The organism is Chloroflexota bacterium, assembly GCA_020161265.1.
Lineage (GTDB): Bacteria > Chloroflexota > Chloroflexia > Chloroflexales > Herpetosiphonaceae > Herpetosiphon.
Genome location: JAIUOC010000003.1, coordinates 346029 through 461371, shown reverse-complemented (window position 1 = coordinate 461371; position 115343 = coordinate 346029). Strand labels below are relative to the sequence as shown.

General features: G+C 50.4%; 112 protein-coding genes and 1 tRNA gene (2 of these 113 cut by a window edge). 43 read left to right on the top strand and 70 right to left on the bottom strand.

Annotation, left to right across the window (positions count from 1 at the left end; genetic code table 11):
- Positions 1 to 954, top strand: partial view of a 1-acyl-sn-glycerol-3-phosphate acyltransferase gene (locus LCH85_09330; protein ID MCA0352185.1) — the 3' portion only. 339 nt of this gene lie to the left of the window's left edge; only the last 954 of its 1293 coding nucleotides appear in the window; its start codon lies off the left edge, out of view; its stop codon occupies positions 952 to 954.
- Between the two features lie 39 nt (positions 955 to 993).
- Here the strand turns inward: LCH85_09330 and LCH85_09325 are convergent, their stop codons facing one another.
- A complete protein-coding gene (locus LCH85_09325; protein MCA0352184.1) occupies positions 994 to 1917 on the bottom strand; it encodes an MBL fold metallo-hydrolase in 924 nt (307 codons plus the stop codon).
- A 246-nt stretch (positions 1918 to 2163) separates the two neighbouring features.
- Here LCH85_09325 and rpmH point away from each other — a divergent pair, with 246 nt between their 5' ends.
- From rpmH to LCH85_09290, 7 genes are all read left to right on the top strand, one after another.
- On the top strand, positions 2164 to 2340 hold the full coding sequence (gene rpmH, locus LCH85_09320; protein MCA0352183.1) for a 50S ribosomal protein L34: 177 nt from the start codon (positions 2164 to 2166) through the stop codon (positions 2338 to 2340).
- A 3-nt stretch (positions 2341 to 2343) separates the two neighbouring features.
- Positions 2344 to 2715 carry a ribonuclease P protein component gene (gene rnpA / locus LCH85_09315; GenBank protein ID MCA0352182.1) on the top strand — a complete coding sequence of 124 codons (372 nt, stop codon included), beginning with the start codon at positions 2344 to 2346 and terminating at the stop codon, positions 2713 to 2715.
- Entirely contained in the window at positions 2708 to 2914 is a 207-nt protein-coding gene (gene yidD, locus LCH85_09310) for a membrane protein insertion efficiency factor YidD (GenBank protein ID MCA0352181.1), read from the top strand. Before rnpA ends, yidD begins: the two co-directional genes overlap by 8 nt.
- 45 nt (positions 2915 to 2959) lie before the next feature.
- Positions 2960 to 3895, top strand: coding sequence for a YidC/Oxa1 family membrane protein insertase (locus LCH85_09305; GenBank protein MCA0352180.1), 936 nt, complete (start codon positions 2960 to 2962; stop codon positions 3893 to 3895).
- A gap of 33 nt (positions 3896 to 3928) precedes the next feature.
- A complete protein-coding gene (locus tag LCH85_09300; protein ID MCA0352179.1) occupies positions 3929 to 4651 on the top strand; it encodes a KH domain-containing protein in 723 nt (240 codons plus the stop codon).
- Between the two features lie 75 nt (positions 4652 to 4726).
- A complete protein-coding gene (locus tag LCH85_09295; protein MCA0352178.1) occupies positions 4727 to 5710 on the top strand; it encodes a hydroxymethylglutaryl-CoA lyase in 984 nt (327 codons plus the stop codon).
- Positions 5711 to 5963: 253 nt separating this feature from the next.
- On the top strand, positions 5964 to 6782 hold the full coding sequence (locus LCH85_09290) for a glycosyltransferase family 2 protein (GenBank protein MCA0352177.1): 819 nt from the start codon (positions 5964 to 5966) through the stop codon (positions 6780 to 6782).
- 76 nt (positions 6783 to 6858) lie between these two features.
- On the opposite strand, the gene LCH85_09285 is transcribed toward LCH85_09290, so the two are convergent.
- A complete protein-coding gene (locus LCH85_09285) occupies positions 6859 to 7719 on the bottom strand; it encodes a cupredoxin domain-containing protein (GenBank protein ID MCA0352176.1) in 861 nt (286 codons plus the stop codon).
- 355 nt (positions 7720 to 8074) lie between these two features.
- Between LCH85_09285 and LCH85_09280 the strand changes: the two genes are divergently transcribed.
- The 4 genes from LCH85_09280 to LCH85_09265 all read left to right on the top strand — a co-directional run bounded on the left by LCH85_09280 (position 8075) and on the right by LCH85_09265 (position 11416).
- The gene (locus LCH85_09280) at positions 8075 to 8362 is read left to right on the top strand and encodes a hypothetical protein (protein ID MCA0352175.1); all 288 of its coding nucleotides are present in this window, start codon (positions 8075 to 8077) and stop codon (positions 8360 to 8362) included.
- Between the two features lie 141 nt (positions 8363 to 8503).
- Positions 8504 to 9991, top strand: a complete 1488-nt coding sequence (gene gltX, locus LCH85_09275) for a glutamate--tRNA ligase (GenBank protein ID MCA0352174.1) — start codon at positions 8504 to 8506, stop codon at positions 9989 to 9991.
- A gap of 24 nt (positions 9992 to 10015) precedes the next feature.
- Positions 10016 to 10270: a hypothetical protein gene (locus tag LCH85_09270; GenBank protein ID MCA0352173.1), complete on the top strand. Its 255-nt coding sequence runs from the start codon at positions 10016 to 10018 to the stop codon at positions 10268 to 10270.
- Between the two features lie 69 nt (positions 10271 to 10339).
- Positions 10340 to 11416: a hypothetical protein gene (locus tag LCH85_09265; protein ID MCA0352172.1), complete on the top strand. Its 1077-nt coding sequence runs from the start codon at positions 10340 to 10342 to the stop codon at positions 11414 to 11416.
- A gap of 60 nt (positions 11417 to 11476) precedes the next feature.
- On the opposite strand, the gene LCH85_09260 is transcribed toward LCH85_09265, so the two are convergent.
- From LCH85_09260 to LCH85_09155, 22 genes are all read right to left on the bottom strand, one after another.
- The gene (locus tag LCH85_09260; protein MCA0352171.1) at positions 11477 to 14587 is read right to left on the bottom strand and encodes a type I restriction endonuclease subunit R; all 3111 of its coding nucleotides are present in this window, start codon (positions 14585 to 14587) and stop codon (positions 11477 to 11479) included.
- A 70-nt stretch (positions 14588 to 14657) separates the two neighbouring features.
- A complete protein-coding gene (locus tag LCH85_09255; GenBank protein MCA0352170.1) occupies positions 14658 to 15893 on the bottom strand; it encodes a restriction endonuclease subunit S in 1236 nt (411 codons plus the stop codon).
- Complete coding sequence (locus LCH85_09250) at positions 15890 to 17449, bottom strand: type I restriction-modification system subunit M (protein ID MCA0352169.1); 1560 nt, start codon at positions 17447 to 17449, stop codon at positions 15890 to 15892. The genes LCH85_09255 and LCH85_09250 overlap by 4 nt, the downstream gene beginning before the upstream one ends.
- Before the next feature lie 262 nt (positions 17450 to 17711).
- A complete protein-coding gene (gene tatC, locus LCH85_09245; GenBank protein MCA0352168.1) occupies positions 17712 to 18464 on the bottom strand; it encodes a twin-arginine translocase subunit TatC in 753 nt (250 codons plus the stop codon).
- Positions 18457 to 18927 carry a Sec-independent protein translocase protein TatB gene (gene tatB / locus LCH85_09240; GenBank protein MCA0352167.1) on the bottom strand — a complete coding sequence of 157 codons (471 nt, stop codon included), beginning with the start codon at positions 18925 to 18927 and terminating at the stop codon, positions 18457 to 18459. The genes tatC and tatB overlap by 8 nt, the downstream gene beginning before the upstream one ends.
- A gap of 133 nt (positions 18928 to 19060) precedes the next feature.
- Positions 19061 to 19300: an acyl carrier protein gene (locus LCH85_09235; protein ID MCA0352166.1), complete on the bottom strand. Its 240-nt coding sequence runs from the start codon at positions 19298 to 19300 to the stop codon at positions 19061 to 19063.
- 57 nt (positions 19301 to 19357) lie between these two features.
- Positions 19358 to 19798, bottom strand: a complete 441-nt coding sequence (gene nusB, locus LCH85_09230; GenBank protein ID MCA0352165.1) for a transcription antitermination factor NusB — start codon at positions 19796 to 19798, stop codon at positions 19358 to 19360.
- Complete coding sequence (locus LCH85_09225; GenBank protein ID MCA0352164.1) at positions 19776 to 20126, bottom strand: Asp23/Gls24 family envelope stress response protein; 351 nt, start codon at positions 20124 to 20126, stop codon at positions 19776 to 19778. Before LCH85_09225 ends, nusB begins: the two co-directional genes overlap by 23 nt.
- A gap of 19 nt (positions 20127 to 20145) precedes the next feature.
- A complete protein-coding gene (gene accC / locus LCH85_09220) occupies positions 20146 to 21513 on the bottom strand; it encodes an acetyl-CoA carboxylase biotin carboxylase subunit (GenBank protein ID MCA0352163.1) in 1368 nt (455 codons plus the stop codon).
- Positions 21514 to 21561: 48 nt separating this feature from the next.
- A complete protein-coding gene (gene fabG / locus LCH85_09215; GenBank protein ID MCA0352162.1) occupies positions 21562 to 22317 on the bottom strand; it encodes a 3-oxoacyl-[acyl-carrier-protein] reductase in 756 nt (251 codons plus the stop codon).
- Positions 22318 to 22333: 16 nt separating this feature from the next.
- The gene (locus LCH85_09210) at positions 22334 to 23077 is read right to left on the bottom strand and encodes an SDR family oxidoreductase (GenBank protein MCA0352161.1); all 744 of its coding nucleotides are present in this window, start codon (positions 23075 to 23077) and stop codon (positions 22334 to 22336) included.
- A gap of 9 nt (positions 23078 to 23086) precedes the next feature.
- Positions 23087 to 23836, bottom strand: coding sequence for a 3-oxoacyl-[acyl-carrier-protein] reductase (gene fabG, locus LCH85_09205; protein MCA0352160.1), 750 nt, complete (start codon positions 23834 to 23836; stop codon positions 23087 to 23089).
- Positions 23837 to 23859: 23 nt separating this feature from the next.
- Positions 23860 to 24792 carry an ACP S-malonyltransferase gene (fabD, locus tag LCH85_09200; protein ID MCA0352159.1) on the bottom strand — a complete coding sequence of 311 codons (933 nt, stop codon included), beginning with the start codon at positions 24790 to 24792 and terminating at the stop codon, positions 23860 to 23862.
- 129 nt (positions 24793 to 24921) lie between these two features.
- A complete protein-coding gene (locus LCH85_09195; protein MCA0352158.1) occupies positions 24922 to 25908 on the bottom strand; it encodes a ketoacyl-ACP synthase III in 987 nt (328 codons plus the stop codon).
- Between the two features lie 120 nt (positions 25909 to 26028).
- On the bottom strand, positions 26029 to 26220 hold the full coding sequence (gene rpmF, locus LCH85_09190) for a 50S ribosomal protein L32 (GenBank protein MCA0352157.1): 192 nt from the start codon (positions 26218 to 26220) through the stop codon (positions 26029 to 26031).
- Between the two features lie 6 nt (positions 26221 to 26226).
- Positions 26227 to 26763 carry a DUF177 domain-containing protein gene (locus LCH85_09185; protein MCA0352156.1) on the bottom strand — a complete coding sequence of 179 codons (537 nt, stop codon included), beginning with the start codon at positions 26761 to 26763 and terminating at the stop codon, positions 26227 to 26229.
- A 67-nt stretch (positions 26764 to 26830) separates the two neighbouring features.
- Positions 26831 to 27343 (bottom strand): hypothetical protein, encoded by a 513-nt coding sequence (locus LCH85_09180; protein ID MCA0352155.1) that lies wholly within the window; start codon positions 27341 to 27343, stop codon positions 26831 to 26833.
- Complete coding sequence (gene coaD, locus LCH85_09175; protein ID MCA0352154.1) at positions 27340 to 27837, bottom strand: pantetheine-phosphate adenylyltransferase; 498 nt, start codon at positions 27835 to 27837, stop codon at positions 27340 to 27342. The genes LCH85_09180 and coaD overlap by 4 nt, the downstream gene beginning before the upstream one ends.
- Before the next feature lie 6 nt (positions 27838 to 27843).
- Positions 27844 to 28419: a 16S rRNA (guanine(966)-N(2))-methyltransferase RsmD gene (rsmD, locus tag LCH85_09170; GenBank protein MCA0352153.1), complete on the bottom strand. Its 576-nt coding sequence runs from the start codon at positions 28417 to 28419 to the stop codon at positions 27844 to 27846.
- Between the two features lie 193 nt (positions 28420 to 28612).
- Complete coding sequence (locus LCH85_09165; protein ID MCA0352152.1) at positions 28613 to 28960, bottom strand: hypothetical protein; 348 nt, start codon at positions 28958 to 28960, stop codon at positions 28613 to 28615.
- Positions 28961 to 28978: 18 nt separating this feature from the next.
- On the bottom strand, positions 28979 to 30019 hold the full coding sequence (locus LCH85_09160; GenBank protein ID MCA0352151.1) for a Gfo/Idh/MocA family oxidoreductase: 1041 nt from the start codon (positions 30017 to 30019) through the stop codon (positions 28979 to 28981).
- Entirely contained in the window at positions 30019 to 30375 is a 357-nt protein-coding gene (locus LCH85_09155) for a hypothetical protein (protein ID MCA0352150.1), read from the bottom strand. Before LCH85_09155 ends, LCH85_09160 begins: the two co-directional genes overlap by 1 nt.
- A 182-nt stretch (positions 30376 to 30557) precedes the next feature.
- Here LCH85_09155 and LCH85_09150 point away from each other — a divergent pair, with 182 nt between their 5' ends.
- The 3 genes from LCH85_09150 to LCH85_09140 all read left to right on the top strand — a co-directional run bounded on the left by LCH85_09150 (position 30558) and on the right by LCH85_09140 (position 32501).
- Entirely contained in the window at positions 30558 to 30893 is a 336-nt protein-coding gene (locus LCH85_09150) for a PadR family transcriptional regulator (GenBank protein ID MCA0352149.1), read from the top strand.
- A complete protein-coding gene (locus tag LCH85_09145; protein MCA0352148.1) occupies positions 30877 to 31413 on the top strand; it encodes a hypothetical protein in 537 nt (178 codons plus the stop codon). The genes LCH85_09150 and LCH85_09145 overlap by 17 nt, the downstream gene beginning before the upstream one ends.
- A 68-nt stretch (positions 31414 to 31481) precedes the next feature.
- Positions 31482 to 32501, top strand: a complete 1020-nt coding sequence (locus LCH85_09140; GenBank protein MCA0352147.1) for a hypothetical protein — start codon at positions 31482 to 31484, stop codon at positions 32499 to 32501.
- A 95-nt stretch (positions 32502 to 32596) separates the two neighbouring features.
- Here LCH85_09140 and LCH85_09135 read toward each other — a convergent pair whose 3' ends face one another.
- Positions 32597 to 32962, bottom strand: a complete 366-nt coding sequence (locus LCH85_09135; GenBank protein ID MCA0352146.1) for an STAS domain-containing protein — start codon at positions 32960 to 32962, stop codon at positions 32597 to 32599.
- Between the two features lie 379 nt (positions 32963 to 33341).
- On the opposite strand from LCH85_09135, the gene LCH85_09130 reads away from it, so the two are divergent.
- The 5 genes from LCH85_09130 to LCH85_09110 are packed head-to-tail and all read left to right on the top strand — an operon-like array spanning position 33342 to position 38708.
- Positions 33342 to 34052 (top strand): response regulator transcription factor, encoded by a 711-nt coding sequence (locus LCH85_09130; GenBank protein MCA0352145.1) that lies wholly within the window; start codon positions 33342 to 33344, stop codon positions 34050 to 34052.
- Entirely contained in the window at positions 34052 to 35251 is a 1200-nt protein-coding gene (locus tag LCH85_09125; protein ID MCA0352144.1) for a PAS domain-containing protein, read from the top strand. Before LCH85_09130 ends, LCH85_09125 begins: the two co-directional genes overlap by 1 nt.
- Before the next feature lie 21 nt (positions 35252 to 35272).
- A complete protein-coding gene (locus tag LCH85_09120) occupies positions 35273 to 36226 on the top strand; it encodes a MoxR family ATPase (GenBank protein ID MCA0352143.1) in 954 nt (317 codons plus the stop codon).
- On the top strand, positions 36223 to 37410 hold the full coding sequence (locus LCH85_09115) for a DUF58 domain-containing protein (protein MCA0352142.1): 1188 nt from the start codon (positions 36223 to 36225) through the stop codon (positions 37408 to 37410). Before LCH85_09120 ends, LCH85_09115 begins: the two co-directional genes overlap by 4 nt.
- Positions 37407 to 38708, top strand: a complete 1302-nt coding sequence (locus LCH85_09110) for a DUF4129 domain-containing protein (GenBank protein MCA0352141.1) — start codon at positions 37407 to 37409, stop codon at positions 38706 to 38708. The genes LCH85_09115 and LCH85_09110 overlap by 4 nt, the downstream gene beginning before the upstream one ends.
- Here the strand turns inward: LCH85_09110 and LCH85_09105 are convergent.
- The gene (locus LCH85_09105; GenBank protein ID MCA0352140.1) at positions 38705 to 39319 is read right to left on the bottom strand and encodes a hypothetical protein; all 615 of its coding nucleotides are present in this window, start codon (positions 39317 to 39319) and stop codon (positions 38705 to 38707) included. The genes LCH85_09110 and LCH85_09105 overlap by 4 nt on opposite strands.
- A gap of 348 nt (positions 39320 to 39667) precedes the next feature.
- Between LCH85_09105 and glpK the strand changes: the two genes are divergently transcribed.
- Positions 39668 to 41158 (top strand): glycerol kinase GlpK, encoded by a 1491-nt coding sequence (gene glpK / locus LCH85_09100; protein MCA0352139.1) that lies wholly within the window; start codon positions 39668 to 39670, stop codon positions 41156 to 41158.
- Between the two features lie 278 nt (positions 41159 to 41436).
- Positions 41437 to 42663: a GGDEF domain-containing protein gene (locus LCH85_09095; protein ID MCA0352138.1), complete on the top strand. Its 1227-nt coding sequence runs from the start codon at positions 41437 to 41439 to the stop codon at positions 42661 to 42663.
- Here the strand turns inward: LCH85_09095 and LCH85_09090 are convergent.
- Positions 42660 to 43835, bottom strand: coding sequence for an MFS transporter (locus LCH85_09090; GenBank protein ID MCA0352137.1), 1176 nt, complete (start codon positions 43833 to 43835; stop codon positions 42660 to 42662). The genes LCH85_09095 and LCH85_09090 overlap by 4 nt on opposite strands.
- A gap of 44 nt (positions 43836 to 43879) precedes the next feature.
- A complete protein-coding gene (locus LCH85_09085; protein ID MCA0352136.1) occupies positions 43880 to 45007 on the bottom strand; it encodes a long-chain fatty acid--CoA ligase in 1128 nt (375 codons plus the stop codon).
- A gap of 371 nt (positions 45008 to 45378) precedes the next feature.
- Between LCH85_09085 and LCH85_09080 the strand changes: the two genes are divergently transcribed.
- The 5 genes from LCH85_09080 (at position 45379) to LCH85_09060 (ending at position 47736) form a co-directional block, all read left to right on the top strand.
- Complete coding sequence (locus LCH85_09080; protein ID MCA0352135.1) at positions 45379 to 45735, top strand: response regulator; 357 nt, start codon at positions 45379 to 45381, stop codon at positions 45733 to 45735.
- 29 nt (positions 45736 to 45764) lie between these two features.
- Positions 45765 to 45855, top strand: a tRNA-Ser gene (locus tag LCH85_09075).
- Positions 45856 to 46134: 279 nt separating this feature from the next.
- A complete protein-coding gene (locus tag LCH85_09070) occupies positions 46135 to 46536 on the top strand; it encodes a DUF3224 domain-containing protein (GenBank protein MCA0352134.1) in 402 nt (133 codons plus the stop codon).
- A 113-nt stretch (positions 46537 to 46649) separates the two neighbouring features.
- Entirely contained in the window at positions 46650 to 47153 is a 504-nt protein-coding gene (locus LCH85_09065) for a hypothetical protein (protein MCA0352133.1), read from the top strand.
- A 115-nt stretch (positions 47154 to 47268) separates the two neighbouring features.
- Positions 47269 to 47736 (top strand): NUDIX domain-containing protein, encoded by a 468-nt coding sequence (locus LCH85_09060; GenBank protein MCA0352132.1) that lies wholly within the window; start codon positions 47269 to 47271, stop codon positions 47734 to 47736.
- A 58-nt stretch (positions 47737 to 47794) separates the two neighbouring features.
- On the opposite strand, the gene LCH85_09055 is transcribed toward LCH85_09060, so the two are convergent.
- The 8 genes from LCH85_09055 to LCH85_09020 all read right to left on the bottom strand — a co-directional run bounded on the left by LCH85_09055 (position 47795) and on the right by LCH85_09020 (position 57839).
- Entirely contained in the window at positions 47795 to 48355 is a 561-nt protein-coding gene (locus LCH85_09055) for a type 1 glutamine amidotransferase (GenBank protein ID MCA0352131.1), read from the bottom strand.
- 110 nt (positions 48356 to 48465) lie between these two features.
- Positions 48466 to 49824: an FAD-dependent monooxygenase gene (locus tag LCH85_09050; GenBank protein MCA0352130.1), complete on the bottom strand. Its 1359-nt coding sequence runs from the start codon at positions 49822 to 49824 to the stop codon at positions 48466 to 48468.
- Positions 49825 to 49898: 74 nt separating this feature from the next.
- The gene (locus LCH85_09045) at positions 49899 to 51260 is read right to left on the bottom strand and encodes an FAD-dependent monooxygenase (GenBank protein MCA0352129.1); all 1362 of its coding nucleotides are present in this window, start codon (positions 51258 to 51260) and stop codon (positions 49899 to 49901) included.
- A gap of 2 nt (positions 51261 to 51262) precedes the next feature.
- A complete protein-coding gene (locus LCH85_09040) occupies positions 51263 to 52636 on the bottom strand; it encodes an FAD-dependent monooxygenase (protein MCA0352128.1) in 1374 nt (457 codons plus the stop codon).
- Between the two features lie 202 nt (positions 52637 to 52838).
- Positions 52839 to 53909, bottom strand: a complete 1071-nt coding sequence (locus LCH85_09035) for an FAD-dependent oxidoreductase (protein ID MCA0352127.1) — start codon at positions 53907 to 53909, stop codon at positions 52839 to 52841.
- Positions 53884 to 55821 carry a LodA/GoxA family CTQ-dependent oxidase gene (locus LCH85_09030; protein ID MCA0352126.1) on the bottom strand — a complete coding sequence of 646 codons (1938 nt, stop codon included), beginning with the start codon at positions 55819 to 55821 and terminating at the stop codon, positions 53884 to 53886. Before LCH85_09030 ends, LCH85_09035 begins: the two co-directional genes overlap by 26 nt.
- Before the next feature lie 40 nt (positions 55822 to 55861).
- Positions 55862 to 56875 carry a catalase family protein gene (locus tag LCH85_09025; GenBank protein ID MCA0352125.1) on the bottom strand — a complete coding sequence of 338 codons (1014 nt, stop codon included), beginning with the start codon at positions 56873 to 56875 and terminating at the stop codon, positions 55862 to 55864.
- Between the two features lie 67 nt (positions 56876 to 56942).
- Positions 56943 to 57839 carry a caspase family protein gene (locus tag LCH85_09020; protein MCA0352124.1) on the bottom strand — a complete coding sequence of 299 codons (897 nt, stop codon included), beginning with the start codon at positions 57837 to 57839 and terminating at the stop codon, positions 56943 to 56945.
- Positions 57840 to 58031: 192 nt separating this feature from the next.
- Here LCH85_09020 and udk point away from each other — a divergent pair, with 192 nt between their 5' ends.
- Positions 58032 to 58676, top strand: a complete 645-nt coding sequence (gene udk, locus LCH85_09015; GenBank protein ID MCA0352123.1) for a uridine kinase — start codon at positions 58032 to 58034, stop codon at positions 58674 to 58676.
- 229 nt (positions 58677 to 58905) lie between these two features.
- Here udk and LCH85_09010 read toward each other — a convergent pair whose 3' ends face one another.
- The 19 genes from LCH85_09010 to LCH85_08920 form a co-directional block, all read right to left on the bottom strand.
- Entirely contained in the window at positions 58906 to 59409 is a 504-nt protein-coding gene (locus LCH85_09010; GenBank protein MCA0352122.1) for an SMI1/KNR4 family protein, read from the bottom strand.
- Positions 59410 to 59696: 287 nt separating this feature from the next.
- Positions 59697 to 60626 (bottom strand): glycosyltransferase family 2 protein, encoded by a 930-nt coding sequence (locus LCH85_09005; protein MCA0352121.1) that lies wholly within the window; start codon positions 60624 to 60626, stop codon positions 59697 to 59699.
- The gene (locus tag LCH85_09000) at positions 60623 to 61678 is read right to left on the bottom strand and encodes a glycosyltransferase family 4 protein (protein ID MCA0352120.1); all 1056 of its coding nucleotides are present in this window, start codon (positions 61676 to 61678) and stop codon (positions 60623 to 60625) included. The genes LCH85_09005 and LCH85_09000 overlap by 4 nt, the downstream gene beginning before the upstream one ends.
- A gap of 47 nt (positions 61679 to 61725) precedes the next feature.
- Entirely contained in the window at positions 61726 to 63249 is a 1524-nt protein-coding gene (locus tag LCH85_08995; protein MCA0352119.1) for a hypothetical protein, read from the bottom strand.
- 224 nt (positions 63250 to 63473) lie between these two features.
- Positions 63474 to 63893 carry an ATP-binding protein gene (locus LCH85_08990; protein MCA0352118.1) on the bottom strand — a complete coding sequence of 140 codons (420 nt, stop codon included), beginning with the start codon at positions 63891 to 63893 and terminating at the stop codon, positions 63474 to 63476.
- Positions 63890 to 65446, bottom strand: a complete 1557-nt coding sequence (locus LCH85_08985) for a tetratricopeptide repeat protein (protein ID MCA0352117.1) — start codon at positions 65444 to 65446, stop codon at positions 63890 to 63892. Before LCH85_08985 ends, LCH85_08990 begins: the two co-directional genes overlap by 4 nt.
- 10 nt (positions 65447 to 65456) lie before the next feature.
- The gene (locus LCH85_08980; protein MCA0352116.1) at positions 65457 to 66551 is read right to left on the bottom strand and encodes a serine/threonine-protein phosphatase; all 1095 of its coding nucleotides are present in this window, start codon (positions 66549 to 66551) and stop codon (positions 65457 to 65459) included.
- 4 nt (positions 66552 to 66555) lie between these two features.
- Positions 66556 to 68016, bottom strand: coding sequence for a tetratricopeptide repeat protein (locus LCH85_08975; GenBank protein ID MCA0352115.1), 1461 nt, complete (start codon positions 68014 to 68016; stop codon positions 66556 to 66558).
- Positions 68013 to 69095, bottom strand: a complete 1083-nt coding sequence (gene cheB / locus LCH85_08970) for a chemotaxis-specific protein-glutamate methyltransferase CheB (protein ID MCA0352114.1) — start codon at positions 69093 to 69095, stop codon at positions 68013 to 68015. Before cheB ends, LCH85_08975 begins: the two co-directional genes overlap by 4 nt.
- Positions 69095 to 69454, bottom strand: a complete 360-nt coding sequence (locus LCH85_08965; protein MCA0352113.1) for a response regulator — start codon at positions 69452 to 69454, stop codon at positions 69095 to 69097. The genes cheB and LCH85_08965 overlap by 1 nt, the downstream gene beginning before the upstream one ends.
- A gap of 50 nt (positions 69455 to 69504) precedes the next feature.
- Positions 69505 to 71814, bottom strand: a complete 2310-nt coding sequence (locus LCH85_08960; protein MCA0352112.1) for a hybrid sensor histidine kinase/response regulator — start codon at positions 71812 to 71814, stop codon at positions 69505 to 69507.
- Positions 71815 to 71829: 15 nt separating this feature from the next.
- Positions 71830 to 73329, bottom strand: coding sequence for a methyl-accepting chemotaxis protein (locus tag LCH85_08955; protein ID MCA0352111.1), 1500 nt, complete (start codon positions 73327 to 73329; stop codon positions 71830 to 71832).
- A gap of 22 nt (positions 73330 to 73351) precedes the next feature.
- Positions 73352 to 73771, bottom strand: a complete 420-nt coding sequence (locus LCH85_08950; GenBank protein MCA0352110.1) for a hypothetical protein — start codon at positions 73769 to 73771, stop codon at positions 73352 to 73354.
- Entirely contained in the window at positions 73764 to 74195 is a 432-nt protein-coding gene (locus LCH85_08945; GenBank protein ID MCA0352109.1) for a chemotaxis protein CheW, read from the bottom strand. The genes LCH85_08950 and LCH85_08945 overlap by 8 nt, the downstream gene beginning before the upstream one ends.
- 397 nt (positions 74196 to 74592) lie before the next feature.
- A complete protein-coding gene (locus LCH85_08940; protein ID MCA0352108.1) occupies positions 74593 to 74916 on the bottom strand; it encodes a response regulator in 324 nt (107 codons plus the stop codon).
- A 76-nt stretch (positions 74917 to 74992) separates the two neighbouring features.
- Positions 74993 to 75703, bottom strand: a complete 711-nt coding sequence (locus tag LCH85_08935; GenBank protein MCA0352107.1) for a response regulator transcription factor — start codon at positions 75701 to 75703, stop codon at positions 74993 to 74995.
- Between the two features lie 6 nt (positions 75704 to 75709).
- Positions 75710 to 77305 carry a hybrid sensor histidine kinase/response regulator gene (locus LCH85_08930; protein ID MCA0352106.1) on the bottom strand — a complete coding sequence of 532 codons (1596 nt, stop codon included), beginning with the start codon at positions 77303 to 77305 and terminating at the stop codon, positions 75710 to 75712.
- A 23-nt stretch (positions 77306 to 77328) separates the two neighbouring features.
- Complete coding sequence (locus LCH85_08925; protein MCA0352105.1) at positions 77329 to 79209, bottom strand: ABC-F family ATP-binding cassette domain-containing protein; 1881 nt, start codon at positions 79207 to 79209, stop codon at positions 77329 to 77331.
- A gap of 20 nt (positions 79210 to 79229) precedes the next feature.
- Positions 79230 to 81815, bottom strand: coding sequence for an SUMF1/EgtB/PvdO family nonheme iron enzyme (locus tag LCH85_08920; GenBank protein MCA0352104.1), 2586 nt, complete (start codon positions 81813 to 81815; stop codon positions 79230 to 79232).
- Positions 81816 to 82149: 334 nt separating this feature from the next.
- On the opposite strand from LCH85_08920, the gene LCH85_08915 reads away from it, so the two are divergent.
- The 3 genes from LCH85_08915 to LCH85_08905 all read left to right on the top strand — a co-directional run bounded on the left by LCH85_08915 (position 82150) and on the right by LCH85_08905 (position 84693).
- Complete coding sequence (locus tag LCH85_08915; protein MCA0352103.1) at positions 82150 to 82731, top strand: TetR/AcrR family transcriptional regulator; 582 nt, start codon at positions 82150 to 82152, stop codon at positions 82729 to 82731.
- Positions 82732 to 82793: 62 nt separating this feature from the next.
- On the top strand, positions 82794 to 83603 hold the full coding sequence (locus LCH85_08910; protein MCA0352102.1) for an SDR family NAD(P)-dependent oxidoreductase: 810 nt from the start codon (positions 82794 to 82796) through the stop codon (positions 83601 to 83603).
- An 88-nt stretch (positions 83604 to 83691) separates the two neighbouring features.
- Positions 83692 to 84693 carry an NADP-dependent oxidoreductase gene (locus tag LCH85_08905; GenBank protein ID MCA0352101.1) on the top strand — a complete coding sequence of 334 codons (1002 nt, stop codon included), beginning with the start codon at positions 83692 to 83694 and terminating at the stop codon, positions 84691 to 84693.
- Positions 84694 to 84750: 57 nt separating this feature from the next.
- Here LCH85_08905 and LCH85_08900 read toward each other — a convergent pair whose 3' ends face one another.
- Complete coding sequence (locus tag LCH85_08900; GenBank protein MCA0352100.1) at positions 84751 to 85710, bottom strand: YafY family transcriptional regulator; 960 nt, start codon at positions 85708 to 85710, stop codon at positions 84751 to 84753.
- A 131-nt stretch (positions 85711 to 85841) separates the two neighbouring features.
- Here LCH85_08900 and LCH85_08895 point away from each other — a divergent pair, with 131 nt between their 5' ends.
- The 4 genes from LCH85_08895 (at position 85842) to LCH85_08880 (ending at position 89535) form a co-directional block, all read left to right on the top strand.
- Positions 85842 to 86288: a VOC family protein gene (locus tag LCH85_08895; GenBank protein ID MCA0352099.1), complete on the top strand. Its 447-nt coding sequence runs from the start codon at positions 85842 to 85844 to the stop codon at positions 86286 to 86288.
- A gap of 293 nt (positions 86289 to 86581) precedes the next feature.
- Positions 86582 to 87595, top strand: coding sequence for a sensor histidine kinase (locus LCH85_08890; GenBank protein MCA0352098.1), 1014 nt, complete (start codon positions 86582 to 86584; stop codon positions 87593 to 87595).
- 22 nt (positions 87596 to 87617) lie between these two features.
- A complete protein-coding gene (locus LCH85_08885; GenBank protein MCA0352097.1) occupies positions 87618 to 88340 on the top strand; it encodes a response regulator transcription factor in 723 nt (240 codons plus the stop codon).
- 88 nt (positions 88341 to 88428) lie between these two features.
- Complete coding sequence (locus LCH85_08880; protein ID MCA0352096.1) at positions 88429 to 89535, top strand: DegT/DnrJ/EryC1/StrS family aminotransferase; 1107 nt, start codon at positions 88429 to 88431, stop codon at positions 89533 to 89535.
- 119 nt (positions 89536 to 89654) lie between these two features.
- On the opposite strand, the gene LCH85_08875 is transcribed toward LCH85_08880, so the two are convergent.
- Positions 89655 to 90698, bottom strand: coding sequence for a WD40 repeat domain-containing protein (locus tag LCH85_08875; protein MCA0352095.1), 1044 nt, complete (start codon positions 90696 to 90698; stop codon positions 89655 to 89657).
- A gap of 120 nt (positions 90699 to 90818) precedes the next feature.
- Between LCH85_08875 and LCH85_08870 the strand changes: the two genes are divergently transcribed.
- A complete protein-coding gene (locus tag LCH85_08870; GenBank protein ID MCA0352094.1) occupies positions 90819 to 91250 on the top strand; it encodes an NUDIX domain-containing protein in 432 nt (143 codons plus the stop codon).
- A gap of 217 nt (positions 91251 to 91467) precedes the next feature.
- Here LCH85_08870 and lon read toward each other — a convergent pair whose 3' ends face one another.
- From lon to LCH85_08850, 4 genes are all read right to left on the bottom strand, one after another.
- Complete coding sequence (gene lon / locus LCH85_08865) at positions 91468 to 93900, bottom strand: endopeptidase La (protein ID MCA0352093.1); 2433 nt, start codon at positions 93898 to 93900, stop codon at positions 91468 to 91470.
- A 139-nt stretch (positions 93901 to 94039) separates the two neighbouring features.
- Positions 94040 to 95836 (bottom strand): ATP-binding cassette domain-containing protein, encoded by a 1797-nt coding sequence (locus tag LCH85_08860; protein MCA0352092.1) that lies wholly within the window; start codon positions 95834 to 95836, stop codon positions 94040 to 94042.
- 163 nt (positions 95837 to 95999) lie between these two features.
- The gene (locus tag LCH85_08855) at positions 96000 to 97514 is read right to left on the bottom strand and encodes a YifB family Mg chelatase-like AAA ATPase (protein MCA0352091.1); all 1515 of its coding nucleotides are present in this window, start codon (positions 97512 to 97514) and stop codon (positions 96000 to 96002) included.
- Between the two features lie 96 nt (positions 97515 to 97610).
- Positions 97611 to 97913 carry a hypothetical protein gene (locus LCH85_08850; protein MCA0352090.1) on the bottom strand — a complete coding sequence of 101 codons (303 nt, stop codon included), beginning with the start codon at positions 97911 to 97913 and terminating at the stop codon, positions 97611 to 97613.
- 368 nt (positions 97914 to 98281) lie between these two features.
- Between LCH85_08850 and LCH85_08845 the strand changes: the two genes are divergently transcribed.
- Complete coding sequence (locus LCH85_08845) at positions 98282 to 99010, top strand: NAD-dependent protein deacylase (protein ID MCA0352089.1); 729 nt, start codon at positions 98282 to 98284, stop codon at positions 99008 to 99010.
- A 187-nt stretch (positions 99011 to 99197) separates the two neighbouring features.
- Here the strand turns inward: LCH85_08845 and LCH85_08840 are convergent, their stop codons facing one another.
- Positions 99198 to 99971, bottom strand: coding sequence for a lysophospholipid acyltransferase family protein (locus tag LCH85_08840; protein MCA0352088.1), 774 nt, complete (start codon positions 99969 to 99971; stop codon positions 99198 to 99200).
- A gap of 61 nt (positions 99972 to 100032) precedes the next feature.
- Here LCH85_08840 and LCH85_08835 point away from each other — a divergent pair, with 61 nt between their 5' ends.
- From LCH85_08835 to LCH85_08820, 4 genes are all read left to right on the top strand, one after another.
- A complete protein-coding gene (locus tag LCH85_08835; GenBank protein ID MCA0352087.1) occupies positions 100033 to 101382 on the top strand; it encodes a CoA-disulfide reductase in 1350 nt (449 codons plus the stop codon).
- Between the two features lie 17 nt (positions 101383 to 101399).
- The gene (locus LCH85_08830; GenBank protein ID MCA0352086.1) at positions 101400 to 102125 is read left to right on the top strand and encodes a hypothetical protein; all 726 of its coding nucleotides are present in this window, start codon (positions 101400 to 101402) and stop codon (positions 102123 to 102125) included.
- Between the two features lie 153 nt (positions 102126 to 102278).
- Positions 102279 to 104018 (top strand): BatA domain-containing protein, encoded by a 1740-nt coding sequence (locus tag LCH85_08825; GenBank protein MCA0352085.1) that lies wholly within the window; start codon positions 102279 to 102281, stop codon positions 104016 to 104018.
- A gap of 23 nt (positions 104019 to 104041) precedes the next feature.
- Entirely contained in the window at positions 104042 to 104800 is a 759-nt protein-coding gene (locus LCH85_08820; protein ID MCA0352084.1) for a class I SAM-dependent methyltransferase, read from the top strand.
- 48 nt (positions 104801 to 104848) lie between these two features.
- On the opposite strand, the gene LCH85_08815 is transcribed toward LCH85_08820, so the two are convergent.
- The 8 genes from LCH85_08815 to cas10 all read right to left on the bottom strand — a co-directional run bounded on the left by LCH85_08815 (position 104849) and on the right by cas10 (position 113241).
- Positions 104849 to 105238 (bottom strand): hypothetical protein, encoded by a 390-nt coding sequence (locus LCH85_08815; protein ID MCA0352083.1) that lies wholly within the window; start codon positions 105236 to 105238, stop codon positions 104849 to 104851.
- A gap of 34 nt (positions 105239 to 105272) precedes the next feature.
- Positions 105273 to 106127 (bottom strand): DUF6293 family protein, encoded by an 855-nt coding sequence (locus tag LCH85_08810; GenBank protein ID MCA0352082.1) that lies wholly within the window; start codon positions 106125 to 106127, stop codon positions 105273 to 105275.
- 66 nt (positions 106128 to 106193) lie between these two features.
- Entirely contained in the window at positions 106194 to 106874 is a 681-nt protein-coding gene (cmr6, locus tag LCH85_08805; GenBank protein MCA0352081.1) for a type III-B CRISPR module RAMP protein Cmr6, read from the bottom strand.
- 164 nt (positions 106875 to 107038) lie between these two features.
- Positions 107039 to 107509 carry a type III-B CRISPR module-associated protein Cmr5 gene (gene cmr5, locus LCH85_08800; GenBank protein MCA0352080.1) on the bottom strand — a complete coding sequence of 157 codons (471 nt, stop codon included), beginning with the start codon at positions 107507 to 107509 and terminating at the stop codon, positions 107039 to 107041.
- A 10-nt stretch (positions 107510 to 107519) separates the two neighbouring features.
- Positions 107520 to 108401 carry a type III-B CRISPR module RAMP protein Cmr4 gene (cmr4, locus tag LCH85_08795; GenBank protein MCA0352079.1) on the bottom strand — a complete coding sequence of 294 codons (882 nt, stop codon included), beginning with the start codon at positions 108399 to 108401 and terminating at the stop codon, positions 107520 to 107522.
- Between the two features lie 70 nt (positions 108402 to 108471).
- Positions 108472 to 109902 (bottom strand): type III-B CRISPR module RAMP protein Cmr1, encoded by a 1431-nt coding sequence (gene cmr1 / locus LCH85_08790; protein ID MCA0352078.1) that lies wholly within the window; start codon positions 109900 to 109902, stop codon positions 108472 to 108474.
- On the bottom strand, positions 109899 to 111374 hold the full coding sequence (locus LCH85_08785; protein ID MCA0352077.1) for a type III-B CRISPR module-associated protein Cmr3: 1476 nt from the start codon (positions 111372 to 111374) through the stop codon (positions 109899 to 109901). Before LCH85_08785 ends, cmr1 begins: the two co-directional genes overlap by 4 nt.
- 25 nt (positions 111375 to 111399) lie before the next feature.
- Positions 111400 to 113241: a type III-B CRISPR-associated protein Cas10/Cmr2 gene (gene cas10 / locus LCH85_08780; GenBank protein ID MCA0352076.1), complete on the bottom strand. Its 1842-nt coding sequence runs from the start codon at positions 113239 to 113241 to the stop codon at positions 111400 to 111402.
- Between the two features lie 263 nt (positions 113242 to 113504).
- Between cas10 and LCH85_08775 the strand changes: the two genes are divergently transcribed.
- Positions 113505 to 114980, top strand: a complete 1476-nt coding sequence (locus LCH85_08775; GenBank protein MCA0352075.1) for a protein kinase — start codon at positions 113505 to 113507, stop codon at positions 114978 to 114980.
- 2 nt (positions 114981 to 114982) lie between these two features.
- Positions 114983 to 115343, top strand: partial view of an alpha/beta hydrolase gene (locus LCH85_08770; GenBank protein ID MCA0352074.1) — the start only. The gene runs 524 nt beyond the window's last position; the window shows 361 of its 885 coding nt (coding positions 1-361); the start codon lies at positions 114983 to 114985; the stop codon falls past the right edge of the window.

The following is a 115343-nucleotide window of genomic DNA, read 5'->3' as shown; positions in this document are numbered from 1 at the left end:
CATCATTTAGCCTTGTTTCCCGAAGGCACATCACACTCTGAGGCTTATTTATTGCCACTACGCTCAGGCGCAGCGAGGATTGCGCTCGGAGCCGAGGCCGAGCATAATTGGCAACTTGATCTCAACATCGTACCAATTGGCTTATGGTATGAAGATAAGCATATTTTTCGGTCTTCGGTGCTCTTATTAGTTGGCAAACCAATCAATGTAGCCGAATTTCAGCATGCCGAGGCCGAACGCGAACAGGCTGTTGCCAGTTTGACCAGCCGCATGGCCGAGCATTTGGGCGGCGTGGTGTTTCAGGCTGGCAATGCTGAATTATTGCGAGGTCTGCCAGTGATGGTTGGCTGGACAGTCGATCGGTTGCGCCGCAAACGCCCCAGTGGACGCGAAGCCTATACTTCGCTCACCCCTACCGAACGGGTGCAATTGGCGACGCTCGCCGCCAAAGCGCAACGCTATGCCCGTACTTTACGGCTTCTGGGCATCGCCGATCCATGGTCGCCGCAATTGCCCTTGGCCACGCGCTGGCGCTTTTGGCGCAAATTTCTGTGGACAGCCCTCGCCTTTATTCCAGCAGCGTGCGGCATTGTGCTTAGTTACCCGATGTATCGGCTGAGCGGCATTATTGCGACCCGCATGACCAAAGAGCTAGAGGTATTGAGCACAATTAAATTGATCGCAGGCATCGTGCTGCAACCAATTGGCTGGATTATTAGCAGCCTGATCATCGGGTTATTGACAACCTGGCAAGCTGGCATGATTGTGCTTGTGTTAGCTCCATTATTTGGTTTTATTGCCCTACGCTGGAGCGAACGCTGGCGTGCAGTGCGTGAAGCCACCGCCGCTTCATGGCTCCGTTTGACCCAGCCCGACCTCACGACCCAACTCCTAGAGCGCCGCCGCGATTTGGGCGAACAAATTTCCAATACGATTTTGAGCTTGAACGATTAATCAAAAACGCAGGATCAGGCTGATCCTGCGTTTCAGCACTTAAATTAATTCAACAGCTTGCGGGTTACGCTCGAAAAACAGTTTCAAGCCGCGCACGCTCATCGATAAATTGCCCCATAACACCAAATTTAGCGCTGGCGAAACTGGCTCGTTGGTTGGTAGTGCTCGTTCAACAATCGCCTCAACTGGCAATTCTGTAAGATGTAGATGATCACGCACATCGCGCACAATGTTGACCAAGCGTTGGTGCATTTCTTCAAGTGCCAAGGATGGGGCAGCCACAGTTGGGCCAAAGTGCGACGGCAACAATTGGCGAATTGGATACTGCGCCAAGGTTTGGAAGGCTTGCAGTTGATCGGCCAAATTAAAGGCTGGCGGCGGAGTAACTGGCATATTCAGATTAAACGTGCTCATCAAGATACCAATTGAATCACCAGCCCACATTGTGCCCGAGTGTGCTTCCCAAAATGCCAAATGATCGGGCGAGTGGCCAGGCGTTGGCACTGCTTGCAACACAATCCCTTTACCAAGATTCAGGTTTAGATTCTCGGCGGCAAGCATGCGTTCGGCAGCAATCGGCAGCATCGTGCCATAGACATGCCACATCTGACCAACCGCCCGTTCGACGCTGCGCATTAAACGGCTTGGCTCGACCAAATGCTCAGCGGTCATTGAATGCAAATAAACCTTGGCATTAGGCAGATGTTGCGCCAAAATCCCCGCCCCACCGCTGTGATCCATATGCACATGGGTTAAAAGGATGTGTTCAACGGCTTCGGGCGCAATGCCTAATTGTTGCAAACCAGCCAAAGTGGCTTCAGCAGTTAATGATGTACCAGTTTCGATCAAGGCAACCTGATCGCCTTGTATCACATAGGTTGCCCCAAAACCATCGGTTGTTAGCAGGCCATTATCGATCATGGCGATATGATCGCTTAGTTGGGTTAGCGGAACTTGCATCATTGCACTCCGATTACGTTACAAAATCAATTCATCGCTATTCTACCTGATTCAGCAAATCGCAGACCTAGCTATTCAGCAACAATTAATTGTTAGGCATAGAATGATACAATTTGACATGGTTTAGACGGTCAGGCTATAATAGATAAGCTACAGCGCGTCCATGGCGGCGTGCTATCAATTTTGTCTTATCTATACAGAAGCGCGAGCACGCGCTTTTGTTTCGTCTGACACCGGAGGATTCGCACAATGCCAAAACGAACTTGGCAACCAAAACGCATCAAGCGCCGCCGTGTTCACGGTTTCTTGGAGCGCATGCAAACTCGCACAGGCCGCGCCGTTTTGAAAGCACGTCGTCAACGTGGCCGCTGGAAGTTAACTGTTAGCGACAAACGCCGACCAGCAGGCCCAGGCGGTCATCGCTAAACAATGCAACGTTCACAGCGCCTTCGCTCGCCACGCGATTTTCGCCGCGTTCGCGAAGGCGGTCGTACATGGTCAAATCCACTCTTGGTCTTGAGCGTCGCACCAGCGCGAGCCAATCGCGTTCGTTGTGGGATTGTCGTTCGTAAGTCGCTGGGCACAGCCGTCGAACGCAATCGCTACAAACGTCAAGTGCGCGAAGCAACGCGTTTGGTCTACGATCAAATTCGCCCAGGTTGGGATGTGATATTTATTGTACGAGCGGGATTTCGCACAGCGGCCTGGGAGCAGATTCAGCAGGCCGTTTCGCGTTTACTGCAACAAGCGCAGCTATGGCATGATCGTGAACAACCATCACAGGAAGATCGCCATGGGTAAGATCTTATTGGCACTAATTCGCTTGTACCAGCGTTTTTCGCGATATACACCACCAAGTTGTATCTATACGCCAACCTGTTCCCACTATGGCTATCAAGCTATCGCGAAATATGGGGCATTCAAAGGTACATGGTTGACACTGAAACGGATCGCCCGTTGCCATCCATGGGCACAGGGTGGTGAAGACCCTGTTCCATAGTTTGGCACAGGGTTTTTTGCTATAACAACGTAGGAATACACGGCTATGAATTTTCTTGGTCCAATCTTTTTACCATTTCTCGAATGGCTGTTCCATCTGTTTGGCAACTTGGGGTGGGCAATTATCGCCTTTACGATTTTAGTTCGTTTGGGCATGTTACCGCTCACGCTGAAGCAATTACGTTCGCAACGCAAAATTATGGTGATTCAGCCAAAATTGCGTGAATTGCAACGTAAATATAGCAAAGATCGCGAAAAACTCACCCAAGAAACCATGAAGCTTTATCGTGAGCATGGGGCCAACCCAGTTGGTGGTTGTTTACCGCTCTTGATTTCGTTGCCAATTTTGTTTGGGGTTTGGCAAGCGATTCAATTATTTGGTACTTCAGTTCCCGCAACCGCTGAACAAGTGCAGTTTTTGTGGTTGCCCCGCTTAACGCCTTTGATTGAAAATGGCGTGACGGTCAACAGTGCCCACGACCCCTACTTTATCTTACCAATTTTGGCGATCGCGCTCCAATTCATCACAACCTTGATGGCAATGCAACGCAACCCCGACCCACAGCAAGCCTCAATGAACAAAGTGATGATGTTTATGCCATTTATTTTTGGCTTTATCTATTTCCAATTCCCAGCAGGGGCCACCCTTTACTCGGTCACGGGGTCGTTGATTCAATTGGTGCAACAATATTTCACCTCGGGCTTTGGCTTGTTATCCAAATATTTGCCATTTTTGCCCGAAAAAACTGGTTTCTTGCACCAACCATTGCCAGAATCGGCTACAATCACGATTGAAGAACCAGAAACTCCCAGTGATCAGCCCCAGCGCCGCGATTTTTGGGCCGCGCTTGGGAAATTAGAACCAGTTGTTGATGTCAGCGCCGCAGGAGCTACCGCCGATAGTGGTAGCAGCGACATCGCAGCCGAACAAGCAATTGAAGATGTTAAGGCGCAGCTTGGCAAGCCGAAAAAACGGCGCTAGTCTCGGCTTATAATTCGGAGGAACGTGTAGGACATGGCGTTGCAAAAAGTTGAAGTACGCGCAGCAAGCGTGGCCGAGGCCGTGGCTCAAGCCCTCGCCCAACTCGGCAAAGATGAAGATGAAGCTCTGATCGAGGTTTTAGCGCAAACCGCTGATTCAGCCCTTGTCCGCGTCAGCGTCGATGATGATGAGGATGAGTTGCTCGCTGAGTATGGCGATGAGGACGATGAGGAGCAACCCAAACGTCGTCGCCGCCGTGTAGCCAGCACCGATGAGCAAACTGTGGCGCTCGCTCGCCAGTTGCTCGAGGCGTTGCTCACCCGCATGAACATCGATGCCTTTGTAACGCCAGTTGTACAGAAGGCTAAAGGCTCCGATGATGAAGAAGATACGCTAACCTTGCATATCGAGGGTGTCGATGAAGAAACCACCGGTCTGATGATTGGCCGCCGTGGCGAAACCTTGCGCTCATTGCAATATCTGCTGAATGTCTTGATTCATCGCCAAACTGGGCGCTGGTCGCAAGTTGTGATCGATATTGGCCAATATCGCCAACGTCGCCAAGATTCGCTTGAGGGCTTGGCACTGCGTATGGCTGAACGGGTACGCCAATCAGGCCGCCCAATGCCACTTGAGCCAATGAGTTCATTCGAGCGCCGCATCATTCATATGGCGCTGCGCGACGATCCGTCAGTCTATACCGAAAGTGCTGGCGAAGGTGAGCATCGAAAAATTGTTATTTATCCAAAACGCTAATCAATGGCGATTAGCGCTCGTGTTCAGCGGGTGTTGCACTCCAACGCCCGCTAACACATATCGAAGGAGTCGATGATGATTCCCTTAACCAACCTGCCCAGCACTGTCAGCATCCGCGAAGTTGGCCCCCGCGATGGCTTGCAAAATGAGGATCGTATCCTCACCACTGAGCAAAAAATCCTGTTAATCAATGCCCTCAATAATTCTGGCTTGCGCCAAATTGAAGTTGGTTCGTTCGTCAACCCGCGCTATGTGCCCCAAATGGCCGATACCGCCGAGGTTTTCGCGCGGATCGAGCGCCGCCCCGATGTGATTTATAGCGCGATTGCGCCCAATTTACGTGGTGCTCAACGGGCAATCGAAGCCCGCGCCGATTCGGTGCAGGTCTTTTTGAGCGCTTCCGAAAGCCATAATCAAAGCAATGTGCGCATGAGCATCAACGAATCGCTGGCTGCTGCTGCCGATATCGCCTTAGCGCTCAAAGAAGCTTCAATCGAATTTGAGGCGGTGCTCTCGGTGGTCTTTGGCTGCCCTTTTGAAAACGATGTGCCGATCGAGCGGGTTGTGACCATGACTGAACGGCTCTTGGCGCTCGGAGCTAGCCAAATTACGCTTGGCGATACTACTGGCATGGCTCACCCGCGCTTAGTCCAAGCGGTTGTGCGAGCATTGCGTGAGCGCTTTCCCCACGCACCCTTACGCTTACACCCGCATAGCGCCCGTGGCGCTGGGTTGGCCAACGTTCTGGCGGCACTCGAAGTTGGGATTGATCGAATCGATGCCAGCATCGGCGGGATTGGTGGTTGTCCCTTTGCGCCAGGTGCACCAGGCAATATCTGCACCGAAGACACCGTGCATATGCTCCACGAAATGGGCATCGACACGGGCCTCAATATTCCAAAATTGGTTTCATGTGCCAAATTGATCGAAAGCTTATTGGGTCATGAAGTGCCTGGCCAAGTGATCAAAGGCGGCATTTGTGGCCATATTCCAGGTGGCACTATGCGCCCATGGAACGAAACCGAAATCCTTGGTCAGCAAGCTAGCCGCACAGTTTAAGCAAAAATAGCCCATCCAGTCAGCACCTTGATTGGATGGGTTTTAAATTCCCCAACCTAAACTCCATACCAACAAGCCTCACCCACAGGCTAGCGCAAAGTCATCCCCTAGTTGCCCAAGCAAAACGCTACGAATCATTATAGGAGCTTGCAAAACGGGCTATGCTAGGGCGGACTGATAGACCATATCATCCAAGGGCTATCAGATCTATGCTGCCAGCATTCGACATTTAACTATTGACGGGATTGCCACAATGCTTCAGCCAACGCCAACCAACGTCCAAACAGCCAGCGGGCAAGTCCCCGAACTTTCAGTGATTATCCCCTGTTTCAACGAACAAAAACGCATCATTCCAACGATCAATACAATCATCGACTACTTGAATAGCCTAGGTCGCTCGTGGGAATTAATCGTCAGCGATGATGGCTCCAGCGATCAAACGCTCAGTTTAGTTGAAGCTCAGCGCTACCCCAACCTCACTATCATCAAGAGCACGCGTAACCATGGCAAAGGGCATGCGGTTCGGGCAGGCATTATCGCCGCTAAAGGTAATTTTATTTTATTCACCGATGCTGACAACGCTACACCAATTACCGAGCTGGATAACATGCTGCCGTTGTTGGAGTTAGGTAGTTATGACATCGCGATTGGTTCACGCGCCAAGCAATTGCTCCAAACCAAACAACGCAGTTTAGGCCGCTGTGTGATGAGTGCCGGGCTACGACTGATCGTCGAACATGGGCTAAAATTGAAGATTCACGATACCCAGTGTGGATTCAAACTGTTTCATCGCACGGTTGCCAAGCATCTTGCCCAAGTCCAAACGATCAATGGTTTTGCCTTCGATCTCGAATTATTGGTGATTGCCGATATTTTTGGCTATCAAACGATTGAAATCCCGGTTGATTGGGTTGATGTGGCTGGCTCAAAAGTCCATCCAATTCGCGATGCGTATCAATTTCTACGTGATATTATGTCGATTCAAATCAATCATTGGCGCGGGCGGTACCCAAGTTCACTGCCGGCAAAACCTAAATCCAAATCGCAGCATTCTAACCATTGGTTTGCCTAAATCAATCAATATTTCGCCAATAAAAAACCGCGCTGAATCGTCCTGATCCAGCGCGGTTTCGATTAAGCTCAAGCGCTTATTTGACAGTGAGTGTACCCTTCATGCCGCTAGCATAGTGGCCAGGATAGGCACAGATATAGCTATAGGTGCCAGGTTCTAGGTTTGCAGTCACGCTGGCGGTTTCACCACCATTGATGGTTTTAGTCGTACCAAGAACTGTATCGGCACTTGGCATAAAATCAGGGGCGTTAGCCACAGCTGAATCAACAGCCTTTTGCTCCTCGCCTGGCTTAACAATCGCGAGGTTGTGGGGCAACGTACCAGCATTATTGAAACTAACCGTGACTTCGCCAGCATTGGCGCTCAATTCGGTTTCGACGAAGGTCATGTTAGCAGCATCGCCGCTATTAACGGTAAGGCCAGCCCCGCCGCCAGCAGGTGCAGCCCCGCCACCAGCAGCAACAACCTTAAATGTACCCTTCATGCCACCAGCATAGTGGCCAGGATAGGTACAAATAAAACTGTAGGTTCCAGCTTCAGCGATATTAAATGTCACTTGGTTGCTTTCACCGCCATTGATTGTTGGGGTATGGGCCAAGGCATTTTTGGCTTCAAAGTTTGCATCAGTTGAAGCATCGGTCACGGTTTTATCTTCTTCGCCTGGGCTAACCAAAACCCAGTTATGCGGCACAGCACCCTTATTGTTAAAGGTTACTTTGATTTCGCCCGTACCAGCGGTTAACTCGGTTTTGGCAAACGCCAAAGTACCACCTTCGGCACTGTCAATTGTCAAATCATTGCTTACTGAGCCAGCAACAACCACATCGGGGACACCTTTAAACACCCCCACGTTGTCATCAGCAGTACCACCGCAAGCAACCAAGCTGCTTGCCAATAAAACGCCCGCTAGCGGACGTGTCCAGCGCCGAATAGGCATCGATTTCCTCCATAAAAGCATCTGTTTGTTGGCATTCTTATGGGTGAATTATAGCATAAGGGTTCGGGCTTGGTCTCAAAAATTTAGCCTCGTTTTAGATAGCCCATCTGGTGGTAAATTGCTAACCAAATGCTCACAAAGATTCACCAAATGTTCCTTGACGCACTCTCAGGCACTGTTATAATACACAGCAAGAGGCTCCTGTAACGGAAAGGCCCACCCACATGCGAATTGGATTCGACAATTGGGTTAACGATAGCACGGCAGAGGCATCAGCCTGTGTCGTTTTTTGTGCCAACGCTACGGCGTGGGAACGGCTCACGGCGTTTTTCGCTATATAATGGAGGATCGTCCAATGTACTCCGATATGATTAGCAAGATCGACAAAGCCAAACGGTACGCCCAAGAACCTGAACGAATTGCAATTCAACAGTTTAGCGCTACCTTCCGTGGTGGCAACAATCATCAAGTCCAGTTGTTGGCAAGCGGCGAATGGCATTGCGATTGTGAATTTTTCGCCCACTGGAATACATGCTCGCACGTGATGGCCTTGCAACGGATCTTAGAGCCAATGTTAAATGATGAAGCTCGCCGCGCCGGTTCTCCATTTACCTTCGATGAAATTGCCGAGGCGGTTGGCTAAATTTTGCTCCATGGTCAAGGTTGCGCCACGTTCACGAGTTGCTACTTGTCAACGTGGCGTAGCTGTTTAAAGCGAGAAGGGTTCCGCGCCAATATCACCGCCAGCAATGGCTATGGTATAATCGCGACGCAAGGAGGTATTATGTCGGATCGTCCAACACCAGCCCGCACGCGCTTTGCGCCAAGTCCGACGGGCTATCTGCATATCGGTAGTTTACGTACCGTGTTATTTAGCTGGTTGTGGGCTCGCCACACTGGCGGCCAATTTTTATTACGGATTGAAGATACCGATCGCAAGCGCTTTGTTGAAGGGGCAGAAGAGCAATTAACCAGTTCGTTGCAAGCGATCGGCCTAATGTGGGATGAAGGTCCAATTGTTGGCGGTCCTCACGCACCCTATAAACAATCGGAACGCTTGGAAATTTACCAAGCTCACGCCCAAGCCTTGATCGATAAAGGTGTGGCCTATCGTTCGTATGCTACTGCCGACGAAATTGCGGCGATCAACGCCGAACGTGAAGCTCGCGGCGAGCCAAAGCTCTTGGTGTTTCGCAATTTGCCAGGCATCGACGATGCTGCTCGGGAAGCCGCAGGCGCTGATTATAACGTGCGGCTAAGCCTGAAAACCACGGGTAAAACGGTGGTGCAAGACCTTGTGCGCGGCGAAATTGTCTTTGATAATGCTGCCTTGAAAATGCCCGACCCAGTGTTGTTGAAAACCGATGGCTTCCCAACTTATGCCCTCGCTGCCATGGTCGATGATCACTTGATGGGGATCACCCATGTGCTGCGGGCTGATGAGTGGATTCCAACTTGGCCAATTCATCATCAAATTTACGAGGCCTTCGGTTGGGAGCAACCTGTTTGGGTGCATGTGCCGCAAGTCTTGGGCAGCGATGGTAAGAAGCTTTCCAAACGCCACGGCGATACCTCGGTCACCGAGTATATCGATTTAGGCTTTGTGCCCGAAGCCATTGTCAATTATTTGGCCCTGATCGGCTGGTCATACGATGATAAAACTGAGTTTATGACCCTTGCAGAGTTGATCGAGCGCTTTGACCTGAATCGGATTCGGCCATCGGGCGGGGTGTTTGATCGCGATAAGCTTTTGCATTTCAATGGGGTTTATCTGCGCAACATGGCTCCAGCCGAGTTGGCGCAACGAGTCGCACCCTATCTCAGCAAGGCAGGCTTGATCAGTGCCGAGCCAACTGCCGCCGAATTGGCCAAAGTTACCGAATTTTTGCCCTTAGTGCAAGAACGAATCAAATTACTAAGCGAAGCGCCTGAATTGCTCGATTTCTTCTTTGTAGACCCCCAAGGCTACGACCCAGCCTTGCTTGTGCCAAAGAAGGGCGATCCGGCGCAAACGGTTGAGGTACTGGGCCAAGTCAAAGCCAGTTTTGAGGCTGTCGAAACCTGGGATGCGCCCAGTTTAGACAAGCTCTTGCATGATTTTGTCAATCAACTTGGGCTGAAAATTCCCCAAGTGTTTATGCCTATTCGCGTTGCCATCAGTGGGCGCACTACCTCGCCAGGCCTATTCGAAACCTTGGCGGTTTTAGGTAAAGCTGTGACGCTCGCCCGAATCAGCACTGCTGCTGCGGCGCTTTCCTCTGCCTCTGTATAGTTCGATTAGTCAGGAGGATGTTCAATGACGCTTGACGAAGCCAAAACCGAATTGACCAACTTGGTCTTGGGAGTTTCGCCCGATGCCGTGTTACGCTATAAAAAACGAGGCAGCGATGAGTTAGCGATTCGGGTGTATGCCCCGGCTGACCATGAGGATGCGATTCGTGATGCCACTCGCGAACGTTCAATCGCCTTGTTAACCGAACACGATTTGGATGTTCAGATTTTGATTTACGATATTTCAACCTCGCTGCCAACCGAAGAAGGCGCGGAGTAGCTTTCGCCCAACACTAAACCCAGCCTCTAGCAGCAATGCTAGGGGCTTTTGAATTAAAGGTCAGATCCAATGGATTCCTATCAACCAAGTAGCGATGAACGTCAGGCGATGCGGGCATTTCTGCAACGCGCCGAGGTGCGCATCTCGACTATGCACCGGATTGCCGGGGTGTTTTTGAATGGGGCTGGCCTGTTGATTTTGTTGCCAGTGTTTTTTCGCGATGCGATCAGCGATATCAACAAAATCGTGCTGACCCAGATTGAGCAATTGTACAATCTCTGGCAGGCGGGCCAATTTTCATGGTCGGCAACTGCCGATTTGGGTTTGTATATCTTACTGTTTATTCCGTTTATCGCCACTTTGGGCATCCCGCTGTATGCTTTTTTGCTGTTGCTCAAGGATATTGTCTATTTCTATTTTGCCAACCAAAGCCCAGGCTTTACCCACAAATTGTTTAACCCGCGCTTTATCCTTTCGGGCTTGGCCTTCTCCACCGACGAAGCGCCAGCAGTCAAACGACTGGTGATTCAGCATCAATATAATTCCGATTTGCTGGAGTTTATTTTGCCTTTTGAGCGCCACGAAGCCGCTTTTTATGATCATGTTTATCAGCAAAGCGAGGGCTTGATCGTGCCGCCCAGTCGTGATGCTGCCCAGCTTGCCAGCCAAGGAGTTAATCAAAGCCAAGTCAGTCAGCAAGCGATCGATCGTTTTAACACGGCTTTGGGGTTATCAGGCTTTTTGGATCGCACGTTAATCGAAGAGGTAGCGCGAACTGAAATTTCAGTCGTCCGCTATGCCTTGTGTTTGCGGCGCTTGGTGTTGCGCTATATCAAAGCCTTGTTGATGTTCGTCTGGACAACCTTGCTTTCGTTTATTTTGGTTTCGTTTCTGCAACATCTGCAACCGCTGGTGATTCTGGCGGTGGGCTATGTGGTTTGGTCGGCGCTCACGCCCTTGGTTGTGCGCATGCCCACCGACTGGATTTGGCAGGCCTTGCGCGAGGATGTTAATCTCAAAGGCGTGGCGCGTGATGAAGAAATTAGCCGTTTCGAACGCTATGTGATTCGGGTTTGTCGGCTTACGCTGGCGATCGCCATCTTGACCTTACTCAGTGAAATTGGGCGCTTGATTGTGCATGTTTAGGCAGTGACATGCCCTCACCCTCTCGCCCGAAGCAGTAGCGAGAGGGCGGGCTGAGGGGTCTTAAATCTGGCCACCTACACCTTTAAATTTTTCAACAAATGCGGAGATTTGCTGAAAAACTCGCTGTTTTTTGCTTTGGTACTGTGGGTTAAGCGGACTCATGGTTGGCAGGGTCGCGTTAAGATCAGTGCCGTTCTCGCTGGCGTATTCGCGTTTCAACGAGGCAAGGATATAGCGCTTGGCCGCAGCTTCGTTCAAGCCTTCCGACTGAATCAAGTTTGCGGCTTCACGGGTCTGCTCGGCTTGGGCAAAGGTAAAGAATTCGTCAATAATCGTGGCCTTGTCGCCAATCGCGTCGAGGTTGGTTTGGTTGATAAAATCAACAATCAGGCTTTCTTTGGCGCGGTTGCCAAGGCTGGCCCGAATCAAGCGGCGCACATCTTCGATTAATTCGCCTTTGCTTTTGTTCTTCTTGTGTTGCTCAAAAACCAACTCAAGGATGTAATCAAGCGTAATTTCCTGCGATTTAAGCAGGTCTACCTCAAACACGACATCGTTCCAATCAATCGTGGATTTTTGCTGTTCTTCGGCAGACTTTTCGCGGCGCAGCCAATCACGAATATCGTTATAGGTCGATCGGTAATCCTGAATTGTGCGTTCGCTAGGGATGGGGATGGCTTGCAATGCGCTCAGGTCAGCGTCACTTAAATAATGCTCAGCCTTGAAATCGGTAACCGCCTGCGGATCGCTGAGATCAAGCCGTTGCAAGGCTTTCAGGCTGGCAAACTCATCGTAGTTTTGCAGGATATTCTCGACCCGCAAATATTCACCAAATAACTTTACGAAGTCTTTTTTGTCTTTTTCGAGAAAAATCGCATCAGGCTCAGGAAAACGCTGTTCTAACTCCCTAACCACCTCGATAAAACCACGCCGTGCGTCACCAGTGACTAGATCGGTGAAGCCTTGCATATATTCCTTGTAGCTTTTTTCAAGCACCACGTTTTTGGTGTTTTTATCACCAAACAAGGTAATCGCATCAATCGTCGCTTGCTCTAGATCACGAAAGGTAACGATATTGCCAAAGGTTTTGGTGGCATCGTAGATGCGGTTGGTGCGCGAATAGGCCTGCATCAAGCCGTGATAGCGCAAGTTTTTATCGACAAACAGGGTGTTGAGGGTCGGCGCATCAAAGCCAGTTAAAAACATTCCCACGACAATCAGCAGGTCGATTTCTCTGGCGATCACTCGCTTGGCAAGGTCGCGGTAATAATTTTGGAAGCCGTTGCTATCGACACTGAAATTGGTTGTAAAGAATGCATTGTAGTCGGCGATGGCGGCGCTTAGAAATTCTTTGGCGCTGGGGTTCATCGCTGCTACATCAAAACTTTCGTCGAGAATTTCGCCAATCGCATCTTGCTCTTCATTGGCGGCGAATGAGAAGATTGTCGCGATTTTGAGCGGCGGATTTTTGGCCTGCTCAGCGTCATTCTGAATGCGATTCAGCGCTTGGTAGTAGGCTTTGGCGGCCTCGATGCTGCTGACGGCAAACATGGCATTAAAGCCTTTGCTGCCCGCTTGCAGTCGATGCGTTTTTTGACGAAAGATATTCAGAATATAACGCGAGATTTCGCGAATCCGCGCTGGGTGCAGCAATGCCGCTTTGTGTTCGGCGGCGTTGAGTTTTTGCTCGTCGGTTTCGCTTTCGAGCGCCGTGAACTGCGGACGTACATCGTTGTAATCGACCTTGAATTTCAGCACTTTTTCATCGCGAATGGCATCGGTGATGACATAGGCATGCAATTCACGGCCAAACACGCTGGCGGTGGTATCAGCACCCAAGGCGTTTTGCGGAAAGATCGGCGTACCCGTAAAGCCAAATTGATAGAACTTTTTGAATTTTTTCTTGAGATTTTTCTGCGCTTCGCCAAACTGGCTACGATGACATTCATCAAAAATAAAAACCACCTGCTTATGGTAGATCGCAAGATCGCCTTCTGCTTTCATCAGGTTGTTGAGCTTTTGGATGGTGGTAACAATGATTTTGTTATCGTCTTGCTCCAAATTGCGCTTGAGTCCGGCGGTGCTTTCAGAGCCGTTGACACTCTCCGGCGAAAAACGCTGATACTCTTTCATGGTTTGGTAATCGAGGTCTTTGCGATCAACCACAAAAAATACTTTGTCGATGAAGCTAAGTTCGGTGGCCAGTCGTGCCGCTTTGAAACTGGTGAGGGTCTTGCCGGAGCCAGTAGTATGCCAGATGTAGCCGCCGCTTTCGGTGTTGCTCCATGTTTTGGCCTGATACGAGCTATTGATTTTGCGCAGAATCCGTTCGGTGGCGGCGATTTGATAGGGCCGCATAATCAGCAGGGTGTTGTTCACATCAAACACTGAATACTTGAGCACCACATGCAGCAAGGTGTTTTTCTGAAAAAAGGTGGCGGTAAAATCTTTGAGATCTTTGATCGGGCTGTTATCGGCTTTGGCCCAATTCATGGTGAAATCAAAACTATTTTTATTGCGGGTCACGGTATTGGCAAAGTAGCGGGTGTCGGTGCCGTTGGAAATCACGAATACTTGCACATATTGGAATAGCGAGTGCTCAGTATTGAAGCTTTCTTTGCTATAACGGTGAATTTGGTTGAAGGCTTCGCGAATCGCCACGCCGCGTTTTTTCAACTCAACGTGCACCAAGGGCAAGCCATTGACCAAAATCGTTACATCGTAGCGATTGGCGTAGCTGCCAGTTTGTTCAAATTGTTTGATCACTTGGACTTTGTTGCGGGCAAGGGTCTGCTTATCGAGCAAATAGATGTTTTGAATCCGCCCATCGTCAAATACAAAGTCGTGAATGTAGTCGTCGTGAATTTTGCGAGTTTTTTCGATAATGCCGTCGCTGGGTTTATCCAGATAGGTTTCAACAAAGCGCAGCCACTCGGCCTCGGAAAATTGCACGTTATTCAGGGTTTGCAATTGCTCACGCAGATTGGCCAATAGCGCTTGCGGGGTGGTTAATGTCGCCAGATACTCATAGCCCTGAGCTCGCAAATCCTTAATAAACTCGCGCTCCAAGGCATCTTCGCTCTGGTAGCTTTCGGCCAGCCGCAATTGCTTGGTATAGTGATCGAGCACAATAAAGTTGTTTGATTCGGCGATCGTTGTATAGTCTGTCATTGGATTTCCTTTGCATGTATCCAACGGTCGTTTTGAAACTGGGCGCTTGCGACGCGGGGCTTGCGCATGGCTAGGCTTCAGCTGGCTTGGGAAAGCTGAACAGCAGATCGCGGTAGTATGCGTATTGCTGCTGGCGCAAGGCGATTTCGCGCGGCAAGCCTTCGCTGATCGAGTTGGTCAGGGTATCGAATTTATCGAGAATGGCAACGATACGGGCTTGCTCGGCAAGAGGGGGAACAGGGATTTGGATTTTTGCGAAGCCTTTAATTAACAGCGTGTTGACTTTCGTTCGGGCGACATATTTCGCCTTCTCATCAATGAATGAAGCTGTTTGCATGCAATAGGAAACAAATTTCGGATTCATGGCGTGGCGGAAGGCATAACAGTGGTCGTGAATTGCGACTTTTTCAGCGCCAAGCCATGCCACAGCTTTACCAACATCCTCAACGGTTTCGCCAACATCAGTTACGACAACGTCACCAGGTTCAGCATAGCGCAGTGACTCTGCCATTTCAGCGCGAACCTGCGATAGAGCATGGCTAGTTGAAACACCATATTGGGTGTAGATTTCACCGTAATGGATGACCTTGATACCGCCGTCTTCCACATAGTCAGCTTTAGTAAATCGTTTGCCGCGAATAAATTCGCCAATCTCCCCCAATGGTTTCCATTCCACTTCGCCATCCTCAAAACTCAACAATTGTTCACGGTAATAGGCATATTGTTTTTTACGGGCGGTCAGCTCGGCGGTCAGCTCGGCGGTCAGCTCGGCAAAGCCGTCCAAAATCGTAACGATTTTGGACTGGATTTGCCGCGATTTTTTTGGATTTTCAGGGCATGGGATGGGGATTTGGAGTTTTTTTACAATCCCTGCATTGATATTTGTCTGAGAACCGGCCCCAAGTGATTTGATATATTCATATTGGTTAGACAGGAAATGAAATACGTAACGGTAATTTGCGATATTTTCATCAAGTTGAATATTCGCACAGGCCTGATTAGTAGCCATAGGGATTTTATTAATACCAATTTTCCCAACAGTTGCCCCATACATTGCAACAATTACACAGTTTTCAGGGATCAATTTTGCACTGGAATTTTTTAATCCTGCTTCGGTAATTTTTACGCCCGTATCCCAAATTTCACCAAAATCAACTTCCTGAGTCCGCAACCAAGGAATAGAGCCGCCATAGTATTCAGCAATACCAGTTGTGGGCGTACCACCAGAAGAAATCTTTATTGAAACTTCCCCCAGTGGCAACCACTCCACCTCAACCCCATCCAGCAGTTTTTCTAAATAGCTCATGCCTCAACCTCTGCAGATTCTATTTCAGCAACAATCGCATCAATCTCTTTGCGCAGTTGGTCAATTCTGGCAACCGTAATTTTTAAATTGGCATTGAGCTGAGCAATATCCACCACTTCGCGAGTGTCTTGGGCTTCGACATAGCTGCTAACTGATAGATTGTAGTCGTTGGCGGCGATGGTTGCATAGGCCACCGATTGCGCGAAGTGCTCGATATTGGCCTTGCTATCAAAGGCCTGCATAATCTGCTCGATATGGACTTCGGTGAGCGTGTTGTTATTAGTTTCTTTTTTATATAAGCCGCTGGCATCAATAAACTGGGTGCTGGTGTCAGTTTTATGTTTGGAGAGCACCAGAATCGTCACGGCAATCGTCGTCCCATAAAATAGGTTGGGCGCGAGCGCAATCACCGTTTCCACGAAGTTATTATCAATCAAATATTGGCGGATTTTCTGCTCAGCGCCGCCACGGTAAAAAATCCCCGGGAAGCAGACAATCGCGGCGCGGCCTTTACTGGAAAGATAACTGAGCGCATGCAAAACAAAGGCAAAATCGGCTTTAGATTTGGGCGCTAAGACTCCAGCTGGGGCAAAACGATCATCGTTGATCAAGGTCGGATCATCGGAGCCGATCCACTTGACCGAGTAGGGCGGATTGGAAACGATCGCATCAAAGGGTTTATCACCAAGAAAGCGCGGGTCGATCAGGGTATTGCCCAACTGGATATTGAACTTATCGTAGTTGATGTTGTGCAAAAACATGTTCATGCGGGCAAGGTTGTAGGTGGTGTGGTTGATCTCCTGACCCCAAAAGCCATCTTCAATAATATGGTCGTCGAAGTGTTTTTTGGCTTGCAGCAGCAGCGAACCGGAGCCAGCAGCGGGATCATAGATTTTATTGACGCTGGTTTGCTGGTGCATGGCCAGCTTGGCAATCAACTTGGAGACATGTTGCGGGGTGAAAAACTCGCCGCCAGATTTACCAGCATTCGCGGCATAATTCGAGATCAAATACTCATAAGCATCGCCAAACAAATCGATCTGACTACCGACAAAATCACCAAAATCCAGCCCAGCGACCCCTTTGATCACGGCGGCCAAACGCTGGTTTTTGTCCTTGACGGTATTGCCGAGGCGATTGCTGGTCGTATCAAAATCGGCAAACAGGCCTTTGATATCGGCCTCGGAAGCGTAGCCGAGAGCCGAACTTTCAATCGCGCCAAAGATCGCGGCAAGATCGGTATTTAACTGTTGGTTGGTATTGGCAGCTTTGGCGATATTTTCAAACAATTGGCTTGGGTAAATAAAGTAGCCCTTGGTTTTGATCGCATCGTCTTTGATCTCGGGAGTAATGACCGCATCAGCAAGCTCAGCGTAATTGACACTCGCGTCGCCGCCTTCCATGTGGCTGGCGAAGTTTTCGCTGATAAAGCGATAAAACAGCGTGCCCAGCACATATTGCTTAAAATCCCAGCCATCGACAGAGCCACGGACATCATTGGCAATCTGCCAGATTTGGCGATAGAGTGCGGCGCGTTGTTGTTGGATGCTTGTCATGGTACGTTCCTGTCTAATCTATCTTCTGCTGAATGTACGAGTAATGTTCCCTCACCCCTGACCCTGCACCTTTCAAGGGTAGGTTTTTAACAATTCTTGAGGATCACCACCCTTCCGTCGAACCTCAAGGCGGGAAACGCAGGGGGCTTTAATCCCCCTGCACCCCCTCAAATTGCATTTAGTGGTCATCAGCCTGTCACCGATGAACTACGAAATCTATGGTTTGCAGCGAAAACCTAAGCTAAAGATGGGGAAGTTCTGGTTAATTTGCGGGCTTGGGCTGAGCCAAACGCCCCAGCAACAAGCCAAATTCAAACAAGAGATACATGGGAACCGCCAAAAAGGCCAAATTGGCAGGGTCGCCAGTTGGGGTCAGAATTGCCGCAGCAACCACCGTGATCAGCACAACATAGCGGCGATAGCGCCCGAGCTTACGTGGATTCAAAATGCCAAGTTTGGTCAGGGTAAACATGATCATCGGCAATTCAAACACAATCCCATTGATCAGCAGTAGGCGGGTCAGAATCGAAAGAAAATCATCGAGGCGCGGCTTATTTTCAATCAAATTACCAGTATTTTCGATGCCAAAGTTGATCAAAAATTTAATTGCGGCTGGAGCTGTTACAAACCAACCAAAGGCTAAGCCACCCAAAAAGCAGAAAATCACCAAAGGCAAACCGATAAAAATCCATTTGCGTTCAGTCCGGGTCAGGCCAGGCGCTAAAAAGGCCAAGAGCTGATAAATAATCACGGGCATGGCTGCCGCAATGCCCAGCGTCAGCGCTGTACTGAGGTAGGTGGTAAAAGTTTCGGCAACTTGAGTTGTTTGTACGCCCTGCTCGCCAGCAAAGCTCAAAATCACATATTTAATAAAGCCAGTGCTGTTGACAATGTAAAAACCACCAAACATACCAATTAATACGGCAATCGAGACCTTGGTGAGCCGTGAACGCAACTCGCGCAAGTGGTCAAGCAAGGTCATGGTGCCATCAATCGCGGTTGTTGATCTAGCCATTGGTTTGCTCCTCGGCGGCTGGCGCACGCAACGCTTGGTCTAGCGGCTGATCAAGCAAATCGTCATCGAGCATCATTCGTGCTTGGCGGGCAATCTCAGGCCGCGCTGCTGGGGGTTTGGGGGTTGGGTCGATCACATTGGCCGCCGCCGTCGTTTTGGGATCTAAGCCAAGATCGACGATCATCGCCCGATCGTCATCGGAGAGAATCGAGCGACCAAGCTCTTGAATTTGGCGGCGCGGGTCGAGTTCGCGAATTTGGCGGGCCATTTTTTCGACCGATTCATAATCATCGCCTAATTCGCTGCGAGCCTGATTGCGCAGATCGCTGATCATTTTACGGCCTTTGCTGATCCACTGGCCAATTTGAAACAGCATTTCAGGCAAGCGCTCAGGGCCGACCACCACGAGGGCAATCACCAAGATGATCACAAATTCAAACGGGCCAATCCCAAAAATTGTCATAAGCGTCTGACCACTGGCTACAGGCTTGGGGCAACGCGTTAAGTAGTGTTAACCAAAAGCCCAACAAATAACAAATGGACAATGCCAGCCAAGGCCGAACACCTTGCAGCATTGTCCACTGTTCGCATACAAATTACTCTTGGATGTTTGCTTTGATAAAGGCTTCAGCATCGCCGACGGTGCGCAACTTTTCAGCTTCTTCGTCGGTAATTTCTACGCCGAATTCTTCTTCGAGCGACATGACCAACTCGACCAAATCGAGTGAGTCGGCGTTAAGATCGTCCAAGAAGGTCGCGCTTGGCACAATTTTGTCTTCTTCTACGCCCAATTGTTCAGCAACCAATTTCTTCAAGCGTTCGTTTAAGTCTGACATTGTTGGATTCTCCGTATAGATAAGGATAAGTCCGAGGCAATCAAAGGGATTACCGAGTTATTCCTCGGATTCAGGTTTATTGACCACGGTACTGAGCACACCATTGACAAAACGGCCCGAATTATCGCTACCGAAATGTTTTGCAAGCTCGACCGCTTCATTAATCACGGCTTTAACCGGAGCTTTATCCGCCGCCGCATCGTAGAGAATTTCAAACAACGCGATGCGCAGCACCGCAATATCCACCCCAGGCATTTGGTGGACAGGCCAAGATGGAGCAATTTTGGCAATTAAATCATCAATGACTTGACGATTAACCCATGCGCCATTGACAATTCGGGCAAAAAAATCACGACCTTCTGCGCTGAACATTTCATCATCACTGATGCGTGCAACAACCGAATCAAGGTCGTGGGTGGTTTGATCAAGTTCAAAGAGTGCCTGAAGTGCCGCAGCACGCACTCGGTGGCGAAGGCTACCCACGGTTCTGCTCGACATCCTGAATATAGACATTAACCGCACTGACCGGCATGCCGACCATTTCGTTTAATGCTTCGGTTACCGCCGATTGAACACGAGCGCCGAGATCAAGCAAGTTGACATCGGGTTGGGCGATCAGGTAGCAATCGGCACTGACGCTATCATCGACAACACGGATTGCCACACCATCAGCATTAGCAGTTCCGCTCCCCAACATGCTACCGACGCGTTGTTGGCCGGGCACACTGCCCAACCGCGCAACGCCAGCAACATCCTGCGCCGTCAGCGAGACAATCGCTGAAAGCACATCGGGGGCAATTGTCACAGTTCCAAATGGTTGATTCACGGTTTTCTCCAAGACTGCCCTACGCTGTCGCTTCTTTGGCAGTCTGTTGATTTAAAATATCAGCCAAGGTGTGCGTTGCAACATCGCCGCTCACAAAAGCTGGCTCGTTCATCATGCGCAGTTGAAATGGCAAGGTGGTCGTAATGCCATTGATCACACATTCGCTTAATGCTCGCCGCATACGTTCAATTGCCTCAAGCCGCGTTTCCCCCCAGACGATCACTTTGGCAAGCATCGAATCGTAGTTGGTGGGCGTGCGATAGCCTGAATAGAGATGCGAATCGACTCGTACCCCTGGGCCACCTGGCGGCAAGTAAAGATCGACAGTCCCGCCAGCAGGCATAAAATCACGGTCGGCATCTTCGGCATTAATCCGACATTCAATCGCATGCCCGCGTATTTTAATGTCATCCTGAGTGAGCGTCAAGCGTTCGCCGGAAGCAATCCGAATTTGCCACTTAACCAGATCAAGCCCAGTCAGCCATTCGGTCACGGGGTGCTCAACCTGCAAACGGGTGTTCATTTCCATAAAATAGAAATTTCCCTGATGATCGAGCAAAAATTCCATCGTGCCAGCGTTGTAGTAGCCGATTTCGCGCACGCCATGCAAGGCAGCTTCACCCATTTTCTGGCGTAATTCTGGGGTCAAGGCTGGCGATGGGCCTTCTTCCACCACTTTTTGGTGGCGACGTTGCAACGAGCAATCACGCTCGCCAAGGTGAATTGCATTGCCATGTTGATCGGCTAGAATCTGAATTTCAACGTGGCGCACAACTGGCAAATATTTTTCCATATACAAATCGCCACGGCCAAAGGCTGCTTCGGCTTCAGCGCGGGCGGTATTAAAAGCGCGGGCCAATTCGTCGGGCTGATTGACCACACGCATGCCCCGCCCACCGCCACCAGCCACCGCTTTGAGCAAAACCGGGTAGCCAATGCCATCAGCGAGGCTTTGCGCTTCTTCAACGCTGGTCAAGGGGTTTTCGGTACCAGGCACAAGCGGCAGGCCAGCCAACTTCATAGCTTGCTTAGCCAGCGCTTTATCGCCCATGCGCTGAATTGAATCCGCCGAAGGGCCAATAAAGGTCAGGCCACATTCACGGCAGCTTTCAGCAAAATAGGGGTTTTCCGACAAAAAGCCATAACCTGGGTGAATCGCATCGCAATCGCTAATCAGCGCAGCGCTAATCAAGGCTGGTGCATTCAAATAGGATTTGGCGGGTGGTGGCGGGCCAATACAAATCGCCTCATCGGCCATGCGCACCGCCAGCGAATCGCGATCGGCCTCGGAATAAGCGGCAACTGCTTTGATGCCTAGCTCGTGGCAGGCACGAATGATTCGCACCGCAATTTCACCACGATTTGCAATTAAAATTTTGCGTAACATGTTGGTTCCTCAGCTAAAGCGTTCGAGCAAGCGTTCCAACGCTGCTGCCTAATACATAGTCATGCCGCCATCGACCGCCAAGGTTTGGCCAGTGATGTAGCCCGCAGCATCGGAAGCCAAGAAAACCACCGCGTTGGCAATTTCAGCAGGCTGACCCATGCGTGCCAAAGGAATGCGATCCAAGGCTTTGTTGATCAATTCTTCAGACATGGCATTGCGGGTCATATCGGTTTCAATAAAGCCTGGGCAAATCGCGTTGGCGGTAATCCCACGTGAAGCCATTTCTTGGGCCACCGACTTGCTAAAGCCGATCAAGCCTGCTTTGGCAGCGGCGTAGTTGGCTTGTCCAGCATTGCCCGTTAGGCCAATAACTGAGCTAATCGTGATCACACGACCCCATTTGTTTTTCATCATTGGGCGCAGCACAGCCTTGGTCAGCAACATCACCCCGCGCAAGTTGGTTTGCAACACATCATCAACTTCGCTCTCTTTCATGCGCAACAACAAGTTATCACGGGTAATGCCAGCATTATTGACCAGAATATCAACGCGGCCAAAAGCTTCGGTCGTGGCTTTGAGCAAAGCGTCGTGGCTGGCAGGATCAGCCACATCGGCCTGCACCGCCAGAGCCTTGCCACCCTTGGCAGTAATCGTCTCGACCACTTCAGCGGCGGCGGCTTCGCTACCACGATAATTGACCACCACCGCAGCGCCGCTGGCAGCCAAGGCTTCGGCGATTGATCGACCGATCCCGCGTGAAGCTCCAGTCACAATTGCGACCCGACCCGTTAAATCTAGTTGCATGCTTGCTCCTTCAACACTAAACCATGCGCCAACCGCCATCGACTGGCAGCACTTGGCCCGTAATATAGCCCGCCTCTGGATTGGCCAGCATAAAAATTGCTGGGGTAATTTCGGCAGGTGCGCCTAAGCGTTTCAATGGCACAATATTGGTGGCCCATGGGATATAACTTGGATCAAAACTCGACATATGGGGCCGTGAGATCAGGCCTGGGGCAACGCTATTCACCGTAATGCCCCATGGTGCAACCTCACGCGCCAACGATTTAGAAAAGCCGATAATCCCACCAAGTGCGGCAGCATAATTGGCTTGGGTTAGGCCGCCAGCTAAGGGCTGATAGCCAGTAATTGTGATAATTCGCCCATAACGGGCTTTTTGCATGGGCCGCAAGACTGCGCGGGTAATCCGCGTCACGCCGCGCAGCATCACATCCATCACATCGTTCCATTGCTCAAGGGTCATGTCGGCCACCGGAGCATTGTTCACCGCAGAATGGGCAGTGATCAGCATATCGAGCCGTTCCCAGCGCCGCACAGCCACTTCAACCAAGCTATTCATGGCTTCAGCATCGCGCACATCGGCCTTAATGGCGATCAAACGTTGCTCATCAGCAATCGTATCGCACATCTCTTCAGCCAAATCATCGCGCTGACGATAGCAAAAAACCACCCGTGCGCCGCGTTGAATCAGCCCAGAAACCACTTCGCGCCCAACCGCACCAGTGCCACCTGTGACAATCGCCACTTGATCGTTAATACTCATTCTGCACCCCTATGGCATGACCCAGCCGCCATCAATCGTCAGCACATGGCCAATAATATACGATGCAGCAGGCGATGCCAGAAAGGCCACCGCTGGCGCAACTTCTTCAACTTTGCCAAAGCGTTTGAGTGGAATCACATCAAGCGCCCAAGTTCGCAGCCATTGCGGAATATGGTCGATAAAATCGGTATCGATATAGCCAGGTGCAACCACATTCACCACAATGCCATCGGCGGTTACTTCCCGTGCCACGGCCTTGGAAAAACCAACCAAGCCCATTTTGGCCGCTGCATAGTTGGTTTGGCCAACATTGCCCGCCAAACCCGCCAACGAAGCAATGCTGACGATGCGGCCATAGCGATTGGCTCGCATCGCTGGCAACACCGCCTGCGTGCATAAAAATGCCGAGGTCAGATCAGCCTTGATCACATCGTCCCACTCATCGTCTTTCAAGCGTTGAAAGAGATTATCGCGGGTGATGCCTGCATTATTGATCAAAATCTGAATCGTACCCCACTCAGCCAAGGTTTGAGTAACCATGGTTTCAACCGCTTGCTGATCGGTTACGTCGGCCTGAATTGCCATCGCCACCCCGCCAGCAGCTTGAATTTCGGCGACCACTGCCTCGGCTTTGGCGGCACTTGATTGATAATTAACAACGACTTTAACGCCCCAACTGGCTAGCTCCAAAGCAATTGCGCGGCCAATCCCGCGCGATGCTCCGGTGACAATCGCCACATGGTCTTGCATTCCCCGCATAGCAGCTGCCTCACCCACTTACATTACTGGGCGTTATTGTACTCGGCAATCTTGGCTATGTCATCAAAGTTGGCAATATTCAGGCGTTGCAAATTGGGATCGATCCGCTTGACCAAGCCTGTAAGCACACTGCCTGCGCCAATTTCAACCACCGTTTGCACGCCCATGGCCGCAGCTTGCTCAATTGTGGCAATCCAGCGAACTGGCGCGGTAATTTGGGCAATGAGTTCAGCGCGAAGATCCTCGGCACTCTGAATTGGCTGAGCTGTGCTGTTGGCAATCAATGGCACGTGGGCTGCGCTCATTGCTGCCGCCGCAATTGCTGGCGCTAAACCAGCAGCGGTTGCCGCCATCAAGGGCGAGTGAAACGCCGCGCTCACATTCAAAGGCATAATTTTTTTAGCCCCGGCGGCTTTGGCTTGTTCACTAGCCGCCGCAACTGCCGCACTGGCTCCGCTAATCACCAACTGGCCGTGAGCGTTTTGATTGGCTACGACACACGCGCCAAACTCACTGACATTGGCGCAAACTGCTTCAAGTGGCGCAAGATCAAGCCCAATCACGGCGGCCATCGCACCTTCGCTGGCTTGAGCCATCAACTCGCCACGCTGGCGCACCAAGCGCAAGGCCGTGGCAAAATCAAGGGCTTTGGCGGCCACCAAAGCGCTATATTCGCCCAACGAGTGGCCAGCCACAATGCTCGGCTGCAGCTCCACACCAGCCTCAGCAATTGCCGCCAACAAGGCCACGCTGACCGTCAGCAACGCAGGCTGGGTATTTTCAGTCGCAGTTAAATCAGCTTCAGGCCCATCAAAGCACAAGCCCGCTAGATCAAAACCAAGCACAGTATTGGCTTCAGCAAAAATTGCGCGGGCTGCGGGCGATTGTTCATAGACCTCGCGGCCCATGCCAACTTTCTGCGAGCCTTGTCCTGGAAAAAGCAATCCGATTGTCATTGGTTATCTTTCTATTATTACGAGGGGTCAGGGGCTAGGGATTAGGAGCCAGGTTTAGATTTAGAAATGCAACGAAATAATTCGTGCCTAAAAACTGATCCCTGACCCCTAGCCCCTGACCCCTCGTCGCTACTTCCCGCCCCACACCAACACGCCCGAAGCCCAGGTCAGGCCGCCGCCAAACGCGGTCAGCAAAATCGTATCGCCAGGCTGCATGCGGCCAGCATCGGCGGCTTCGGCGATTGCTACGGGCAAAGTTGCGGCTGAGGTATTGCCATATTCTTGAATATTGACAAAAACCTGATCCATCGACACATTCAGGCGTTTGGCGACAGCTTCGATAATGCGTAAATTGGCTTGATGCGGAACGACCAGCTGCACATCGGCGGTCGTTTTACCAACTTGGTTCAACACATGCAACGAACTATCGACCATCGAGCGCACCGCATACTTAAACACTTCCGAGCCATTCATCTGAATATATTGTTCAGACTGATCAAGTCGCTCGTGAGTTGCAGGGTAGAGCGTTGCGCCAGCTTTGATCCACAATAATTCGGCGGTATCGGGGATTGCCCCAAGTTTGTAGGCTTGCAAACCACGCTCTTGCTCGGTCGCTTCAAGAATGACAGCTCCAGCAGCATCGCCAAAAATCACACAGGTATTGCGATCTTGCCAATTTAAAAATGGCGAGATCGTTTCTGCTCCGCAGAGTAGTACTTTACCCACACCGCCGCCGCGAATCATAGCCGTAACGGCGCTGAGTGCATATAAAAAGCCACAGCAAGCAGCATTCATATCCATCACGCCAGCGTTGATCGCGCCGAGTTTGGTTTGAACTAAAGCGGCAGTTGAGGGCAACAGCAAATCGGGCGAGGTTGTCGCCACCACAATCAAATCAAGCTCTTCGGGTTTTACTCCAGCCTTATCGAGCGCAATCCGCGCGGCACGCGCCGACATATCCGAGGTGGCTTGGCCTTCAGCAACAATATGGCGGCGCTGAATGCCGGTACGTGATTGAATCCATTCATCATTAGTATCGACAATTTGTTCAAGTTCTTGGTTTGTAAGCACACGATCGGGAGCGTAGCGCCCCCAACCAGTAATAGCTGCATTCATTGCAAAACACTCCCGTGGTGAAGCCGTTTCATGCTGCACTGCACAATAACGCGCCTAAAATGCGAAAGGGACGAGAACCATAGGTCTCGACCCTTTCGCTGCTTCGCTGCCAACCATGGCTTATGCTTCAGCATTGTCCTTCTTGAGGTATTGGCGACCTTTGTAGGTGCCGCAGTTCAAGCAAACGCGATGTGGGCGGCGATAGCCACCACAGTTTGGACAAGCCGACAATGAAGGTGCGGTCAAAGCAAGATGTTGGCGGCGGTGCCCGCGTTGTTCGCGGGTAATTTTACGACGTGGCAATGCGCCCATGAGAAACTAGGCTCCTTTCAGCAATTGTTTGAGCGCGGCAAGGCGCTCATCGATCACTTGATCGTCCAAATTATCGGCTTCTGGGTTATCGTTGAGGTTTTGGCCATCGAACGACAAACCACGACAATCGGGGCGACAAATCGGCGCGATTGGTAAGTTGATGAGCGTGTATTCACGGGCAGCATCGCCAAGGTCAAGCAAATGGTTGCCGTTAATTTTGAACACATCAGGCTCTTCTGGTTCTGGCAACGGTGCGCCCGTCGTTGCATGAACCGTCGCGAAATATTCCTCGGCGAAATCGAACTCAACAGGTTGGCTGAAATCGCTTAAGCATCGCACGCATTCTAAAGTGACGTTGCCGCTCATCGCAGCATCTACTAAGACCCCATTTTTGGTGCGGGTCAGTTTGACATCGCCTTCGGTGATCCTCAGGCGGCTACCATCACCTAAATCAAGCTGTTCGTTTTCATAAGTATACTGGCGGGTCGCCCCAACATATTCTTGCAATAGTTGGGAAACATTGAATTGGAGTTCGGATGACATACAGTGACCTCCTGCTGGAATTCAACCCGCAAGCGACGTGACATTATAGGCGCGAGAACGCGCTCTGTCAAACTACGCCCAGTTCATCGAGGCCATTTTGAATAATCGTCAGCGATTTGCCGATATGCTCTTCAAGGTTTAACAACACTTGTCGGGCATATTCATCGGCCTCAGAGCGCACTTTGGCGGCTTCTGATTCGGCTTCGGCGATAATTCGGCTGCGTTCACGCTGGGCAATTTCAAGCATGCCCTGTTCCGAGAGCGTGATCGCAATTTTCTTTTTGGTCGCCTCGATCAGTTGGTCGCGTTCGCGCACAATCTGGCGTGCTTGGCGTAATTCATTGGGAACCGCAACCCGCATCCGGTCGATAATGTCGAAGACTTGCTTTTCGTCGATCATTAATCGGCTGGTCAAGGGCACACGGCCACCACTCGCTAAAACCTCTTCCAACTCGTTAATCAGGCGCTCAAACTCGGCCTCAGCATATTCTGGGGGGCGCTGGTGTTGCCCGACTGGCTCCACGCTGGTTGCTTCCTGATGTTCACTGGGCTGTTCTCCCCATTGGGATTGTTCGCTCATGCGCGTGACTCCTCATGCGTTTGATAGGCTTGCTTGAGCGCAAGGGCAATATGAGCTGGCACAAAAGAGCTAACATCGCCGCCATAGGCCGCAATTTCGCGTACCGCGCTTGAGCTAAGCAACGTAAAGCGTTGATCAGCCATCAAACAGACCGTATCAAGCGTGGGAGCCAAGTGATGATTGATATGCGCCATTTGAAATTCGTGCTCAAAATCGGTTGCAGCCCGTAAGCCTCGTACCAGCACAGTGGCACCAATATCGAGCGCATATTCCACAACTAAACTCGAAAAAGCATCCACCCGCACATTGGGCAGGTGCGCTACCGATTCGCGAATCATGGCAATCCGTTGCTCAGTCGTAAAGAGCAACTTTTTGTACGGACGATGAGCTACCGCTAAGACCAATTCATCGAACAAGCGTGATGCGCGAGCCGCAACATCAAGATGTCCATTGGTAATTGGGTCGAAGCTTGCAGGGTAGACAGCAATAGTCACAGGTGATTACTCCGATTGCGGCGGTAACGCTGGACTCAATTCATAAATTGAGAAGCAGGAATCGCCGATACGCCGATGCTTTAGCAAACTCAGTGGCCCAAGTTGGGGCGGCATCACCAGCTTTGGCCAATGGCCTAAAACTAAAACGCCATTTGGATCTAAAATGCCGCGTTCAGCAACCCGCACTACAAGGTCGGGTATGCCTTCCATAGCATATGGCGGATCGAGCAGGATTATAGCATATTTTGTTTTTTCGTCGATGATTTGCAGAAATTTATCGACCGAAACGTTCCAAACTTTGGCTCGCTCAGCCAATTTAGTCGTTTTCAGGTTGTCTTTGGTCACGGCAGCAACATGGCTACGAGCCTCAACAAAATCGGCCCATTCAGCGCCGCGCGATAAGCATTCGATGCCCAACGAGCCAGTACCCGCAAATAAATCGAGGGCACGGCCTTCAAAAGCATTAAAGCCCTCTAAAATGCCAAATAACGATTCTTTGACCCGATCAAGCATCGGGCGAGTGCCAATATCTGGCGGGCCTTTTAATTGTCGCCCTTTGGCACTGCCAGTAATCACCCGCATTGGTAGTAACCCCGTAGTAATAAGGATGAATTATGAATTATGAAGGATGAAAATTCAGAGCAAACCATAAATAAACCAATTTTTAGGCTAGATTAATGGCGATAAACCCAATAACCTACAAATATTGATTTATTCCCTTCATCCCTCATCCCTCATAATTCATCCCTTCGTTCATCCCTCATCCTTCATCCTTCTAAAAGACTTCTGCGCCAAATTCGGCTAGCTCATCGGCGATCGATTCGATATCGTGGATGGTGCGCATTTTTTTAATTAGCCCGACATATTTTTGGCGATTGGCATCGTGAGCCATCACAGCTCGCTCCACATATTGGGTCAAATAGAGTTTTAATGCCGTTAATTGGGCTTCATCAAGCCGTTCGCCATTCATATAAGCATCAACGGCGGCTTCTAAAACGCCAGTTTGCTCTTCCATCCAAAAGCGCGGTGGCACTGCTACTTTAAAAGGATAGGGGTACTCGCGATTGGGCACAAATACTAAATTGCCAATTTGTTCGGCATCGTCAGGCCATTGTTCAGTCATTGTATCGAAATCCTTGTTTTAGTTCGGAAGATCGTTCAAGCTTGCCAAGGGCACAATTTGGTCGATTTGCTGCACGCTATTACTTTCAGCAGCATCGATTGCCCGCATGATCAAACGCCAATCGGCCAGCGCAGTAGCCAAACTAGCCACAATTGGCTCGTTTTCAACAATTGCCGCATAAAAATTGCGAAACTCGCTGATATAGCCCCGCAAATCTTGAGCTTGATAGTGCTCTATTGTACCATCAGCCCGATATAATGTCGTCTGATCGCCACGGATGGTAATACTACCGTGGGTTCCGTGCACCACCGTCCAATCAAAACAGGGCTGTTGGGTTTGCACCGCACCCGAAAAACACAGCGAACCAAGCACGCCTGAGGCAAAACGCAAATTCAGCACCATCGTGTCTGGGCCACGCAATATTGGATGCACATCCTTAATGAAAGCATGAGCGCTTTCGATTGGCCCGCCTAGTTCGCGTAATAAAGCAGCTTGATGCACCCCCGCATCGGCCAAAACTGCGCCACGATATTGATGATCATGACGCCAAGGCGTTGCCCCAAAGCCCTGATCGGGATCGCTCCAGAAGGTGGCGCGAAGTTCAATTAATACCAAATCGCCAATTGCCCCAGCATCCATCCAAGCGCGGGCTTGTTTGAGATCATCGCGATAGTGAAAATTTTCGGCAATCAAAATTTTGACTGGGGCATGTTGACAGGCTGCGACCAACGCTTCGGCCTGCGGCAAATTGGCGGCCAAGGGTTTTTCACAAATGACATGTTTGCCTGCCGCGACCGCCGCTTGAATTGCCTCAGCATTGCGCTGAATTGGCAACGAAATTAATACCGCCTCGATTTGGGGATCGGCAAAGAAATCCACCCACGAATCAGTGATCGTTGGGTGGAGATCGAGCAAGCCTGCCAGCGCCTCAGCATTGGCCCGATTATGATCGCAAATGCTAACAATTTCAAAGCAATTTGGTAATGCTTTGAGCGCTGGTAGATGCAAATGTTTGACCGCTAAACCCGCTCCAAGCACTCCTAACCTGATCGTTTTCATTAATGGCGAGCCTCACGCTGGAAGCGCCGACGTTGCATGAGGGTTGGGCGGCGACGAATTTTAAAGGGCGATGGCGGGGTTAATGGATCATCAGCCTCAAGCCGAGCACGGCGCTTGGGGCGTTCGAAGCGATAATAATCAAAGCCAACCAAGCCAACCCCAATCACGGCAGCAACCGCGATCACCACCGAACCAAACAGGCCTTCAGCGTTGCGGGTATAAACCAAGCCGCTCACAAAGGCACTTGCTAGCGTTAGCCAGCCCAAGGCACCTTGCCAGCGCTTGCGAAAAACAAACAACACAAGAACAGCAAACACCGCTAAAAAGCCGAAAACGAACCAATCAACACGAGTCATAGCGTGCTCCTCTAAGTCAAAGCATGGCTGGTAATACTGTAGCACACAATGGGCCATGCCTACCGAACCAATTGGATTGATTATGGTTAATCATGGGCCAAATTTGCATGTTTGACAAGCAGCCTTCAGATCTATTATTCTATACCTTGTATTACAAAGTATCCTTTATCGCAAGGTAGCCTATGTTTGAACGTGAACTTCTTAAAGGTAGCCTCGGTTTAATGCTAATGGCGCTCGTTGAGCAAGGCCCAATGTATGGCTACCTGATCGCGAAGGAAATTCGTGCGCTCACCGACGATGTAATTGATCTCAAAGAGGGGTCGTTATATCCGGCGCTCCATCGGTTGGAAAAAGAAGGGATGATCGAAGGCTTTTGGCAACGGCGCGAAGATGGCGTTGATCGCCGCTACTATCGGCTAACGGCAGCTGGACAGGCTGTCCTAGACGAACGCCGTGCCCAATGGAGTCGATTTAGTGCCGCAGTTTCAAAGGTGGTCTCCGATGCACCGTCCCAATGATAGCTATTTTGCTGAACTCGAACAAGAATTAGCAGCGCTCAGCCTTGCCGAACGTGAAGCGATTTTGCGCGAATTACGCTCGCACTACGACGATGCTGCCGCTGACCCAACCGCCGATGATCAGATTTTACGCTTAGGTTTGCCCTTTCAGGCCGATCAATTTGGGCGCAAATTGAAGCGTATCCATCGCTCGGCCAAACGCGAGGCTGCCAAACATCGCACCATGATGATCATCGCCACCGTGATTGCCAGCATCGCGATTGTGCTTTCGTTTGTCTTTCCATGGTTTGATGGCAATCTACTGGCCTTCATTCTTGGCGGAACTGCGGCGGTCTGCTCGATTCTCTCAGTGGTAGGGATTTGGCTGCCCAAACAAACCATCGGCCAATGGCTCTTTTGGAGTGGTAGCACCGGCCTAACCTTAATCGGACTACCATCCGTGATCAGCTTCAGCAGCTTCTATCTCATTTTCGGCCCTTTGTTGTTGTGGACAGGAACCCGACTACAACGGACGTATTAAGCCGCTAACATGGCTGCCCCGTCTCGGCGGGGTTTCTTTAGTGTGCCTAAAATTCAAGGAGTGGCTCTGTGTTACACGAACAGCAAACCCCAGTAACCCCGCTAGTTATCAATGGCCCATGGACGCGCGAAGCCCGCGAACGCGCGATCGCCGAAGAAGTAAAATTAGCCTATATCGAATATTTCCGCAAAGCCGTCAAAACCCGCAACTGGTTGCCATGGGATGATTTGCCGCTGCGCGAGATGGAACAATATGGTCACATGCTCAGCGAAGATACCGTGACCTTGGTTGAAAGTTTCTTGGGCGTTGAAGATTATGTCGGCGATTATGTCGAGGATACCATCAACATCGTCCATGGCAAGCGCGAACGGCGCAATATTCAATTGCAATGGGGCGCTGAAGAATCCAAGCACGCCGAGGCTTGGGAATTGGTGCTGTTGCATTCAGGCCGCCGCACCAAAGAACAATTAGAAACCTATCGCGATCAAGTTGCTGAGCATCGTTGGACGATGTATGAAAATCATCCTGGTTTTGACACGCCCTTGGGAGTCGCGGCCTATGCGATGGTCCAAGAACGCGCTACCTATTTTAATTATGAAGAACTGCGCAAACGGATTCGCAGCGAATATGGCTTGCCCGAACAAACCACCGAAGAAGAGCGCAAACGTGGCAAGCAAATTGGTGCTGCTGCCGCCTTCAAAATCGTTGGCGTTGATGAAATTGCCCACCACGGCATGTTTCTGCGCGTGATCGATATTTACAAGCGCTATTTGCCTTATGAAACGCTGGATATGGTGTTTCGGGTACTGAATGGCTTCAACATGCCAGCGCTGCATATTTTGCCCAATGCCGAGGAACTGAAAGCCTCATTGGAACGCACCAAACTCTACACGCCACTCAAACATGGTCGGTTTGTCGCCAATCCCGTGCTCGATGCCATGGGCTTCAACAATAAACGCGCCCTCGAACGAGCCGTTCAACAAGCCAAACTGCTGCCAACTGGCCTTGGCCCTGAACACGTCGCAATTGGCCGCGATGGCGAATTTGTGATTTCGATGCAGCCCGACGCTGAAATTGAAGCCGCTTAATCATTGCGATTAAACGCCAGAGCGCAGGCAGTAATGATTGCCTGCGCTTGCTATTTAACCCAGCATTCATCGCGCAACAAGAACGAAGAAGAACGTTAAGAATTGGAGACTGATGATTGTTGGGCGTTGGTATAGGCCGCCAAATCTTGTTCTTCGATTACTGGCATAAAGCGCGTCATCTCGACCATCTTGAAGATTTTTTGATGATGCGGGCTGACGTGTAAACAAAAGACTTTATAGCCATTCTTGCGAGCAGCGACCACAAACTTCAGCAACACCGAAATGCCAGCTGAGTTGATAAACGCCACATCGGCAAAATCTAAAACAGTAATTGGTTTCATTTGGGTACAGGCATGCTCGATCGTTGCTGCCGAGACCGCATCGACGCTGTTGGTAAGAATATGCAACAGCACGACATCATCCCACTCTTCTCGTCGAATTACCGCTTGTACATCGCTCATAATAGATCTCCTAGGTTGGTCAACGCGGCCAACTCTGCTATGATCATAGTTGAGCAGACGATTTTTGGCAACCAAGCTGCATGAATTTTTGATGACAAATAGCTAAGAACATAGAGCAAAGAACATAGAACATAGGGGCGGGGATCGGTGGTTGGGGGCTGGGGGTCGGCATTTAATCCAGAGGCGATTGGCTATGGGATATAGGCTTTTTGAAATTATTGTCATTCCACAAATTGTTCCGCTAGCCTATCGCCAATAGCCATGTCCCCTTCGTGTCCTTCGTGGATCAATCTGCATATCTCATGCTGATGATAATGGTACAATAGCAGCGGGCATTCGCCCCTTGCTGATTGTATATACCCAATGGTGCTGACAATCTATGTCCACAATATTGCTTGTAGAAGATGAAGCCCTGCTCGCCGATACGCTGCGCTACAACCTTGAACGCGAAGGCTACACCGTGCTTTCCGCTTCCGATGGAGTTACAGGGCTGGATTTGGCACGTGCTGAACAGCCCGATTTGCTGATTTTAGATGTGATGTTGCCTAAACTCGACGGCTTTTCAGTCTGTCGAATTTTGCGGCGCGAAACCAATATTCCAATTATGATGTTGACCGCCCGCCAAGATGAAGTTGATCGGATTGCTGGCTTGGAATTGGGCGCTGATGATTATGTGATCAAGCCATTTAGCCTTGGCGAATTACTGGCCCGCGTTCGGGCGATTTTGCGCCGCACCGACCGCCAGCCAACGGGGATTGAACGCGAATTGCTGACCGCCGCTAATCTTAAGGTCGATACTGGGAGCCGTCGGGTGTTTCGTGATAACAACGAAATTACGCTCGCTCAGAAGGAATTTGACCTGTTGGTGTGTTTGATGCGCAACCGTGGCATGGCGCTTTCGCGCGATTTGCTGCTCGAACGAGTTTGGGGCTACGATTTCCCCGGTGATTCGCGCACGGTCGATGTGCATGTGCGTTGGCTGCGAGAGAAAGTTGAAGTAGACCCCAGCAACCCAATTTATATTCAAACTGTGCGGGGGATTGGCTATCGTTTTAATGATCAACTTAGCCGTAGCGAGCGCAAAAACTAATGACTTGGATTGTGTTGTTGGCGTTGACAACGATTATCGCGTTGCTTTGGGGTTGGCGTGGTCAACGCAATCTCCGTCGTGAACTGGCCTATTTACGCAATCGGCCTGTGGTTGCCCCAACCCCACCAGCCGATCCATTTAATCAGTTGTTTCGCACGCTCAGCGCCGCGCTCGATGCAGGCGTGATTGTCGTCAATGATGGCCGCACCATTCGTTATTGTAACGATGTTGCGGCTAAATTATTTGGGGTTAGTGCCAATGCGGTGGTCAATCATAGCGTAATCACATTGGTGCGCGATTATCAGGCCGATACGATGATTGAGCAATCGATTCGGCGACGCGACCCGCAGCAAGTAACCTTGCAACCAGTGCTTTCGAATCGGACAATTCGGATTTGGTGTGAGCCAATGCCTGAAAGCGGCGCGTTAATTCTGGCGCGAGATTTGACCCAACTGAGTTTGTTGGAGCGGGCGCGGCGTGATTTGGTGGCGAACGTTTCGCACGAATTACGCACGCCGCTAGCCTCAATCAAACTCTTGGTTGAAACTTTGGCCACCCAACCACCACCCGAATTAGCCCAACGCATGCTTGGCCAAGTCGATACCGAGCTTGACGCGGTGATGCAGTTGGTCGATGAATTGCACGAACTTTCGCAGATCGAATCGGGGCGCACGGCCTTGCAATTGCAGCCAACTCCCGTTGAAGATATTGTTGAACGGGCCAATGATCGGATTCAGCCGCAAGCCAAGCGCAAAGATCTGCGAGTGGCGGTGACAATTGCGCCTGATCTGCCCGAAGTCTATGTTGATCGCGACCGAATTAGCCAAGTGCTGCTCAATTTGTTGCATAATGCCGTTAAATGGACTGATGCTGGCGGCACGATTACGATTGAAGCTGGCTTACGTTCGCGTAGCGAACTTGGCCATCATCTGAGCCGCATGCTTGAGCCAAGCAATCGCTGGGTGATTATGGCAATTCACGATACTGGCGCGGGCATTCCAGCCGAGGCGATTCCGCGAATTTTCGAGCGTTTCTATAAAGTTGATCGGGCACGGACACGCGGGGTTGGTGGCACAGGTTTAGGTTTGGCGATTGTCAAACACTTGGTCGAAGGCCATGGCGGTGTGGTTTGGGTTGCCAGCAGCGAAGGCCGCGGCAGCACCTTCACCGTAGCCCTACCAGTTGTCGAAGATGATTAATTGTGTGGTTTGAGGGAAATCATGACGGGATTAAATATTCAAACATGGGCTGAACAGTTACGTCGGCAAGTTGGGCAGGTGGTGGTTGGAAAGCAAACCAGCATCGATTTATTGCTAACCGCGCTGTTGTGCGAAGGCCATGTGCTGCTAGAAGATGTGCCAGGCGTGGGCAAAACCACCCTGATTCGGGCGCTAGCCCAAAGCCTTGATTGTCAATTTCGGCGAGTGCAATTTACTCCCGACTTATTGCCCAGCGACGTAACTGGCCTGAATTTTTATAATCAAAAATTGAGTGAATTTCAGTTTCGAGCTGGACCGTTGTTTGCCAATATTGTGCTGGCCGATGAAATTAACCGCGCTACGCCGCGCACCCAATCGGCCTTGCTCGAAGCTATGGCCGAAGCCACGATTACGATTGATGGCGAAACTCATCAATTAACGCGGCCATTTTTGGTGCTTGCCACCCAAAACCCAATCGAATTAGAAGGCACTTTTCCCTTGCCCGAAGCCCAACTCGACCGCTTTTTGCTGCGAGTGAATTTGGGCTATCCCAGCGAAGCCGAAGAACATGCGATTATCCAACGCTTTAATCAAGGCGATCCATGGGTGGCGATGCAGGCCGTGAGCGATCAAAGCCAGCTGTTGGCGGCAATTCAGGCAGTACGCACTGTGCATTTGAGCGATGCAGTGCGCAATTATGCAATTGCGATTGTGCGGGCAACCCGCGAACATGGCGAAATTGAATTAGGCGCTAGCCCACGTGGCTCATTGGCCTTAACCCGCGCCGCCCAAGCTTGGGCATTAATTCATGGCCGCGATTTTGTGCTGCCTGATGATGTGAAGCAACTTGTGCCCAGCGTTTTAGCCCATCGGCTGATTTTGAATGCTGAAGCCCGTTTGGCTCAACGCAGCCCTGAAAAAATTCTAGCTGATATTGTCAAAAGCATTGCAACTCCAGTTGAGGAACGAGCATGAAAGGGCGACGAGCAGGCTTATTTGTTTTGGTCTTGCTCTTGATTATTGGCTTGCTGAGCGATGTAACGCTGTTGCCGTTGGTCACGATGCTAGGGATTATGGCCTTGCTCGCGGTCGAATTATGGGAATGGCGCATGTTTAAGCATGTTGATTACCAACGTGAACTAGGTCATACCCATCTGTTCCCTGATAACCGCACGACCCTCAGCATTACCCTGCGCAATCGCAAATTTTTGCCCTTGCCATTTGTTAATTTGCACGATTTGGTGCCAGTTGGCATCACACTTGAGCAGATTGAAACCCAGCCCGCCGCCAGCCCCAATTATCGGGTACTAGCGCGGGCATTTGGTATCAGCAGCTATCAACAAGTAACCCGCCAATATACAATTTTGTGCCCACAGCGCGGTTTGCACCGTTTTGGCCCAGCCAATTTGAGTGCCAGCGATCCGCTTGGGTTGAGTATTAGTCGCGCAACAATTAATGAGATTGATCGCTTGATCGTCTATCCTCGCTTGTTGACTGAGCCAGAATTAGGCTTGCCCTTACGCGAATTATTGGGCACGATTCGCGCTTCGCAGCGCTTATTGACTGATCCAGTTGTGCCGATTGGTATCCGCGATTATACCCAAAGCGACCCGCTCAAAAGCATTCATTGGACGGCGACGGCACGACGGGGGCAACTGCAAACTCGCATTTACGAGCCAGTCACTGCATTGACAGTGATGTGTATTCTCGATATTGAAACGATTGTACCCTCCTATCTGGGGGTGAATAAATTTCAGGGTGAACGTTTAATTAGTATGGCGGCAACGGTTTGTAGCGCTTTGCATAAAGCTGGCCATGCGGTTGGTTTATGGTCGAATGCAGCACTAGTTGAAGGCAACACCGCCATCCAACTGCCGCCCAATCGTAGCCCCAAACAGGCCAGCGCGATCTTGGAAGTATTGGCCCAAATGTCGCTCTACTCGCGGCTAGAAATTGCCAAATTTATTGGGCGTGAACAATCGCGCTTACCGCTAGGCGCGACGGTTTTGCTGATTAGCACGGTAGATACGCCGGCTCATCGCAGCGCCTTGGCCCGTTTGCGCGAATATGGCTATGCCCCCGTTTGGCTCTATTTGGGCCAGCATGCGCCAAAAGTTGCTGGAGTTAAGCTGATTCATAGTCACCAGAGGGAGCCATGATCAATCGTCAGAGCGCCAAATTAATCGTTTTGCTCAGCGCATGCATCGCCTATAGCAGCTTGATCAGCGTTGTGCTGAATAGCCTTGATAGTGTTGGCGATCAACCAAGTGCGGTTTGGCGCTGGCCAATTTTCGTGTTTGGCATGATCACAATGGCTAGTTTGCGCCAACGTTTGCGTCAGCGCAGCGCGATCATTACTGCTGCCGCTGCGATTGGCATCACCATGGTTGGCTGGCTCTGGATTCGCAGCGAACGCAGTGGCCAAGAATTGGTCTTGAGTGGATTTGGGGCGGGCTTTTTGATGTCGCGGGCGATCAATGCTGATCAATGGAATCACGATTGGTTGCAACAGCTCTTTTGGCGGGGTCTGGGCGTGTTGGTGGCATTTGTGGCGCTTGGCCCAGTCATGACCCGTGGCGCATTAGAACAACCAGGTTTACTGCAACTTTTTATCATTCAAGCCTTGGCGTTTGTGGCAGCCTGTTTATTTGCGATTATGCTCGATCAGAGCAACCAAGCCGAGTTGCAAACCCCGCCGATGTTGGGTTGGAGCAGCCTATTTACCTTGGCACTGGTAGCGATTCCCTTGCTCTTGTTTGGGATTGCCGACGGTCAGCGCAGCATCTTGGGCCTCATTTTAGGCGCATTTATGGATGGAATAGTGCTGATTGCTGGCGGTTTAGCGGTGGCTTTATCATGGTTGGTTGGCTGGTTGATTCCCTCATTCAAGCCCAATCAACGCCCGCCAATTGAGCCAAGCATGCCCCAAGTGGTCGATCCCTCAAGTTTAATGCCTGAAGAAACCAGCCAAGTCAGCTCGTGGCTCGGCGATCTGCTGAATATTGGGGTGGCGATCATTCTGCTTATGATGATTGCCTGGCTGATTTATCGGGTAGTGCACTGGCTGCGTGATTTTGAAACCAGGCCGATTGCCCAAGGCGAAGTCGTCATCGAACAATCGATTTGGTCGTTCGATAGCTTGCGTGAGCAAATTTTGGAGCGCTTTCGGCGCAAAAAACCATGGAAACTTGATACCAACGATCCACAGGTACAAAAAGTGCGGCGAATTTATACGCGATTTTTGGAGTTGGGCGAAGATCATGGCCAACCACGTAGCAAACATCAAACAGCTCACGAATATGGGCGTGGATATGCGCAACAACAGCCAACCAACGAGTCAGCGATTGCTGAACTAACAGCTATCTATACCCAAGCCCGCTATGCCGAGCAACTTGATGCCGAGGCCGTAGCTCGCGCTGAACAAGCCCTAAAAACGATCCAAAAACAGCAGCCTTAGAAACGCCATTGCACACTGTGCCACAAGGCAAATTGATGGGGAATCGTTTGCGGTTTGCTGGTTGAAAGCATCATTGATAAGGCTGGATAGCGTTCGAGCCAACTGCTGACCCAATTTGACCAACGTTGTTGATCACTTTGATTAAGTTGATCCCAGCCTTCGATCAATAACAACCATAAACCAGCGGCTAAGCCACGTTTAACAGCCAATTCAGTCATGGCAAAGCCAAGCTTCTCAATCTCTTGGTGCAGCAAATGCAACGGCTGAGTTAGCCGGCTTAGCGGCTGTTGCACCTGATAGAGCAACGGCAAATAGGCGGTTGGTAATTGAGCGCCGCGTGCCCATTGCAAACATAATTGGCGCATGGCCAACGACCGCGAACCTGGCTCGATCAAGGCCAAACGCGGCGTTTCGCGCAGGGCATCGCGCAAGGTCATCGATGGGCCGCCCTCAACTTGTTGAAATTGCAGCGGCAAACGTTGCAAATGGGGCAGCAATGGTTGGGAGCCAACCAAACTCTCACCTTCAAGCAAGTGGTGACGATACCGCCGAATCTGCCGACCATCACGGAGGCGCGGTAGGAAGTTAAGTCGAAAGGTTGCTAAGGCCATATGCCGTCCCTCCTAAAACGATAGCTGTGAGGTTTAGCCTAAGGCTTGCCAACCATGGATTCAATCGGTTAAGGTTACAAAGCGATGACAGCACGAAGGGATGAAGGATGAAGGATGAGGGATGAAGTTAACAGCAGAGAATATAGGGATTTAGGGAGCGGCATTTAGCGCAGAGGATTAATGGCTATGGGCTATAGGCTATCGGAATATTTTAATCATTTCAAAATTCTCTACTCCAAAAGCCGATAGCCATCAGTCGATAGCCTAATCTCCCTTCGTGTCCTTCGTGGATCAAAACGACCGATTCCCGACAACCAATCTCCACGTATTACAATGAGGTAATGTTGTATGCAGTATATTGCGGCACTCGACCAAGGTACAACCAGCACGCGCTGTATGGTTTTCGATCATAATGGCAATGTTGTTGGAGTTGATCAACGTGAGCATGCCCAGATTTTCCCACAGCCAGGCTGGGTTGAGCATAATCCTGCTGAGATTTGGCAACGAACCCAGGGCGTGATCGCAGGAGCACTAGCGGCGGCCAACATCGAAAAAAGCGATCTGGCGGCGCTGGGCATTACCAATCAGCGTGAAACAACCGTCATTTGGGATCGCCACACGGGCAAGGCAATCTACAATGCTTTAGTTTGGCAAGATACCCGCACAGATTCGCTGGTGCGCCAATTTGCTGCCGACGGTGGACAAGATCGTTTTCGGGCGCAAACTGGCTTGCCCTTGGCGACCTACTTCTCGGCCACCAAAATTCGTTGGCTACTTGATCAAGTTGAGGGTGCGCAGGCAGCGGCTGAAGCAGGCAATTTGTTATTTGGCACGATCGATTGTTTTGTCGCTTGGTGGTTGACAGGCGGCCCTCATGGCGGCTTGCACATCACCGACACCACCAATGCCTCACGTACCTTACTGCTCAACCTCGCGACTGGCGATTGGGATGCTGAATTATTGGAGATTTTTCGCATTCCGCGCAGCATGTTGCCAAGTGTGCGATCCTCAAGCGAGGTGTATGGCACATGTCGCGGCCAACTCGATGGCGTGCCATTAGCAGGCATTTTGGGCGATCAACAGGCGGCGACGGTTGGGCAAGTGTGTTTTGAAGTTGGCGAGGCCAAAAACACCTATGGCACCGGCAATTTTATGCTGCTCAATACTGGCGAACGCTTGGTGCAATCGCGCCATGGCTTAATCACCACGCCAGCTTATCATTTTGGCAAGCAGCCAACGTGGGCCTTAGAAGGCTCAATCGCAGTAACTGGCTCGTTGGTGCAATGGCTACGCGACAATTTAGGCATTATTCACAGTGCGGCTGAGGTCGAACCATTGGCTACCAGCGTAGCCGATAATGGCGGCGTGTATCTTGTGCCCGCCTTTTCGGGCTTGTTTGCCCCACATTGGCGCTCCGACGCGCGGGGCGTGTTGGTTGGGCTAACGCGCTATGCCAATAAAGCGCATATCGCACGGGCGGCGCTTGAAGCGACTGCCTACCAAACCCGCGAAGTCGTCAGCGCCATGGCCCAAGATTCAGGGGTTAAGTTGACAGCGCTCAAAGTTGATGGCGGAATGGTGGCGAATGAATTATTGATGCAGTTTCAGGCTGATATTTTGGGTGTGCCAGTTGTACGGCCTAAAGTTGCCGAAACCACTGCCTTGGGAGCAGCCTACGCCGCCGGTTTGGCCGTTGGCTACTGGGCGAATCCGGCTGAATTATGTGCCAATTGGAGCGAAAGCAAGCGCTGGGAGCCGCAAATGAGCAGCGATCAGCGTGATAGCTTGTATGCACAATGGAACAAAGCAGTGCAACGCACGCTCAATTGGCAAGAATAAACTGGTAAATCCGTCTTGATACTAGCCAAATCAGCGGTTGGTTTGGCTACTAAATTGCTACTTTAGCAAACCTACAATCGGTGGTATTGTGGTTATATCCAAAAATAGATCAATTGGTTTGTGATATAACCACTCACAATTAACTACATACGTTTGGCGAATATTCAAAGACGCTTCATATTGTGGTCTTGGCTTTGGCAACTTCTGCTAACTCCGCAGCCAACCGCGATGAGTGCGTTAGCTTTTGGCCATTTACCCATCCTGCGGAGGTAGGCGGCATGGCGCTCGACCAGCCAACGGTTGCCTTAATTGTCGGAATTGGCTTGTTGCTCCAAGCATTAGTAATTGGAGCTTTTTTAGTCTTTGTTCGGCGCTATCAAGGAATTCGCTGCTTTTTGTTTGGCACGATTGGCTTAGGTTTGGGCTTTTTAGCCTTGGCGTTATTGCCCCAAGCCTCAATCGTAGCAATCACAAGTAGTTATATTCTGATTCTCAGTGGCTTGTTTGGGCTAAGCAGTGGCATTTTACGCTTCATTGGAGCCGCCAGCTCAGCCAAAATTTATGCGATCTGCTGGCTAATCGTTGCTGCAATGCTTAGTTTGGGAGCATGGTTGTTTGCCGATTCAGGCTTAATTATCAATTTGGCGATGCTGATCGGGAGTGCTGGAATGGCCTATACTGCACTCCAGGTGTTTTTCCAGCGCACCATCCCGTATCAAAGTGCTAGCCGATTATTGGCGTTGGCCTTGAGCCTCAAAATTGCGATTGTTGTTTTGGGCTTGGCCTATTTTTGGTATAGCCAGCGCTGGCCCAGCCTGACGACCTTGAAATTAGGCTATAGCGTGTTGATTTTGCTGCTTTCGCTGCTGTGGACTGGTGGCTTTGCGGTAATGATTACTCAGCGCATGCAATGTGATTTATCGGCCTTAGCCAGTATTGATGTCTTAACTGGCATCGCCAATCGCCGTGCAATCAACGAATATCTAGAGCAGGCAATTGCCAAATGGCGGCGCAATCAGCAGGGTTTTGCGGTAATCATGCTCGATATTGATTGTTTCAAGCAAATTAATGATCGCTATGGTCACCACGCAGGCGATTCTGTGTTGCGGCATATTGCCTTGGTGCTAAGCGAACAAGTGCGAATTAACGATCTAATTGGGCGCTGGGGTGGTGAAGAGTTTCTGTTAATTGTTGATGCCGATACGATTCAGCAAGCAACCTTGATGGCTGAACGCTTACGTCAAGCGATCCAACAGCAGCCAACCGTCTGGAATGATCAGGTGATTCAGCATACAGTCAGCATTGGGATTGCGGTATGTGGAACGCATGGCTTCAATGAAGCCCAATTGCTGACTGCTGCCGATTTAGCGCTTTACGAGGCCAAGGAAACTGGTAAAAATCGCTGGATTGTCTATGAGCGCCGTTTGTTGAACCAGCTTGATCCAGCCCTAGAATTGGCCAACGAAGGGCTTATTTTCGATGTTGATTCATCGATTTATGCCTAATGTGCTGGCTGGGCTTGGGGTTCGGCGCTAGACAAACCAACGGCAATTAATGCGCCCGCCACAACCAACACGCTGCCCATCAGGTAGGGCGAGGCTTCGCCAACATTCGAGAGCATCCACGTGGCATAGAGCGGGGCAAAAATCCGCGCCAAACTGCTCATCGACTGATACAAGCCCATATTCTCGCCACGCTCACTGGCAGGTGAATTGCGGCTGACCAACGACGAAAGCGATGGCGTGAGCAAGCCCTCACCAACTGCCAGCACAATACAAATTGCCACCAAATGCCAAACATTCTGAATAAAACCCAAGCCCGCCAACGAAAGTGCTAGCAGCAACGAGCCTGACACAATCAGGGTTGCTTCGCCAAACCGCGCCGCCAAGCGCCGAATTAAGCCGCCTTGCACAATCGCCACCACAATCCCAACTCCGGCCAAAGTATAGCCAGTTTGATGCGAGCCAAACTCCAACCGTCGTGCCGCAAACAAGGCAAAGGTTGTTTCAAAGGCCACAAACGCCAAGTTGATCAAGAGTGTAATGCTGAGCAAACGGCCAACATTCGGCTTGCGAACTGCCGCCAGCAGTTTCATTGGGTTAAAAGTACGGCCTTGTTGGGGTGCATGGCGCTCTGGCTCAGGCAACACCACAATCGTTAAAATCAGGCTGAGCACTGCAATGCCTGCGGCTACAAAAATTGGCAACTGATAATTGCCATCTTTGCTGAGCAACGCGCCGATAGCTGGCCCAGCGATAAAGCCTAAGCCAAGTGCCGCCCCAACCATGCCCATGCCGCGAGCACGATCTTTGTCGGTGGTGATATCGCTAACATAGGCTTGAGCAATCGAGATGTTGCCGCCAGTTGCGCCATCGAACATGCGCCCGACGAACAGCCAAATCAGGCTATTGGCAAAGCCAAATAGCAACAAACTACAGACTGTACCAATCAAACTTAAAATGAGCAGTGGGCGGCGACCATAGCGGTCGGATAATTGGCCAAGGATCGGGGCAAAGATAAATTGCATCAAGGCATAACTGCCCACAATCATGCCAACCTGAACCTCGGAAGCCCCAAACTCCTGCGCATAAAACGGCGTGATCGGAATCACCACACCATAGCTCATGGTTCCAACAAACGCGATCAAAAAAATGGTCAAAAGTGGAGAGCGTTTCATAGGCGAGTCTATAGCCAAGCGGCTACTGGCTCCTTATCACTAGATTAGCCGTTGCCATTCCGGCGAGCGGCGAGAACATCTTCAACCGCCAGCGAACAACCGCGCAATTCTGCGCCGCTGGCCCGACCAAGCACCTCAAACCCATCAGCCACAACCACGCCTAAATCTTCGGTTTGCAAAGCGAGTACCGAGTAGAGATTGGCCAAATCAAGGTGGCGTAATAGCCCAGTTTGGCCAGCAGGCAATGGCGCAAAGGTGGTTGGATCGACGATCTGGGTGCGAACCCAAGGTACAATCACCTTATGGCGTGGTTGCCATTCGCGCAGGTAGGCCGAGTGTAACGAGCAATCGTAGAATTGACTGCCCAACTCGGTCATACCATATTCATTGACACACATGGTCGATGGAATACCCAAAACTTCGCTGTAGAGCGCATAAAGATCGTTGCGGGCAATTTCGCGCACTTTGCCTTTGGAGCCGCCCGTATCCATCAAACGGCTACCTTTGGGCAATTGCCAACGCTTGCCATGCTCGGCGCACCAATCTAAAAAATAGACGAAGGTATACATTACGCCCATCAAACACACCGAAGTATTGGTGGCAACCGCTGCATCAAGCGACTCGGCGAGGCTGGCTGAATCCAAACCAGCTGCGCTAAACACATAGCGGCTTTCAGCTGTGCCATGCTGCTCAACCGCATCGCTGATCATATGCGCTAGCGACGATTGTGGTAGCTCATTGGGATGCCAGAAAAGCACATAGATTGGCAGGCGTTTAGCATCGGGAAACAGATGATAGGCTAAATTTGGCCGTAACGACGCTTCATACAACGAGCGATCGCGAATATAGTGCGTGCCGCGTTGTTCGCTGCCTTGAGTTGTACCGCTGGTGCGATAAATCGCCTGGGCTTCTTCAGGCGGGAAGGTCGTTAATGGCAGATGCTTGAAGGCCGTGGTTGGCACAGCCGGAATCTCCGACCAATGCTTTACGCGCTCAGGGCTGAGCATCCGCCGTTCGCAATAGCGCTGATACACCAGATTATGTTGCCATTGATAGCGAAACGTGCGCAAGGCTAAATCATTAAACAAACTATCGTCATCGGGGTCAATCGGGCGAACACCCGCCTTCATCAAAGCCCGAATTTCAAAATCGAGCGTTTCAATTTCGTTCATTTCCAACCTCAGGTGAGCCAAAACACGCCCTCAGGACGCGCCTTGAATTGTACCACGCTCAATCTGGGTAAGGATGAAGGATGAGGGATGAAGGATGAAAATATAGAACAAAGGGGTTGGGGATCGGTTGTCGGGGATTGGGATTTTAACGCAGAGGCGCAGAGAGGATTTAGGGGCCAGGGGCCAGCGATCAGGAGTCAGGATTGCTGATTGGGTTTGTTAATTCAAATCTGACCCCCTCGTCCCTGAATCCTGACCCCTTCGAATACTTCGTGATTTCAGTTCGTGGCTAAATTGCTGATTGTTTGCGTGGTTGAAAACTACGGTATACTATAGTCAAAGGATACTACTCCATGTAGGAGAACCTGTGTATGGTCTTAGTTGTCGATGATTCGCCGTTTATTCGTGCGTTTGTGGCAGCAGCCCTAGCACGGATAGACGTGGCAACTTGCGAGGCTGAGAGTGTGAGGGCAGCGCGTGCCATCTGTCATGAGCGAACGTTGGAAGCAGTGGTGGTGGATTTTGAGTTGCCCGATGAGCCTGGGGTGGCCTTATGTCGCGAGATGCAACGGTTGAGTAATGTGCCAGTTGTACTGATGAGTGGACATAGCGAAGATGATGTGCGTGCTCAATTCCCCTTACATCAACAACCCTACTTCCTAGCCAAACCCTTTACCCTCAATCAAATTCAAGGGCTGATTCAGCAAATCATCGGCGTTGCCTGCTAAGCTATTCTTTGGTATAATGCGCGGCGCACGGGTGGGTCGCATAGTTGGTCGAGTGCGCGGCACTGGAAATGCCGTAGGGTGTCAAAGCTCTCGAGGGTTCGAATCCCTCTCCACCCGCCAAATCACACGCTATGAAGTTTCATGGCGTGTTGTTGTTTAACTGGGGATCGGTTATTGGAGGTCGGGGACTGGGCGTTTTCGATCCACGAAGGACACGAAGAATGACTATAAGCTTTTGGCTTTTGATATTCCAATTAGCCACGAATTTCACGAATTATGTTCATCCATATTTTCGCGACGTTAAATACCAAATTTCATCCCTCATAAGTTGGTTCCTGCTTTACATTTGGCTTAAGCTTGGTTATAGTATTAGCACAGATGTTTTATTTGGAGGATGGAATGAGCACTACTGCGAAGGCCACGTTTAGCATTCTCGAATGGGATGAAAAGCCTTTTCACGAGCAAGCAGGCGAAGGCAAAATGACTCGCGCCCATGTGCGTTATCGCTATGAAGGTGATCTAGTTGGCGAAAGCACAGTTGAGTATTTGATGGCCTACCCTGAAGTTGGCGATGCCAGTTATGTTGGCCTACAGCGCTTCGTTGGTACGTTGGCGGGTAAAACTGGTAGTTTTGTGTTGCAACATATCGGCACTGCCAATCAGGTTGATGTTTTTGATCAGATTGAGGTTGTAGCTGGCTCGGCCACTGGCGAGTTGGCTGGTTTGCGCGGCCATGGCAAACTGACGATCAGCGGCCATGCCGAGGGTTATCCATTTGCCATTGAATATGAATTTGTTTAATTGCTTGCAACCTTGCTGAACCACGCTGCGTACTGTGTTCCAGAAGGATTGATATTCAATCGAAAGCATTGCCTTGCATAGTTCTTTTGGCAAGGCGAAAGGAACATAAGGTCATGGATTGTGCAGCATGTGGCCGTCACAACGAAACAGCAGCGGTATTTTGTGTCTATTGTGGTATTCGGCTTGAAACCGCCAATCAGCGCAAGCCAGTTCAGCCAGCCCTCGGCAAGACAATAGATTTACGCCGTGAGTCTGGGCCTGCTGTGCAATCAATTCCGGTTACGCCCAAGCTTGAGCCAGTTGTGCCACCAATGCCGGTTGCTCAGCCAATCGTCCAGCGTGAACGCTCACGCAAATCGTCAAATGATGGTTTGATCGTGATTGGCTTGCTTGTGCTCGGCTTGCTTGCGTTTAGCAATGTTGCAATTCAAGATTGGCATCTGATGATGATGGGCCTTGGGGTGCTTGCATCGCGCCAATCACGCCAAGCAGCAGTATGGTTGATTGGGATTCCAATTCTGTCAATCACTGGCTGGTGGTGGGGCATCGCGCTGCTCATCCTTTTTAGCAATCATAAATCGCATGGTTGTGGGATGAAACATTCTTACAAACATTAATCAACGATAACCCTGCGGTATCAAACAAACGCTCTGCCTACGGGTAGGGCGATTGTTTTTAACGTAGCGGCGATCTATACTCACTAGGTTTGTTAGCAACTTAGAGGAGTGAACGATGGCCCAATATTTGTATGGTGATCGCATCGCTGCCCAAGGCCGCTTGATGCTTGGTTGTTCGGCAACCTTGTTCGATGCGACGCGCAGCAAGCTTTTATTGACCCGCCGCACCGATAACGGGCGCTGGTGTTTGCCTGGCGGAGCGGTCGATGCTGGCGAATCGGTCAGCGAGGCCTGTGTTCGCGAGGTTTTTGAGGAAACTGGGCTGACAGTGCAAGTTGTACGCTTGCTGGGAGTCTATAGCAATCCACATCGCATGGTGCGCTACGCCGATGGCAATCAATATCATGTCATTAGCATGAATTTTGAGGTGCGCTTGATTAGCGGCGAACTAGGATTAAGCAATGAAACCACCGAAGTGGGCTATTTCAGTCAAGCCGAAATTGATACTATGGATCTGATCGATCCACACCGTGAGCGTATGGCGGCGATTTGGAGCAACGACCCAATTCCAACGATTGCTTAAATGAAATGGCCCCGTAGCTTATCCTAAACTACGGGGCCATTGTTAACTATGCAGGTTATTAGCCAACTTGTTTATGTAAACCTTCGCCTAATTCTTCAATAAATTTGCGATTGAAGGCGGGAATATCTTGGGGATTGCGGCTGGTCACCAGGCCATTATCGACCACGACCTCGCGATCAACCCACTCGGCTCCCGCATTTTTCAGGTCGTTTTGCAAGGTTGGGTACGATGTGAGCATGCGGCCTTTGGCAATTCCAGCATCAATCAATGTCCATGGGCCATGGCAAATTGCCGCAATTGGCTTGCCAGCTTCGGCCATGGCTCGTACAAAATTCAAAACGCTGGTTTCGCGCCGCAATTTATCGGGGTTCATCACGCCGCCAGGCAACAACAACCCATCATAATCAGCAGGATTAACTTGCTCAAGCGTATAATCGACAGCAACTTCACTGCCCCAATCTTGCTCTTTCCAGCCACGAATCGTGCCAGCCTTGAGCGAAATAACATGGGTTTTGGCTCCGGCTTGCTCTAAGGCCGCTTTGGGTTCTTCAAGCTCGCTCTGTTCAAAGCCATGAGTTGCGATAATCGCCACCCGTTTACCATTGAGATGATGACTCATAGGTTGCATACCTCCTGTTACACCACTATTCTATGCCTAGGTTAAGGCAAGATTCAGGCCACAGCCGATATGCCTGCGCCTCGATCAACGGTGATCAAGGCGCAGCTAGATTATTTATTGGGTGCTGCTGGCACACTGCTTGGCGGTTGTGAACGGAAAAAGCGCGAGGCGGCAAGCAATACTTTGGGCGTAAATAAGCTCGCAGCTGAGCCAATCATATGAATCGCACCAACCATTGCGTTGGTAGCAGCCCGATTGCCCGCCGCCGCCAAATTCACTTTATCGCTATACCATTGCAGCACGCGAATCGGCAAGATTGGGCGATAGGTTGGCGTATCAGCCAGCCGTGAATCTTCGCTGATGGTGGTGAGCCAGCCCGCTTTGTTGCGGCGTGCCAAGGCTTTTTGGAAACTCAAGGCCCAAGGTGCGCTGCCAATGCCTTCGCGTTGCAAATGCTTGGCCAAAACCTGCGTGCTCATGGCAGTATTGGTGATGCCTTGGCCATAAATTGGATTCAAGGCACACACGCTATCGGCAATAGCAATCAGGCCAGCGGGCATAACGGGTAGTTGTTCGTAATGCACCCAACGATTTTCGGTTTTGGCATAGCCATACACTTGGCTGGCAGGCGTAAATTTCTGGGTAATTTCAGCAATCAATGGTGTGCGCATCCGCGCCAGCCAAGCCTCAAACTCAGCGCTATCGGTTGGTGGGCGCTGGCTGCCAACTCCGCCAATCGTCAAGAGCCATTGATCGTTTTCAACTTTAAGGAAGGTTGCACCATGGCGAATATGCGGCGGCATCGGCATCACAAAGATCGCTGGCCAGCCTTGCCAATCGGCTGGCGCGGTGTACATTCTGGTGGCATAACCCACATCCGATTTGTAAATGGTCTCTTTGACGCGCCCAAATTGATGTTGTTCTAGCCATTCGGGCAGCTTGGATGGGCGGCCAGCCGCATCGACAACCAAGTTGGCGTTAAGTTCATGCTGCTCGCCAGTATCACGATTGCGCAGCTTGACCCCGACAACTTGCCGCCCGTGAAAGAGCAAATCCGTCACTTCTTGGCGAGTTTGAATTTCAATATTGGGAATTTGGCGAATCCGCCCAAGAATCGCTGCATCGAACAAGGGGCGGGTGGCGATGATGCTGCGATAATCCGAGGGTCGTGGTTCGGCCCAGCCTGCCGCAAATAAATAGCGGCAATCGTTCATCAGATCCAGCTCGTTGCCGCCAAGCGCCTTCATATCTTCGCGCAATTTGGGGAACAGTTTTTCTAATTCGAGCAAGCCGCGCATCAGCAGCAAGTGCAATTGGCGACCTTGCGGCACGCCTGCCCGAAATTGCACCCCATCGGGCAACGTATCGCGCTCCAAAATCGTCACTTTGGCATACACATCACTCAACACGCGGGCACTCAATAATCCACCGATGCTGGCCCCGATCACAATCGCATGGTCTCGTCTCATAGCACACCTCCCAAATCTGAAATGTACTCCTGCCTATTCTAGTAGTATAGCAGGGCTTGATTCAGTTGCCTATGCTATACGTTGACCTGCAAAGGCAAGTTTGGCACTGCATCAGAATATTTAGGCCGAATTTTGCTCAGCAGCACGGGGATAAACACCCGTGGATGAAACAATGCATTCGGATTGTCGATCAGGTGAATCGTTTTAATAAATTGAGTGAACACCACGTTGCTATTCAAACTGGCCTGATTAATTTGATCAAAATAGGGCGCAATCAGCTTGCTGAAAAATGGGCGTTTGAATGATGAATCATAACGCGAATCCTCGCCGCTCGCCATTTCCCAAGGGAATTGATTGTTCTTGGCTAAGGCTTGTTGGAACCGCTGGCCCCATGCTGCCGAGCCACGATCTTGCTCTTTTAAATGTGTACCAAGCAAGATTGCCCCCAAGGTGGCGGTGCTAATACCTTGCCCATACACCGGATTAAAGGCACAAACGGCATCACCCAAGGCAATTACTCCGGCTGGCAGGTGCATACGCTCGTAGTGGCGTTGGCGATTTTCGGTACGACCATAGCCACTGGTTGGGCTAAGCGGCTGCGATTTACTCAATAAATCGGCCAAAATTGGCGAGGGCAATTCGCGCAGCCATTGCATAAAACCAGCTTCATCGGTTGGTGGCTTGGCATGATTGACCCCACCGCCAGTCACAATCCAGCGATTGCCCTCAACTTCGAGCAAAATCGCACCTTTGGGAATGGTCGGCGGCTGTTGCATCACAAACAGGCCTTTCCATTCTTTCCAACCTTCGGGCTTGGCATAGAGCCGCGAAGTATAGCCAAGTTTGGCATCAAGCACAGTTTCGCTAACTTTGCCACAACCAAGCTCGCCCAACCATTCCGCCAATTTGGAATTGCGCCCGCTGGCATCGACAACCAGATCAGCATGCAAGCTCTGTTCGCTGCCATCTTGGCGATTGCGCACCTGCACCCCTTGAATATGACGGCTATTGCCAATCAGATTCAGGGCATCGTGTTGGGCCAAAAACTGAATCTTGGGGTTTTGCAATAAGCGCCGCCGAATTGCCCAATCAAACAAAGGGCGAGTTGCCGAGAGCGTTTTCAATTCGGTTGGCTGAGGTACTGTCCAGCCATTTTTGAGGTAATAGCGACAATCGTTGATCATATCGACGGCTTGTGCCCCAAGAGCTTGCAGTTCTTGGTTGATGCCTGGAAAAAGCGTTTCCAGCTCACGTGCGCCGCGAATCAGCAACAAATGCACATGGCGACCTTGGGGCACGCCCGCGCGAAAATCGCCAGCCTCGGGCAAGCTATCACGTTCGAGCACACTGACTCGACCATAATGGTGGCTCAGCATATGAGCGGTAATCAAGCCGCTGATACTGGCTCCAATCACAATTGCATGATCTTGTAGCATGGTTACGCTCCTTGGCTAGCGCTGAGAATGGTAGGGATCGAGGGCGTTGGGTTGGTCGTTTGGGGCTTCAAGCGACCTTTAATAACATTCCAGATCATCGCTGGGTGCAGTAAGCCACTGGGATTGCCAGTCATATGCACAATCGGCGTGAAGCGGTTGAGCACAACCGGATTATTGCTTGATGCTAGGTTAATTTGGTCGAAGTAGTTGCGCAGCAGAGTTGCGCCAAACGAACGCTTGACGCTGGCGTTATAGCGGGCATCTTCGCCCACCGCAATGCTCCAAGGAAATTGATTGCTTTTAGCGAGTGCTTGTTGAAAGCGCTGACCCCAGGCTGCCGAAGCCCGATCTTGTTCTTTTAAATGCTGGCTCAGCAAGATCGCGCCCAAGGTGGCATTGCTAATACCTTGTCCATAAATTGGATTAAACGCACAAACAGCATCACCCAACGCCACCACTCCCGCAGGCAGGCTAATTTGCTCATAATGGCGTTGGCGATTTTCGGTACGGCCAAAACCAACCAATGGGCTAATTGGCTGGGCCTTACTCAACAATTCATACAAAATTGGCGAGCGCAATTGGTTGAGCCAATTCAGCCATTCGCTCTCATCAAGGGGTGGCTTGGCCTCATTAAAACCACCACAGGTCACCATCCAGCGATTGCCTTCAATCTCGGTTAAAATCGCGCCGCGTGGATTAACCAATGGTCGCTGGCGCACAAATAAGCCCTTCCATTCGTTCCAGCCTTCGGGCTTGGCATAGAGTCGTGAGCAGTAGCCAACATTCGAGGCAATCACGGTTTCGGGTACTGCTTGGCAACCCAGCGCTTGTAGCCATTGATCAAGCTTGGATGAACGCCCACTACAATCAACCAAGAGTTCGGCTAGAAATTGTTGCTCAACCCCAGTATCGCGGCGCTTGGTGTTAATGCCCCGCACATGGCGCAAATCCCCAACCAAGCCAAGCACATCGGTTTGGGTTTCGATCCGAATTTTGGGGTTTTGGCGTAAACGCTGCAACAGCACCCAATCGTAGAGCGGGCGGCTGGCCGAAATTGTGCGATGGGCTGATTGATGCGGTTTGGCCCAACCACCAGCCATCAAGTAGCGATAATCATTCATCAAATCGACCGACTGTGCGCCGTGAGCCACGAGTTCTTGCCCAATGCCAGGAAAGAGCGTTTCAAGCTCACGCGCTCCGCGCATCAACAACAGATGCAGGTGGCGAGCTTGCGGCAAACCAGATCGAACCTCAATCGAGTCGGGCAAACTATCACGTTCAATAATCGTTACTTGAGCAAAATAGTGGCTGAGGATATGCGCGGTCGCTAAACCGCTAATGCTTGCGCCGATAACCAGCGCATGATCATGGCCCATCGTAGCTCCTTCCAAGCCAAATGGAATTCAACTCACACAACAATTGTGGCTACCAACGTTTGATTCTCTAGCAAACGTAGCAGATTGAAGCATGCTGCTGTGGGTGATGGAGCAATTGATGGGTGGAGTGTATGGACGAGTTTGACTCCATGCAGCAGCCAAAAATTTGATTGCTGCATCTTAGCATAATTCAGGGTTTTTGCTAGCGTGGTTGCCAAAATGGGCGATCAGGCCAGCGCTGTTCTTGGGCATAGATCTGTTGGCGAAGCTGACGATAAGCGTGCCAAGCCAATTCCAGCTGATGACCATAGCCATACAGCGCAGCAACTGAGCCTTGGTTGGCAGCGATTAAACATTGGGCGGCATCACGGGCGCTGGTTAATCCAACTGTAATCCCATGCGCCGCCAGCGGATCATAGCTCATGGCCGCGTCACCGATCGCCAGCCAACCATTGCCATAGCAGCGATCCAAACGACTGCTGCTGGCATCGACCCAATATGGTTGGGCACAAAGCTGATGTTGCTCAAGCCATTGTTTGGCCCAAGTGCTGCGCTTGAGCGATTGCCACCAACCCTCGGCCTGAGCAAGCTTTTGGCGTTGGTTGGTGGTTGGTTGACCAATAAAAATTGTCGCCATTTGGGCTTGCGGCACTCGCGCCACATACCACCAACCATCAGCTACCGCCTCGACCAAACTCCGCTGATCCGGCCATGGCTGGGCTTGCGGCTCCAGCATCGCCACCAAACCGAGCTGTTTGGGGCCATCGAACTGGGTTTGTACTCCCAGCCGCCGTGCTAGCCAACGTGCTCGGCCAGTGGCATCAATCAGCCAGCGCGTTTGAAATAATTGCTCTCCAACCCCAATAATCCAGCGTTCGGGCTGGCGTTCGAGGTAGCTGATTGACGCTGAACTGAATGTTACGCCTAATCCAAGGCAGCACTGGTGGAGCTGCTGCTCAAAATGAGGTCGATTGAGATGCCAGCCATGACCATAGGGCGTTGCCAAAAAATCATGATGATAGAGCGCATCTGATCCCCAAGCTGCCAGATTGCCTGGGCAAATCGAATGCTCTCGATCAAGATCTAACCCAAGCTCGTGCACCAACGGACGAGCGGCAGGCGCTAAACTTTCACCAAAGCGTTGTGGCCGTGTAGGCGGGCGTTCGAGCACAAGCACCTGCCACCCATGCCGTGCGAGATGCACGGCACAGGCGCAGCCAGCAATTCCGCCGCCAACGATCAAACAATCAATCGTTATTGGCTTCGGCAGCATTTTTGCGTCCTCGCTTGAGGCGTTGTTGTGGCCAATTGAGGTCGCTATCAACCAGATCAGTTTCTGGCTCGGCGGCTAGGCTACGGGTTAATTGGGGAGCCTGAGCTTCAACGTGGCGGCCTGTTTCAACCCATAGCGTTTGCGGGAAGCTAGCGCTATGTTCAGGCCCAGTTTGGGCGATGATAATGCCCACGGTATCCCATTCGTTGGTAAATTTAGTAATTGCTGGCACGGTTGGAATATGGCCTGGTGGAATGCTCTCGGTGTAGACCATGCCGCGCAGCCACTTGCGGCGGGCAGTCGGTGCGAAGGCTTGGGCACGCTCTTCAGGCGTAGCATCAGGGTTCATAATAATCTGGTAGCTCTCTTGGCTAAGCACATCGTTGGGCACACGAGCGGGCCAAAAAGTTGGCAAATAAGTTCCGGCATAGCCCATATAGGCCGAGAGACAGCTTGAGGTATCGGTTTGCCAAGGCACGGCCATCCAACGCGTAATTGCCCCAGCAGCGCTGGCATACAACATCCCATCGGGAGCTAAGGCAGTAGCCGCATCGAGCGTATCGCCCCAATCTGGCTCAGGGCTGGTGCGGCGTTTGAGTCGAAATGGTGCTACATACATCGAGGTATGGCGTAACGGCCAAGTGAATTCGCAGCCGGGGTGAAACGGCCCGCCCAAGGTTGCATCAAGCGCCGCCCGCGTGAGATTGTAGGCCTGCTCAGCGGGATCAAGCTGCTCCCACGGCCTGACCACGGGCAAGCCATCGGCAATAAAATCGCCATTGGCCCATTGCTCTAGCCAACGATATTGGCTAGGCAAAATTGCCTGCCACTCTTGGGGATCGGTGGTTTTGGTGTTGAGCGTAATCGCATCGCCATAAAACAATGGCAAGCCTTCGGGATCAATATAGGGATTGCTAGGATTGCGCATTTGAGCCAAAACCGCTTGGCGCAACGGTTCGCTGGCAGCACTAGGATCGCCCAAACGAGCGATCAACTCAGGATTATTGAAATCGCTGGGGCTGCCCCAACCAAAACTCCGCGCAAAGCCAGCATTAACCCATTGCAATTGGCTAAACCGTGAGAGCAACGGATAAATTTCGCTGCTGAAACGTGGCTTGGCTGGCGCAAGCGTCGAATCAAGCTGCATCGCCACTTCAAACAGCAAATCATAGCCTGTCATAATCGAATTTGTGCCTGGCGCATAATCAGGCGGCGCAACAATCACCCAAGCATGAGTTGCCTGCAAAACCCGTCCATCGCTCAGCTTAACCACGGCCTCAATCGGGCCATCGGCAGTATCATCATGCCAATCATCGTTATCGGCAAAGGTGGTTAAGGGCTTGCCATGGGCCGAAGCTGAGTGACCCCGCCCGCCCAGCACAATCAAATTGCCCTGTTGATCGGTGCGCAATTCGCCCAAATAAACTTGCTTACCAAAGAATGCGCCGTGATCAAAGGCATAGATCGCCTCTTCGCCCTGAGGATTGACATTCAAGCCACAAATGCTGCGCGTGCCACCATCGATCGTCAATTGATCGCGCTCAGTTACATCGGCATTGCGGCGCTTGCTAACAATTTTGCCATCAGCCGAGGCCGGAATATCCAGTGCTTGGATAAATTCATACCACGCGGCTTTTTGATTGGCGAGCTGCGCCGTCCAAACAATTTCTTGCACATCAGGATTGGTTTGGTTTAACTCGCAAATCACCTCACCAGCGGCATTCAAGCCATAAACCCGAAACCGCGCCGCTTGGCGTTTGATCGCGCCACTCGGATCGCGAAACAAATCGGGGTCAACTTGGGGTGCACCCAGCACTTCGGGGCCATAAAAAAACTCATTTGGGCTATTTCCGACGCGGGCAAAGCCAACGGGAGGATAAATCGCGACGCTGACAATCTCAGCACAAGCCATAATCACATCTCCTTGTAAACCATTCAAGCATTTTGGAGGGCTAGGTTAAATCGTGACGAGGTTGGCGTGGCTCCACAATCGGAATGCCATTGCGTTGGCGGCGCAACTCCGCCGAAGCTTGATAGACTACTTTGCGAGCTTCACTGATGCTGCCAACTGGAGCATGTTCAGGCAGTGCATGCCAAGGATTGAAGGCCAGATTTTCGACATAGGCGGCTTGGCCAGGCGCATCAATATCTTGTTGGGGCAGGGTTAGGGTTGCCACATGCAGCGGCGGGGCTAGCTCGGTTGACCATTCGACGGTTGCTGCATCCAACGGCATCAGCTTAGGATTGGTGCGTAGTTGAATGCTAAAGTGCAGATCAATCGGGCCTGCCAACAAACGACTACGCAAATCATCGTGCAAAAAGTTGGGGTTGAGCTGTGGGTTACTGGGTGGCTGTGGATTGAGCGCTTCAAGCGCCAAGCGATATTTGACGTAACGACCTTGGCCAAACGCATAGGGCAGGCCGCTCCAATACACTGCATCGAAGACACTGGCCAGATTTTGCTGCATCAAATCGAGAATTTTGCGGGTTTTGGGGTGTTTGGCGAGATACGCATCATAGCCATCACCCACCAAGCCTTCGTAGGTAAATTCGCACATATCCTTGGCAGTATCGACAAAAAAGACTGGATAATTTTGCAAGACCAAATCGTGAGTTAATGCAGCTTCTTCACCAGTTAATAATTTACGGCCGTGTATACCAAACAGCTTGATGCCTACCCCCAAGGTTGTGCCAAGGTCGCTGGCAAAAGGCACGGTATCGCTGGAAAAGCGCAGCCATGCTGCCAGCTGATCGTAGGCCAACAAGCCAACTCGTAGCTCGGCTGGCAAATCAGGGCGAACCCACCAGGTGGCTTTGGCCCCGCCATGCGCCTTAAGAAACACCGCCCGTCGAACCGGATCTTGTCCGGCGTTAATCCGCGTGCCCATAGTTCTGTTGACAAAGAGCTGGCGTAATTGGGTGATAGGATCAGCACATGGACAATCGTGAGCATGATCTGAACTCATACAAGCTCCTCAGTGCAGCGTGATCGATGAGGGCAGCCAATCGCCTAGCAATTGGCTGCTTAGTTAATTAACGTAGGAAGGGCTGGTTAATTAGACTATTTGGGCACTCAAGTTGGGGAATTTGTTGAAACTTATTGTCGTAGAGGCTACGGCGAAGCTGTTCGCCAAGGTTGGCATAGCTAATTTGGGGATTTTCGCTGAGAATATTTTTCAAAAAGAAGGTCATGGCACCGTGGTAGGTTCCGCCAAAATTGGCATCGGCGGCAACTTGCTCGGCCTTGCAGGCTGAAATCAAAATGGTGTTTTCGTGCTGTGGGCGTTGGCCAAAACTCTGTTTTTGCAACGAACTGACCAACTCGCCTGCAAACTTAGCAATTTCGCTGGGGTCGGCGCTCCGTTGTTGCAGATCAAGAATTTGTTGCGCTACGCTATCAACCTGGTGTTGTTGATAGGCCTGCTTCTTGGCACGAATTTCATCATAAACCACTTTGGCGGGAGTTAAGGTGCGATACCGAATATCGGAAAAAGGGTCTTTGCTGATCGTGCCCGAATGACAGCAATCCATCAACAAAATGAGCCGCGTTGTACCCAAAAATCCTTGATATAGCTCGGCTAAATGGTCATCGCTCAGCAAGCCAGCGCTGGGATAATCAATTGGCGCGAGGCATTCATCAGCACCATCAGGTTCATCGCCATTTTGATCAGGCTGTTGTACGCCATGGCCAGCATAGTGAAAAATTCGAATTTCCGGCTGCCCATCGTTGAGCGGTTCGGCGAGCCAGCCCAAATTATCAATAATAGCTTGGCGCGTAGCCGCAGCATCGGTGATCAAACGCAGTTGATCATCGGCAGCAGCGTGTTGGGCTTTGAACAACTCACGAACTACGCTTACATCGTTGACACAACCCTTGAGTGGCCGCTCGCTATAACTATTGATTCCCACAAATAAGCCACGAATACCCATAGTGCAAACTCCTCAGCGCTAATTTTTTTGGGATGATTGCAGCGTGGCTATACAGTAGTAGAGCGATATGGCCCTGTCAAGAGCAAAACCAGCGCATGCAAAACCAGCATAATCAGGTACAATAGGCGCAGATGGGGGCAAAGAACTAGTTGTTCTTTGCTCCCCTTTTGCGAACAATGGAGGACAAACGGCGTGAGCGCAGAGCAACGACCAATTGTGATTGGGGTCGCTGGCGGAACTGGATCAGGCAAAACTACCGTTTCCCAAGCGATTCTTAGTCGCGTCGGGCCATCACGAATTGCATTTTTACAGCACGATTCCTATTATCGTGATTTTGCTGAGCTTTCGTTTGAAGAACGCTTGCGAGTCAATTTCGATCACCCTAACTCGCTCGATAGCAATTTGCTGGCGCAACATATCGAGGCCTTGTGCAATGGTACAACGATTGAAGTGCCAATTTATGATTTTACGCGCTATGGTCGTCGGCCTGAGGTGATGCATGTGCAGCCGCGTCCGGTTATTTTGGTCGAAGGCATTTTGATTTTTGCCGAAGCTGTGTTGCGCGAATGCATGGATGTAAAAATCTATGTTGATGCTGATGCCGATTTGCGCTTTATTCGCCGCCTCAAACGCGATATTGCCGAACGTGGACGCTCAATCGAATCGGTGATCGAGCAATATACCAATACTGTGCGCCCGATGCATCTTGAATTTGTCGAGCCAACGAAGCGCTATGCCGATATTATTATTCCACGCGGTGGATTGAATGCAATTGCCATCGATATGGTGATTGCCCGCGTCGAGTATTTGCTAGCCGAAAGCGAGAAACAAATATAAAATCAAAAGTCAGAAGGCAAAAAAAACATCGAACATAAGGAGCGGGTTGTAGCGCAGAGTATAGATGGTGATAGGCTATTGGACTTTTTTCGGAAGATTAAGTGCCTTTAGCCTCTCGCCATCCGTTCTGATCCACGAAGCGCACGAAGGACACGAAGGGCGCAAGGGTTGAAACCACGAAGGGCACGAAGATCGCGAAGGTTATGTAACCCAAAGCTCATGCCGATCTCTATGCTGCCTCGTCAACATCAAGCGAGGATTCAGGCAACAAGCTATCAACGAATGCTTGAAATGAAGGGCTACAACACGAAACGTTGTAATACAGATCGCCTTCTTCTTCAGTTTCTAGCTCAAATTCATGATCCCAAAAATAAACTTTGCCCCGCTGCTCGCCACGAATTCCCAAGCAAATTAGGTTGCCTCCAAGATCGTGGGCAATTGGCAAAAGCTCTGGTGGAATCCGCGTCTCATATTCTGTAAATGTTCTGATTACTTGACGAATTTCAGAGGATTCCGCTGCTGGGTCTAAGGATAAAAAATAGTGGATTATACTTTGATCATCAGGCAGCAAGTTACTATTCATATCAAAAACTGTTAGCTCAGGCTGACCGCCGTTATGTTGTAGCAAAAAAGCGCGGTAATCTTCTGGCAGACGACAGCCCAACTCTTGCTCAAAAGCCGCAACTTCAGCCTCATTGGTTGGAGTAAAGCCATCAACAATTGTTATGTTCATCTACATCTCCTCAATATTAACCCAGGCCAGCGAATGAATATCGATCCACGAAGCGCATGAAGGACACGAAGGGTGCGAGGGTTGAAACCACGAAGGGCGCGAAGATCGCGAAGTTTTATTTTTAGCCACAGATTGACCCAGATTTATATGATTATGCTTAAATTTCCAGCCCCTGTGACCCCTGAATCCTAGCCCCTCGAATCCTCTGCGTCTCTCCGTTAAATTCTGAATCCTAGCCCCTCGAATCCTCTGCGTCTCTGCGCTATCCAGTCTCATCCTTTTGCCTTCTAACTTTTGCCTTTTGCCTTCTGACTTTTGCCTTTTGACTTTTGATTTTCGTTGCGTTCCCGTTTGCCACGCGCTAAATGCTGCTTGATCAAACGCTCAACTTCGCTGCGATCAGCGCTGATTTGGGCTTGAATGCTGCGGCGCGTGGCGAGGGTTTGCTTGAGATTACGAATATGCCAAATCCAAACATTCAGCATTGCCAGATTGCGCTGGCACAAACTTACAATCGCCGTTTTGGCCAGCATGCGCAGGCTATAGCCCAAAACCGCCGACCAAGGCCGCAACTTCAGGTAGCAATACAAGCCATTCTTGCTGCTCTCGACCAGCCAGCGCTGGCCGCCGCCGCTACCACCACGCTCGTGTACCACCAGCGCCTCGAAATCTTCGAGCACCTGCCAACCCAACAACCACGCCCGCCAACACAACTCGGTATCTTCCCAATACAAGAAAATAGCTGGGTCAAAACCGCCAATTGCTTGCCATGCGCTGCGCCGCAAAAGCATTGCACAGCCTGGCACAGCCGCCGTGATCGCCACACCATGACGGGTTGGCGGCGCTTGATTGGGATACAAGGTGGTTGGGCAAATAATTGCCGCTTGGGGATTGGCTGCTAGGTGCTGGCGCAAGAGTGTCAGCCAATTGGGCGTAATTTGTACATCGGGATTGAAAAATAAAAAATATTCGCCAGTCGCCGCCGCCATACCTTGATTACATGCCGCACCAAAGCCATGATTATGCTGATTGGCAATCAGCTGAACCTGCGGATACTGCTGACGTACCAACTCAGCAGAGCCATCGCTCGAAGCATTATCAACCACAATTAATTGATAATTGTCGTCGTTGGTCGTGGCGAGGCTTGCAAAACAAGCGGGCAATAGTGCGGCGCTGTTATAGCTCACGATGATGATCGAAATTTGGCCTGGAATCATGCGGGTTTCTCGAATAAACGGCGATAAACTGCCGCAGTTTGGTTGGCAATCAGGCTCCAATCAAGCGCTTGAACTGTTTGGAGCGCATTTTGGCGCAAAGCTTGTCGATCGGGATGGGCGGCGGCACGGTGTAAAGCGGCGCGTAAACTAGCCACATCGTTGGCCTCAAACAAAAAGCCATTCTCGCCATCGCGAATCAATTCGCGGACTGGCGGCAAATCAGGCGCAACCACTGGCGTGGCATACGAAAGCGCTGCCAGCAACATGCCTGAGGTCAAGGTTTTGCGATAGGGCAATACGACCACATCGGAGGCGGCAAACCAAGCAGGCAGAAGGGCATCGGCAATAAACTGGGGCCGTAGCGTGATGCTAGGATTGGTTGCCTGTTGTTGCAATTGCTCAGCATAGCGTTGATCTTTGGCCGCACCCACAATCAGCAAGCGGCCAAGCTCGGCTGACCAAGCCTCAAGCAACAATTCCACACCTTTGTAGGGACGCAATGTGCCAAGATTGAGCGCAACAAAGCCTTTGGGCGTTAGTTGCAATTGCTCACGGGCAGCCGCTTGATCCCAAGCTTCGCCATAGACACCGATATACGAGCCATGGGCAATCACGTTGGTTTTAGCGGCAACCTGATAGCGTTGATCGAGCAGTTGGGCGGCGGCCTGCGAATGTACAATAATTTGCTCAGCCGCCTGCGCCATAGCCTGATAACAACGCTGCGCCCATTGGGGGTAACGCAATTCGTGTGGCTCCAAGTTGTGAGCCGTCCAAACCAATTTTGCTCCACGCAAAGCCAGCAAACGCAATAGCACAATAAAGCTCATACTACGCAATGCAGTTGCCGCTTGGCTGGGCTGCTGGGTCAGTTCATCAAAAAAGTGCCAATGCAGCACCCGCTGACCGCCATGCAACAAGCCATGGCGCAAGGTTTGAGCAAATGGCTGGCGTGCAATCTGCACATCAGGCCATGCAGCAAATGGCGCATACAACAAATCAAGATATGGGTTGGTTGCCAGCAAACGCGGAATTGGATAGATCGTGATACTCATAGTTTTGCGTTGGCCGCCAAACGCGACCAACGCCCTGCAAAATAATGCTATGGTGTGGGAATTCCACGATAGCTGTTGGTTCCGCCGCCAGTCGTGAAATACAACGTGCCATTAATCTCGCCAATAATGCCTGAATAACGGGTTGCTGGCAAGTTGTTAGGCATTTGTGCCCAAGTATTCGTGGCCGGATCATACACATAAATCGTATTATGTTTAGTTCCGTTGGTGGTTTGGCCAGCAAAGACGAAAATTTTACCGCCAAGCGCCAAGGTCGAATGGCTAATATGGTTCAAGGCCAACGGAATATCGGCCATTTGTTCCCACATATTCGTAGCGGGATCATAGCGATGCACATCGTTATCGACGGTTAAACTACCATCGTGGCCATGCTGACCGCCAATATAGTAGAGTTTGCCATCAAGCACCACCCCACCAGCATGTTGACGTGGATTGGGCAACTCGGCATAGGTTAGTTGGTTGGTCTGGGTCACCCAACCAGTCGCCAAATCATTCAAATCGAGCACAAAATGCGTGCCAACATCAACCTGTTTGTAATAGGTTCCACCAACATAATGCAACTTCCGATCAAGATAATACAGCTGGCCCGCCGCCCGTTGAATCGGAATCACCGGCAAGTTGGTGTAGGTATTGGTGGCGGTGTCGTAATAGCGCGAAACCCGTGAGCCGAAAATCTGGCCAACTCCATCAAAATCTTCAATATAGCCACCAACAAGGAAGATCTTTTGACCATCGGTGGCAGTACCAACGTGAGTCAAACCTCGCTCCAAGGGCGCAATCGCTGTCCAGGTATTGGCCACTGGATCATACACGTTCGACAAGCGCGAGGGTGTATCGCCCGATAAACCAGGCTGACCGAAGCCACCAAAGACATACAATTTGCCGCCAACCACTGCGCCTTGAGCTTCAACCGCCGCAAAAGGATAGCTAAATGGTGTTGGCACAGCCGTAGACCAAACAATCCGTGTGAAGTTGGGCGGTGTGGTTGGGGTCGCCGTACCCACAATCGTGGTTGGGGTGGTGGTTGGTGGACGTGGGGTTGCCGTAGCCGTGCTGGTCGGCGTTGATGTATGGGTTGATGTACTCGTTGGCGTTGATGTATGGGTTGGTGTGTTGGTCACGGTTGGCACATCAGTTGGTATGTTGGTCGCGGTTGGCACATCAGTTGGTGTATTGGTCGCAGTTGGCACGTCGGTTGGCGTACTGGTTGCGGTTGGTACAGCAGTTGGTGTGTTCGTCGCGGTTGGCACATCGGTTGCGGTGTTCGTCGCAGTTGGCACATTAGTTGAGGTACTGGTTGCGGTTGGCGCGGCGGTTGGGGTAGTGCTCGATGTTGCAGTTGGCGAGAGCATCACACTGGTTGCGGTTGCCGCATTTGTTGGCATTGGCGTAATTTCACTAGAATTTTTCAAGGCCAACGGTAAAAACGTACAATCGCTGGTTGTGCAATTCGGGTCATCCAACAGGCCAGTTGTGCGAGCTAAACTCAAGCCAGCACTCGCTAGAAGCAGCGTCAGGCTGATTGCGATTAATATCCATCGTCGGCGCTGCATGCAATGTTCTCCATTATACGGTGGCTTAGGGGGCTAGGGACGAGGGGCGAGGGATCAGGGACTAGTGGAATGCCGGGGGCGAGGGATCGGCATTTAATCCATAGGCTAGCGGCTATAGGCTTTTGGCTTTTTGAGATCATTGTCATTCCACAAATTGTTCCGCTAGCCTAGCGCCTATAGCCGTGTTTCCTGAAGCCTAACCCCTGAATTCTGACCCCTGCTCCCTACTTCGCTTTGAAAATTCGTAAGCGCAAACTTGTGCCTGTGCCTGAGCTTTGCACTTCGTATTGATCAACCAACTCGCTGATGAGATAGGAGCCGAAACCGCGCAGCATGCCCGCTTCGAGATTATCTTCCTCGACCACCCGCCGTTCGGTATTGAAATGCTCGATGCCTTTGCCATGATCAATAATTTCAACTTCTAACTGATCGGCATGCAACGAGAAAATCACTTCGACCGAGCCAGCCACACCGCCGCCGCCACCATGCTCGATAGCATTGGTTACTGCTTCGCTCACCGCCAGTTTCAAATCTTCGACGCGCTCACGTGGAAAGCCCATTGTGCTACCGAGTTCGGCAGCACTAGCTCGCACAACCCGCTCAAAGACCAAATCCGATGGAATGTTGAGGTGAATCCGATTCATCGCGAACCTCCACGAGCCATTGCACGGCCCTTTTGTGGTAATTGTTCCTGTTGGTTGATCAGATGTTCATAGCGGCGCAGGTAGGCCTTACCCAAAGAACTGTTGCCAACTTGGAGATAACATGCCCCCAAATAGTAGAGTGCTTGAGTATGGCGTGGGTTGCGGCGCAGCACTTTTTCAAATAATGGTATGGCTTGGGCTGGTTCTAACATTTCTTTATAACATGTACCCAGCATAAAGGTGGTTTCAATATCATCGGGCCAATGCATCAGCACATGGCTAAATTCACGCGAAGCCAAATCGTAGCGACGGCGGCGGGTGTACATATAACCCAAATCGTAGCGCAATGAATGCGCATGCGGCGCTAACTCCACCGCTTTACGCCAGGCTGCTAGTGCCCAACTTTCATGCCCCAACACGGTGTACATAAATCCCAATAAATAGTAGGCATTGGGATCTTTGGGCAAAAGTTGGACCGCGCGTTCAAAAGCACGCATCGCAGCATGATGTTTCTCTAAATCATAGAGCAACTTGCCCATTTGTAAGAACACTTGACCATCGTTGGGCCGCAACTTGGCGGTGCTATACAAATGGTTATAGGCCTCACGATGCTTGCCCTGAAAGCGTAAAATTGCGCTGATCCGCAGCCGCGCATCAACATAGTAGCGATCTTGCGGTGGAATTCGGCCATATTCTTGCAAGGATAATTCCCAGCGCCGCGCCCGCGCCAACAAATTGCCCAACAAATAGCGGGCACGATGCTCGGTTGGTCGCCATTTCAGCAAGGCCTCGTAAATCCGCTTGGCATCTTCATCATAACCTTGGGCTTTGAGGTCGTCACTCAAACGATAGTACCAATTGGCAACCTCTTGCTCGGATTTGCTGACCAGCACTTCATCGGGGCCAACGCTGGGCGAGATAAAGGTTGGCTCAACCCGTAGCGCCTCGGCAAAACAACGCTGAGCCAATTCGTGAGCACCATGAGCTTGGTGCATCAAACCCATGTAATACAAAGGCTCGCCAGCATAAGGCCGCAATTCACGAGCTGAAGTAAAGTGAATATAGGCGCGGCCAGCATCATCGAGCATTTGATAAGCGCGACCAAGCGCAAAATGGGCCTCGTACAAGCCATTATTATGCTCAAGCGCTTCCTTGAATGCGCCAATTGCCCGATCAATTTGGCGCATCGCGCCGAAAGCCACACCTAAATTGTAGTGGGCTTCGGCTAATTGCGGGTCGGTTTGTACCGATTCCAAATATTCGCGCTGAGCCGTCGGCCAATCATCTTGAAAAGCACAGGCATTACCAATATACAGATAGATAATCGCCCGTTCGCGATCGTAGATTTGCGATTTCTCATCGCCTTCAACATAGGCAGCGATTAATGCAGTTTTAAAATGCTCGATTGCATCAGGATAATTGGCGGCCAAATAGGCTTTGATCCCGCGCCCAAACGCAGCACCCAAGCGCGTCCCAGCCATAAAACGCTCGCTCCCAGCAAAGGTATCGAGGTCCAGCGGCATTACATTCAAAGTGTCAACATTGGTAGTCATAACAGTTCCCTTAGGACGATCCTTTGGTGGATTGGAGCAAGCGATATTCTTCGATCACTGGGCGCAATTGCGCTTGGAGTTCACGGGCAATCCCACGGCCAAATTGGCTGGATACCATTTCATTCAGTGGGCGCAATAACTCTAGACATTGGTCGGGCGTGCGGGTTGTGCCAACCAAGTTCAAGGCTTGCCACCACTCGTCAGCAGTGATTGGCCCAACCACATCGGCCACAATGCTATGCATTTCATCAAGCAAATTTGCCAAGCGCCGCCGTACCAGCACCATCGTCACATCATCGTGTTTAAGCTGGCCTTGAGTCCAGGCGCGAACTTCGCTCAGCACGCGGGCCATCAAGGCGCGTGGCTTGAGATGGCCAACTGCTTGTAACAGGCTTTGAAAACGCGGGTAGCCATACAATACTTGGTGTTCGTTGGTCGCTTCAACAATACCATCAGTGTACAACATGACTGAATCGCCATAGTTCAGTTGTAAGATGGATTCACTATAACAATCAATTTCCATAACCCCAAGTGGCACACCTGACGTTTCGATTTCAATCACTTGATTATTGATCACAATCAGATAATTGTGACCAGCATTGGCCAAGTGCATCATGCCTGTTTGCGGGTCGATTAATGCATAGAGCATCGTAACCATGCCTTGGGGCATTTCTTCGATCAAAATATTATTCACCGCTGCCAAGGTTTGGCCTGGCGATTGGCCGCGTCGCACTTCAGCCCGAAACACGGTTCGTGCTACTGCCATCCGCAAGGCCGCAGGCAAGCCTTTGCCGCTCACATCGCCAATCATAATTCCCTGCGAGCCGTTGACCGCCAGAAAATCATAGAGGTCGCCACCAAGCTCACGCGCTGGCAATGAGACCGCGCTCATTTCCCAGCCAGGCAGGCGCGGCACGGTTTCGAGCATCAAGCCCTGTTGCAAATCTCGCGCCAATTGCAAATCTTGTTCCAGCTCAGCTTGGCGTTGGTCGGGTTCAGGCGCTGCGGGCGGGGTTGGCACTGGTGGCTCAAGCGGAACCGCCACACGACCTTGGGCGCGGTGACTGAGCAGTGAACTATAGATTGCTGATTGTGCTTTTTGCATAGTTTTAGAATGTTCCTTGGCTGGCTTCTAAGCCGCCAATCCAGCGTTCACAAGCAGAACGCAGCCACCCCACGGCAATTCCATCAATAACCGTGCTACTTGAATGTTGGGCCAATTTGCGCAAGGCATGTTGATAATAACGTAAAGCGGCGGTTGCTCGCCCTTGATGGCGATAGCTCTCAGCTAAATGAAAGGCAATCGTCGGCGAATCGGGCACTAAATAGCTGGCTCGCTCAAGATAATTAATCGCTTTATCCCATGCGCCTTGGTTAAGTTCGATCATGCCCAGCACGACATAGGCAGCATCTTGCAGCACATCAAGCTCTAATGCCCGCCGCGCCTCAGCCGCCGCTTGCTCATGCTGCCCAAGATCGGCGTGCAATTGCGCGGCTAAAGCCAAAATTGCTGGCTGGCGCTGGTTGGGCGCAATACTCGCCAACAGGCTTAATCCACGTCGCTGCTGGCCTTGGCCACGCAATTTCCGCGCTTCATCCAACAAACTCGTCACATCGGGCGGCTTGCTTGGGCTAGCTGGCGCTAATGGCCGCGTACTTGGGCGTGGCCGCGCTGGTATTGGCTCGGCTGGCTTATTCAGCGGCTTGGTGATTGGTCGTTCGCTCAAGTTGGGGCGTGGTTTAGGTTGACCATCGCCTTTGCGATAGATAAACGCCCCAGCCACCTCGACCGTTTCAAAGCGATCAAAAATGCCCCACAGCGACTCGGAAAAGCCCAAGAGCAGATAGCCACCAACCGCCATCGCCGCATAAATCCGTTCGATCAATTGGCGACATGTTTCCAGCTGAAAATAGATCGTGACATTCTGGCAAAATACCACATCAAGTTGATAGGCCCAATGTGGCAGGGCATCAAGCAAATTGTGCTGTTCAAATTGTACCAAGGATCGCACGGCTTCGCTGACACGCAACGCTCCGTTGGATTGCGGTTCAAACCATTGTCTGTAGTCGGCTTGCACATTCGTTAGCGAACGACCACGATACTCGGCGGCAATCGCTCGCTCCAACGGCACATTGCTCAAATCGGTAGCCCAAATCGAAATCGGGCGGCTCGGCGGATTGCCCCATTGTTGCAAGGCAACCATGGCCATGCTATAGGGTTCCTCGCCAGTTGAGCAACCAGCACTCCAACAGCGCAATGGCCGCAACGGCGAGCGCGAACGCTGCAATTCAGGCAGAATATGCTCACGTAAGGCCCGAAAATGGGCAGGGTTGCGAAAAAATTGGGTTTCATGGTTAGCCAAGCGTTCAGCCAACCATTGCAACTCGCCGCCATTGGTGGGGTCTTGAATTCGCAATGTATAGGCAGCGGGGCTAATTTGTAATTGCCGATAACGCTCCTGAACGAGCATGCGGCCTTGGCGCATGCGGCTATCATCGAGATATAAGCCAGCCCGTTGAGCTAGATAATCGCGGATGATCATCCATTGTTCAGTGCTCAACTCGCTCATCGACGTTCAGTTTCGCTGAGCAACGCCACCAAACGCGGCGCAATCAGATCAGCAGCTAAAAATTCCATGGCAGCCCCAGCTTCCTCTGCCGCCCGTGGCATGCCCCAAATCGCGCTAGTGGCTCGATCTTGGGCGATCGTGCGAGCGCCAGAGCGGCGTAAAGCCAACAAACCTTGCGCTCCATCGCGACCCATACCAGTCAATAACACCCCGATCGTCTGTTTCGGCAACACTTTGGCAGCTGATTGCATAGTCACATCGACTGATGGATAGAGCAAATTATCGGGTTCAGTTTCCAAATGTACCGTCCAGTTGGCATCAACCCGCAAGTGATGGGTATCGGGCGCAACATAGACATGGCCATTTTTCAAACTACCCCGGTGTTGCGCCAATTCCACCGTCAAGGGCGAATGATTGTCCAACCAGTCTACCATTGTACCAACAAATCCCTCGGCGATGTGCTGCACAATGATAATGCTTGCGGGGATGCTCGCAGGCAGGCTATGCAGGAGTTTGTATAACACTCGTGGGCCGCCAGTCGAAGCCCCAACCACAATCAGCCAGCGTTGGCTTGGCGGGCTAGCCGAGGCCAATAATAAGGGAATGTTGGTTTCGGTCGTTGGCGATTTGCGCCGTCGCCCGCGCAAATGGGTCAACACTTTAACTCGTGAAAGCACCTTGACCCGCTCCAACAGCCGCATCCGATTAGCTTCGCCTTGAGCTAGGGTCAGGTCGGTTGGTTTCTCCCAAACTTCCAAAGCTCCGGCGTTGAGCATTTGAAAGGTTAAATTACGATCATGGCGGGTCAGCGATGAGGTGATCACCAAAATCGGCGTAGGATGATAGGCCATAATTTCTTCGGTGGCCTGCAAACCATCCATCACCGGCATGCGCACATCCATTGTGATAATATCGGGTTGCAACGCTGCCACCAATTGCACCGCCTCACGGCCATCACGGGCCTCGCCAACCACTTGAATCGCGGGATCATTGGCTAAAATAGTGCTGATGACTCGGCGCGAAACCGCCGAATCATCAACAACCAACACTCGAATTGGTGCAAGCGGCCCTGTCATCATTACATACCCAACAACAATTTGACCCGATTAGGCAAATCGAGCAAATCGAGATCTTTGTTGAGATAATCGTCAACTCCAGCTTCAAAGCCTGCCCGTTTATCATCCATCGATGTTAGCATGATAATTGGCAGCTCTTCAAACAAGGGATTGGCGCGTAACTGACGGCAAACCTCATAGCCATCAATCCCAGGCATCTGCACATCTAACACTACCAAATCGGGCGTGAGATCGCCGATTTTTTGCAGCGCTTCCTCGCCACTGTAGGCCAAATCGACAGCATAGCCATACATTTCCAGCCGCATTTTGACAATATCGGTAACCAGTTTGCTATCGTCAACAACTAAGATACGTTCACTCATTGAAAAACTCCTCGCAGGGGCAGATAAGCCTTGATTCGGGCGGCGCTACTTTAGCGACCAAGTAATTGATGAATCGTTTCGAGCAAGTTGCTTTGATCAAACTGGCTTTTGACGATATAGGCTTGCGCACCAGCCAACAAGCCTTCACGCCGATCGCTATCGCGGGCCAAGCTGGTGATAATGATAATTGGCAGTTGGCGCAAACGGTCATGGGCACGCACACGGCGGGTTAGCTCAAAGCCAGTTAGCAACGGCATTTCAACATCGCTTACCAGCAGATCGTAGGAATTGTGATTGAGCTTGTCAAGCGCATCTTGGCCGTTAATCGCCGTTTCAACCACATAGCCCGCCGATTGCAGCATTGAGCGAAGTAGTTCGCGGGTGGTAAATGAATCTTCCGCGACCAATAATTTGGCGGGTTGGAGCTTGGTTGGCGCTGGCAAAGCGACTGGTTTGCCCCATTCACGCGCCCGCGCCGCAATCGCCAAGGGATTGAGCACTAACACCAAACGCCCATCAGGCAGGGCAATCGCACCAGTGCATAAACGCTGTTCGTTCAACAACGCGCCCAACGATTTAACCACCACCTCACGTTCATCGACCAATTTATCGACAAGCAAGGCCAATGGGCGATTAGCTGGCCCCAAAATCACCAAATTGGAAATATCCGATGGTTGTGGCAAGGGGCCGCGCTGCTCAAGCAAGGGCGCAAGCGCTACAATGCTCACGCTGCGCTCATCAACCCGTACGGTTGGTCGCCCTTCGACGGTCTGAATTTGCCCGCCAGCAACCCGCCGCCCACCTAAACAGGCGGTCGAGGGCAAGGCATAGGTCGTGCCAGCCACATCAAATAACAACACGCGCGTGGTCAGCAAGGTAATTGGCAAAATCAGCGTGAAGGTCGTGCCTTGGCCAAGCACCGAATGCACATCGACCCGCCCGCCAACCTCGGTCACTGCCGCCCGCACCACATCCATGCCCACGCCACGGCCTGAAACATCGGTGATGATTGCGCTGGTGGAAAAACCAGGCTGCCAGATTAACTCCAAAGCTTCTTCATCACGCAAGCGAGTCGCGGCATCAGCCTCGATAATTCCCCGTTTAATTGCAGTTGCCCGAATCACTGCTGGATCGATTCCACGGCCATCGTCGCTGATAATAATTTCAATTGTGCCGCCCAACGAGCGAGCTTCTAAACGCAAGCTTGCTTCGGCAGACTTGTGAGCTTTCACACGCTCATCGGGGCTTTCGATGCCATGATCAAGCGCGTTGCGCACCAAATGTACCAACGGATCAGCCATTAACTCAATCACTTTGCGGTCGGCCTCGGTGGTTTCGCCTTCGGTGATTAAGTTAACTTCTTTGCCCAACGAACGAGCCAGCTCGCGCACGGCCCGAGGAATTGGCGCAAACAAACCAGCCACAGGTTGCAAACGGGTCGCCATGACCTCGGCTTCAAGTTCATCGACCAAGGCCTCGCTAGCAGCGCTATGGCTGCTCCAACGCTCGGTGAGCAAGCGCAACTGATTGCGCGTCGATTGGGCCAGATTTTGCAGTTGGCTGGCTAATTCGCTGGCCTCGCGCCGTTGCTGAAAGGTCACGCGTTGGCCCGTCAAGCGCTCGCTCAATTGTTGGCTCAGGCGCTCACTTTTGGTCAGCAATTTATCCAAAGCCTCAAGATCGGCGACATGCTCAAGGTGCAATTGACGGGTCACCACCAACTCACCAGCGGTATTCAACAACCGATCTAAGCGCGAAATTGGCACACGCACGGTCGAACGAGTGCTAATCACTGGCTTGGGGGCTTCGGCTGAGGCTGATTTTTTGGGTTTGGCAGGCACGGCTGGCTTAGCAACCACTGGTTCGGGCTTGGGTTGCTCAAGCACAACTGGCGCTGGCTCAGGTTCTGGTTCGGCCACTGGCGCGACAATTGGCGCAGCTTTAGGCGCTATTGGCGCAGTCGGCAAGCTTTCACCAGCCGCCAAGGCATTCAGTTGCTCCACCAAACGATCAACGTTGGGATCGGTTGGCGGCGGCTCGTTGACTTGGGAATTCAGCACTAGCAGCACATCAACACTGGCCAGCAGCACATCGTTAATGCTCGAATTCATGGCTAGCATGCCACTGCGCAAGGCCGAAAGCAAACTTTCCATGGTATGTGCCAAACGACCCATATCGACTTGACCCAGCATGCGCGCCGAGCCTTTGATCGTATGTGCCGCCCGAAAAATCGTATCAATCGCTTCGCGATCGCCTGGGTTTGACTCCAAGGCCAATAAGCCTGTGGTCAAGGCCCGCACATTCTCTTCAGTTTCTTCGCGAAACTGGCCAAAAAATGCTGATAAATCAAAACCGCCCATGCGATAGCTCCTCGCTTAGCGTGTATTGGCATCAATGTTGACCAACGAATGCAAGCGATTTGCAATCGCGGTGAGTTTGGATGCAGCGTCGGCAGTTTGGCGCGAACCAGCCGCCGTTTGACGTGAGACTTCGGCAATTTCACGCATGGTTTCAACAACTTGCTCCGATGCAGTTTGTTGTTGAGCGGTTGCTAGGCTAATTTCTTGGGCTAATTGGGCAGTATGTTCGCCCAAAACCACAATTGAATCCATCTCTTGGCCAGCACGATGAGCCAAGCTGACCCCTTGTTCGACTTCTTTGACGCTCTCTTCGGTGGCCAGCACTGAGGCGTTGGTCGCAGCCTGAATTTCGGCAATCACATCTTTAACTTCGCGCGAAGCCGCCAAAGTACGATTGGCCAAGCTCTTGACTTCGGCGGCAACTACGGCAAATCGGCGGCCATGTTCGCCAGCTCCAGCCGCTTCAATCGCCGCATTCAAGGCCAGCAGGTGGGTTTCATCGGAAACATCATCGATCAAGGCAATAATTTCGCTAATATGATGCGAACGTTCGCCCAAGCTCAAAACTCGCGAAGAAACCTCTTGTACCCGCTGCTTGATCCGCTCCATACCTTGAATCGCTTCATCAACCGATTGCTGGCCCATGGCCAACGAGGTCAAGGTTTGTTGAGCGGCAATACTGACTTGATCCGAGGCACTAGCGATTTGTCGCGCTGTAAAGCCCAATTCTTCGATGGTTGATGAAACTTCTGCCACAGCCGAGGCTTGCTCAGTTGCCCCCGAAGCTTGTTGTTGCGAGGCTGCCGATAATTCGGTAGCGGCAAACGAAAGATCAGTGCCAAGCTCGATCTGCTGAATATTTTTCTCGATCAACTGCTCATTGGCCCGCATCAAATCGGCTGTCCATTGCTCACTTTTTTGCGAATATTCAGCCAAAGCACGGCTAAAAATCGTGGTCAGGACAATCGTGGTAGCCAAGCCAACAAAAAACAGCACCGCCCCAACGCCATAGACCCCGGCGTTATTGGCAGCGGTCAGGGTTGTCACTCGAAATGATTCAAGGTTGCCCTTGAGCAGTAATAACAGACCATACGCTAAGGTAATCGCAACGCCATACGAGACAATTTCGCGCCATGTTGCGACCAAACCGACAATAAACAGCATCACCAGCAACAGCGAGACAATCAGGCTTTGATCGATGCCGCCATAGCGCACGGCACAAGCCAAGGCTGACAACGAAATTGTGCCAATTAAAACATAGGTAACAATTTGATCTTGGCCTTGATTAATCATGCGCAAGCTGAACAAGGCAATCAACCAAACCGCGCCCATCGAGACAAACAAAACCCCAAGGGCATCCCACAATTGTGGATTATTGCGCTCGTAAATCCACGCCACCAAGACCACTAAAAAAGGCACAACCAAGGCAGCCAAGGCAACAATCCGCATAATCACGCGGCGGCGATCAGTCAAATTCGTAAAATCGAGCGAGAAAAGCGAACCTAAATTCGCCATGAGCAGACTCCTTGGCACTGGTCTAGCGCTTGGCGTGTACCAGCACAAACAGTTCAAGATCAAGCATGAGGCATGGGCGTTCATCGAGCATAATAATGCCCAAAATGCTGGGGTCGAGCAAGCTATCGGAAACTAGGCTTGGCAGTGGTTGCAGGCTCAAGGCTGTGCTAATCGGGTCGCCCAATTGATCGACTACCACGCCCATAGCTGTTTGCCCAACCACAAATAAGGCTAAGCGATTGGCTTGTTGGCCAATTGGCTGCTGGAGCCACTGATTTAAGTCAATGACATCGATTGGATTAGATTGCTGAACCACGCTACTAATTGGTTGCCCGCTATTGGCAACATAATCCACACCAACCAAGGCGGTTTGGCGAATCAAGATCGTTTGATCGCCAACATTAACTGGATAAAGATCGCTGACAATGACTGGGTTAACCATTGATCGACCCAAGTAGGGCATTAAGATCAAGCCAGGTTGCAAACCCAAACGGCGTTGGCAGCAAACCTCGGCTAGCGACCGTTCCACGATGGGGAGTTGGCTCAGCCAAACCCACATCCAAGGTCAACATATCGATCACCTGATCAACCGCGATTGCACAATCGATCTGTTCGTGAACGAGCAAAAAACGACTACGCCGAGTCGGGGTAATTGGCTTCATGCCTAAAACCACCCGCATATCAACCACCGTCAGCAGCACCCCGCGCTGATTGATAATCCCCATAATCGCGGTTGCAGTGCCTGGAATGCGAGTTGGATTACGCCAACGTTCGATGCCACGCGCCTGCTCAACTGGCAAAGCAAACCGTTCTTGATCGAGGATAAAAACCACAAATTGCGCCAATTGATCCTCAACTTGGCTCACAATAGGCTCCCGCATGATTCAATAATGGTTGTATGGCTCAATTGAGCAGCAACCAAGCATTGAATCATCACAAATGGCGCGTTCTAAAGCAGCAAATCGTAGCTTAGCATAGTCGCAAGGTAGCCCAACTGTCAAGCGTACTAAAGCAAGTAATTTGTAAGGATGAAGGATGAGGGATGAGGGATGAAAGCAACCATCAAAAATTGAGGATCACACTATTCAACGCAGAGGCGCAGAGATCTGAATGGCGATAGGCTTTGGGCTATCGGAACATGTTTCGGGCAATTCACAGCAAAAAATCTAACCTTCGTGTGCTTCGTGCTCTTCGTGGATCAAAAAACAATTTGCGTGTTCTTCGTGGCTCAAAACTATGCGCCGGATAGCCGACCCCTAGCGCCTATGCCCGATAGGCTTGTAATTGGCTAATTAAATTATGGCCAGTAATTGGCTTGGCTAAGCTCAAACGGCCAGTGGTTCGGGGTTGCGGCAGATCGGTCAGCAAAATATAGTTCTGATGATCGCGGCAATTGAGCGCATTGCTGTGCTCGGTTGAAATCGCTTCATCAAGGATGATAAATTCTGGCTGATATTGCTCGTTCAGTTGAGCCGCGAGAGTGCAGGAATCGGCTTCGTAGACTGTATAGCCTGCCCGGCGAAGGTGATATCTCATGAGCGTTCGGGTGATCCAGTCGGGATCAACCAGCAAAACAGTCTTTAGCATACTTAACATCCTTATAGCGATGGATCATTTGGGCAACCATCACCACCACTATAAGAATGTAAGTTTACGAGTAAGATTACAAGCCGCGCCGTGGTTGCACGTCGAACACATAGCCCACGCCACGCACAGTCTTTAAGTAGATTGGCTTTGATGGATTGTCCTCAAGTTTGGTGCGCAACGAGCGAATTCGCACCCACAACGAGGATTGATCACCCTCTTCGCCCAAGCCCCAAGCCTTGCGCAACAGGGTTGTGGTTGCCACCGCCACAGTTGGTGTTTGCAACAGTAAGTACAAGACCCGTAGCTCAATCGGCTCCAACGGAATTGCCTCACCTTTGCGCAACAGAATATGCTGACCAAAATTAACTGAGAGATCTTCGTCAATTACCACCAACTCGCCTGGATGCAAGCCACCTTCATACGATTTGGTCAGCAGTTTATTGACCCGTGCACGCAATTCAGGGTAGCGGTAGGGCTTGGTCATATAATCATCGGCATGCTGCTCAAGGCCGCGTACAGTTGTAGCCTCATCGGAAATCGAGGTCAGCATAATCACTGGAATTTCCACATAGCGCCGCAAACGGTCGGATAGTTCAAAACCAGTCATGCCAGGCATCATCAAATCGAGAATCGCCAGATCAGGCCATGAACTTTCGACCATGGTCAAGGCCGATTGGCCTGATTCTGCCGCCATTACTTCAAACCCATCGTTAAGCAAATTGCTCACGAGCGTGCGGCGAATAATCGTGTCATCATCAACTACAAGAATACGCCATCGTGCTGGCATCGGGTGTTACTCCTTCCAAGGTAGCTGCACGGTGACCGTCGTCCCCTTGCCTACTTGGCTATCCACGCTAATTGTGCCGCCATGAGCACCAACCGCTAAATTGCAAAAGGTCAAGCCCAGCCCAGTACCCCGCGATTGGGCGGTAGTACGACCTTGATAAAATTTATCGAAAATATGCGGAATATCTTCGGCAGCAATCCCCTGCCCCGTATCGCTGACGTTTAGGGTAATCAGTTGCTGCGCTTGATCAACCGTGCCAACCACGCGAATTGTACCACCTGGCCGCGTCCATTTGATGCCATTGCTGACCAAATTGGCCAATACGCGCACCATTTTATGCTCATCAAGCACCACCAATGGCTCGGCTGGCAGATCAAGCTCAAAGCTTAGTTGTTGTTCAACCGTAATTCCCAAAACTTGCTCACTCAGCAATTCACCCAAACGCTGCAAGCTGGTGGTTTCCTGGCTAAGCACCAAACGCCCAGCCTCAGCCTTATACACATCGAGCAAATCGTCGATCAGGCGTTGTTGGGCAGCTCCGGCTCGAAAGCCAAGCTCGACAAACAATTTGCCATCATCATCAAGCTGGGTGGTCATCAAGGCATCGAAGCAGCCAACCATGCCTGCCAACGGTGCGCGTAAGTCGTGGGTCAGCATTTGAATAAAGCCATCGCGGCTATCTTCAGCTTCGCGCAAACGGGTGTAGACCGCCGCATTGGTCAAGGCCACGCTTAATTGATCAGTCAATGCTTTGATCAGGGTTTCTAGCTCGGTGCGGAAGAAATTACGTTGGGGATGCACCAAGATAAATACGCCGATGATCGTATTTTGGGCATAATTATGTAATGGCAAGGCCAGCGCCGAGCCAATTTCCTCACGATCATCATAAAAATGCTTCCAACGGGGATCGTTTTGGGCATCTTCGACGATTTGGACTTCGCCAGTGCGCAAGGCATACGAGGCCAAGCCTTCACGTAGCACCGCCTGAATCGCTTGTTCAGCCTCGGCAGGCGGCAAATGTGGTCGAAACAGAATCCGCCGCCAAACCCGATTTTGATCATCGAGCAGCAACACGCTACCACGGCTGGCTCCCAACAGCTCGTTGATCGCATTCAAGGCTTCGGGCAACACTTGATCAATATCCAACGAGCGATGCAAGGTTTGCGAAACCCGATAGAGAAAGCGCAAACGTTCTTGTTCCCGATGGAGCGCACGGCGCGTATGTTTCAAGCGCAACAGCACGCGCATACGAGCCAGCAATTCATCACGATTGACGGGCTTGGTAACGTAATCATCAGCGCCCAAATCCAACCCAGTTACCGTATCGGCGGTGGTTTGCTTGGCCGAAACAAAGATAATTGGAATAAATGGCAGATGGTTGCGCTCACGAATTGCCTGCAACGTCTGGTAGCCATCCATTTCCGGCATCATTACGTCAAGTAAAATCAAATCGGGGACTTGCTGTTCGAGCATGGTCAAGGCTTCGAAGCCGCTGCGAGCACAGGCAGTAGCATAACCAGCGCGTTCCAACATCCGCTGTAACACCATCACATTGGTGGTTTGATCATCCACAATCAAAATTAGTTCGGGTGTTGCTTGCATTCCTGTGCTCCATGCGCTGAAAATTACGAAGCCGACGCTAGCTCAGAAAGTTCCATCCAGCGTTCGTAGCTTTGTTCTAAGCTTTGGCTGACCTGCTCAAGTTCGGTGTGCAAACGGGTATAGGCTTGATAATCGCTGCCTGCGTTATTCAATGCTGCATTCAATTCGTTTTGGCGGGCTTCTAAGTTGGCGATGGTTTTTTCGAGTTCGCTCAATTCGCGTTGCTCTTTGAAGCTCAGTTTACGCGGTTTTTGCTCGCGTGGCCGCTCTTGAGTTGACGGTTTGGTTACAGCCTTGAGTGCTGATTGCTCGCGTTCGTAGACTTCACGATAGGCCGAGTAATCGCCTGGGAAGTGGCGCACCTTGCCATCGCCCTCGAAAATCAGCAAATGATCAACCGTGTTATCGAGAAAAGCCCGATCGTGCGAGACGATAATCACTGCGCCATTAAATTGCTCAATGTATTCTTCCAAAATTGCAATCGTCTGCACATCAAGATCGTTGCTGGGTTCGTCGAGCAGCAACACATTGGGATTGCGCATCAGGGTTCGTAATAAATAAAGGCGGCGGCGTTCGCCCCCCGACAAGCTGTGGATATAATCCCAATGCTGATTATTCGGGAACAAAAAGCGCTCAAGCATTTGGCTGGCGGTGCGTAAACCCTCGCCTGTTTGCACCAACTCAGCACCATCACTGACATAATCGATCAAGCGTTGGTTGGGGTTAAGATCGCTGCTACTTTGATCGTAATAGGCCACATGGATGGTTTCGCCCACCACCAATTCGCCACTATCAGGCTGCAAACGGCCTGCGATCAAATTGAGCAAGGTCGATTTGCCAACCCCGTTTGGGCCGATAATTCCCAGCCGATCGTCGCGAGTAAGCTGATATTCAAAATTGCTCAGCAAGGTTTTGCCAGCAATTTGCTTATTCACGCCATGCATTTCGATCAGCTTTTTGCCAATCCGTCGGCCTGTCGATTCAAGCTCCAAGGTTCCACGCTCTTGGCGGCGCTCTTGGTTGATCAAGGCATTAGCGCGATCGACGCGGGCTTGTTGTTTGGTGGTTCGAGCTTGCGCACCTTGACGCAACCAAGCCAATTCGCGGCGCACCTCGTTGCGATGGTCAAGCTCGGCCTTGGCGCGTTGGCGTTCGCGCTCAATTCGTTCGACCACAAAGCGCTCGTAATTGCCTGGATACGAAAATAATTGATGATCTTCAAGCTCAACAATCGCCGTCACCACCCGATCCAAAAAGTAGCGATCGTGGGTGATCAGCAGCAACGCGCCTTGCAAATTGGCTAAATAACCTTCCAGCCAAGCCACGGTAGTTGGGTCGATATGGTTGGTTGGCTCATCGAGAATCAGCAAATCGGGCTTTTCGATCAGCACCCGCGCCATCGCCACACGCTTGCGTTGGCCGCCAGAGAGCGTGCCAAGTTGGGCATCAAGCGTGGTAATGCCAAGCCGCGAAAGCACCGTTCGAGCGCTCAACTCGGTATCCCAAGCATCAAGCGTGGTCAAACGTTCGCTCAACTCGGCTACGGCAGCCAGCGCTTTGGTATCGTTAGGGTCTTGCTCAAGCTGCACACTGGCAAGCGTATATTGGCTAAGCAAGGTTGCACCTTCGCCCGCCGCCGCATACACATATTCCAACACCGTTTGGTTGGCATCCATCGGCGGATCTTGAGCCAAATAGCCAATTCGGCAATCTTTGCGCAAGGTTACGCGGCCAGTATCTGGTTGTTCTAAACCAGCAGCAATTTTTAATAAGGTCGATTTACCACTGCCATTGACCCCGATTAAGCCAATTCGATCGCCGCTTGCTAAGCCTAAAGAAATATTTTCAAACAACACTTTAGGGCCATAGGCTTTGGAAATAGTTTCTAAATTGATAATGTTCATGCATTCCTAACACATCTAGCTTATGGTGCAACATCCTGTGCACACCGAAAACCAACATTGATATTGGCAAGGTCGGGGCGGAACGAATTGCGGCCTGTGGTATGCGCTGACATCAGATCATCGAACCACGAACCACCGCGCAATACCCGCGAACCTGCGCCAGTCGGCAACTCGCGCCCATCATTGGGATGATACGGATAGGGAATATACAGCGATTGTGTCCATTCCCACACGTTGCCTGCAAGATCTAGTGTGCCATAGGGGCCAGCGTTTGGCAATGTGCCAACGGGCATAGTTCGGCCTGGCCCAAAATCCTTGTTGTTGAGCAAACTAGCATCAGCTTGATCGCCCCATGGGAAAATCGTGCGCTGATCGCCACGCGCCGCCCGTTCCCACTCGGCTTCGGTCGGTAGCCGTTTGCCACGCCATTCGCAATAGCTGCGGGCATCATCCCAGGTTACATTGACAACTGGATGTTGGCTCAGCGAGATTGGTACTGTGCGATCGGGCAACCACAATGAAAGCCCAACCGGATCAAATGAATTGGTCGGGACAGCGCGATCAGTCGCATTAATAAACTCAGCATAGGCTTGGTTGGACACTTCAGTACGATCAAGATAAAAGGCCGTGGTCGAAATTGGAGTTGCTGGTTCTTCATTTTGCAAGCCTTGCCATCCATAGACTTCTTTGTAATGCGCCAAATCTTCGGCAGTTGCGCCCATCGTCCAGCGCCCGCCCGCAATAAAATCCATGCCTTCGGGCACATAAAAATCGTTGGTGACGCAGCGAAAGCCAATAATATTTAAGGGCAATTCAGGGTCGCGTCGTTCGCGCACCGCCGCGCGAGCATTCTCAGGATTCGTGCCGCTAAAACTGCCGCGCACAATCCGCGAGCCAGGTTGGGTTGGCACTTCACGGCCATCAGCAGCATTGTAGGGGTAGGGCAAATCAAGGCTGCTCGTCCATTCCCAAACATTGCCAGCTAAATCCAAAACGCCTTCGGGCGTAGCACCATTAGGATAACTGCCAACTGCGCGGGTATCGCCAGCAACTCCAGCGCCCCAAGCATTCAGCAAACTGGCATCCCACTGGTCGCCCCATGGATAGATGCGGCCTTCAGTGCCCCGCGCCGCCCGCTCCCACTCGGCCTCACTGGGCAAGCGTTTATTTTGAGCTTGGCAGTAGGTCAAGGCTTGTTGCCACGAAACATTAATCATCGGATATTCAGCATATTGGGCGTTATCGTAATAATCAGCGACCGTCAGCGAACTACGATCAGCTGGCTCGCTACAGCGTTGTTGCTCGACACAGGCGCGATAGGCCGCTACCGTCACCTCAGTGCGATCAATATAAAAGGTTGGCAGATAGCCGCGACCAACTGGCTGCTCGTTAGGTGAGCCAGCATCGCTACCAATCACAAATGTGCCACCAGGAATCGCCAACATCCCCGGCGGAGCTGGCCCAATCACGATCGGCACAGCCGTGGCTTCGATCGGAGTTGGCTCAGCTAGGCTAGGCGTAATTTGGGCCACGCTGGTTGGCTGAACCTCAGGCGCAAATACGCCAAAGGTGCGGGCCAGCAAAAAGCCAATCAAGCCAATACCAACCAAGGCCAGCGCCAGCCACCACCAATTTGCAGCTTTGGGCTTGGCAATCGTCGCTTGATGCAGCACTGTGGCATCAGGCAAGGCGGCAACCTGATTTTGATTTAATGAATGATCGACTGCCATTTGAAAATCGCGCATTGATTGATAACGATCAGCAGGATCAGGATGCATTGCACGGTGCAGCACCTCGCTCAAGGCAGGTGGCACAGTATTACGCAAATTATGCGCCAACGGCGGGCGGGTACTTTCACGTTTGGCTGGCTCAAAACGGGTCAACAATTCGTGAATGACCATCGCCAAACTATAAATATCCGAGCGATGGTCGGTTTGACCAAAGCCATATTGCTCAGGCGGCGCATAACCAGGCGTGCCATAAATCACCGTATCGCCTTCTTGACCATGTTTGAACAAGCGAGCGATGCCAAAATCGATCAGGGCAATTCGGCCATCGGGGCGCAGCATAATATTCGGCGGCTTGAGATCGCGATAGATAATCGGTGGGTTTTGATTATGTAAATATTGCAGCACGTTGGTCAATTGGCGCATCCAATCGATCACCGTTTCCAAGGCCAACGGCTCGGTGCGGCCTTCCATTTCGGAGCGGAGCGTTTGACCCTCGACATATTCCATCACCAAAAATTCGTTTTCGTCATGGCGAAATTGGTCGATCACGCGCGGCAAATTGGGGTGACTTAGCCGCGCCAAGAGCGAAGCCTCGCGCCGAAACTCGCCAACAGCGCGTTCCCAAGCATCGGTATCGCCTGGTTGATGCAAACCCGTCATCTCTTTGAGCGCGACTGGAGCATCACCAAGCCGCCGATCGGTCGCCAAATAAACCGCGCCCATGCCACCACGGGCCAACGGGCGAACCACCACATAGCGATCAATCAATACATCGCCATTGGCAAGGCGGCCAGTCCAACGGGGTAGACCAGCACCACACTTGGGGCAAAAGCGTGCCCCAGTTTTTAATTCGGTTGAACAGCGTGGACAAACCATGAATTCAGCCTCTTGTGCAGCAGCATTGTCATCCTATTGTAGCACCCCGATCAAGCCATCTCAATCGTTAGAATGCGCTATTTGGCACTGATAGTCAGATGAAAACCCTTGACACTCAACCCCTAGAGGGGATTCGCCTTGGATAGCTCAAAAAGATGGGCAAGCTGGCCCTCGTTGATAGCTACTCGCAAGCGTTTGAGGTTAAAACTACTGAGTCTCAATGCTTAGCACAATTGAATGAGCACGATCTGGTCTAGCACTTCCATTTATGATCATTGACTTATCGTTCCAACATATGCTATACTTCGCTGCAAGCAGGAGTATGAGACGACTTATGGCAGGCAAGAAAGCATTTGAGCCTCAACGGGTTCTCGAAAAAGCCATGAACGCCTTTTGGGAACGTGGGTACGAAGGGCTATCAATCGAAGATCTCGTCCAAGTTACGGGAATCGGGCGCGGTAGCCTCTATGGAACGTTTGGCGATAAACATGCGCTATACCTAGCAGCGCTTAATCAGTATACTGCCGCTATTAAAGCCCAAACTATGGCTATTTTGGCGCAAACTGGCTCACTCCAAGTTATATTAGGCCAGCTTTTCCAAGCCCAGGTTGATGCTTTGCTGCACGACCCAGCGCGCCGTGGCTGTTTTTTGGTTAATGCATCCTTAGAAATAGCTCCGCATGATCATGCCGTTAACGAGATCATCCAGTCGGCCTTGAACGAGTTCGAAGAAGCGCTCTATCGGCTGCTGATCAAGGCGCAGGTTGCGGGTGAACTCTCGTGGCAACACGATCCCCATCAATTGGCGCATTTCTTAGTAGGAACCTTTATCAGCCTGCGCGTGCTTGCGCGGAGCCAGCAGCAGCGGGGAATGCTCGACGATATCGTAAAAACAGCGTTATCGATTTTCAACTAAATTTTTTTGACCTCATGCTTGAACGATTATTCAAACATGACTATTCATGAAGGAACAGATTAATGACATCGCAACAAAAGGTCGTGCTCATCACGGGCGCATCATCGGGGATTGGTCAAGCAACTGCGGAACTCTTGGCAGCCAAAGGATTTCGGGTTTTCGGCACGAGCCGCAACCCGATTTCACACAAGCACTCATTTACTTGGCTACCGCTGGATGTCCGCTCGGACGATTCGGTGGATGCAGCGGTTCAATCGCTGCTGGGCCAGACCGGACAACTTGATATCCTCGTCAATAATGCAGGTTATGTGCAGTTTGGCGCGGTTGAGGAAAGTAGCATTGCCGATGCGCAAGCTCAGTTCGATACCAATCTGTTCGGTGTTATCCGCATGATCAAAGCGGTAATGCCGATTATGCGCCAGCAAGGTAGCGGCCACATTATCAATGTTAGCTCGATTGTTGGGCACATTGCGCCGCCATACGGCGGCCTGTATAGCGCGAGCAAATTTGCCTTGGAAGGCCTGAGCGAATCCCTTAGCGCCGAGGTTCGGCAGTTCGGCGTGAGCGTCTCACTGATCGAGCCAAGCTATGTGAACACGCCGTTCGTCGCGCAGTGGCCAACCACCGCGATTGACGACTATACCCCAGGTCGCCAAAGTGCCCAGCAAAGCCTTGTCACAAATGCCAAGAAAGGCATGGACCCTGGCGCAGTCGCCCGTGTGATCCTTCGCGCCGCGACTAGCAAGCCCCGTCTGCGCTATCCCGTTGGCGTGGATGGAACAATCGCCCTGATGCTCCAGCGTGTGCTCCCAGAGGCAGTATTTGAGGCGTTCAAACGCCGTCTGTTCAGTGGTAGCAAGACCGCTGCCTAGTCTCATACACTGCGAACGGCAGCATGCTTATGGGAATTTCGTTTCCCATAAGCAGCGCCAGATACAACAATAGGAGCAACACCGTATGATGAAAGCCTTCTTCATCGAGCGCTATGGCAACAAGGATCGGGTGCGGGTTGGCGATCTGCCAATTCCAGAACTGCGAGATACTGATCTATTGATTCAGATCCACGCCGCTGGCGTTAACCCGTTGGATAACAAAATCAGGGATGGCGAGTTCAAAGCTATCTTGCCATATCGCTTCCCACTTATTTTGGGCAATGATGTCGCTGGGGTTGTAGTTAAGGTTGGAGCAAAGGTACAGCGATTCAAGCTAGGCGATGAGGTCTATGCTCGGCCAGCAGCAGACCGCATTGGAACCTTTGCCGAATTCATTGCAATCAACGAAGCTGATGTTGCGATCAAGCCCAAAAAACTGAGCATGGCTGAAGCAGCTTCCTTCCCGTTGGTTGGCCTGACCGCTTGGCAAGCCTTGATTGAACAAGCACAGCTCAAAAAAGGCCAAAAAATCTTCATCCAGGCAGGTTCCGGCGGAGTTGGGACAATTGCAATTCAGCTGGCCAAACATGTGGGGGCGATTGTCGCGACAACCACGAGCAAGGCAAATTTCGATTTTGTGAAGCGCCTCGGGGCCGATATTGTGATTGATTACAAGACCGAGGATTTCGAAACAATCCTGAAAGATTATGATGTGGTCTTGCATAGTCAAGAGGCAGCAATCGGCGAAAAATCGCTTCGGGTGCTAAAGCCTGGCGGAACGCTGATCTCGATTTCGGGGCCACCTGATCCGGCGTTTGGTCAAGAAATTGGCGCGAAGTGGCCCATTCGCATGCTTTTGCGCTTTTTGAGCTATCGCATTCGCAAAAAAGCGAAACAACGGCAGGTACGCTATTCATTTCTATTTATGCGGGCGCACGGCGAGCAGCTCAGCGAACTGAGTTCATTGATCGACGCTGGAATTATCCACCCGATTGTGGATCGAAGCTTTGCCTTTGAAGCAACCAAAGAGGCCTTGGACTACGTTGAAACAGGCCGAGTAAAAGGCAAGGTCGTCATCACGATGCGCTAAGCCACGCTTTGTTACAGTTTAGTAGATGGGCACATTTTTCTGTTAAATGATGCCCATCTATGGATGTTGATTAAGCGTCATTCGCAGTGCCTTTGCTGCCAGCTGATGCATCATCTCCTTTAATTCAGCTGGTTGGCGAATAGTAGCTGGCAGATCAATTTGTAACAAGCGGTGAGCAATCGAGGTTAATTCGTAGGTTTCCCGCCGCCAAATAATCCCAACGTCGCTTTGCTCAAAGGTTCCGGCTGCGGGTGGCAACACATGGCGCACCTGTTCGATCGTTGCGTCGAAAACAACCTCAACCGCATATGGTCCTGCCATGGTGGCCAACGTGGTGTGCATATGGTGTAACGCGTCGAAATCTTGGGGACGCTCAAATGGCTGATTGAGCAACTTTAGCTCTTGAATGCGATCAATCCGAAAAGTGCGCAGATCATTGCGTTGGTGACAATAGCCAACGCTGTACCAATACCCTTGATAATAGACAATTCCATAGGGATCAAACACCCGTGCCGATGAATCCCCATTGTATGTTTGATAGCTCAGCCATACCTGCTGGCGCGTATGCACCGCCACACTTAAGCTGGCGACGATGCTTGGCTGCAAAAAGGTAAGCGGTGGAGCAACATGAAACGTAATCGCCTCTTGGAAGGCTCGTACCTGATCAAGCAGAATTGTTGGCATAACCCGTTCGAGTTTGGCGATTGCACCCTCAATCGCGGTCGCATCAACTGGAAATTGCAAAGCCTGAATCATGCGCAATCCCAGCACGAGTGCCAATGCCTCAGCTGGATTAATCATCAAGGGCGGGATGGTGTAGCCGCGACCAAGATAGTAAGCACCATCGGGTCCACGCTCAGCCTCAACCGGAATGCCCATATCTTGGAGCATCACCACATAGCGGCGCACTGTGCGTTGGCTAATTTCGAGGCGACTGGCAAGCTCAGCACCGCGCATCCGCTGATGCGATTGTAAGAGTTCGAGGATCGTTAACAAACGAGTTGTTGGGCTATACATCGATTTAGAGTTCCTTGAATTAATTAGGTCTGATTCTGACCGCATTATACATTATACTCACGGAGTAAGACCGATTTATCAACAACTGCCACAGCAAATAGTGACAGTCGTGAATCACCAAGGAGCAAATTATGACAATCGCTGTAACCCCTCATCTCAACTTTCATGGTAATGCCCGTCAAGCGCTTGAGTTTTATCAGGCCGTGTTCGAAGGGGAACTTGTGCTTACAACTTACGCTGATGTTGGTGCACCAAAAGATACGCCAATCGCCGATATGATTATGTGGGGGCAAGTAACGACGGCCAGCGGTTTCCGTCTGATGGCCTACGATATTCCAACCACAGAGCAACTACCAGCACTACAAACCGTGACTTCCCGCGCCCATGGGCTAACGCTGACCCAAGCATCATTCTTTATCTCGCTCCGTGGGCAACAGGTTAACGAGGTTATGGAGTTGTGGGCGAAACTGGCTGAGCAGGCAACAATCATCGAGCCAATTACCCAAACGCCTTGGGCGCAGCTGTTTGGCATGCTTACCGATCGTTTTGGGATTACTTGGGTTGTCGATGTGGTATAGGGTTTAAAACGCTAATTAATCTATCTGAGTCCATTGATCAATATCTCTAGCATCCGACGGAATAGCTTCTGGAGCGTCCTGAAAAGCAGGCTATTCCGTCGGATTGAACAATTGACGATTGGCGCTAGAGGGTGAGCCACACGAAAAACCACTTGATCGCTTATCGCTAATGTGTGACCACATCCAACTATTAAGATCACCCCTTTTCCTATAGTCAATCGGCTGTTGCATCACCCGTACAGCGTGCTATACTTCAGATCTCAGAACTAGCACCATGTAGGAAGGAAGTCCTTGTGGCCGATGCAGCAGCGTTACTTGCACAAGCACAGACCCAATTGGCAAATGCCTTGCAGGCCTTGCGAGGTGAGGCCGCCCAACTGCGCGAGCGGCATACGGCAATTGCCCAACAAGGTCGCCAGATGTATCGAACTGCCGATGAGTTAGCGGTTCAGCGCACCTTCGCCGAGCAACTTGGCACCCCAGCGGTCGGGCGTTTGCGCCAACAAGAGGCCGAACTACGCAGCAAAATGGCCAACCTCGATGCGGAAACCAGCGCCACCGCCGAAGCCCTCAAGCGGCTCGAACAATTAATTCGCCAGATCGAAATGAGCAGCACCAGCCTCAGTGGCACGACCACAATTGGCCAACAAAATGACCCTTGGGCCTTGGCCTTACGTGGTCAAATTATCCAAGGCCGTGAAGACGAACGCTTACGCCTGGCCCGTGAAGTCCACGATGGGCCAGCCCAAGTTTTAGCGAATGTTCTGATGGGCTTGGAACATGCCATGAATTTACAGCAAAGCAATTCGCCGCAGATGGAGCCATTTTTACACGAACTGCGCAGCGCTGCCCGCCAAGGCTTGCACGAAGTTCGTGGCTTTATCGCCGATTTACGGCCAGGTGCGCTCGACCAAGGCTTCCCTACTGCCCTCGCTGACTATGTTCAAAAATACCAACAAACGACCAAGGTCAAAGTCACGATTGACCTGCTCCACTGGCCAAACCGCCTTCCGGCTGAAGCTGAGATTGTGCTCTATCGGGTAACACAAGAAGCATTGCAAAATATCCATAAACATGCTCGCAATGCCAATGTTTTGATCCGCAGTATGTTGCAAGGCAACCTGCTGATCGTCACCATCCGCGACGATGGCCCGGGCTTTGATCCACGAGAAGTTGTGCGGCGCTCTGGCAAAGAGAGTTGGGGATTGACCAGTATGCGCGAACGAGTCGCCTTACTTGGCGGAGATTTTGCAATTGCTTCGCGCCCCGGGGCTGGCACTGAAGTTACCATTCGGATTACGATCTAAGCTCATCCAGAAGGAGATACCCATGGAGCTCATTCGCGTTCTTATCATTGATGATCATCCACTGTTTCGCCAAGGCATCTGCTGGAGCCTCGGCCAAGAAAAAGATATCGAGGTGATCGGCCAGGCTGAAAATGGCGCTGAGGCCATTAAGCTCACTGAAACCCTCAGCCCTAATGTTGTGTTGCTGGATATTAATTTGCCAGGCTTAAATGGCTTGGAAGTTGCTCGCGTGCTCAAACGCCGCGCTCCCCGCATGGGCATCATTGTGTTGAGCATTCACGACGACGATGAGCAATTGTTCAACGCGATCAAGGCCGGCGCTGCCGCTTACGCTTCCAAGGAAATCGATCCCACACAGCTCGTCGGCATGATTCGCGATGTCGCCCATGGCCGCTATGTGATCAACGAAAGCGTCATGTCTAAGCCGCATGTGGCCACCCGCGTGCTCAACCAATTCCGCGAGCTTTCGAATGTTGCCAACAATAGCGAAGATACCTCGTCGATGTTTGCGCCATTGACCAGCCGCGAAATTGAAATTCTCGATTGTATTGCCCGTGGCCTCTCCAACAAAGAAATCGCCAACCAGCTGTCGATCAGCGGCCAAACCGTCAAAAACCACATCACCTCAATTCTTAGCAAGCTTCAAGTCAACGACCGCACAATGGCCGTTATTCACGCTATTCAACAAGGCTGGATCAAACTAGGCTATGATGAAAGTCGCGAAAGCCGCAGCCGCACCGCTTGACGAACCAGCCAGCTCTCGGTTAAAGTTGGCCTATCGCTGTTAATTCGCAGCCTCGCAGTAGCGAGGCTGTTCTTTTTGGAGCAGAGTAATGTCGATCGCATTTAACGACCTTGGGCGGCATGTCGCCACTATGGCCGAGGAGATCGAAGCAGCCAGCACCCGGGTGTTGCGCAGCGGTTGGTTTGTTTTGGGTCCAGAAGTTCGCGCCTTTGAAGCAGAATGGGCAGAATATTGTGGCGCACGCCATTGCATTAGCCTGGCAACTGGCACCGATGCTTTGATTTTAGGGCTACGCGCCTTGGGCTTGCAAGCGGGCGACGAAGTGTTGACCGTGGCCAACGCTGGCAGCTATACCACCTTTGCCACCCACACCGTCGGCGCAACCCCACGCTATGTCGATGTTGATCCAGCGAGCTATACGCTTGATCCGAGCCAATTGGCGGCGGCGATTACCCCACGCACCAAAGTCATTGTGCCCGTACATTTATATGGACAGGTTGCCGATCTTTCGGCAATTTTGGCGATTGCCGCCGACCACCAATTGCCAGTGCTCGAAGATTGTGCCCAAGCCCACGGGGCACGCTACCAAGGTCAGCACGTCGGCACATTCGGCGCTTTAGCCACATTTTCGTTCTACCCCACCAAAAATTTAGGAGCGTTGGGCGATGGCGGGGCCATTATCACCAACGACGATGCCTTGGCCACTCAAATCAAACAATTGCGCACCTATGGCTGGGCCAGTAAATATCAGGTAACCCTTGAAAAAGGCACTAACAGCCGCCTCGATGAACTCCAAGCAGCCATTTTGCGGGTCAAATTAGCTCATCTTGATGCCCAAAATGTCCGCCGTCAAGCCCTTGCTGCCCGTTATAACGCAGGTTTAGCCACAACTCCGCTGCAATGCCCACAACTTGATAACGCTCAGCATGTCCAGCATTTGTATGTGGTACGGGTTGCCGCCGAGCAACGCAATGCGCTGCGCCAACATTTGCAAGCAGCAGGCATCGGCAGCGACGTGCATTACCCAATCGCCGACCATCAACAGCCAGCTTGGGCCGAGCGCTACCAAGATGTGAGCTTGCCGATCACCGAAGCGCTGAGCAATGAAATTCTGTCGTTGCCATGCTACCCTGAGCTAAGCGATGCCGAAGTTGATCAGGTAATCGACTGCATTCAAGCTTTTTTCGCTGCTTAATCCCTCGCCATACGAATTAGGCAGCAGCCACCCAAGCATTCCCCGCGACTCGCTGCTGCCAAGCTTGTTCAGTCGAATTGCCAATTTAATCCAAAAGGATTAGGCTCTACCAATCATAACTACTGGATCTTCCATAAATGTACAGTACAGCCCCGCAATGATGTAGCGAGATATTGGCCAGTTTTATCCCACTCAAGCACTAATGGGATCATAATCATGCGTGCGCCAACTTCCTCAACATCAGTAATAAGCGTTGCTAGATGCTTGCCATTCTTATCCCAAAGCTGAATTTGATTATTCCATGGCGCAATTGCCAAAAAATGACTTGTAGGATGCCAAGCTAATGCCATCACGTTTGATTCCAGTTCAATATTAATTTGTTGACCATTTACTGGACGAAGCTGGATTTTTGTTTGATTTGCTTGGGCTAAAATAGTGCCATCAGGTGACCATTGAAAACAAACACCATGTTCCCATTCCCTTTGATCGCTGATCAAATCCCATTGATTAAGCATCTGACCTGCTAGATCAACGATAATAACTTCTAATTCTGTTCGGATAACTATTTGAAGCGTGGTGGGATGCCAAATAGCTTCAATTACTCGGCTATTTTGGGTAGAATTAATACTATTTTGGCTAAGCAGTTGACCATTCTTTTGCCAAATACTTAGCTCAATTTTGCGTGATTCAGTTTGATTCCACACGCCTATGCAATATTTACCACATGGCGACCACTGTAAATTATCTTTAAACTCTTGTGGTTCTGAACGATAACACAAGATCTGGTTCGTAGCATGATTCAGATCCCATAAGTGCCATGCTTCAGTTTTTATGCTATAGCTGATTAATTGAGGATAAACTGGATTCCAAGCCATCCGCGAGCCTGGAATTTTGCGTAAAAATGTATAATCCTCGTGCCATAACAAAATTTCGTTAGCCCTGATTGCAAGCATTTTCCCGTAACAAACCCACTTAATTTCCTCTACATAACTATGGCACTTTAAAAGTTTTTGCAATGATCCATCGGCATTCCAAATTGTCACATCATGTCGTTGTTGATAGTTTAATGTTGATCCAGTTGCTAATAACGCCTTGTAAGGATGCCATGCTATCGGATTTGGTGTATAGCCCCATTTTCCACACTGGACATGATATTGAAGCATTACAAATCACCTTATACTCTTATTGTGAATTTGATTATAGTTAAGGCCTAAATATGCAGCAACCAACGTGGCAAATTAACACGCATCAAGAAACATGGCAAGTGGTTTGGTATCCCGCCGCTGCCGAGCCAACAGGCAAGGGCCCATGGCTCGGCAGGCATTTGCCTCACTCCTGAGCAACAAGTTATCGTGGTGAGCCAAAATGGCCTCGTTTGGGATGTGCCTGCCGGGCGCAGCGAAATTGGTGAATCGTGGGAAGCAACCTTGCGGCGTGAAGTTGCCGAGGAAGCTTGTGCCAAGGTGCAATCTGCCCAGTTATTGGGCTTTTGCCAAAGCCAATGTCTGACAGGAGTTGAACAAGACTTAGTGCTGGTGCGAAGTTTTTGGCTAGCCCAAGTTCAAATCCAGCCATGGCAACCTCAATTTGAAATTCGCCAACGCCGGATGATCACACTTGCTGAAATTTGCGACTACCTGCCACCAGCCTTTGTGCCAGTTTATCGCCATGTGTTGCAGGTAGCCAAACTATGCAACGCAGGGTACGAAAGTTGAAACCACGAAGAACGCGAAGATCGCGAAGGTTGCTTATCCCAAAGCTCTGACCCCTGACTCCTGACATCTGATCTCTTATGTTTCTCTGCGTTAAATACTCTGCTTTTGTGTTGTATAGCGCAACTTCATCCCTCATCCCTCATAATTCATCCTTAAAGAAACGCCCCTCACCTAAAATATCTAGGCAAGGGGCGTTTTTGCTTGCGATCAGCTTAATTTAGCTGGCGATCACGTCTTGGCGAATAAATGGCATCAATGCAATTGTCAGCACTTCATCCATAGTTTCAACCGGAATCAATTGCAGATCTTGGCGCACTTTTTCAGGCAGATCAACAATATCTTTGGCGTTTTCCTTGGGCAAGATAAACGTTTTGATGCCTGCGCGATGGGCGGCTAAGGTTTTTTCTTTCAAGCCACCAATCGGCAAGACCCGCCCGCGCAAGGTGACTTCGCCTGTCATGGCAACATCGCGGCGCACCGCTCGGCCAGTCATCGCGGAGATCAACGCAATCGTTAATGTAATCCCAGCCGATGGGCCATCTTTAGGCACTGCACCCTCGGGCACGTGAATATGGATCGAATGCTCGTCGAAGTAATTTGGCTCGATGCCCAACTCTTTGGCGCGATACCGCACATACGACATGGCTGCTTGCGCCGATTCCTTCATCACATCGCCCAATTGACCAGTGAGGCGCAATTCGCCTTTGCCAGTCAATGGCAAAACTTCGAACGAAAGAATATCGCCGCCCGTTGGTGTCCAAGCAACTCCAGTCGCGACCCCAATTTGATCGGAAACTTCGGCCATGCCAAAGCTGAAATGTTCAGGTCCAAGGTAGATTGGCACATCAGCAGCGTCAATCAAGAACTTGGTTGGCTCGGCTTTTTTGGCCTTCTTACGGCGCTTCTTGCCTTCTTGTGGCGCTTCTTCATCCTGCGATTCAGCTACCTTACGGGCAATTTTGCGACACAAGGCCGCAACTTCGCGCTCAAGGTTACGCACGCCAGCTTCACGGGTATATTCGCGAATCAACTTCAAGATCGCAGCATCGGTTAATTCCAACTGGCTGCTTTCGAGGCCATGGAACTCGCGTTGCTTGGGCAACAAAAAGCCTTGAGCAATTGCTAGTTTTTCGTCCTCGGTGTAGCCGCCAATCTCGATAATTTCCATCCGGTCGCGCAGCGGCGCTGGAATTGGCTCAAGTTGGTTAGCGGTTGCCACAAACACCACTTGGCTCAAATCAAATGGAATTTCCAAATAGTGATCCGAGAACGTGTTGTTTTGCTCAGGATCAAGCACTTCTAGCAGAGCTGAAGTTGGGTCGCCACGGAAATCATTGCCAATTTTGTCGATTTCATCAAGCATAAAGACTGCTTGTCGCGATTTGGCGGTTTTCATGCCTTGAATAATCCGGCCTGGCATGGCTCCGATGTAAGTTCGGCGGTGGCCGCGAATCTCGGCCTCATCGTGTACACCACCCAGCGACTGGCGCACGAATGGGCGATCCAAGGCGCGAGCAATCGAGCGCCCAAGGCTGGTTTTACCCACGCCTGGCGGGCCGACGAAGCACAAAATTGGCGAACGCATTTTGCTGCCAGCAAGCTTGCGCACCGCCAGATATTCCAAAATTCGCTCTTTGACTTTTTCCAAGCCATAATGATCTTCATCAAGCACTTGGCGTGATTGCACCAACGAAATTGCGGCGACTTGATCGGCATTCCACGGCAAAGCAATAATCCAATCAAGGTAAGTGCGAATCACGCCAGCTTCGGGCGAATTCATGCCTTGTTGGGCGAGACGCTTAATTTCGTGCAAGGCTTGATCTTTGACATATTGCGGCGCATTCAGTTCATTGACTTTGCGGCGCAATTCATCAATTGGATCATCGCCATCGTCATCTTCGCCTAGTTCACGGCGAATGACCCGCATTTGTTCGCGCAAGAAATACTCTTTTTGGCCTTGATCGAGCACTTCTTTGGTATCAGATTGAATTTTGGCGCGGAGCCGCAACAGCTCTAATTGACGAGCCAAAATCACCTGCACCCGATTCAAACGAGCCAACGGCTCCAACTCATTCAATAATTCCAAGCGATCTTGGAACGAGAAGGCTGGGCCATAGGTCACCAAATCGGCTAAATGGCCAGGTGTCGTGATTCGGTGCACAAAGGCAACCGCTTCTTGCGGAATTTCGCCTAAATAATCGACAAATTCAGTAATTTGTTGTTTGACCGTATCCATCAAAGCATCGACTTCGATGCCTTTTGGTTCTTGATCTGGCAAGTAGCGGCAAGCTACACGATAGAAGGGATCGCTCTGAACACAATCAACAATCTCAGCGCGGGTAATCCCTTCGAGCACAATTTTTACCGTGCCATCGGGCAATTGGGAGAAATCTTCCAAGCGAGCGACCACGCCAACTTTGGGTAGTTGTTGGGGTTCGTGGCCTTTATAAGCTTCAATTTCAGCCTCAGAAACAAAGATCAACAAGACATGTTGATCGTCTTCCATGGCTTGTTCCATGGCCCGATAAGACTTGCCCTGCCCAACCTGGAGCGGCACAGTCATGTGCGGCATGATCACAATTTCGCCCAATACCACCAACGGTAAAGTGCGCTCGGTACCTGTACGAGGGCGGTCTTTTTCTCGGGTCATATCAAAAATCCCTCATTTCGTTGTGGCAGAATGGCCACACAGAGTGGGTTAAAAGCATCATAATACGTCTTTATAGTATACGCTAACTTATCTTAACGGCAAGCATCGATTGTCCTATTTTGGCGTAATCTTGCTAATTTTAATACTCTGTTAGCACAGATCCGGCACTTTCGTTGGTTTCAAATTGCAATTGATACAAACGAGCGTATGTGCCAGCTTGGGCCAAAAGTTCGCTATGGCTGCCAAGCTCGGTCACTTTGCCTGCTTCAATCACGGCAATTCGGGTGGCATTTTTGACAGTTGACAGGCGATGGGCAATTACAAACGTGGTGCGACCTTGCATCAAGCGTTCTAAGGCTTCTTGCACCAAACCTTCCGATTCGCTATCCATAGCCGATGTTGCTTCATCGAGAATTAAAATGCGCGGGTTTTTGAGCAAAGCTCGGGCAATTGCCACGCGCTGGCGTTGCCCACCAGAGAGTTTGATCCCACGTTCGCCAACGATCGATTCGTAACCACCCTCAAAATTGCTGATAAATTCGTGGGCGTTGGCAGCTTTGGCGGCTTCAATTACCGCTTCCATCGGTGCATCAAGGTTGCCATAACGAATATTATCGGCAATCGTACCGCTAAATAATAAGGTTTCTTGCGGCACAATCCCAATTTGTGAACGTAACGAGGGCAAATCGACATCGCGAATATCAAAACCATCAACCGTAATCCGCCCCGCTGTTACATCGTAAAAACGCGGAATGAGATTAACGAGGGTTGATTTGCCTGAACCACTCGGCCCGACAATCGCCATGACTTCGCCTGGCTCAACCTTGAGGTTGATGTTGCTCAAAACTGGAGTTGCGGCCTCGCCATAGTTAAACGATACATCTTCTAAATAAATTTCGCCTTCAATTGGTGGTAAGTTGATTGCATTGGTTTTGCTGGCGATTTCGGGAGCGGTATCCAAAATGCCGAATACGCGGGCAGTCGAACCAAGTGCCTCTTGCAATTGGCTATACAAACTGGTAAACGTGCCCAACGAGCCAGCAATCACGGCGGCATACAACAAGAAGGCGATTAAATCGCCAAGCTGCATTGTGCCATTTAATACTTGGCGACCGCCAAACCACAGCACAAATACCAATGCACCAAAGCCTGAAAACGAGACAATTGGCACAAACTGAGCACGGGTTTTGGTGCGGCGCATCGAGGCCGAAAACGCATGCTCAATCGCTCCGCTAAATCGCTCAACTTCGTATGGTTCACGGGCAAATGATTGGACAATGCGCACGCCGGAGATGGTTTCTTCGAGCACCGACGAGGCTTCAGCCATCCGATCTTGCACTTCGGTGGACATATTGCGAATGCGGCGACCATAGATAATCGCCAGTACAATCAACAAGGGAATCAGCAATAGGGTAATCGCAGTTAGTTGCCAACTGAGATTAATCATCATAATGAAACTACCAATAAAGGTAATGCCATTTTGCAGAAACGCGGCAACCGCATTTGTACCGATACCCTGAATCACCGTGACATCGTTGGTGACTCGCGAAGTCAATTCACCGACGCGGCGTTCGCTGAAAAAGGCCAATGACAGCCGTTGTAAATGCGAATAAACCTCAATTCGCAGGTCGGCGACTGCTCGTTCGCCAACGTAGGTCAAAAAATAGCCTTGAATATAGTTAAACACCATTTGGGCAATAAATACGCCCATCAAACCAATCGCAACGTTATCTAAGGCGGCGGTGCTTGAAGCATCTTTAACGGTTTCGACCAAATTGCGAATTGCCAATGGCATAACCAGGCCAATGCCACTTGAAACCGCCAAACACAGCAGCGCCAAGCCTAAGCGCCAACGATAGGGATAGACATATTGAAACATGCGCCGTAATTCTAAATGGCGCAAATTTCCCAATTGTTTCGGTGCTTGTGCCAGCATCACATCCATCCTTCAGCCAACAATACCCTCGTTGGCACGTATATACGTGCTTGCCCAGCAACCAGCAAGCGCTGTATGATCAATCAATCGGTTACTGATGATTGTACGTGGCTGATGGGTGATGTCAATCGCTGTGTTGGTTAGCAGATGTTACCACCAGCCGTTATTCGGTTCGGCGCGGGCGATATTGGAGCGCTTCGGCTAAATGCGCTGGTTGAATTTGCGCAAGATTGGCTAAATCGGCGATAGTTCGGGCCAATTTAAGCACGCGATGATAACTACGGGCCGAAAGTTGTAATTGTCTCATGGCGGCTTTCATCAAGCTTTGGCTGGACGAATCTAGCTCACAGGCATGGCGTAACTGGGCTGGCCCCATATCACTATTCGTCAACATATGGTGTTTGCCAAAGCGCTCGGCTTGACGTTGACGAGCTAAAACCACGCGATCACGAATTTGCTCTGATGGCTCGCTACTACGCACACTCGCAAGTTTTTCATACTCTAGGCGTGGCACTTCAATATGAATATCAATCCGATCGAGCAATGGCCCTGAGATGCGTTTTTGATAGCGGGCAATCGCGGCTGGCGGGCAAACACATTGGCGAGTGGGGTCGCTATAGTAGCCACATGGACAAGGATTCATGGCTCCTATTAGCACAAAGTTTGCCGGGAATGTCAGCGTGCCCGCTGCCCGACTGAGCACCACGGTATGATCTTCGAGTGGTTGACGGAGCACTTCGAGCACTTGTTGGCTAAATTCCGGCATTTCGTCGAGAAACAGCACCCCACGATGGGCTAGCGAAATCTCGCCTGGCTGGGGCGTGCGACCACCACCAACCAAGCCAGCATTAGAAATTGTGTGGTGCGGCGCACGAAATGGCCGAGTACGAATAAAGGGCATATCACTGGGCAACAAGCCTTTAACTGAATAAATTTTGGTCACATCTAAGGCTTCGTCGAGGCTGAGCGGTGGCAAAATTGAAGGTACGCAGCGGGCTAGTAAGGTTTTGCCAGAGCCAGGTGGGCCGCTCATCAACACATTATGTCCGCCAGCCGCAGCAACTTCTAAAGCACGTTTAACGTGTTCTTGGCCTTTGACATCGGCAAAATCGACGTTGTAGCTTAGGCTTTCGGCGGCTGGCGGCTGGCCTTCGTAGGCTTCGATGTAGCGCTCGCCATTGAGATGGGCGGCAATATCAACGATTGAACGCACTGGAATAATCGTGATGCCGCTAAGCAAGGCCGCTTCGGCTGCATCGCAATGGGGAACATAGGCGGTTTGCAAGCCTTCGCGCCGTGCAATCGTGACCATTGGTAAGATACCATCGGTGTGTCGAACCGCGCCATCAAGCGATAGTTCGCCCACAAACAAGGCTTGACTTACATCGGCAGCAATTTGGCCTGAAGCCAACAAAATGCCGACGGCAATTGGTAAATCGTAGGCTGGGCCAGCTTTGCGTAAATCGGCTGGAGCCAAATTAACGGTGAGCCGCGAATCGGGAAACGAGCCACCGCTATTACGCACTGCTGCTCGTACTCGCTCTTTGGCCTCTTGAACAGCAGTATCAGGCAAGCCGACAATTGTGAATGATGGCAGGCCGCGACTGAGATCAACTTCGACTTCAACTAACGCGCCATCTAAACCTACCACGGCGCAACTCCAAACTTTCGCCAACATAATGACACCCCCATAACAATCTGCTACCGGGAGTTAGAGCCACATGTTGGCGATTTTTGGCATGGAGTCGGCGAAATTGAGGAAAATTGCCGAAATTTAGTTGACAGCAACCCAATCGAGCTTGACCAACTTATCGGCGACGCTGTTCATATCGGCACACCGACAGGCTGGCTGGCGTTGCACAACAATTTGCCAGGCACGACAAACGGTTTGCACTGGCCAGCAATCTTGGCTTGGTACTTGATGCGCAGCACTGACATGGTTGATAATTTCTTCTGCAACCATGTAGGCATCGTTATCGTTGATGCCTTCAGCTTCGCGAACAATCACGGCTAATTGGACTATATGGCTTGCTAATTTGAGCAAGACCCCACGGCTTTTAACACGTTCGGTTTGCATGTTCTGCGATCCTTTGGCACGAAGGATTGATAGGACGTTTATGGCAAATACCACGAATGGTATGCGTAAAAATCAATAAAAATAGCGGTACGGAATGGTATCACGTACAGCTAGGCACAAATCCAACCCATTTGCTCAAGTAGTCGAATGCAAAGTAGAGCGTTGCTAAAGAGCATCATTATCTCTAAATCTTTCTCTTATTGATAGTAAAACATTCGCAGCCGAATTTCAATAGATTTTTGGCCAAATTATTATCCAAATAATAAATCGTTAATAAAATTTGATTATCCCAAGGCCAATAACTATTTGCACTAGCATTTGATAAATAGCACAATAGTTCTGATTATTATTGATAAGGAGATCAATTCATGGCCGAATTTGCTGCTGAGTTAATTCAAACTTTACGCCAAGCTCAATCGTTAGTGGTGTTAACTGGATCGGGAATTTCAGCTCCCAGCGGAATTCCGACCTATCGTAGTGCCGCCGCTGATGCCCGTTGGACGGCCTATGATCCTGATAAAGTTGCGACATTCGCGGGCTTTGAGCGTGATCCAGTTGGGGTTTTTCAGGTGTATCAAGCCATGAAACGCCAGTGTGAGGCAGCCCAACCAAATGCTGGGCATTATGCCTTGGCGCATTTGGAGCAATTGATCACGCAATTTAAGCTGTTTACCCAAAATATTGATAGTTTGCATCAGCGGGCTGGCTCAGGCCAGGTTTATGAGGTGCATGGCAGTTTGGCTCGCACAATCTGTTCGCGAGAAGGCAATTTGGTTGAAACCTGGGATGCTGAGCAGCCAATTTGCCCGGCTTGTGGCGCACCATTACGGCCTGATATTGTTTGGTTTGGCGAATTGTTGGATGCTGACATATTGCAAGCGGCCAAGCACGCCTTTGATAACAGCGACGTGGCCTTGGTAATTGGCACATCGGCGATTGTTGAGCCAATTGCTTCGTTGCCTCATCGAGCCTTGCGCCGCAAAAAAACGGTGATTGAAATTAACCCTGATATTCCGTTGCGAGGGATTGCAACTTATTCGTTGGCGGGCAGTGCTGATGAGTTGTTGCCACAATTGATTAAAGCTGTTTTTCAATAATATTTTGCTGATTTTCATCTGGCTTCGCCACCCTTCCGTCCCTCCGCCGAAGGGAAACGCAGGGGGTTTTCAGCCCCCTGCACCCCCAAATATTTAGTTTGTGGATTGTTCTTGTATTTCTAATATCTCATACTTCGCGGTCTTCGTGCTCTTCGCGGTTTCGTTTGTTCCGATCTCCAAATGTTGGTTATTGTTGCCACCAGCGCACAATTGGCCCTAAAATGTGATCAAAACGGCGATTGACCGAGGCTGTGCCTTGCAAAATTGGCTGAAAATTAACAAGCTCTTGCTGATTCCATTCATCGCGTAGTTGATCGGCGGCACGGGTTAGGTTGATTGCTAATTGCGGTTGCAGCTGTTCGCGGCTGGTATCTGCATCAACCCATGTTGGCTCGCCGCAGCGAATTAAGGCAACTGGCCGTTGTTCGCCAGCAAATTCGTAGCGCAAGGCGATTGGCAAGCACCACAAATTGCCGGTGCGGGTGGCGATATCGGCGACCCCACGAAAAAGTTGGAGCGGACGGCGATCTGGCGGTATAATCTGACCCTGCGGAAAGATCCAAACTAAAGATTGTTTGTGTTGGAGCAGGCTGCTGGCGTAGCGAATTGAGCGCAAGGCTTCGCGTGGTTCTTGGCGATTAACCGAGAAACAGCCACACCAACGAAAGAAGAAATAGCGGGCCAACTGGGCTTCTTCCATCATTAAATAGTGGTGGCGTGGGTAGACTGTGCGAAATAATTCGAACGCCAGATGCCCATCCCACCAACTTGTATGGGTAACATAGGCCAAAATTGGCTCGCGGCTGCGCAGAATGTCAGCGGTTGACCCAACATTCAGCAATACTTGATCAAAGGTTTTGCGTAATGCAGGCCGGATCAAGGCCTGATAGACCAACCAAGCTCCCAAACGATTTGGTTGAGCCGGCAAACGTGGTTGATTCTTACTAGGGCTTGGTGGCATAATTAAGCTCTCATGCTCGTGACAATCTGTCCAAATAGTAGCATAGCTAAAGGAGCTTGGAATGGCTAGCGAACGGGTGATCGTGATTGGAGCCGTCGCCGCCGGAACGAGTGCTGCCGCCAAAGCCAAACGCACCAATCCCGATTTGGATATTTGTGTATATGGCCGTGAAGCTCATGTTTCCTACTCTGCTTGTGGGTTGCCCTATTTGATTAGCGGGGCAGTTGCTGATTATCAGGCGTTAATCGCCCGTACTCCAGCTCAATTTGCCCGCGATGGCGTAACCGTCAAAACCGACCATGAAGTGATCGATCTTGATGTAGCGGCGGGGCGGGTGACCGTGCGCGATTTGGCTAACAATAGTACGTTCCACGATCATTTTGATCGTTTGGTGCTGGCAACTGGCGCGAGAGTCAATTGTCCACCAGTACGAGGGATTGAACTACAGGGGGTCTTTCGGTTACGCTCAATGCATGATGGTTTGGCGATTCAAACCTACATCAGCGAACAGCAACCCAAGCATGCTGTCGTGGTTGGTGCTGGCTATATTGGGCTAGAAATGGCCGAGGCCTTGCTCGATCGTGGGATTGGCGTAACGTTGGTCAATCGCAGCAAAACCGTGTTAAGCTCACTTGATCACGATATGAGCAGCCAGATTATTACCCGACTTGAAGCTGCGGGCGTGCAATTAGCGCTTGGTTGTGGCTTGGAAGGCCTTGAAGGCAAGCACGATCGAGTAACTCATGTGGTTGCTGGCGGTCGCGATATTCCCGCCGAATTGGTGATTATCGCCACCGGAGTGCAGCCAAATAGCGAATTGGCCCAAAGCTGTGGCGCTGAGCTTGGCGAGCATGGCGCAATCAAAATCGACCAATTAGGCCGTACTAGCGTCGATAGGGTGTATGCTGCTGGCGATTGCAGTACCGTTGATCATCGAATTCTCAATAAGCCCGTGTATTTACCACTGGGCACGACTGCCAATAAACAAGGTCGGACGCTTGGAGCCTATCTCGCAGGCCATGAGCGCCCATTTCGCGGAGTTGTGGGCACAGCAGTCACCAAATTTGCTGATTTACATATTGCCGCAACTGGATTAAGTGTTGAGCAAGCTCTCCACCATGGCTACCACGTTCGTAGCAAAATCATCCATTCAACCGATCATGCGGGGTACTACCCTAATGCTCGGCCAATAACGGTTAAGTTGGTTGCTGATGCAGCCGACGGCACATTGTTGGGTGGCCAAATTATTGGCTTCGACGATGTAGCAAAGCGGGTTGATGTGGTAGCGGTGGCACTCGCGGGAAGAATGACGGTAGATGAGTTTGCTTGGCAAGACCTGAGTTATGCACCCCCATTTTCATCGGTGTGGGACCCACTGTTGGTTGCTGCCCAAGCATTGGCTAAAGGCTAAGCTTGAAAGGACATTCTGTGAGCATCGAAACGCTTTTTGCCCATGCCCGTGCTGCCATAAGCACTGGCCGGAAGGAGGAGGGGCGCAGCTTATTAATTTCAATTATTCATGAAGACCCCGATTTTGCGCCAGCATGGCTCTGGCTCAGCGGGGTTTTGGAGGAGCCAGAAAAACGCCGTGATTGTTTGCAACGGGTGCTTGAGCTTGAGCCAACCAACGAAGCGGCGCTCATGGGCTTAGAGTTTCTGCGCTTGCAAGTCGTTGTTGATCAAACACCACCTGCTCCGCCAGTTGAAAAATCAGTCGCAGTGGTCAAACGTTTGGGCGAATATTTGGTCGAGCAAAAGTTTATTAAGCAAATTCAACTTGATGCAGCTTTAAGCGAGCAAGCCCAAGAAGCGCGTTATGGCCGAATCGTGCCACTGGGCGATATTTTGTTGCGGCGACGGTGGCTTACCACCCAAGCGCTTGGCAAGGTTCTGGAAGTGCAAAAAATGGCGCGTGCTCAGGGTGGCCACGCCAGCACAATCAATCGGTTGGGTGAACATTTGATTGAGCAAGGCCTGATTACGCGGACTCAACTTAATCAAGTCATTGCCCGTCAAGCCGATTTGAAGGTGCGCGGCCAGAATTTCCAGGTTGGCGAGTTGTTGGTGCTTTCGGGCATGCTCTCGCGCGACCAATTGCAACAAGCAATCAATGAGCAACAACATACCTTCATGAACGAGTTACCTCAACGCTAGCTTGGATGGTGTCGCAGCATTATTTTGATTCTTCGCTTCCAACGCGACCCAAAAGCTCGTTATAATACGACAGCATGGTACAAACCATGCTGTTTGTTCATTCAGCGCAAGCATCTGGGCCTCGGCTGAGATGGTTGTGAGGCAGCGAGCCAGATGAATTTGCTTATGCCATTGGGTTTAATTGGCTTAATCGCCTTGCCGATCATCGTGGTGTTGCATATGGTGCGCCAACGCCGACAGCGGCTGAAGATTCCCACTATTCGGCTGTGGGCGGCATTAACGCCACCACCTGAGCGCCAACAACGTACCTTGCCCCTAACTTTGCTGTTAGCATTACATTTGCTGGTCGCAGCTTGTTTGGCTTTGAGCCTAGCCCAACCAGCTTGGATTTTTGGAGCCGATGCGCCACGCCACCTCGTAATTATTCTTGATACAACTTCAAGTATGGCGGCCAATCGCTCATTTACTCAAGCCCAACAACAAACCGAAAATTTGATTAATGATTTGGGGCGTGATGATAGCCTCGCACTGGTTGAGTTGAATCACGAAGCGCGTTTGCTTGGCTATGGCGGCTATGCTGAACGCCAACAATTGCGTCAAATTGTGGCCGAGCTGGCTCCCGCTGGTAATAATGCCAACTTGGCCCAATCGCTGAACATTGCCACCGCCACCCTCGCCAACGATCGCCAAAACCAGCTGATTGTACTCAGCGATGGCGCGTTGCCTGCCAACAGCACGCCATTATCGGTTGCCGCCGAATTAGAATGGCGCATGCTGGGCGAAAGCACCGCCAATAGTGGCATTGTTAATTTTGCGAGCCGCCGTTTGCCCAACCAACGCAATGCCCTGTATGCCCGCGTGACCAATTTTAGCGATTTGCCTGCGGCCCGAACCTTAACCCTTTTAGTTGATGGCGAGGTTGAATCGGAGCAAAATTTGGTGATTCAGCCTGGTGGCAGCGAGGAGCGCACTTGGGAAGTTGCTAACGGTGAGCTGGCCGAATTACAACTTAGCCCCAACGATAGTTATGCCCTTGATGATCGAGCAGTGCTTGCGCTCAGCCGCTCTGGCTCGTTGCGCGTGCATTTGGCCACATTAACCCCCTCGCCACTTGAACGCATGCTGCGCAGTTTGCCCAATATCGAGTTAAGTGTTAGCCAAACCGTCAGCAATCAACGGGTGGATTTGACTGTGTTGAACGGAGTTTTGCCGCAGCAATTACCAACCAGCGCCTTGTTGATTGTCAATCCGCCGAGTGACCTACGTTTGCCAACCCAAGATAGTGTTTTGGGTGAGCAGGCCAGTAGTGCCGTCTTGGATGCCGATTTTGCAGGCATCGACCTTTCGAGTGTCCAATGGGGTGGTCGTCGCCCGATCAAGCGTGACGAGATTCCCGCAGGCTTGAGCAGTGTGATCGAAACTGATACGCAAGCGCCCTTGGTGCTGCGTGGCACATGGCAAGAGCGAGCCACCATCATTTGGCTCTTTAATCTGGATAACACCAATCTCAGCGCAAAATTGGCCTTTCCCTTATTGACAGCGGCCAGTATCGCTAAATTAACGGGTGGATCATTGCCTGAGCAACTGGCGGCTGGCAGTTTTGCTCCCAACACACCACTAACCCGCCCTGATGGCGAGGCGCAAGCGCTCGATCAGCGCCTGAATCAAGCAGGTTTGTATCGGGTCGTTGGGAGTAATCGTGGCGGGATTGCGGTCAACTTTGGCGATCCACAGGAGTCAAATCTGCAACAACAAAACCAGCCAACGATTAGCCAAAGCCCGCAACCTGAGGGCGATCGCCTACCACCGCAAGGCACGCCATTATGGCCGATGCTGGTTGGTTTGGCCTTGGCAGCGTTGATTTTCGAATGGTGGTATAGCTTTCGCTCGTAGCATTTGCTTGAAGGAGTAGCCCAATGACCGATAATCGTCAGCGCTTCAGCAATCGGGTAGCTGATTATGTCCAGTTTCGCCCAAATTACCCTAGCGAAATATTCGTGCCCTTGCAACAACACCATGGCTTTGGCCAAAACTCAGTCGTGGCCGATATTGGGGCGGGCACAGGGATTTGGAGCGAGCAACTACTCCAGCATGGGGCAACTGTCTATGCGGTTGAACCCAACGCACCGATGCGCGAAGCCAGCCTGCAACTTGCCGAGCGTTATCCCACATTCCAAGCCGTTGATGGTAGCGCCGAAGCCACGGGATTGGACGATCAGAGCGTCGATTGGATTACGGCGGCTCAGGCGTTTCACTGGTTCGAACCACAGGCGACGCGCCGCGAATGGCAACGAATTTTACAACCTGAGGGTTGGGTAGGCTTAATTTGGAACCAACGTTCGCTTGACGGCACAGCGTTTTTACAGCAATACGAAGCGCTATTACACCAATTTGGCAGCGATTACGCCAGCGTCAGGCATACCAACATCGAACCACAACGCATTGCTGATTTCTTTGGCAACCAACCAGCTTGCTATACCGCCCAAAACGCCCAATATTTTGATCAAGCTGGTTTGTTAGGCCGAGCTTTTTCCTCGTCGTATACGCCTACACCTGAGCAACCTACCTATCAACTGCTCCGCCAAGGGTTGATTGAGGCTTGGCAACAGCATCAGGTTGAAGGCAAAGTGGCCTTTTTATACACAACCACCGTGTATGTCGGGCGGTTTAGCTAGATTAAATGCAGGGCACCGATCAAATCATATCGATGCCCTGTGTTGCTGCTACAGTTTAGGAATTCGCCGAGTGCGGGCGACTTGACGAATTGCATCCAAATTGCAAATCTCGCCTACCTCAAAAACGGTTGGGGTGGTATTGGGCACAGGGCGCATATTGATGATTGGCATAAAATAGCCGGAGCGCCCATGCAACTCAGCGATAACCGCCAAGGCCAATGGAGCCAGCCCCGGCGGATTGATAATAATTGGGATTGTTTGCCAATCGGCGGTTTTCAAGCCGATGCTTTCAATCAAATCGTAAGCAACCTCAGCCAAAGGCCGCATGCGGCTCACTTGGGTATCGACAAAGCGAATTTCGGGCGTTTCATCGACCAGCGCTACAACTTGGGCAAACTGTTTATCAGTCAATGGATGCGCAAAGTTAATCAGAAGCATAGGGTTTCCTTCGTTAAATTCTACTCGAATAATATCACTTAATAATATTTAATATTTTTGCTTCAGAATCTTCATCAATAGTAGAGCCATCAAAATTAACTGAAAGAATTTGCACATTTGATGCATCTGCAAGGGCTAATTGAGATTTCCCAGGTTGTTCTGTAATAATTAGAATCTTATTTGAATAAATACCTAAGTGTAAACCCGTTGTATTAAGTTGTCTTATACCTTCAATTTTTTTACCTTTTTCTCCGCATTTCACTTCAATAATACCAAAATGATTACCCTTACGATAAATTACATCTAAATCTATCTGTCCTGAGAAAGAACGTACAGCTGATAATATTTCAATATTATTCTTTTCCAGAATACCTATAACTGCTTCTTCAAAAGGCTCTTTTACTTTCTCGATAGACCAATTTTCTAAGCCTAAATGAACATCTAGCCAATCCTCTAGTGCTATACAAGGTGGTATAGAATCTTCTTTTATGAGATGGAATTCAAAATCTTTCCAAGCATATGTATACAACTTACTTTTGCCTGCTTCGCTCTCAAGATAAACCACAGGAAAGTTGTATTTTCGTGCCACCTGGGCAGCGGCAAATGACATCGGTTTTGTTCCACCAGTAACATTAAAGTAAATCTCATTACCTGCGCTGAAATTAGAAATACCTTCCTCTATCTGTCGGGTAATCTTTGAGATATCATAAGAATCCGTACATATAATTTCAGTTTCAATATTTTTGGATCTTAGAAGCGCCGCAGTATTATTAGCTTGTTTGACTGTTCCACCAGTATAAATAAGCAATGCTAAATCTGGTTTAAGGTGATAGATAGGAATAAGGTTCGGCAAAGGTTGGGCACCAACTAGCGATAAAAGAATTTTCATCGATGACTCCTTAAGTGAAAATAAAAATTAATGAAAAACCTTTTTAACTCATCATCAAAAGCGCTCTTATTTTTTATTCAAACGTTGAAGTAGGGCTTCGATTTGTTGCTCGTTCTTACACATTTCCCCAAGTTTCATCCGGCCATAGCCGCTTGATGTTTTTGCGCCAATACCCATATGCGTCAGGCCATTAGCGAGCAGGGTGCGGGCGGCATTACACCAATTCGGGTCTCCGCTGAGTGCTACTAAATAGTGACCAGTTGCGCTAAGAAACGGAATAATATCTGGGCTATCCCAATCCGCTGGCGGGGTTGAATTGCCTTGATAATACGTAGGATGATGCACAGTAATCACATCCGAATGCAATGGACCACCAGCCTGAGCCGTATTAGGAATATACAAAGCATCGTAAAAGCTAACGCAGCCACTTAGCTCGGTTGTGCCAAATAATTCGCGATGAAATTTTCCACCCTTAGCCCAATCGTTGAGGGTATCAGCGTTGGCTGGGCTTTGGCCAAGGCGTTGGTGAGCGAAGCTCGATGCCAAGCCTTTCAAGCCACTGCCTGGAATGTAAGGCAAGCCGTAGGTGCGCTGCAAGGCAATAGCGTTTTCGAGCACACTTTCGGCTCCCAGCCCCACGACCATACGGCCCTCGACGGTCGCCTTCAACAAACAAATCTCAGGAATCCCCTTTAATGTGTTCAACCAACGGGTAAAAAATGCTCGATAGAGTTTAGAGTTATGCATGTGATGTGCAATTTTGGTAACATCGGCGAAATGCTTTGGTTTGAAATTCCCATCATCGTTTGATTGATCAGATAAATAACGATCTAGCCATAAGCCTGCATTACAATCACTAGGCCTATCTTTTGTTGAAATATGCTCATATTTAACCTCTAAACGACTGCTTCTCATGCTTCAGCTCCCTGCTCATCATCAAGTTGATCAGTTGGATCAACATCAAGTACACTTTGAGCAAAGCGCTTATACCATAAAAGTGCATCAAGCACCTGTTGGGTTAGATACATATAATTTGATAGGGGTTGTTGGATACTATATTGAACAAGATCATTTGTATCTATGTTTATTGTTTTTGCAAGATGGCTTAGGAATAAACTAAATTCATCTTCTTTGCCAGTTTTATTTTTCTTACTCCGTGAACTAATAAATGCCAATGCTTGCGTTAAGCCAGCAGTTCTAATTAATATAGGCAATTTATGTGCTATGACCCCGTAGCGTTTGCGGTTTTTTTTGTACACCAGTGTGTTTTTTTCATCTGACTTAATATCCGGTTTTGGATATTTTTCTAGAACTTCTTCAATATGAGCATACGCTGAAGCAGCATATTGTTGATCACGAGTTTGAAAGACTGAATTACTCATTGTGCTGCTCCTATTTCACAATCACGCGACAAATGCCACGCCCAACGGTGGCCTTGCCCCCAAGCTGAATTGGTTTTTGCCACAGGCGTGGTAGCTCAGTCTTAATGCTGTCTCCTACGTCTGTTTTTGAGGCTGGCGGAGCAATCAACATCAAGCCAGTCAAAATCGATTCGGCAGGCAAGGCTTCTTCATACCAAAGTTGACCATCGGCAACTGTTTTGGTCTCATCGTTGAGCCGAATCCGAGCAGTTATTTCGGTCGTTGTATTCAGAAGGAAACTAAATACATCATCATTGACGATGCAGAAACGCTCGACAAACATGGGTTGCCACTCTGGTAAATCGCCAAAAATACGCTCTTTGAGCCAATCAGCCCATTGGGTCACTAGCTCAGCTTGATCTGCTTGATATTCAAAATCTAAATCTTCTAAATAAATATCCTTGTGCTTTTCTGATTTTGGCAAGTTTGATTTAAGTGCTGATCCGGCAACGACAAGGCATTGCTCGACATCAGGGTTTTCGATCCAGCTCGGTGGGGTGTTTTCAGTAAAAAGATTTTTGATTTCGCGGGCAAGGCGATTGAGAATGTAGGGCGAGGTAACCCATGCGAAGGTGCCATACAAGCTGCGCACCGGCATGCACAACAAGCGCAGATCAGAAAATTGAACGTAGCCAGCGTTACCAGTAGCGTTATCTGATGCAGTTCCAAAGATTTCGTCTTTACGAGCACCATCGTAACTATCGCGCAACGGGCCTTTGAGCGATGAACCAGGCAAATAGGGCAAGTTGGTGGCTTTTTCACGGGCAATCGGCAAATCAATAACTCCAGCGCCTTGGCCAGTGCCAGCATGAAGTGGTGAAAGCGCATGCACAAAAACGAGTTTGGTGGTCATTATCGTAGCTCCTTCGCAAGATAGGCTAAAAATGCTTTGAGAACAGTATTTTTTACCTAGTAACAGTAGATTATTTCGGCATTTTTTTATCAAGATAAGCTAAAAATGATTCAAGGATATTGCCTTTTACCTCACTAATACCTATATCAATTTTTTCATCTTCTTCCAACAAAAACCTAAGATCTTCTGATTTTGGAGATATAGGATGGCCACTAGCCTTCAGTGCTAGCTCCATTTTTGGCGCTAGTTCACTTCCTGATAAAATAAATGCTAACCCTATGCTATCTCCATTTGTACATTGGAAGGTTTTTAAGATAAGTGGGCTGGCTAAACGCTCATTATCTTTTGTTGAATCATTGGGATTTACTAATCCAAGAGTTGTAGGACGAGGATCTAAATCTTTCCTATTAGATCCATATCTATTACCTTTAAACTGAAAAATGATTGGTAATCCAAACTGGGCACGAGGGAATGCCTTGATTATCTTATACTGCGGATTTGCTTGAACATTATCTGGATTATGATGCTTAAGATATTGTTTTGTAATTCTACGAATCTGATTTGGTTCAGGCCAAAGACTTGTTCCATCAGTATTTTTTGCTTGCCGAAAATATTTCAATTGTTCTATCAAATCCCTCCACATTCCAAATAAACCTTGTTTTTTTGTTTTATAAAAGATCATAAATCGAATAGGGTTATTAATATTTAGTTGAGGCAATTTTTCATGCAGATATGTTAGTACACTGTAATTTTCAAAATTTTTAATAAGCCATTGTCTGAAATCCTTTATAGTTTTAGGATATGTAAGATTATCAAGTCTTTTGATCGAACCAAATCCACGTCGGGTACGACCACCAACTCCACCAAATGTCTCCCATGCCCATAATGCAGATTGAATTTCAAGTTCAAAACTTTCGTGATATGTAATCTCTAAATCAAAATGGATATTATGGGTAAGTTTTTTAATGCGCTTATCTTGTTTGTTATCTTTTATCTCTTGTGCTTCCTCAGTAGTTGGTTGTAGTGGGAATACTGCATATCTAGGAATAGGATTGTTTCGAGTTATAGTGACTGAGTACTTACCATCTTTTTTTATGACTTCGTATGGAGTAATTTCATACTTCTTTTTTTCATTTTGAGTATGAATAACCTCAGTAACGTTAATTTGCACCGATCTAAAAAGTTGTCGATTTTTCTTCGAATCACTATTTGTATTAGCACTACCCCAAATCTCAGCCTCTTTTGCCCGTAAATCATCAATTGAGCTATAGCCGCCGCCGCGAATAGCTCGCCACCAAAAGCGCAATTGGCCGCGAATGCCACTAGCACGAATAGGCGTGATTGGGTCATTCACTCCAGCCTCGATGCCGCCACCAAATAATGGGGTGATCAGCTTGTAGCTGCGGGTTTCGGTGATATAGGTATGTTCGCCAACAGTAAATTGATTGGGTAATTGATAATTTTCCAGATCCGGTGCATCAATAGTTGGTTTACGATTCATTTGGTTACCCCCTTAATTTCAGCGAACGTCCCATCCCAAACTCCGAGCACTGCTAACCCAAAGCCATCGCGGCGATCTTGGTCGGCATCGCTAATACAACGCATCCAATAGTTGCGAACCCAAGCTTCAATTGCAGGTTTTTCGCCTACTAGCGAGAGGAAAAAGACTGTGCCAGCAGGAGCTAGGCGGCGAGTTGGTTTAGCGCCACGTGCTGCTAAATCCCAGCCTGAAATAACTTGAGCACGCTTGATCGCGATTGCTGCAAGTGTTGGCTGCACCCCATCAACCTCGCGACAAAGCCAAGTTGGGCGATAGCCATGTTCAAACATCGCTGGGGTGAGCAGAATTACGCGACAGGCGTTGGCTTCTACGATTGCGTCGAGAATAGCTTGATCGCATGCTGGTAAGTTATGATTGGTTGTTGCCCAATGAGCCAAACGGCGTTCGCCGCCCAAGGGGGCAATGCTTGGCTGTGGAATGCTTAAACCAGTTATATCGCGGTAATCGGCGTGCACATATAATGCCAAACGCCGCGCTTCTGCTAATTGTTGCTCGTTGGTTTGGGTAAAACTTAGGCCACGGGTTTGAAATAAGCGGCCATCTTCAGCACTTTGGCTCTCACTATCAATCTGTACATGCGTTCGTTGATCAATTGGTAAGCCTTTAATTCCCAAATCTCCCATGGCGATTGTCTTGGGGTTTGAGGCTTGAGGATTGGTCTTATTGATCAATCCTTCAGGATCTTGCAACCATTGCAGAAAATGCTTCCAATACCAAAATTGCGGTTGCTCTTTGGCTGGCTTACGTGGATCAGCTTTGACTAAACCAACCAAGCCAAGTTCATTAAAATCGCAGACGAACCCTTCAGGAACCTGAATTGGCATCAAGCGGCAGAGCCAAGGTCGAGTTGCGGGTGATTGTTGATTGTCGGATTCTTGGGCCTCGGTTTTGGCCTCAGGCTCAAATAACAGTGCATCGGCAGGTGCAGCACATAGGAATTCAGGCTCATTTTTTTCTTTGTTTGGATTGGGCAATTTGAATAGCAATGGTCCATAAATTTTTATTTGTTTAAGCAGATCAAGCTTAGGTTGATTAGGTTTACCATTATCAAGGGTAAGCCGCATATTTGTTGCATAGGCGGTTTGGGATCGAATAACCCCAGCCAAAACTGATGGTGGTGGAAACGACTGGGTATAGGCGCGTGCTCCTAGTGTATTGTTAAACGGTCGGCCATCGCGCACAATCAACGGGTCACGCGGCTCGATCAGCCACGCTTGCTGAGTTGTAGTTTCAGCGTTGGTTGGTTGATCTGAGTTTGCCTCAACTTGAATTGAATTATCCGACTCAATTGTTGGTTCAGCTATTTGATCAATGGTTGGTGTTAGCAATGTTTGCTCAACCAATTGGATATTGCTGCTGTTTTGCCTTTTGGCTTGTTGCTTTTGCTTAGAACGTTCTCGGCGTGTAGTCATAGCAATCCTCCAAAAACTTGTTGGATTAATTTCCATTGGCGAGCTTCTGTGCTTTAGCAATAAATTCGGCAATAATGACTTCATCAGCAAATTGTTGAATACCAGAATGAGGCTTGGTATTTTGATCTAATAACAAATCATCAATCATTTTGAGTAATTGCCCTGCAATAGTATCCTTAACTTTTTTACCGTTGCTTGTATGCTTGCGCTCGATGATTCGTTTGGCTTCGGCGTGAAAAATGTTGGCGGGCAAGTCTTTTAGGCGAATAGATAAATCGTGCAGTTCAAAGGCAAAGCCGAGGGGAATTTGCTCGGCTTGATGTAACTCGATTAGGTGCGTCAGTCGTTCATATAACGAAAACTGACCCTCAGGTTTAGCCCACGATCCGGCGATAATTCGATCTGCGCCGCCGCGTTTGCTGAGGTTGATTGCCAGCGCATTTTTACCTGTTACAGCTTTGGCTTTCTGCTCAGCCTTACGCGCTAAATCTAAGGCATCGGATAATGGCTCGAGGTGATGCACAATCGCAATGCCAACCGAGAGTGATACCATTGAATTAGCAAGTTTTTGTTTGAACTCATCAGCTAATTCAGCAGCACAATCAAAAACTGTTGCGAAACGTTTATTGTCACTTTCTTGAATTTCAAAGCTACTTGTTAGTGGTAAAAATGCTAAAACGTCATCGCCGCCCGAATAGACTAAGGCTCCTTGATGTTTCTCCACGATCAACTTAACATTTCCCGCAAATCTAGTTAATTTTTCAGAAATGTCTTGATGTTCATCCATTCTATGGGTCGCATTAATAAATTTCCCCATCGCATCACCATCAGCATGCAGAATGGCATAGTAGGGAATCGGAGTTGTAGTATCAAGAAATGGTTTTAAGAAATCATGCAGATATTTTTGAGCATTCTTCAGATCATCCCCTACCAAAGCATCATTAAAACGTTCAGCAAAGAGGAGCGAACCATCATAATCTTTAAAAATATCCTGTGATTTGGGAGTAACTTCATTGCGAATATATTCTTGTGCCGCAGGAATAGTATTTAAATTAGCAATGTATGTATCCCACGATTGGGCTACCTTATTTTTACTTTGCTCTTTGGTATTCATTCCAAGCAAATAATTAAAAACAGGTATAGCAGCCATATGCGAGGTGCTTGGAAATCTTGAATCGGCACCTTTTTGACCATGACGTTTAAGAATATCAACGCCTGATAAACGTTCACCAACGTTGATTCCATAATCACGATAGAGCCTAGTCACGATTTTGGCGTATTCTGGCGAGGTATTCGCCATCCCAGCAGGGGGATAGTATTTTTCATCAATCACCGATTCACGTTCGCCATCGATTGAGGATTTTGGAGCACGAGTGCCCCACGTCACCTCGCTAAAATTACGAGTATTTTTGCGAGCTGCCATCAGGTGTTCAAGCTGCTCGCGAGTTTTCGCATAATCAGTCCCTAAGGGCAGGGCAACCCAATTGAATTCCATCAAAGCATTGATTTGGTCATTGGCTCGGGCTTGATCAAACGCACCAGTTACTTTTGCAAATGCCCCGTTACGAATTTCGTTCAAGCGGGTATCCAAGCCATTTTTGGCTGCGTCAGCAATCGTTTTGACATCGCCCTCTACCTCGGCCAGAATTTTGTTGGGTACATTGAAAGCACTATTTGCCTCTAAATCTTGGTCAGAATCGGTTGGATAAGGAAAGATCAAATTACCTTTAGCTTGATAAATGCTTTGTGCCGCCGCTTTGGACAACTCGCTGAGCAGCCACGAACCAAACCAGAGGTCGCGGGTTCGGCGAGCACTGGCGATGAAATCTTGAACTGGACCAATCGTGATTAGTAATAAATGCGACATTACAACTCCCCAGAGAACTAATTGGCAACAGAGAGTGGTATATTGGTGTGGCTTGGTGGAACGCTAGGAGATACGTCCTATCCTACCAAGGATTGTCAAGCACAGCCTGTACTAGGTATAGATGCAATTTGGCGTGATTTTTTTGCAGCTAAGTTGAGTTTTTTTGCTTAATTGTTGATTAATAGTTGCCACAACCCTTTGACTTTTGGCGTATCAATCGTTGATAATACAGGCTACGCAATCATGTAGCGGCGGGGGAAACTGTGTTTGCTGATTTGCTGCCTGATGGCACGATCCTTCAAGGACAACACGATCAATATCGGATTCTCGGCATCATCGGGCGCGGGGGCATGGGCGCGGTCTATCGTGGCGAGCGCCTCAGCGATGGCTCAACCTGGGCGGTTAAAGAGATGCGCCCACCAGCCGAGGCCGCTCCCGAGGAAATTGCCGAAAATCGCAAGCTCTTTGACCAAGAAGCGCAATTATTGCAAACGCTCGATCATCCCAACTTGCCCAAAGTGGTCGATTCATTTGAGCAGGCTGGTCGCCCCACGCTGGTGATGGAGTTTGTCCAAGGCAAAACGCTTGAAGATAAGCAGCGTGAAATGAACGCGCCATTTTTTCAACGTGATGTGCTGAATTGGGGCGTGCAGATTGCTCGTGTGCTTAATTATTTGCATAGCCAAAATCCCCCAATTATTTTTCGTGATATGAAGCCGCCGAATGTGATGCTCACGCCTGAAGGCATTATTAAGCTGATCGATTTTGGCGTGGCGCGAACCTACAAAACCAATAAAAGTAAAGATACCGTGGCTATGGGGTCGGCTGGCTATGCGCCACCTGAGCAATATGGCAAGGGCCAAACTGATGCGCGGGCTGATATTTATGCCTTGGGCGCAACCTTGCTGCATATGTTGACTAACCTGCCACCTGTGCCGCTGCAAACTCCCAAAGATGGCTCGCTGATCAAACATAATCAATCGGTTACCCCAGAGATGGAGCAGGTGATTATTCGGTCGATGGCAATGGATCGCGAGAAGCGCTTTCAGACCATGGCTTCGTTTGAGCAAGCATTGTTGGCGGTTGATCGTGGGGTGATTGTGCCCGATAAGCGCGATGATCCAACCATGATGTCGATGCCAGCACCAGTTTTCAATAATCCCAATCCAAACCCTGCGCCAGCCTGGGGTAATCCGAACCCAAACCCTGCGCCAGCTTGGGGCAATCCCAGTCCGCCACAATATCAACAGCCAATGCCGCAACCTGTGCCACAGCCAGCCCCATCGTGGGCACCGCCCGTCCAAACCCCAGCTTGGTCGCCGCCGCCCCAGGCTAATGGCCCAATTTGCGATCAATGTGGCCGCATGAATAAACCTAATGCGCGGTTTTGCGCTGGTTGTGGCGCGGCAATCAAACGGGCTGTGCCCAAGCTAGTGATTACTTCGCCCCGCGCTGTGTGGGAATTGGCATTAACCCACTTTCCTTGCCGAATTGGGCGGCGTGATCCGGCGCAAAATCATCATCCTGAGATCGATTTGGCTGAGCATGATCGGGGTGTGGCCTCGCGCCGCCATGCCGTGATCGAACAACAGGGTGATCATCATTTATTAATTGATTTGGGCAGCATCAATGGCACAAGCATCAATGGCGTGCCAATGACTGCCTATCAACCGCACCATCTGCGGCCTGGTGACCGGATTCGGATTGGTGATGTTGAAATGGTTTTTAGTATCGAGTAGTTATGAAACGCAAATTATGGCTTGGGGCTGGCTTGAGTGCCGCCGCCAGTGCGCTTGCTGGCATTGCGGCCTATGCCGCCCATCGGTTAAGTGGCCCAACTGCCGCGCTCAAACGTGAAACGCTATTTGCTTTCACGCCATTTGAAACCGGGGTCGATTGGGAAGAAGTTCGGTTTGATTCGGTCGATGGCTTACAAATTCGTGCTTGGTGGCTTGGCCGACTTGAAAGCAAGCGGGTTGTGATTGGCTGCCATGGCCATCGGGGCCGCAAAGACGAGTTGCTCGGCATTGGTTCAGGCTTGTGGCGAGCAGGCATGAATGTATTGATTTTCGATTTTCGCGGGCGTGGCGAGAGCGATGATT

Coding starts and splice junctions, on each gene's coding strand:
- LCH85_09165 (MCA0352152.1), bottom strand. CDS start 28,960: ATGACTGAACAATGGCCTGACGATGCCGAACAAATTGGCAATTTAGTA.
- LCH85_08845 (MCA0352089.1), top strand. CDS start 98,282: ATGGCCGAATTTGCTGCTGAGTTAATTCAAACTTTACGCCAAGCTCAA.
- accC (MCA0352163.1), bottom strand. CDS start 21,513: ATGTTACGCAAAATTTTAATTGCAAATCGTGGTGAAATTGCGGTGCGA.
- LCH85_08785 (MCA0352077.1), bottom strand. CDS start 111,374: ATGACTACACGCCGAGAACGTTCTAAGCAAAAGCAACAAGCCAAAAGG.
- LCH85_08965 (MCA0352113.1), bottom strand. CDS start 69,454: ATGAGTGAACGTATCTTAGTTGTTGACGATAGCAAACTGGTTACCGAT.
- LCH85_09120 (MCA0352143.1), top strand. CDS start 35,273: ATGACGGGATTAAATATTCAAACATGGGCTGAACAGTTACGTCGGCAA.
- LCH85_09285 (MCA0352176.1), bottom strand. CDS start 7,719: ATGCCTATTCGGCGCTGGACACGTCCGCTAGCGGGCGTTTTATTGGCA.
- LCH85_09160 (MCA0352151.1), bottom strand. CDS start 30,019: ATGAAAACGATCAGGTTAGGAGTGCTTGGAGCGGGTTTAGCGGTCAAA.
- LCH85_09210 (MCA0352161.1), bottom strand. CDS start 23,077: ATGAGTATTAACGATCAAGTGGCGATTGTCACAGGTGGCACTGGTGCG.
- fabG (MCA0352162.1), bottom strand. CDS start 22,317: ATGCAACTAGATTTAACGGGTCGGGTCGCAATTGTGACTGGAGCTTCA.
- LCH85_09085 (MCA0352136.1), bottom strand. CDS start 45,007: ATGAACGAAATTGAAACGCTCGATTTTGAAATTCGGGCTTTGATGAAG.
- LCH85_09020 (MCA0352124.1), bottom strand. CDS start 57,839: ATGGGTATTCGTGGCTTATTTGTGGGAATCAATAGTTATAGCGAGCGG.
- LCH85_08895 (MCA0352099.1), top strand. CDS start 85,842: ATGACAATCGCTGTAACCCCTCATCTCAACTTTCATGGTAATGCCCGT.
- LCH85_08910 (MCA0352102.1), top strand. CDS start 82,794: ATGACATCGCAACAAAAGGTCGTGCTCATCACGGGCGCATCATCGGGG.
- LCH85_08920 (MCA0352104.1), bottom strand. CDS start 81,815: ATGGTTTGTCCACGCTGTTCAACCGAATTAAAAACTGGGGCACGCTTT.
- LCH85_09010 (MCA0352122.1), bottom strand. CDS start 59,409: ATGAACATAACAATTGTTGATGGCTTTACTCCAACCAATGAGGCTGAA.
- LCH85_09065 (MCA0352133.1), top strand. CDS start 46,650: ATGGATTGTGCAGCATGTGGCCGTCACAACGAAACAGCAGCGGTATTT.
- LCH85_08990 (MCA0352118.1), bottom strand. CDS start 63,893: ATGAATCGGATTCACCTCAACATTCCATCGGATTTGGTCTTTGAGCGG.
- LCH85_08955 (MCA0352111.1), bottom strand. CDS start 73,329: ATGGCGAATTTAGGTTCGCTTTTCTCGCTCGATTTTACGAATTTGACT.
- cas10 (MCA0352076.1), bottom strand. CDS start 113,241: ATGTCGCATTTATTACTAATCACGATTGGTCCAGTTCAAGATTTCATC.
- gltX (MCA0352174.1), top strand. CDS start 8,504: ATGTCGGATCGTCCAACACCAGCCCGCACGCGCTTTGCGCCAAGTCCG.
- LCH85_08880 (MCA0352096.1), top strand. CDS start 88,429: ATGTCGATCGCATTTAACGACCTTGGGCGGCATGTCGCCACTATGGCC.
- cmr4 (MCA0352079.1), bottom strand. CDS start 108,401: ATGACCACCAAACTCGTTTTTGTGCATGCGCTTTCACCACTTCATGCT.
- tatB (MCA0352167.1), bottom strand. CDS start 18,927: ATGACAATTTTTGGGATTGGCCCGTTTGAATTTGTGATCATCTTGGTG.
- LCH85_08960 (MCA0352112.1), bottom strand. CDS start 71,814: ATGGGCGGTTTTGATTTATCAGCATTTTTTGGCCAGTTTCGCGAAGAA.
- LCH85_08875 (MCA0352095.1), bottom strand. CDS start 90,698: ATGCTTCAATATCATGTCCAGTGTGGAAAATGGGGCTATACACCAAAT.
- LCH85_08900 (MCA0352100.1), bottom strand. CDS start 85,710: ATGTATAGCCCAACAACTCGTTTGTTAACGATCCTCGAACTCTTACAA.
- LCH85_08820 (MCA0352084.1), top strand. CDS start 104,042: ATGACCGATAATCGTCAGCGCTTCAGCAATCGGGTAGCTGATTATGTC.
- LCH85_08925 (MCA0352105.1), bottom strand. CDS start 79,209: ATGAACATTATCAATTTAGAAACTATTTCCAAAGCCTATGGCCCTAAA.
- cmr5 (MCA0352080.1), bottom strand. CDS start 107,509: ATGAGTAATTCAGTCTTTCAAACTCGTGATCAACAATATGCTGCTTCA.
- LCH85_09250 (MCA0352169.1), bottom strand. CDS start 17,449: ATGACAAGCATCCAACAACAACGCGCCGCACTCTATCGCCAAATCTGG.
- LCH85_08975 (MCA0352115.1), bottom strand. CDS start 68,016: ATGAGCGAGTTGAGCACTGAACAATGGATGATCATCCGCGATTATCTA.
- fabG (MCA0352160.1), bottom strand. CDS start 23,836: ATGCGGGGAATGCAAGACCATGTGGCGATTGTCACCGGAGCATCGCGC.
- LCH85_09150 (MCA0352149.1), top strand. CDS start 30,558: ATGTTTGAACGTGAACTTCTTAAAGGTAGCCTCGGTTTAATGCTAATG.
- LCH85_09325 (MCA0352184.1), bottom strand. CDS start 1,917: ATGATGCAAGTTCCGCTAACCCAACTAAGCGATCATATCGCCATGATC.
- LCH85_08980 (MCA0352116.1), bottom strand. CDS start 66,551: ATGCAAAAAGCACAATCAGCAATCTATAGTTCACTGCTCAGTCACCGC.
- LCH85_09050 (MCA0352130.1), bottom strand. CDS start 49,824: ATGAGACGAGACCATGCGATTGTGATCGGGGCCAGCATCGGTGGATTA.
- LCH85_09060 (MCA0352132.1), top strand. CDS start 47,269: ATGGCCCAATATTTGTATGGTGATCGCATCGCTGCCCAAGGCCGCTTG.
- cheB (MCA0352114.1), bottom strand. CDS start 69,095: ATGATGACAGGGCCGCTTGCACCAATTCGAGTGTTGGTTGTTGATGAT.
- rpmF (MCA0352157.1), bottom strand. CDS start 26,220: ATGGGCGCATTGCCACGTCGTAAAATTACCCGCGAACAACGCGGGCAC.
- LCH85_09030 (MCA0352126.1), bottom strand. CDS start 55,821: ATGGCTTGTGCTGAGATTGTCAGCGTCGCGATTTATCCTCCCGTTGGC.
- LCH85_08810 (MCA0352082.1), bottom strand. CDS start 106,127: ATGAAAATTCTTTTATCGCTAGTTGGTGCCCAACCTTTGCCGAACCTT.
- LCH85_08860 (MCA0352092.1), bottom strand. CDS start 95,836: ATGCTGGCACAAGCACCGAAACAATTGGGAAATTTGCGCCATTTAGAA.
- LCH85_09105 (MCA0352140.1), bottom strand. CDS start 39,319: ATGGCCTTAGCAACCTTTCGACTTAACTTCCTACCGCGCCTCCGTGAT.
- rpmH (MCA0352183.1), top strand. CDS start 2,164: ATGCCAAAACGAACTTGGCAACCAAAACGCATCAAGCGCCGCCGTGTT.
- LCH85_09270 (MCA0352173.1), top strand. CDS start 10,016: ATGACGCTTGACGAAGCCAAAACCGAATTGACCAACTTGGTCTTGGGA.
- LCH85_08850 (MCA0352090.1), bottom strand. CDS start 97,913: ATGCAAACCGAACGTGTTAAAAGCCGTGGGGTCTTGCTCAAATTAGCA.
- LCH85_09025 (MCA0352125.1), bottom strand. CDS start 56,875: ATGAGTTCAGATCATGCTCACGATTGTCCATGTGCTGATCCTATCACC.
- LCH85_09055 (MCA0352131.1), bottom strand. CDS start 48,355: ATGAGTCATCATCTCAATGGTAAACGGGTGGCGATTATCGCAACTCAT.
- LCH85_09155 (MCA0352150.1), bottom strand. CDS start 30,375: ATGACTCGTGTTGATTGGTTCGTTTTCGGCTTTTTAGCGGTGTTTGCT.
- LCH85_09255 (MCA0352170.1), bottom strand. CDS start 15,893: ATGAGCTATTTAGAAAAACTGCTGGATGGGGTTGAGGTGGAGTGGTTG.
- tatC (MCA0352168.1), bottom strand. CDS start 18,464: ATGGCTAGATCAACAACCGCGATTGATGGCACCATGACCTTGCTTGAC.
- LCH85_09130 (MCA0352145.1), top strand. CDS start 33,342: ATGTCCACAATATTGCTTGTAGAAGATGAAGCCCTGCTCGCCGATACG.
- LCH85_08930 (MCA0352106.1), bottom strand. CDS start 77,305: ATGCAAGCAACACCCGAACTAATTTTGATTGTGGATGATCAAACCACC.
- LCH85_08940 (MCA0352108.1), bottom strand. CDS start 74,916: ATGCTAAAGACTGTTTTGCTGGTTGATCCCGACTGGATCACCCGAACG.
- LCH85_09300 (MCA0352179.1), top strand. CDS start 3,929: ATGGCGTTGCAAAAAGTTGAAGTACGCGCAGCAAGCGTGGCCGAGGCC.
- LCH85_09135 (MCA0352146.1), bottom strand. CDS start 32,962: ATGAGCGATGTACAAGCGGTAATTCGACGAGAAGAGTGGGATGATGTC.
- LCH85_09000 (MCA0352120.1), bottom strand. CDS start 61,678: ATGAGTATCACGATCTATCCAATTCCGCGTTTGCTGGCAACCAACCCA.
- LCH85_09180 (MCA0352155.1), bottom strand. CDS start 27,343: ATGAGCGAACAATCCCAATGGGGAGAACAGCCCAGTGAACATCAGGAA.
- LCH85_08825 (MCA0352085.1), top strand. CDS start 102,279: ATGAATTTGCTTATGCCATTGGGTTTAATTGGCTTAATCGCCTTGCCG.
- LCH85_09125 (MCA0352144.1), top strand. CDS start 34,052: ATGACTTGGATTGTGTTGTTGGCGTTGACAACGATTATCGCGTTGCTT.
- LCH85_08915 (MCA0352103.1), top strand. CDS start 82,150: ATGGCAGGCAAGAAAGCATTTGAGCCTCAACGGGTTCTCGAAAAAGCC.
- LCH85_09080 (MCA0352135.1), top strand. CDS start 45,379: ATGGTCTTAGTTGTCGATGATTCGCCGTTTATTCGTGCGTTTGTGGCA.
- LCH85_08835 (MCA0352087.1), top strand. CDS start 100,033: ATGGCTAGCGAACGGGTGATCGTGATTGGAGCCGTCGCCGCCGGAACG.
- LCH85_08950 (MCA0352110.1), bottom strand. CDS start 73,771: ATGGTTAACCCAGTCATTGTCAGCGATCTTTATCCAGTTAATGTTGGC.
- glpK (MCA0352139.1), top strand. CDS start 39,668: ATGCAGTATATTGCGGCACTCGACCAAGGTACAACCAGCACGCGCTGT.
- LCH85_09235 (MCA0352166.1), bottom strand. CDS start 19,300: ATGTCAGACTTAAACGAACGCTTGAAGAAATTGGTTGCTGAACAATTG.
- rsmD (MCA0352153.1), bottom strand. CDS start 28,419: ATGCGGGTGATTACTGGCAGTGCCAAAGGGCGACAATTAAAAGGCCCG.
- LCH85_08995 (MCA0352119.1), bottom strand. CDS start 63,249: ATGCAGCGCCGACGATGGATATTAATCGCAATCAGCCTGACGCTGCTT.
- LCH85_09195 (MCA0352158.1), bottom strand. CDS start 25,908: ATGAATGCAGCTATTACTGGTTGGGGGCGCTACGCTCCCGATCGTGTG.
- LCH85_09260 (MCA0352171.1), bottom strand. CDS start 14,587: ATGACAGACTATACAACGATCGCCGAATCAAACAACTTTATTGTGCTC.
- LCH85_09035 (MCA0352127.1), bottom strand. CDS start 53,909: ATGCTGCCGAAGCCAATAACGATTGATTGTTTGATCGTTGGCGGCGGA.
- cmr1 (MCA0352078.1), bottom strand. CDS start 109,902: ATGAATCGTAAACCAACTATTGATGCACCGGATCTGGAAAATTATCAA.
- LCH85_09045 (MCA0352129.1), bottom strand. CDS start 51,260: ATGCTACAAGATCATGCAATTGTGATTGGAGCCAGTATCAGCGGCTTG.
- LCH85_09305 (MCA0352180.1), top strand. CDS start 2,960: ATGAATTTTCTTGGTCCAATCTTTTTACCATTTCTCGAATGGCTGTTC.
- LCH85_09280 (MCA0352175.1), top strand. CDS start 8,075: ATGTACTCCGATATGATTAGCAAGATCGACAAAGCCAAACGGTACGCC.
- LCH85_08840 (MCA0352088.1), bottom strand. CDS start 99,971: ATGCCACCAAGCCCTAGTAAGAATCAACCACGTTTGCCGGCTCAACCA.
- LCH85_08905 (MCA0352101.1), top strand. CDS start 83,692: ATGAAAGCCTTCTTCATCGAGCGCTATGGCAACAAGGATCGGGTGCGG.
- LCH85_09295 (MCA0352178.1), top strand. CDS start 4,727: ATGATTCCCTTAACCAACCTGCCCAGCACTGTCAGCATCCGCGAAGTT.
- LCH85_09070 (MCA0352134.1), top strand. CDS start 46,135: ATGAGCACTACTGCGAAGGCCACGTTTAGCATTCTCGAATGGGATGAA.
- rnpA (MCA0352182.1), top strand. CDS start 2,344: ATGCAACGTTCACAGCGCCTTCGCTCGCCACGCGATTTTCGCCGCGTT.
- LCH85_09145 (MCA0352148.1), top strand. CDS start 30,877: ATGCACCGTCCCAATGATAGCTATTTTGCTGAACTCGAACAAGAATTA.
- LCH85_09095 (MCA0352138.1), top strand. CDS start 41,437: ATGGCGCTCGACCAGCCAACGGTTGCCTTAATTGTCGGAATTGGCTTG.
- fabD (MCA0352159.1), bottom strand. CDS start 24,792: ATGACAATCGGATTGCTTTTTCCAGGACAAGGCTCGCAGAAAGTTGGC.
- LCH85_09185 (MCA0352156.1), bottom strand. CDS start 26,763: ATGTCATCCGAACTCCAATTCAATGTTTCCCAACTATTGCAAGAATAT.
- LCH85_09265 (MCA0352172.1), top strand. CDS start 10,340: ATGGATTCCTATCAACCAAGTAGCGATGAACGTCAGGCGATGCGGGCA.
- LCH85_08855 (MCA0352091.1), bottom strand. CDS start 97,514: ATGTTGGCGAAAGTTTGGAGTTGCGCCGTGGTAGGTTTAGATGGCGCG.
- cmr6 (MCA0352081.1), bottom strand. CDS start 106,874: ATGCATAACTCTAAACTCTATCGAGCATTTTTTACCCGTTGGTTGAAC.
- LCH85_08815 (MCA0352083.1), bottom strand. CDS start 105,238: ATGCTTCTGATTAACTTTGCGCATCCATTGACTGATAAACAGTTTGCC.
- LCH85_09090 (MCA0352137.1), bottom strand. CDS start 43,835: ATGAAACGCTCTCCACTTTTGACCATTTTTTTGATCGCGTTTGTTGGA.
- LCH85_09005 (MCA0352121.1), bottom strand. CDS start 60,626: ATGATTCCAGGCCAAATTTCGATCATCATCGTGAGCTATAACAGCGCC.
- nusB (MCA0352165.1), bottom strand. CDS start 19,798: ATGTCGAGCAGAACCGTGGGTAGCCTTCGCCACCGAGTGCGTGCTGCG.
- LCH85_09110 (MCA0352141.1), top strand. CDS start 37,407: ATGATCAATCGTCAGAGCGCCAAATTAATCGTTTTGCTCAGCGCATGC.
- LCH85_08885 (MCA0352097.1), top strand. CDS start 87,618: ATGGAGCTCATTCGCGTTCTTATCATTGATGATCATCCACTGTTTCGC.
- lon (MCA0352093.1), bottom strand. CDS start 93,900: ATGACCCGAGAAAAAGACCGCCCTCGTACAGGTACCGAGCGCACTTTA.
- yidD (MCA0352181.1), top strand. CDS start 2,708: ATGGGTAAGATCTTATTGGCACTAATTCGCTTGTACCAGCGTTTTTCG.
- LCH85_08935 (MCA0352107.1), bottom strand. CDS start 75,703: ATGCCAGCACGATGGCGTATTCTTGTAGTTGATGATGACACGATTATT.
- LCH85_09115 (MCA0352142.1), top strand. CDS start 36,223: ATGAAAGGGCGACGAGCAGGCTTATTTGTTTTGGTCTTGCTCTTGATT.
- LCH85_09290 (MCA0352177.1), top strand. CDS start 5,964: ATGCTTCAGCCAACGCCAACCAACGTCCAAACAGCCAGCGGGCAAGTC.
- LCH85_08985 (MCA0352117.1), bottom strand. CDS start 65,446: ATGACTACCAATGTTGACACTTTGAATGTAATGCCGCTGGACCTCGAT.
- LCH85_09040 (MCA0352128.1), bottom strand. CDS start 52,636: ATGGGCCATGATCATGCGCTGGTTATCGGCGCAAGCATTAGCGGTTTA.